Consider the following 114,666-nt stretch of genomic DNA (forward strand, 5'->3'; position numbering starts at 1 on the left):
GGATTCGCTGCGGCGAGTCCCCGAAGACCTGGCCCGCCAGTCGCTCGGCCTGGCGTAGTGCCAGCTCAGTGACAGCGCGTTCAGTGGTGTAGCCGTCGGCAACGCCCGGGTCGCACCCAATGACGTCTTCCACGCGGCCCGCAAGCACGGTCTCAGTTTCATCCACGATGAAGCCGTGCTCCCGGAGTCGCTGCAGAAGCCCAGGTACGGGGTCGTGCTCACGCAACTTCCACTTGATGTGGTCGACGCACCTGTGCGCGACGGCGTGGGCAATGACTTCTTCGATGAGGTCATCCACCTCGCTGCCTGCCATCGCAAACGGCGGGTAAGTGACGAAGCAGCGGCGGCGAACGGGGAACGTTCCGACGAGTACTGGGCCGATCGTGGTCACCGTGGGGGCGTCGTACATCTCCGGGTCGCCGCGCAACTGCGCGTCATACATTGCGATAAGGCGCTCTCTCAGCATGAGAGGAGCGTGTCGTGGGCAACCGGGAGAGCGCAACGGATTTTGGCGCCCCACCCGGGGGTCAGGGACTTCCACTCGGCCGCAGCGTACGACCGCGCGCCACGCCAGTCCAGAAAGGTACAGCTCAAACGCAGGATTCTGCACTCGGTCGCCCAGGTTTCCACCTCGCTCAGGATTTCCCACGTCGTCCTGTCAAGCACATGGCAAATGAGAAGCGCTTTGAGGTCATGCACGAGCAGAGGAGTGAGTTTGCAGAGACCGTGCGAGTGCTCCGCGACAACGAGACTGGCGTTTGCTATCTGCAGACCTGGCCAGGAGCGTCTGGAGGCGTGACTCCTTTGGTGGATCGGACGGTCGGCCGGTCACGACATGACCACCTTGGATGTTTAGTTCAAAACGACGCTCCCGGCAAACGCGTCATCTCGCGGGCCCCCGCTGGCGAGCATGGCGAACCGATCATGGCGGGTATCTGGTTACCGGGGTGAGCTTTCGGTACGGGAGACATGCCCCTCCGGGACAGGCATGGCAGTGCCCTCGATTCCGGGGTGAAGGCTCATGCGTCGTTGGCGCGCCTCAAACTGACGCTCAGGCCGTTCACCCGAGCATGCGGGTGGCGGACGAGAGATCGGCGGGCACGCGGTAGACGCGCTGCTCGCCGTTCTTCGTCACGGTGACAACGAACGCGTCACCGTCCTTCGTGACGTTCTCGACGGTGGCGTCGGGCACGAGCGAACGCACGGCGGTCGTTACGTTGCGGGCCTGCGTCGCCGTCACCGTGTCGGAGAGCTGAGCCTCGGCTGCGGCCGTCGCGTCAGTGGCCCACGACGTCACGACGGCCTGCGCGCCCGCACCGAGAGCGACGAGGGTGGCCGCGACGGCGAGACCTGCTGCCGCGAGAGTTCGGGCTGGACGACGGAGCGAGCGAGACATGGCGGGTCCCTTTCGTACGGGTGGCTCGGTGGCGAATCTTGTAGTCCGGATTTCAGTGTCCGGTGGGGTCGACATCGAGCCTGGTTGCCGACGCTGTGCCCGTGCTGTGGCGCAGGCGTCGTGAGGTTGGGAGTCGCCGAGTGATCGGAAACGCCCAGGGTTCGCCCCGAGCCCGCGGATGAGGGAAGGCGTTGACGAGACATGGCGGGCGAGGCGGAGCGCTCAAGGCAGCGCCCTTGAGACAATGGCGGCGTGACCACGAGAGATATCCCCTGGGCCATGCAGATCGCGCTCCGCGTGGAGAAGACCGATCCGCCGACGGACATCGAGGCCTGCGAGGCCGCGGCTCGAGCGTGCGTAGGCCTCCTCGTCCAGGCGGAACGTCAGCGCACGGCGGCTCAGAACGTCGACGCCGATACGGAGAGCTACGACGGCTCGGGCGCTGATGCTGCGGCGGTCGACACCTCGTGGCACGAGGCCGTCGAGGCGTGGCGGGGCGTCGCTATCCGCAAGATCGTGCGGCGCACCCGCGGCAAGCGATGGGACGACGCGCAGGCGCTGCCCGGCGTCACGTGCACCCAGGGCCGGGCACAGGCGCGGGCGTTCGTTCCGGCTCCGGTCAAGCCACTCGCATCCGAGCTCGCAAAGATGCAGGTCGAGGGCACCGAGCTGCCCGAGGGGCGAAGCGTCACCGAGAACGCGGTGGTCACCGTCCGCATCAGTCCGCTGGTCGAGATGACGAGCGGCAAGAGCGCGGCCCAGTGCGCTCACGCGGCGCAACGCGCGTGGGAGGCGATGACCCCCGACGAACGCCGCAGCTGGGAGGAAGACGACCACCACCTCCGCGTGGTGCGCGACAGCGAGGAGAGCTGGGCTCAGCAACCCGGCCGCGTCAGCATCATCGACGCCGGATTCACCGAGTTGGAGGGCCAGCACGAGACCACCCGGGCCGACTGGTAAACCGCCCGTGACCGTGCCACGGCCCCCGAGGACGCCCGCGGTCTGCTCGACCCGCCCGTGACCGCCGTGGCCGTGCCAGCTGGGGAGGTTTCTTGCAGTTGGTGACGGTGCAACGCAGCCACGCGCAACGAACGCAGCCAGCCAGCGCGACCGGAGGACATCTCGTCCGCGTCGGGAGAGCTAGGCGATTCGTTGAACGTTCATAGCCTGAGCGCGACATCCTCCTTCGTTAGGAGCAAGCATGAAGATCGGCGTCATCCTCGGATCCATCCGCGACAGCCGCGACGGCGCACACGTCGCCCATTGGGTGCTCGATCAGGCAGCGTCCCGCGAGGACGCGCAGTTCGAGCTCATCGACCTGGCGAAGTTCGACGTTCCGCTGTTGACGAGCGTTACGCTGCACGCGACGGCGAACCGCTCGTACGACAGCGAACAGGTGACGGCGTGGAGCAAGGCCATCGACGCGTGTGACGCGTTCATCTTCGTCACCCCGGAGCACAACCACAGCGTCCCCGGCGCCTTCAAGAACGCGGTCGACGTTCTCGGGCCGGAGTGGCAGGGCAAGGCCGTCGGTCTCGTCTCCTACGGTGCGGACGGCGGCGTGCGCGCCGTCGAGCACTGGCGTCAGATCCTCGCCAACTTCCAGATGGTCGTCGTGCGCCAGCAGGTCTCGCTGAGCCTCTTCACCGAGTTCGGCGAGAACAGCCTGGCCCTCGAGGAGCGTCGCGAGGCTGAGCTCAGCACGCTGTTCGACCAGGTCATCGCAATGGGTGAGCGCCTGGCCTGATCGGCCACCGCATGCATCTGTGCCCTGCCCCTCGACGACGAGGGGCAGGGCACGGGTGTTTCGCGGCCGAGGCCCCTTCAGCGAATGAGGCGCCCGATGGCATCGCGCACCTCGGCGAGCTTGATCTCCTGCTCGTCACCGCCGGCGCGGGCTGCGTTGACGACGCAGTGGGCCATGTGATCGTCGAGCAGTTCGAGGGCCACGGCCTTCAAACCCGACTGGATCGCCGAGATCTGGGTGAGGACATCGATGCAGTATCGGTCCTCGTCGACCATCTTCTCGATGCCCCGCACCTGCCCCTCGATCCGCTTGAGGCGTCGCGAGAGCGCCCTCTTCGAGTCGTGGTAACCGGGCGTTTCAGCCGATTCGTCACTCGTGCAGCAGGTTTCGGCCACCGAAGGCGTTTCGGTCATGACTGGTCCTTCCCGTTCGACGACGAGGCGGCGAAGCCTCGCAGACGCAGACTGTTAAGGACGACGAACACGGAGCTGAACGCCATCGCCGCGCCCGCGATCATCGGATTGAGCAGGCCGAACGCGGCCAGCGGTATGGCCGCCACGTTGTAGGCGAAGGCCCAGAAGAGGTTGCCCTTGATCGTGCCGAGGGTGCGACGGGCGAGGCGGACGGCGTCAGCCGCCACGCGCAGATCGCCGCGCACGAGCGTGATGTCGGCCGCCTCGATGGCAGCATCCGTGCCCGTGCCCATCGCGAGGCCGAGGTCGGCCGTCGCGAGCGCGGCAGCATCGTTGACGCCGTCGCCCGCCATCGCGACGACGCGGCCTTCACCCTGCAGGCGCGTGACGACGTCGACCTTGTCGGCGGGCAGCACATCGGCGATGACATCGGCGATGCCCACGTCGGCAGCCACGGCGTGCGCGACCCGCTCGTTGTCGCCGGTGAGCAGCACCGGGCGCAGGCCGAGTTCCTTGAGCTCGGCGACGGCCTGGGCGCTCGTGGGCTTGATCGTGTCGGCGACCGCGACGAGGCCGCGCGCCGCGCCGTCCCAACCCACCGCGACCACGGTGGCGCCACCCGCTTGAAGGCGAGCCGCTTCGTCGGCGAGGGCAGCGGGAACCGGCATCGACCAGTCCTCGAGCAGCGCTGGTCGACCGACGACGACCTGGCGGCTCGTGTCGCCGTCGACCACGACGCCCTGGACGCCCAGACCGGGCACGTTCTCGAAGGAGTCGAGCGTCGGGCGCAGCGCCGTGCGGTCCTGCGCAGCCCGCGCGATGGCCTGGGCGATGGGGTGTTCCGAACCACTCTCGAGCACGCCGGCGTAGGTGAGCACGTCGCCGTCGGCCTCACCGTCGGCGGCGACGACGGTCTGTACGCCCATCTCGCCACTCGTCACGGTGCCCGTCTTGTCGAGCACGACGGTGTCGACGCGACGGGTCGATTCGAGCACCTGCGGGCCCTTGATGAGGATGCCCAACTGCGCGCCGCGACCCGTACCGACCATGAGGGCCGTGGGCGTCGCAAGGCCGAGCGCGCACGGGCAGGCGATGATGAGCACGGCGACAGCGGCGGTGAAGGCACCCTCCACGTCGCCGGCGATCACGAGCCACGCCACGAACGTCAGCACCGCGAGGGCGATGACGACCGGCACGAAGACACCGGAGATCCGGTCGGCCAGACGCTGGGCGTCGGCCTTGCCGTTCTGGGCGTCCTCGACGAGCTTCGCCATCCGCGCAAGCTGAGTCTCGGAGCCGACGCGGGTGGCGCGCACGACGAGCCTGCCGCCCGCGTTGAGGGTGGCCCCGACGACCTCGTCGCCGTCCGTGACGTCGACAGGAACCGACTCGCCTGTGAGCATGGAGGCGTCGATGGCCGACGTGCCGTGCTCGACGACGCCGTCCGTGGCCACCTTCTCGCCCGGGCGCACGACGAAGCGATCACCGACGGCGAGCGCGCGCACGGGGATGCGCTCCTCGCGCTCGGAACCGCCCGAGCCGCGCAGGACGGTGACCTCCTTGGCCCCGAGGTCGAGCAGCGCGCGCAGCGCCGCGCCGGAGGCACGCTTGGAGCGGGCCTCGATGTAGCGGCCGAGCAGGATGAACGTCGTCACGCCTGCGGCGGCCTCGAGGTAGATGTTCGAGCTGCCGTGCCCTCTCGAGGAGGCGAACTCGAAGCCGTGCTTGAGGCCGGGCATGCCGGCGTGGCCGAAGAAGAGGGCGTAGAGCGACCAGCCGAAGGCCGCGAGGACGCCGACGGAGACGAGCGTGTCCATCGTCGTCGAGCCGTGGCGCGCGTTCGTCCACGCCGCGCGGTGGAACGGCCACGCGCCCCACACGACGACCGGCGCGGCCAGCGTCAGCGACAGCCACTGCCAGTTCGTGAACTGCAACGGCGGCACCATCGCCATGAGGACCACCGGCACGGTGAGAACCGCGCTGATGAGGAGGCGTTGACGCAACTCCTCCGCGTGCCGTTCGGCATCCGACAGCGGCGCGTCAGCACCATCGGCATCAGCGTCGCCCACAGGAGTGAGCGGCTCGGGTTCGATGACGCTCGCGCCGTACCCGGCCTTCTCTACGGTGGCGAGGAGGTCGGCGACGTCGGTGCCCCCGGGGTAGCTGACGTGCGCCTTTTCCGTGGCGTAGTTGACGCTCGCGTCGACGCCGTCGAGCTTGTTCAGCTTGCGCTCGATGCGGTTGGCACACGACGCGCACGTCATGCCGGTGAGCGCGAGCTCGACCTCGTCATGGGTGGTGGTCGCCTGCATCCTCGTCCTTCCTCACTCGATGCGGAGCGCAGCTGAAGACGGCGCGGACGTGGGGCACCACCTTCAGCTGCGACTGCGGTTCGCCGTCGCCGTGCGGCCGATCAGGCGAGCTGGTAGCCGGCCTCGGTGACGGCCGCTTCGACGGCCTCGCGCGAGACGGGCTCGTCGGAGGCGAAGGTGAGGCTGCCGCTCTCGTGGTCGACCGTGACGTCGCGGACGCCCGCGATCTCCTCGACCTCTTCGGTGACGGACGCAGCGCAGTGGCCGCAGGTCATTCCGGTGACGGTGTAGCTGTTCTCGTGAGCCATGGTCTTCTCCTCTCGGGTGCGGCGCGCAGCCGCTCGGTGAGGACAACAGCATACCCCCACGGGGTATTCGCCGAACAGGGTGATCTCCGCGACGCTCTTCACGCAGCGTGCGCTCCACGTTCACGGCAGGGCCACTCACAGCGGCGGAAAATCATCGAAAGTCGTTGTGTTCCAGCACTCGACCATCAGGACGCATCATGTTCGACATCTCTCGCCGCCACTTCGTCGTCGGCGCCGGAGCCGGCTTCGGCGCGACGCTCATCGGAGCGAACGCCACAGCTTCCCCCGGCGGGGGCCGACTTTCTCAGAACCCGTTCACTCTGGGAGTGGCTTCGGGCGACCCCCTGTCCGACTCCGTCATCCTCTGGACCCGCCTCGCCGTCGACCCGCTGGACGAGAGCGGATTCGCCGGCATGCCGGCGCGCACCGTTCCGGTGCAGTGGCAGGTCGCCGAGGATCCCGGCATGCGGCGCGTCGTACGTCGCGGAACCTTCGGGGCCAGGCCGGAGAACGCCCACAGTGTCCACGTCGATGTCAGAGGGCTGCGGCCCGGACGCGAGTACTGGTACCGCTTCAAGGTGATGCGTTGGCTCTCACCGATCGGCCGCACCCGCACGGCACCCGCCCCTCACGAGATGCCGGCCTCGCTCGCCATGGCCTTCGCCAGCTGCGCGCAGTACGAACACGGCTTCTTCACGGCCTACCGGCGACTCGCACAGGATCACCCGGACCTCGTTCTTCACCTCGGCGACTACCAGTACGAGTACAGGGCGAACACCTACGTCTCCCCGGACGGCAACGTGCGCGACCACGCCGGGCCCGAGACGTGCGACCTCGCGAGCTACCGCCAACGCCACGCCCAGTACAAGGCCGACGAAGACCTGCAGAGCGCACACGCCGTCGCGCCGTGGCTCGTCGTGTGGGACGACCACGAGATCGACAACAATTGGGCCGCGGGCGTGCCCGAGAACACCGAGGCCGAGGAAAACAACGGTACGCCCGCGGCGTTTGCTGCGCGGCGACGCGACGCCTTTCGCGCCTACTGGGAGAACATGCCGCTGCGCCTGCCCCAGCCGAAGGGCGCTTCGTTCCGGATCTACCGCCGCACGCAGTGGGGCCGCCTGGCCACCTTCCACATGATGGATACGCGCCAGTATCGCGACGACCAGCTCTACGGCGACGGGTGGAAGGCCAAGGGCCCCGATATCGACACGCCCGGACGTTCGATGACGGGAGAAGCTCAGGAGAAATGGCTGCTCGACGGGTTCACGGCGTCGCGCCAGCGTTGGGACATTCTCGGACAGCAGGTGTTCTTCGCCGCGCAGGACGCCGACGCCGGCCCCGGCGAGAAGTACTCGATGGACGCGTGGGACGGCTATCGGGCGAACCGTTCGCGCCTCACGAAGGGGTGGACCGAGGCGGGCGTCCGCAACCCGGTCGTCCTCACCGGGGACGTGCACAAACACTGGGCAAACGACCTCAAGCTCGACTGGTCGGACCCCGATTCCCCCGTCGTCGGCTCCGAGCTCGTCTGCTCGTCGATCACGTCGACCGGTGACGGTTCCCACTCGACGACCAGCGCGAACCAGCGCATCAACCCCCACCTGAAGTTCTTCAACGACGACCGCGGCTACGTCACCACGCGCATCACCCCGGAGGCGATGACGGCCGAGTTCCGTTCGCTCGACATCGTGACGAAGCCCGGCGCCGACGCCGTGACGAAGGCCCGTTTCCGCATCGAGGACGGTGTTCGCGGCCTCCAGCGGGCCTGATGCGATGCCCACGTGAGCCACGCCACTCGTTTTGACCACGCCGACAAGAACCGTCCATCCTTGGCGGGTTCTCCCGCCCGCGACGGCGACCCCGACGCAGGCGCTCCACCCTCGCCCACCCTCAGCGAAGGACACCCGTGACGCAGATCGACACGACCCGAGCGACCCCTTCGACGCGGCGGGCTCCCCGCCCCCACTCGGGCTGGGACGCTCCGACGCGCGTGCGCATCACGCTCACGGCGGCCTCGATCTTCGTCCTGCTCGTCGGCGCGAACCTCATCACGCCACTGTTCCCGCTGTTCTCCGCGCGCCTCGGGCTGACGACGAGCGACGTGACGCTGGCCTTCGTCGCGTACATCGTGCCGCTCGTCGTCGGGCTACCGATCGTCGGTCACTGGTCCGATCACTACGGACGACGGGCCGTCATGGCCGTCGCCGTGGTGGTCGCCCTGCTCGGGACAGCGGCGTTCGTCACGGCGCAATCGCTCGGCGCGCTCGTGCTCGGCCGCGCTCTGCACGGCGCGGCGGTCGCGCTCGCCACCGGCACCGCAGCGGCGAGCCTGCGCGACCTCCTGCGCGAGCGATCGGAACTCGCCACGGCTCTGACGCTCCTCAGCTCGGCGGGCGGCGTGGCAGCCGGCCCGTTCATCGGCGGTTTGCTCTCGCAGTTCGGCGACCCGATGCACACGCCCTACCTCGTCCACGGTGCCGCCGTCGTGGTGCTGCTCGGCCTGCTCCTCGCGGTGAAGCCGCTCCCGCCCGTCGCGCCTCCGCCCGCCGACCACCCGCGCTGGCTGACGCTCATGCCCGCCATGCCGCGCGTGTCCGCGACGACGCGTCGCATCTTCACCCTCGCTGCGGCGACCGGGTTCCTCTCCTTCGCCGTGTTCGGTTACTTCCTCGCCATCGCCCCCGGCCGCTACGCCGACCTGCTCGGCGGCTCGCGCCTCATGGCCGGCATGCTCGCGACGATCGCACTCGGCAGCTCGGCCGCCGCACAGCTCGCTCCGATCCGCGGGGCGCACAAGGCCGCGGCGGCGCTCACCCTCATGACCGGCGGACTCGCCCTCGCCTTCTTCGCCGACCACGCCCACACCGCACCGGCCCTCGTCGTCGCAGGCTTCCTCATCGGCGGTGGCCAGGGCGTCGCGTTCCGCACGCTGTTCGCCACGATGAGCGCGCTGACGCCGCCGCGCGAGGTGGCACGCTCGGTGAGCCTCATGTACGTGGTCACCTACTGCGGCAGCGCCATCCCGGTGCTCGTCCTCGGCATGGCGATCGACCACTTCGGCGCAGACACACCCGTTGGCGTCTACTTCGTCGCCACCATCGTCATGGCAGCGCTGCTCGCCCTGGCCTGCCTGCGCTACCGCGTGCCGGCACGCGACGAGTTCGCCCACCACGGGCACTGAACGCCCTGGGGTCGACGGGCCCTCACGCGTTCACCCGTTCGCGCACGACGCGCGTGAAGTAGGCGTGAACGCGGTGGTCGCCGGTGATCTCGGGGTGGAACGACGTCGCCAGGAGGTCACCCCGCCGTACGGCCACGACGCGATCGGACGCCACGCCGTTGCCCTCGGGCACTCGGGCGAGCACCTCGACATCCGGGCCGACCTCCTCGACCCACGGCGCACGGACGAACACCGCGCGCACCGGCCCGTCACCCTCCAGAGCAGGCATCGCCAGATCGCACTCGAAAGAATCCACCTGTCGCCCGAACGCATTGCGTCGCACCGTGATCGGCAGACCACCCAGCGTCCTCTGCCCCGGCGCGCCGTTGAGGATCTCGTCGGCCAACAGAATCATTCCCGCACACGAGCCGTACACGGGCATGCCGGCATCGATGCGCTCGACCAACGGTTCACGCAGGCCGAACGCGCGCAGGAGCTTCTCCATCGTCGTCGACTCGCCACCGGGCAGAACGAGCCCGTCCACGGCGTCCAGTTCCTCGGGCGTTCGGACTCTGACGGCGTGCGCGCCCGCCCCGCTGAGGGCTGCGAGGTGTTCGCGAACGTCACCCTGCAGAGCGAGCACGCCGATCGTCACCCCGGGGCCGGGGGTGCCGCCCACACTCATCGGACACCGCCTCTCGACGTGACGGAGGATGTCACCATCCACGCTCGGCGAGGCGGTGGGGCTGCGGGATGTCGTCGACGTTGAGACCGACCATCGCCTCCCCCAGCCCGCGCGAGACCTCGGCGATCACGGCGGGGTCGTCGTGGAACGTCGTCGCCTTGACGATGGCTGCCGCACGCTCGGCCGGGTTTCCACTCTTGAAGATGCCCGAGCCGACGAACACGCCTTCGGCGCCGAGTTGCATCATCATCGCCGCGTCCGCCGGGGTGGCGATGCCCCCTGCGGTGAAGAGGACGACGGGCAGCTTGCCCAGCTCCGCGACCTCCTTGACGAGGTCGTACGGCGCCTGCAGTTCCTTCGCGGCGACGTAGAGCTCGTCCTCGGGCAGGTTCTGCAGTCGGCGGATCTCCTGACGGATCGAGCGCATGTGCGTCGTCGCGTTCGAGACGTCGCCGGTACCGGCCTCACCCTTGGAGCGGATCATCGCCGCGCCCTCGGTGACGCGGCGCAGCGCCTCGCCCAGATTCGTCGCGCCGCAGACGAACGGCACGGTGAAGGCCCACTTGTCGATGTGGTTCGCGTAGTCGGCGGGCGTGAGCACCTCGGACTCGTCGATGTAGTCGACGCCGAGGCTCTCGAGCACCTGCGCCTCCACGAAGTGGCCGATGCGCGCCTTCGCCATGACCGGAATCGAGACGGCCTCGATGATGCCGTCGATCATGTCGGGGTCGCTCATCCGGGAGACACCGCCCTGCGCGCGGATGTCCGCCGGAACCCGCTCCAGCGCCATGACGGCGACCGCGCCGGCATCCTCGGCTATCTTGGCCTGCTCCGGCGTGACGACGTCCATGATGACGCCACCCTTGAGCATCTCCGCCATCCCGCGCTTCACACGGGTGGTTCCGGTACGGCTCATGTCCTGGTTCACGGGACTCCTCGCGATGGTGAACTATGGGAGAACCTCACCGTAGGCGGGCGTGGAGTCCACTTGGCGCCAAACCGTGCTCAGTGTCCCCTTCCTGCAACGCCGCTTCCGGCCATCTGCATTCGCGACGCCGAGAAGCACGAGCGACGTCAGCCCTGACCGCCTTCGATCGATGACGAAAGATGCTCGCCGAAGCGCTGCATGCCCCTGATCCATCGGTCGTAGTCCGCGGTCTTGCCGCGCATCATGTCGAGCACGTCGGCGTGTGGGAGGACGAGGAAGGTCTCGGCCTGCATGGCCTCCACGACGTCCCGCGCCACGTGCTCCGGGCGAAGCACCGGCCCCGACTCCGTGACCGCGCGCTGCGCGACGCGTGACCCCGCGCTCACATCGGTGAGCAGCGCCGTGTCGACGCCCATCGGACACAGGCAGGAGACGCGCACACCCTTCGTGCCGTACGTGACGGCGAGCCACTCGGCGAAGGCGACGGCGGCGTGCTTGCTCGTGGCGTAGGTGGCCGAGCCGAGTTGCGTCAGGAGCCCGGCGGCCGACGCCGTCGAAACGAAGTAGCCCTCGCCGCGCTCGACCCACCCCGGCACGAGCGCCTGCGCTGCGCGCACGTGCGCCATGACGTTGACGTCGAACGACGCCGCCCACGCTGCCTCGTCGGCGAGGTCGGCTCCACCGCCGATACCCGCGTTCGCGGCGTAGACGTCGACGGGCCCGTCGAAGGTCTCCTCGGCCAGCGCGATCGTGGCGGCGATGTCGGCCGGGTCAGCCGCGTTGCCCGCCCGCGCGGCGACGGCCCCGTGGGTCTGTGCGAGGCGCCCCCGCGTCGCTTCGAGGCGGTCACCGTCGAGGTCGCTGATGACGACCTTGGCCCCCTGTTCGAGGAAGGCCTCCGCCATCGCGGCGCCGATTCCTCCCGCGGCGCCCGTGACGATGCACACCTTGCCAGCCAGCTCCATGATTCGCTCCTTGCTCCGTCGCTCAACGTGTTCCCGATCACATCACACGACAGCGACAACCCCGGACACGGCCTCACCGGAACGAGACCGGGCCGCCCGGACTTCGGGTCGAAACCAGCGAAGACGCGGGGTAGTTTCGGGGACATGACGTGGTTCCCACCCGAGATCCCGGCGTCAGCGGGCGCCATGCTCTTCGACGAGGCGGGCAACCTCCTCGTCCTCGAACCGACCTACAAGAAGGGCTGGACGATCCCCGGCGGCGCGATGGAGGCCGACGGGGAATCACCCTGGGACGCCTGCCGCCGTGAGGTGCTCGAGGAGACGGGGCTCGTCGTCACCTCGGGGCGCCTCGTCGTCGTCGACACGCGGCCCGACAAGCAGACGGGCACGATCGGCCTGCGCTTCCTCTTCCACTGCGGCATGCTCACCGACCAGCGGATCGCGTCGATCGAGCTGCAGGAGAGCGAGATCCGCAGCCACCGCTTCGTCGATCGAGAGGGTGCGAAAGCCCTCCTTTCCAAGCCGGTCCGACGACGCGTCCTCGCCGCCTGGGACGCACCGCACTGCCTCTACCTCGAGAACGGTCGTCCCGTGGAGGGCATCGAGACACCGGCGTCATGACACCGAGCCGGTGTCGGATCGGTCACATCATGAGCTCCGTGCGGAATAGCGCCCGATCGGGCAGGCTTATGCGTTGGCAGACGTGGGCGGTGCTCGCCCTCCACCGACATTCCCCGAAAGGTTGCGATTCTCCATGGTCAACCCCGGCAAGGCCCTCGGCCGCGCACTCATCGGCTCGCTGTTCATCTACGGCGGCCGTAACGCTCTCGTGAACCGTCAGCACCTCACGGGTCTGATCGACAACGCGCAGGAGAAGTACGGCGTCAAGGAGAAGGTGCCCGCCACCTCCGAGCAGCTCATCCAGGCCAACGGCGCCGGCATGGTCGCCCTCGGTACGACCCTCGCGCTCGGCATCAAGCCGAACCTGTCCGCCATCGGCCTGCTCGGCATGATCGGCGTGACGACGGCCGCTGCGCACGACTTCTGGAACCTCGAGGACCCGCAGGAGCGCAACGAGCAGATGACGAAGTTCTTCGGCAACGTCGCCGCTGCCGGTGGCCTCATCACGCTGCTGTCGACGAAGGGCTGATCCGTCGCGCCACCAGGCGCCCAGATCGCACCGAAGCCGCCCTCCCCCATGGGGACGGGCGGCTTCGTCGTGTCGCGGCTCGACGGAGCGATCAGTTGACCGGCGTCACCGCGCGGCCGTCGGCGAGCCACGTGCGCACGTTCTCCAGCACGGTGTCGGCCATCGCACGGCGCGTTTCGCGGGTGCCGCTCGCAATGTGCGGCGTGAGCACGACGTTGTCGAGCGCCATGAGAGCCTCGTTGATGTTGGGCTCGTTCGGGTAGACGTCGAGGCCCGCCCCCGCGATGGTGGCGTCGTTCAACGCCTGGACGAGCGCGTCCTCGTCGACGACGGTGCCGCGCGCGATGTTGACGAGGTAGCCCTCCGGCCCGAGCGCAGCAAGGACGTCGGCGTCGACGAGCGCCTTCGTCGCGGCACCGCCGGGCGTCAGGACGACGAGCACCTCGGACCAGCCGGCAAGCTCTTCGGCACCGCCGAAGTAGCGGTAGCTCGTCTCGACCTCGTTGCGGTTGTGGTAGCCGATCTCGCACCGGAACCCCTCGAGCCTCGTCGCCACCTCCTGGCCGATGCGGCCGAGACCGAGGATGCCGACACGCCGCCCCGTCACCTCGCGCTGGAGCGGGAACGCGCCGTTCTTCCACTTCCCCGCGCGGGCGAACCGGTCGGACGCGCTGATCCCGCGCAGCACGTCGATGATGAGCCCGACGCCGAGGTCAGCGACGCCGTCGTTGAGGACGTCGGGGGTGTTCGAGACGGTGATGCCGCGCTCGCTCGCCGCCTCGACGTCGGTGCTGTCGTAGCCGACGCCGAAGTTCGCGATGAGTTCGAGATCGGGCAGGGCGTCCATGAGGTCGGCGTCGAAACCGGCGAACGAGGACGTCACGGCAACCTTCACGCCGGCTCCGTGCTCATCGAGGAAACTGCGACGCTCACTCTCGTCGGCGGGCAGGCACAGCGCGCCTTCCTCGGTTGTCAGCTCCTCGGTCAGGTCGGGCAGAAGGATGTGCTGTCCCGCGATGACGACGTTGCTCATGGCCCCATCCTGCCAACTGCCCGAACGACCGTGGGCAGCGGAGAGCCGTCAGCCCGAGTTGCGCAGCGCCGTGGCCAGCCCGTTCATCGTGAGCAGGATGCCGCGCTTGAGCTGCGGGTCGTCGTCACCGGCGCGGTAGCGACGCAGCAGCTCGACCTGGAGGTGGTTGAGCGGTTCGAGGTACGGGAAACGGTTGAAGACCGAACGCTTGAGCGCCGCGTTGTCCCACAGTAGGTCGTCGTGGCCCGTGATCTTCTCGTACATCGCGAGGGTGCGCGCGTGCTCGTCACGGATCTGGCCGAAGACGCGCTCACGCAGCTCCTCGTCCTCGACGAGTTCGGCGTACTCGGCGGCCAGACCGAGATCCGACTTCGCCATGACCTGCGCCATGTTGGAGATGACGGTCTGGAAGAACGGCCACCGCTCCGCGTACCCGCGCAGCTGCTCGAGCCGCGTCTCGTCGACACCGATCCACCGCTCGAGGGCAGCACCGGTGCCGTACCAACCCGGCAGCATGACGCGGCACAGCGACCACGACATGACCCACGGGATGGCGCGCAGATCGTCGATGGAGTTCGTCGCCTTGCGTGAGCTGGGGCGCGAACCGATGTTGAGCTCGCCGATCTCGGCCACGGGCGTCGACGTCTTGAAGTACTCGACGAAGCCGTCGGTACGGTGCACGAGGTCGCCGTACGCCTCACGGGCGAGCGCCGCGATCTCGTCCATCGCGGTGTAGGCGGCCTCCACCTCGTCGGGCTCGAGGCCCTCGACGTCGAGCAGCGACGATTCGAGCGTCGCGGAGACGAGCGCTTCGAGGTTGCGCGTGGCGAGCTTCGGCTCGGCGTACTTCGCGGCGATGATCTCGCCCTGCTCGGTCAGGCGAAGCGAGCCGCGGACGGCGCCGGGTGGCTGCGCGAGGATGGCCTCGTAGCTCGGGCCGCCACCACGACCGACGGTGCCGCCGCGGCCGTGGAACAGACGCAGCCGGATGGCGGCGTCCTCGGCCACCTCGACGAGGTCGAGTTCGGCGCGGTACAGCGCCCAGTTGGCGGCCATGTAGCCGCCGTCCTTGTTGGAGTCGCTGTAGCCGAGCATGATCTCCTGCAGCCCACGCTTGCCGTCGACGAGCGCCCGGTAGGCGGGCACGTCGAGCGCGGCGCGCAGCGTCGTCGCGGAGACCTGGAGATCCTCGATCGTCTCGAACAGCGGCACGATGTTCACCGAGCAGACGGGCGTGCCGCCGTCGACGGTGAGCAGGCCCGCTTCTTTGAGGAGTACGGCCGTCTCGAGCATGTCGGAGACGCTCGTGCACATCGAGATGACGTAGTTCGGCACGGCCTGCTCGCCGAACGTCCGCACCGCGTGAGCGGCGGCCGCCGTAATGGCCAGCTCCTTCTCCGTCGTCTCGCTGAACGACGCCGACGGGCCCGCAAGGGGTCGGTTCGACGCGAGCTCGGCGGTGAGGAGTTCGACGCGGGCGTCCTCGTCGAGCGAGGCGTAGTCGTCGTGCACGCCCGCCCAGGCGAAGAGTTCGGCGATCGTCGCCTCGTGCGTCTCGGAGTTCTGACGCATATCGAGGCCGTAAAGGTGGAAGCCGAACGTGCGCACGGCCTCACGCAGGGTGGCGAGCCGGTCGTCGGCGATGAGGTTGTCGCCGGTGCTACGCAGCGACGCGTCGACGACGTCGAGATCCGCCAGCAGATCCTCGGGCGTCTCGTACGCCGGAGCGGCTGCGTCGAGCGTCATCGCCTTGGCGTGCGCCTCGGAGAAGAAGGCCTCGAACGTCACCGACAGACGCGCGCGGACCCAGGCGAGCGCCTGACGATACGGCTCGTCATCGCGCGCGTCACCGGCGTCGGCGCCGCGCTTGGCGAGGGCGAGGAGGTCGTCGCTCGTCGGCGACATGCGAACGGACATCGACAGGCTCTTCTCGAGCTGCGCCAGCTCGTCGAGGTAGTGCCCGACGGCCGTCTCGGACGCGCGCCGCGTGGCGTAGTCGACGACCTCGCCCGTGACGTTGGGGTTGCCGTCACGGTCGCCGCCGATCCACGAACCGGCGCGCAGCATCGGCTCCGCGCCGATGCCCTTGCCCGGGTACAGCTCGTCGAACGCGGTGCGCAGGCCGGCGTTGATCTGCGGCATGACGTCGAAGAACGCCGCGTCGTACCAGCGCAGGCCGGCGTCGATCTCGTCGGTGATCGTGATCTTCGACAGGCGGATCAGGGCCGTCTGCCACAGCGTGAGGACCCACAGCTTGATCTGGCGCAGGTTCTCCGCGTCCTCGACCGGGTCGAGGGTCATGCGCTCGCGTTCGCGCATGAGGGACTTGATGTGGCTCTGCGCCTCGAAGACCGTGCGGCGGCGCGTCTCGGTGGGGTGGGCCGTGATGACGGGCACGACGCTCGCGCCGGCCAGGCGCTCGGCCGCGAGGTCACCGTCGATACTCGCGCCCGCGAGCTTGCGGTAGGTGGCGGCGAGGGAGCCGTCCGGGGCCTCCTCGCCCGCCGCGATGTGGGTGGAGCGGCGGCGCTCGCGGTGCAGATCTTCGGCGATGTTCGCGAGCAGCGCGAAGTGGCTGAAGGCGCGGATGACGTGGAGGGCGTCGCGGGTGCCGAGGCCGGTGAGCGTGTCGCCGAACGATGCGCGGTCGACCTCCTGGCGACGCACGCCGAACGCGCGCACTCGGGCGTCCTCGACGAGGCCGAAGACGCGCTCGCCCTCGTGCTCACGCACGACGTCGCCGAGCAGGCCGCCGAGGAGGCGGATGTCGTCACGCAGCGGCTCGGTCTGGGAGCGGTCCGCGTCGGTCGTGATGAAGTGCAGTGGTTCGGACATGCTCACCAGTATGCCGAGAGCGGAGGGCGCCACGACGGAGCGTCCAGTCGGCGAAGCGTTCCCTACGATGGCCCGGTGATCTCAACCGTGGTGACGGCGCTCGGCCTCGGGCTGGCCGCCGGCATCAGCCCCGGCCCCCTGCTCGTCCTCGTCGTCACCGCGACGTTGCGCGGCGGGCTGCGCCGGGGCCTCGCCGTGGCCTGTGTGCCGTTGCTCAGCGACGCCGTCGTCGTGGGCGTGACGCTCCTTGCGCTGGGCCGGATGCCGACGTCGTGGCTGGCCTGGCTCGGTGTTGTCGGTGGCATCGCGGTGGCTGCGGTCGGCGTGCAGACGATGCGCGAGGCCCGTTCGGAGAGCCTCGCGCTCGGCGCCGGAGCCCCACGCCGCACGGGTCGTGACGAGGTGCGCCGCGCCATCGCGCTGAACCTCGTCAGCCCGCACCCCTGGATCAGTTGGCTCACGTTCCTCGGGCCGCTGACGGTGACCGCGTGGCGCTCGAGTCCGGCGGCCGCGATCGCGTTCGTCGCGGTGTTCTACCTCATGCTCGTCGGCGCGAAGGCCGTCCTCGCCGTTCTCGTCTCCCGCGGGCGCGACCGACTCACGGACACCGGTTACCGCCGCGCCGTCGTCCTCGCCGGATGGGCGCTCGTGGCACTCGGCCTCGTCATGGCCGTCGAGTTCGCGACGAAGCTCGTGTGAAGTGAGCAGCCGGCCCAACCTGTGAGTGTTGGCCCAGTGTGTGAGCGGCGCCGGTCACAGACCGGGCCAACACTCACATCGTTATGCGGCCGTCGCCGCAGCTCGCGCCAGCATCGAGCCCACATATCCGGGGCGACGCATGTCATCGAACGTGAAACGCAGCACTCGATATCCGAGGCGAGTCAGCGCCATCTCCCGACGTTTCTCGCGGCGGAGGTCGTCGGGTGAGGCGTACTTTCCCATTCCGTCGAACTCGACGACGACGTTCGTGCCCTCGATGACGAAGTCGACCCGGGCCACGAACCGTCCGACGTCGTCGTGGACGACGACCTGCGGCACGAGTCGCACCCCGGCCACGTGTGCCTCCCACCGCACCAGTGACTCGCCGACCGATTCCACCCGACCATCGGCCAACGAGACGGCCAGGCGCGCCTCGCGAGCGCCGGGGCGCTTCCCGAAGACCTGCGACGCTTGGAGCAGGCTGGACCTAGTCACGCCCGCGTGCGCGGCGGCGTCCGCCGTCACCAGTCCCGCTCGCGGACCGTGGGCAGCGGCAATCTGAACGCAGGCCTCCTCGAGCCGCTGACATCGCAGGCCTTCGACGACCACGGTCTCGCTGCCCCACGGCATGAAGGAATGCAGCACTCCGCGCGAAGCCTGCACGCGAGGTCGGCGGGAGACCTCGACCCGTTCGGGTTCGGACAGGACGGCCACGCATTGAGCCACCGCGCTGGAACGTCCGACGAGGTACAGGTCTGGCCGTCCGGCCAACAGACTGCCGCAACGTCGAAGGTGAAGGCATCGGGCACGCTCGAACGCCGTGACGCCAACGAGTGGTGCCACGATGAGGTAGTCCCCACCGCCCAACGACTCCAGTAGTCCGGAGGAGACCCAGGAGGCGAGGGTGCGTTTCGACACGCCCTGCCGATCGGCGTCGGAACGGTGGAAGTCATGGCGGCCTTCGGCGAGACGGCGCTTCAGCGGTTCGGTCATGCCGTCAGCGTGCGTCGCGTCGCCTGCCTCGTGCCGACGTCGGGCCCGCCGCCTGTGGAAAGGGGTGTCAGAGCGTCATACCTGGGGAAAACAACCTGTGAGTGTTGGCCCAGTGTGTGAGCGGCGCCGGTCACAGACCGGGCCAACACTCACATCGTGCGCATCAGCGCGCGGCTGCGCGGGTGATGCGCCGTCGGTAGGCGACGACCATGAGCGTCGCCGTCAGCATGCCGATGGCGGCGACGACGTAGACCGCGTGGATGCTGCTCGTGTCGAGCACGAGGGCTCCGAGCGCGGCGCCGCCGGCGATGGCGAAGTTGAAGATGCCCGAGTCGAGCGCGGCTGCGGGCTCGGCATAGTGACGCGCCGACGTAAGCACCCAGTGCTGAAGCACGACGGCCATTGCGCCGCCGAACAGGCCCCAGATCGTCATGGCGATCGCCGCGACGATGGGTGCGCCCGAAATCATGAGTACGAACACGCCGACGGTCATGCCGGTGGTCACGAGCAGCAGCGCGAGCATCGGGCGCGTGCGCATGATCGGCGCCGAGCCGACGTTGCCGATGAGGCCCGCAACACCCATGAGCAGCAGCATTCCGCCGACGCCGGCCTCGCTCACGCCCGCGAACTCCTGCAGCGCCGGGCTCGCGTACGTGTACGCGCAGAACTGCGCGACGACGAGCACCGCAGTGACGAACAGGGCCAACCGCACCGGGCCGATCGACCACGCGTGGCGGTAGCCGTCGAACGTGAAGCGCTCCGTGACGAGAACGCGCGGCACGAGCACCCACAGCGCGCCGGCCGTCACGAGGCACAGGGCGGCGAGGACGAAAAAGGCCGTGTGCCACGTCCACGTCGTGCCCAGCCAGGTGCCGAGCGGAACGCCGAGAATTGTGGCCGCCGCGGCGCCGGTGAACGCGACCGTCGTCGCGAGCGCCGCGCGCTCCGGGCGCACGATGCGTGACGCGACGATGGCGATGAGCGCCCAGAACACGCCGATGCCGAGGCCCGCGATGAGGCGCGCCACGAGGTAGACGGCCACGTTCTGCGCGGCCGCCGTCGCTGCCGTCGCGGCACTGACGAGGAGCAGAGCAACCACGAGCACGAGGCGTCGGTCGAGCGTGCCGATGACGACGCTCGTCGACAGACCCATGACACCCGCGACGGCGCCGGCGAGCGTCACACCGAGACCCACGGCGCCCTTCGACGCACCCAGGTCGTCGGAGATGAGGGTGAGAACGCCGATCGGCAGTTCCTCCACCGTCACCATCGCGAAGATGCCGACGGCGAGCGCCACCACTCCGGGCCAACCCGAGTCGCGCAGTTCTCGAAGCGACGACACAGACCTGGGCATGACGCCGTGACTCCTTCTCGCAAATGACGGTGTTGAGGTCCACTCTCGCAGGCCGGGCGGCCACCCACGTCATCGCCCTGACGCTGCGTCGCTCGGGTTGCCGCTGGCGTGCGTCGCGCCCGGCACGAAAGGATGGCGAACGTGCCTGAATTCGACCTCGACCGCATCGGCGCGGGGCTGCCCTTCGCGGCGTCACTCGACGCGTTGCGCGATGCCCTGACGCGGGGCGTCGCCGTCGTTCAGGCACCGCCGGGTACCGGTAAGACGACGCTGGCGCCGCCGCTCGTGGCGAACCACGTCGCGGGTGTGGGTCGTGTGATCGTGACGCAGCCGCGACGGGTCGCGGTGCGCGCAGCGGCCCGCCGGCTGGCGCAGCTTTCCGGCACGACGCTGGGCGAGCACGTCGGATATGCAGTGCGCGGTGATGCGCGCACGAGCGCGTCAACGCTCGTCGAGTTCGTCACGCCGGGACTGCTCGTGCGCCGCCTGTTGGCGGACCCGGAACTGACGGGTGTGGCCGCCGTCGTGCTCGACGAGGTCCACGAGCGCTCACTCGACTCCGACCTGCTCGTCGGCATGCTCGCCGACGTGCGCGAACTGCGCGACGATCTCGCCCTCGTCGCGATGTCGGCCACACTCGACGCCCCGACGTTCGCCGGCGTCCTCGGCGGGGACGACGGCGCCGCGCCGCTCGTCGACTGCCCCTCGGCGCTGCACCCGCTGACGCTCGACTGGGCGCCCTCCGACGCACCACGCACCGATGCGCGCGGCGTGACGCGTGACTTCCTCGACCACGTTGCCCGCGTCGCGGTCGACGCTGCTCGCACCAGCGACGACGACGCTCTGGTGTTCCTGCCCGGCGTGCGCGAGGTGTCGCACGTGGCCGACGCCGTCCGCCGTGCCCTACCGGATCGTGACCTGCTCGAATTGCACGGGCGCGTCGACGCGCGCGAGCAGGACCGCATCACGGCCGGGCGCGGGCCAGACGAGCCGCGGCGCGTCATCGTCTCGACGGCGATCGCGGAGTCGTCACTCACCGTGCCGTGCGTGCGGCTCGTCATCGACGCCGGCCTGTCGCGCGAACCGCGTCGGGATGCGGCACGCGGCATGGCGGGCCTCGTGACGGTGGCGTGCTCGCGCGCATCCGCCGAACAGCGCGCCGGGCGCGCGGCCCGTCTGGGGCCGGGACGCGTCGTGCGCTGCTACGACGAGCGGACGTTCGCGCGGATGCCCGAGCACGTCACGCCGGAGATCTCGACGGCCGACCTCACCTCCGCAGCGCTGACGCTCGCCGCGTGGGGCACACCCGGCGGCGTCGGGCTGCGGTTGCCGACGGCGCCACCCGCTGCCGCGCTGCGGGCCGCGAACGAGTCGCTCACCGCGCTCGGGGCGTTGGACGGTTCGGATGACGGCCGTCTCACCCCGCTGGGTCGCACCCTCGCGGGCCTGCCGACCGACCCGCGCCTGGGGCGGGCGCTGCTCGTCGCGGGCGAGGGAGTCGACGTCTGTCGGGCCGCCGGGGTCGTGGCGGCCCTCTCCGACGATCTCCGCGCGAACGACGCCGACCTCGCCCGCGCTTTGCGAGAGCTGAGCGGCCCCACCCGAGCTCGGTGGTCGAAGGAACGCGACCGCCTCACCCGCCTCGCTGAACACCGCCCGAGCGAACCGGAACGTGACGCGCCGCCCGTGCCCGGGGAGTGCGCCGACGGGTTCGTCGTGGCCCTCGCCTACCCCGAGCGGGTGGCTCGGCGAGTGACTGACGGCGTCTACCTTCTCGCTTCGGGCACCCGCGCGGCGCTTCCGCCGAATTCGCCCCTGCGCCACCACGAATGGCTCGCCGTCGCCGACGCCACGCGGGCCGACGGACGCGTCGCACAGGGCACGGGCGCCGTCGTCAGGCTCGCCGCGCCGCTGACGCGCGAACTGGCCGAGCGCGCCGCGAGCCACCTCCTCGTCGACGAAGTCCGCGCCACCTGGGACGACGGCCGTGTCACCGCGCGTCGCGTGCAGGCCCTCGGCGCGATCGAGTTCTCGGCTACCCCGACGAAGCCGACACCCGAGGCCGCGCGAGCGGCCGTCCATGACGCTCTGCACAGGCACGGCCTTGACCTGCTCACTTGGAGCGACGAAGCCACTGCTCTGCGTCGCCGCCTCGCCTTCCTCCATCACCACCTCGGCGAGCTCTGGCCGGCGATGGACGATACGAGCCTCCTCGACCGCGCCGACGAGTGGCTCGGCCCGGAACTCGACGTACTCGCTCGCGGGGCGAAGGCGTCGTCGGTGCGGTTGCTCGCCCCGCTACGTCGTCTGCTTCCCTGGCCCGAAGCGACCCGCCTCGACGACCTCGCTCCCGAACGCTTCGAGGTACCGAGCGGCTCGCGCATCCGGGTGAGTTACCCCGAGGACCCGGCCGATCCACCGGTCGTCGCGGTGAAGCTTCAGGAGTGCTTCGGGCTCGATGAGACCCCGCGCCTGGCCGACGGCCGCGCCCCGGTGCTGTTCCACCTGCTCTCACCGGCGGGGCGTCCGCTCGCGATCACCGACGACCTCGCGTCGTTCTGGGCCGGGCCGTACGCGGGCGTGCGCGCCGACATGCGCGGGCGCTACCCCAAGCACCCGTGGCCCGAGGATCCGACGACGCACGTCGCCACCGCGAAGACGAAGAACCGTCTCGGTTCTCAGCGGTAGCGGCGCAGGAACAGCAGCGACACGACGACGAGCACGGCCGGCATCACCGTGAAACCGAGCGCCACGGCGGTGATCGCCTGGCCGGTTTGGGTCGCGCCGCCTCCGGTCGACGGTGCGTACCCACCGAGTGCCAGCACGGCGGCGTAGAGGAACGGGCCGAGGGCGAGGCCGAGTGTCTCCCCCGCGGTCCAGACCCCGGTGAACGTGCCGATGCGGTTCTCGCCCGACGCCGTCGCGTCGTCGGCCGCCACGTCCGGCAACATCGCCATCGGAAAGAGCTGAATGCCCGCGTAGCCGACGCCGACGACAGCGAGCGTCAGGGCTGTCGCTGCCATGCCGACGTTCGAGGCCCACCACGTCGTGAGCGCGCCCACCGCGAAGACGAGGGACGCCACGACGTAGCCCTGTCGCTTGTCGCGACGCTCGGCGAAGCGCTGCCACAGCGGAGTGACGAGGAGCGCGGGCCCGACGAAGCAGACGAACAGGATGGTCGCCGCACCGTCGTCCTCCAGGACCCAGCGTGCGACGTAGTCGACGCCGGCGAGCATCGCTCCGGTGGCGAGGGCCTGGATGATCCACGTGCACACCAGGTTTCGGAAGGCACGGTTCGCGCTGACGACGCGCAGTTGCTCCCGTAGCGACCCCACGGAACTCGTCGTCACGCGCGCAGTGACGCCGGCGGTCCCACGCCACGACGCGAGCGTGCCCACTGCGATCAGGGCGCCGACGAACAGTCCGACACCCCAGTAGCCCACCGCGTCACGCACGACGGGTGCGAGGCCGCCGCTCACGAGGATGGCGAGCGCGAGCACGGCGACGCGCCACGTCATGAGGCGGGTGCGTTCGTCGTAGCTGGAGGTGAGTTCGGCGGGCAGCGCCATGTACGGCACCTGGAAGAACGCGTACGCGCTGGCGCACGCGAAGTAGAGAACGACGACCCAGATCGCCCCCGCCGTCGTCGAGCTCGGCCCGAAGAAGAGCAGAGCGAACAGGACGGCGAGGGTCAGGCCACCGCGCAGGAGGAACGGGCGTCGGGCTGATGCGCCGCGCCGATCACTGATGCCGCCGACGATGGGGTTGAAGACGACGTCCCACGCCTTCGGGAGAAAGACGAGAAGGCCGGCGAGCCACGCCGCGACACCGAGGTTGTCCGTGAGCAGGGGCAGAAGGAGCAGCCCCGGAACGGCGCCGAACGAACCCGTCGCGACCGATCCCAAGCCGTACCCCGCGCGCACGCGAGTGGGCAGAACGTCGTCCGCGCGCACCCCGTTCGCCGCGCCCCCACTCGTCATGCGCGTGACGGAAACAGCGCCGAAGCACGAGCCAGGCAGGATTCGGACATTAGCCCGGGTCGGTGCAGGTGACGCAGTTCGGTGCGCGTGACGCAGTCTGAGCCAGTTCGAACCGCGTCAGCTGCACCGACGTGCGTCAGCTGATGTCGGGCGGCCGGGTCAGACCTCCCGCAGGCTCCGCTCGAGTTCGCCGACGTCCGTCGTCGGCGCATCGCAGACGAATCCCCGGCAGACGTAGGCAGTGGCACGGCCGCCTGTGGCCGGGCGGTCGGCGAGCAGCGGAACGCCCTCGGCATCCGTACGGCCCACCACTCGCACGAGGCCAGGGCTCGTCGCCTGCCAGGCGCCGGTGGCCATGGCGTCAGTGTCGGGCGAAGCGCCGTCGCTGACGATCGCCACCTGAACCGGGCCCGCCGCGAGCGCCTCGGCTGCGGTGAGCGCCCACCCGGCGAACCGGGGCGCCTGACGCGCGATGGCACCCAACTGCCCGATAGACACCTCCGCGAACTCGCGGTAGTCCGCCTCTCCCGTGAGCGCGAACGCCATGACCGCCGCGCTCGCCAGGGCCGACGCGCCGCACGGCTCGGCGTTGTCACCGGTCGAACGGGGCCGGGTGAAGAGCTGTTCGGCGTCCGAGCCCGTGTCGTAGACGACGCCGTCCGTGACGAAGAGGTCGCGCGAGGCATCGAGCAGCTCTGTGGCGTGCGCGAGGTAGCGCGCTTCCCCGGTGGCCTGGTGGAGCACGAGTAGGCCCTCGGCGAGGTTGCCGTAGTCGTCGGCACAGCCGAGCGCTTCGCTCACCCCACCGCCGAGCGAGGTGCGGCGCAGCCGACCGTCCATGACGTGTGATTCGAGCACGACGTCGGCCGCGGTGCGCGCCGCGTCGAGCCAGCGCGGCTCGTCGAGAATCATGGCCGCCTCCGCGAGTGCTGCAATCGCGAGTCCGTTCCAGGAGGTGACGACCTTGTCGTCGCGGGCCGGCTGAGGCCGCCGGTCGCGGGCGGCGAGCAACCGCGAACGAACGTCGTGCCACCACGCGTCGGGGTCGCCCACCTCGTCCGGGGCGAACATGTCTCCGGGGTCTCGGCGCAGCTGCAGCGTCGAACTGCCGTGCTCGAACGTGCCGTGCGGCGTCACCTCGAGCAGGCGCGCAGCGCGAGCACCGTCCTCGTCGCCGAGTACCTCGACGAGCTGCGCCGGCGTCCACGCGTAGGTGAGTCCTTCGACGCCGTCGGTGTCCGCGTCGAGTGCCGAAGCGAACGCGCCCTCGTCGGTGAGCAACCGACGCAACATGAACTCGGCGGTCTCGACCGTGACGCGACGAGCCGGCGCCGAACCTGTGGCACGCAACAGGTGGGCGTAGACGCGCAACAACTGGGCGTTGTCGTACAGCATTTTCTCGAAGTGCGGCACGACCCACGCGGCGTCGACGCTGTAGCGCGCGAAGCCGCCGTCGAGCTGGTCGTACATTCCGCCGCGAGCCATCGCCTCGCAGGTGCGCTCGGCCATGGCGAACGCGTCGGCGTCACCCGTCCGGGCGTGGTGCCGCAGGAGGTGTTCGAGCGTCATCGACGGCGGGAACTTGGGGGCTCCCCCGAAGCCGCCGCGAGCGTCGTCGAACTCGCGTCGCAACGCCGTGATCGACGCGGCGAGCGCTTCGTCGTCGAACTCGGTAGCACTGGTGGAGGTCTTCGCCGTCATTCCGCTCACGGCGTCGACGATGGCGCGGCCACTCGATTCGGCGCGCTCACGGTCGGTGCGCCAGACGTCGTCGATGGCGGAGAGCACCTGGAGGAAGTGGTCGCGCGGGAAGTACGTGCCCGCGTACAGAGGTGCAGCGTCGGGCGTGAGGAACACCGTCATGGGCCAGCCGCCATGGCCGGTGAGCGCCTGCGTGACGTTCATGTACACGGCGTCGATGTCGGGGCGTTCCTCGCGGTCAACCTTGATGGCGACGAAGTTCGCGTTGACGACGGCCGCGACCTCAGGGTCTTCGAACGACTCGTGTGCCATGACGTGGCACCAATGGCAGGCCGCGTACCCGACGGAGAGCAGGATCGGAACGTCGCGCTCACGCGCCTCGGCGAACGCAGCGTCGTCCCACTCGCGCCAGTCGACCGGGTTGTCGGCGTGCTGACGAAGGTACGGGCTCAGGGATACGGCAAGACGATTGGCCATGCCTCGACGCTAGTGGCCGGCACCGACAGGAACAACGAACATCGGATGCTCGTGCAGCATCGAACGCGCGCCGACGCAGTGCGTTCGGCGATCGATCTGTTCACGCGCCTGCCCGACGAGGGCCTGGGCGCGCTGGACAGCGGCGGTGTTACGCCGCGCGACTGAGTTCCGTCACGGTGTCGGCTGTGGCGTCCACGGCCTCGTCCTCGTCGGGTGAGACGAGCACCGCGTCGAACATCCGCTCCTCCACCGTCGCCAGCACGAAGATCAGGACGAACATCACGATCACCGAGCTCACGACGAGGAGAAGCGACTCTTCCAGGCTCATGCCCTCTACCGTGCCACCTTCGGGCAACGCTGGAAAGGTCAACACCCCGAACACAGGTGAACGTTCTGTAACGCTCCGGCACATACCGATTCGATGCATTTTGCGAAGGGATCGGTGTGTTCCAGGTGTCAGAGACCCGCTGCGGCAGCGTCGCGCTGGACGAGTGACCGAATCGTCTGCTCCTGCTCCGGTGTCTCCCAAGCCATCTCGTCGAGCAGTCGATTCGTCTCCGCGAGCACCCGCTCCACGCCCGCCGGCGAGACGAGACCGAGCTCCCGCGCCTTCGCCGCAGCACCCACGTACGTGTCGATCACCCAGATGTTCTTCGCGGCCAACCTCTCTCGTTCAGCCGGAGCCATCGCAACGACGTCATGGATGAACACGGCCCGCACGACGTCGCCGTGCGCCTCGACGATGGCCTCCCCCACAGCGATGTCGCCCTGGCCCGAGTCGCCGATGAAGACGAGGTCGTACTCGGGGTAGAGCTTGGCGTAGTGGTCGATGTTCTCGACCTTCTTGGCCGCCATCGAGTCGTGCGTCGCGAGGTTGAAGATGCTGCCGGTCATGATCGACATGTCCGCCAGCCCGGCCTTCGTCAGCGTCTCGCGGCTGTGGCCCTTCATGAGCCCGAGCGCATCCGAGGGCCGCGCCGTGACGAAGGTGAGGTCGCCCCGCGAGATCGGCTCGTCGCGCGGGCCCAGGTCGAGTGCCTCGTAGAACTCGAGCACGCCGGGGATGACGCTGCCCTTCGGGTAGCGGTCCTCGTGGATCTTCCCCAGCGCCGTGTCGTCGATGTCCGACAACGCCTTCGCCTGACGCTCCCCGTCGAGCGACGAGCTCGCCGCGAAGTGGGCGAGGATCTCCTCGCGGATGCCCTCGTCGTCGACGTCGGAGAACACGAGGCCCTCGAGGTCGTGGCGGCCCTTCGCGAGGTTGATCGTGTTCTTCAGGTGCGACAGGTCGTTGCCCGCGTGCGAGAGCAGGATGTCGCGGATCGCCGCTTCCATGACCTCGTCCGTGTGGCCCTCCTGCATACCGCGGATGATCGACGCCTGCGCGTGCAGGCCGAGGTCGTCACGACGCTCGTAGGCCAGAAGCTGCACGAGGTCGTCCCGGTGATCGCGGCCGATGAGCCGGTTGTCGACGCTGTCGAACAACTCGACGGTGTCGAGCTTCTCCATGGCCTCGTCGAGCTCGGCGGCGGGCGCGGAGCGCAGGATGTCGAGCACTTCGCGCTCCTCGGAACGGCTCGTCGAACCGTCGATGAGGGCGGTGAGCAGATCGAGGGTGCTGGGCACGGTGTCCTCCTGTGGGGCAGGGCTCGTCGGCGAGCGGCGGGTCGCTGCGTTCACCCTAGCGAGAGCCACCATCAACGCAGCCTGCGCGTGGCAGGGTGGGGGCATGAGTGATGTCATCTCCGTCCAGAAGAACGCCGAGACCGGCCGCTTCGAGGGCTTCCTCGACGGCGAGCTCGTCGGCATCGCCGACTACCGCGAGTCCGGCGACGTCGTCGACATGCCGCACACCGTCGTCCCCGAGCAGTTCGCAGGCCGCGGTTTCGCGGGCCAGATCGTCAAGTTCGCGCTCGACGACATCCGCGCCGGCGGCAAGAAGGTGCAGCCCACCTGCCCGTACGTCGACTCGTGGATCAGCAAGCACCCCGAGTACGAGGATCTGCGCGCCTCGTGATCTGCGAAGGACGGCCACCTGCAGCCCTGCGGGTGGCCTCCGTTCCGGCCGACCACCCCTACGTCCGTCACCTCGCGCCACCGCCCGGTGACGAGGCCGATGCCGGTCGCCGTGTCCTGCGCCTCGCCGACCCACCCGTGGTCGGTGAGGACGGCAGTGTGCGCTGGTGGCCGCCGCGGATGCTCCAACCGGGCTGGGTCGCACGAAACGCTACGGACTTCGACATCCTGCACGTCCACTTCGGGTTCGAGTCGTTCACTCCACACGCACTGGCCCGGGTGGTGCGCGAGTTGCGCGAACACGGGAAGGCACTGGTCGTCACCGTGCACGATCTGGTCAATCCGCACATCCCCGACGAGCGCGTTCAACTCGATCGGTTGGACGTGCTCGTGCCGTCAGCGGACGCCGTGGTGACTCTGACCGAGGGTGCTCGAGACGTCATCGAGAAACGTTGGGGGAGAAAAGCGCACGTCGTCGCGCACCCTCACATCGTCGAGCTGGATGACCTGTCACGAACAGAGGCCGCCCCGTTCGCACCCGCGACGCCCCGTCCGCGCGTGGGTGTGCACCTCAAGAGTTTGCGAGCCAATGTCGATGCTCTCGGAGCGTTGCACGCCCTCGCTCTCGTGAGTGAGTTCGCCGACCCCGTCGTCACCATGCACGCCGTCACGGACGACCCGCGGGATCCCAGTCACGACCCCGAGGTCTCCCGGTTGGCGCACGAGCTGGCCGACGCCGGGCGCATCGATCTCGTTCTTCACGAGCCGTACGACGACGCTGCCCTCCACGCCCACCTGCGCTCGCTCGACGTCAGCCTCATGCCCTACCGGTGGGGCACCCACTCGGGATGGATCGAGATGTGTCACGACCTCGGCGTACGCGTCGTCGCCCCCGACATCGGCTTCTACCGAGAGCAACACGAGCCCACGCTCTACCCTCTCGGTGCAGACGGCGGGCTCGACCCCCGCACGGTCGCAGACGCCGTCGCCCGCGCTTTGGCGCAGCCCCGACCGCCCGGCGCCGCCGCGCAGCAGCGAAGAGCCCAGCGGCTCGACATCGCTCGCGCTCACGCCGCGATCTACGAGCGCGCCTGCGCCGCAGCGGCACGGCCTGCGTCGGTGAGTTCCAGCGACGCATCGCTCCACACGACGTAGCCGCTCGCAGCGAACTGCGCCAGCCACCCCTCCATCGGCCAGGCCCCCCACCGCTCGCGATACACGCCTGCGTTGCGCACGATGTCGACGAGATGGTGGACGGGCGGCATCACGCTCGGATGCCATTGATGCACCACGTGGGCTCCCCCGACCCATGCCATTGACACCCCCGCAGTCCGGGCGCGCTGCCCGAAATCCGTGTCCTCGGCGCCGTAACCCACATAGGCCTCGTCGAATCCCCCGATACGGTCCCACACGTTGAGCTCCAACCCGACGGCGAGGGACCACAGCAGACGGTGGGACTCGTCGACGACGACCCGACCACTCGGTGGCGCGGGGCGCGCAGAATGGGGATCCACCCACGGCATCGCCTCGTCCGGCGAGCACCCCTCCAGACGTCGTTCGGGCGGCAGGTAGGTCACGACGGCGTTGAGGACGGCAGACTCGCCCAGGCGTTCGGCGGCGCCGTCGAAGGCCTCGAGGAAACCTGGCAGCGGCGCACAATCGACGTCGAGGAGAACGACCCGCCGAGCCCCGTGCTCGCGCGCCGCCTCGACCCCTGCGTTGCGTGCCCGCGCCGTGGGCATGCCCCGTGGATCGTCGTCGACCGAGGCCAGAACGACGTCACCCCACACTCCTGCGGCACGCAGGTCGTCCTCGAGATCGGGCATGTCGACACCCACCACGACATGAAGAATGCCCGGTGCCACGGCTCGGAGGAATCGTCGTTGGTTGACGAGATGCGTCAGGCGACCGCGCACCGGCGTCACCACGACTGTGCGCCCGAAGCGCGAATCATGGGGCACGACAAGCTCCTTCGACGACGTCGACGGCACGCTGCGCCGCCTCCTCGGTCCTCCACGCGCGCCAACCGGCGCCGACCGGCCCCCGTCCGCGACGCGCTACCTCGGCGAGGGCTCTTCCCGTGGCGCGAGCCACCTCGTCCGCCCCGGATTCCACCGGTACGACACGGGCGATGCCGGTCGCGGCGAGGCATCGCCCCATGGTGGCCTGCTCGTCGAACGGCCTGCGTTGGGCCACGACGACGGCGGGGGCCCCGAAAGCAGCCACGTCGGCTATCGCGTTCTGTCCGGCGTGGGTGACGACGACATCGGCCTGTGCCAGCAGGGTCTCGATCGGCGTCGCACCGGGCGCCGTACTCGGTGTCCGCCACCTCACTTCGGGCGTTGCGGCGCGCACGACGTCGGGCAACGTCGGGTCGTCCCAGCCTTCACCGCCGACGAGGAACACGCCGACGGCCTCCTGCGACGGCACCCGGTGGGAGGTCGCGCACGCGCCGTCGAAGCGGGTCAGACCACCGACTTCGAAGAGCGCGTCGCGCCACGGTTCGAGGTGCGCATCGAGTCCGACACCGGGTGGCCACGGAGCCAGCAAGGCTGCCGCCATGTCGTAGGCGAGCCGGTGCGGCGCATCGTCCCGCTGTCCCGGTTGCGTGACAACCACGACGGGCACGCCGAGCAGCCGCACGAGGGCCGCCACCTCCACCGAGACGTCGACAACGACCACGTCGGGCGCCTGGGAGTGCACCCACTGCGCGATCCGGCACGCGCGCTGCGCGTAGCCGCCGCCCAGGGGTGCCCAGTGAAGCGCGCCACCCGCCTGCGCATCACGAAACGGTGCGTCCTGGCGCTGGTCGTCACGGGGGAGAACAACTGCCTCGAGACGCGGGTCGTCCGCGGTCTCGGGCAGTGGCCCGCTGCCGAGAAACGTGACGGCGTGGTCTCGCGCTGCGGCGGCGCGGCCGATGACACCCGCCCTCGTCGCGTGGCCACGACCGTGGTGGTGAACGTAGTAGCCGATTCTCATGCGTTTCCCGTCGCGTCGGCGAGCGTGCGGAGGTGTTGGTCCACGAGTCGTTCGACGCCGAACCGCCGTTCCGCCTCAGCCCGCACGGCACGCCGATCGAACGAACGCAACGATCCGAGCGCCTGAACGAGCGCGGCCACCCGGACCTCGTCCCGCGTCCCGGGCCCGTCGGGCACGAGCACACCCGTGGCCTCAGTGACGGCTTCACGCACACCTCCCCGCTCGAGTGCGATGACGGGCGTGCCGCAAAGCGACGCCTCGACGGCGACGAGGCCGAATGGCTCCTCCCACACCGGCGTCACGAGAAGGGCATCGCTCGAACCGAGAACGCTCGCGATGTCGGCGGACCCGAGTGAACCGAGATGTGTGATGTCGTTCCCGAGAAGCGGTGCGACCTGGCTCTCGAAGTACGCTCTGTCACTGACCGGGCCGACGAGGCGCAACGGACGGCCGGCCAGGCGAGCCGCAACGGCTGCGAGGTGCGGTGCCTTCTCCGGCGTGATCCTCCCGACCCAGGCGAGCGCGCCGTCGTGCGCACCCGGCCCGAGTGTGAATGCCTCGGGGTCGGCGCCGTTCAGGACGACCCGAGCATCGACGGTGGTCCACTGCGCGGCGAGTGCGCGCGAGACGGCGACGTACCGCGCCGAGGGCGCCGCCAGGGCCGCACCGAGCTCCATCCACGGGAACGGCGGCGTGTGCAGCGTCGTGACGACCGGTGCCGCCAACGCCGGCGAGAGGGACATCGGCAGGTGATGCAGGCTGTGGTTGGCCACGACGTCGATGTCGCGTCGCGCGATGAGTGCGGACATCGCGCTCGTGAAGGCATGGTGATCGGCGAGGAAGGGCGCCTCCGGCACCTGGGGGTCGAGCGCCGCCACCTCCGAAAGGCGTGGCAGCTCGGGGTAGGTGATCACCTCGTCGGCCAGCGAAGCGGGAGTTCCCGGCGCAGCGTGCAGGACGACGTGATGGCCGCGTCGGCGAAAACCCTCGACGAGGGCGGCGGTGAGTGCCTCCTGGCCTCCGGCGAACGGGGCGACCAGCGGGTTGCGGTTCGTCGCGAGGACAGCGATGCGCATCATGAGACCCCCCGTGTGAGGTTCTTCAGATAGGTCGCGAACCCACCGCTCGCGCGTGCCTCGAGCCGACTCGACGTCACCACCCGGTGCGCGTCGGTCGCACGAACACGCACCCCGGGTGCCGCGCGCAGGCGGCCGACGAGATCGGCGTCCTCGTGCAGGGTCAGAGCGCGGTACCCGCCGACGGCGAGGTAGGCCGAGGCCCGGACCCCCAGGTTCGCACCGTGGACATGGGGGTGGTCCTCGACGAGGTGGTGTCGCTCGAGCCACAGGGCACGATCGTGCAGCGGCAGCGTCGCGTCCGGTTCGACGGTGCCGACGAGCGCGTCCTCACCGGCTCGGGCAGCGGAAAGATGCGTTGAGATCCAGTGGCCGGGCACGATGGTGTCGGCGTCGGTGGAGGCCAGCCAGAGTGTGTCGGGTTCGTGACCCGCCCCGGCATGAAGTGCGAGCGCTCGCGCGTTCCCAATGGCGCGCGCCAACCCGACACCACCGGCCATGACGGTGATCGATTCGAGTGCGGCACGCCCCGCCTGGTGCCACGCCTGGGTGGCGGCGCGCACGACGGTGTCGCTGCCGTCCGTGCACGAGTCGAGCACGACGATCGCGCGCAGGATGACATCGGCATGTGGGCCGGCAAGCTGGAACGACGCGTGGAGCGCCTCGAGGCAAGCAGGTAGGGCGAGCACCTCGTTGCGAGCCGGGATGACGACGGTGAGGGCGTCCACTCGTGTCATGGGCGACGCCCCCGGGCTTCGAGGTCGACGCGTGCGCTCGGGTCGAGTGACATCAGGATCCCCTCGGCGAACGGGCGGGCCGCGACGCCGAGTGCCCTGTCCCGGGTCCGTGCACCGGCCACACCCCGCGCCTCGTGCGGTCCGACGCCCAGTGTCGCGAGGAACTCTGCGGGCTCGCACAGCTCGATGGCACCCTCGATCTCGACGAGGAACTCCGCTCGTGCCAACAGAGCGTCATCGCCCGAGACGGTGACACGCGGGTCACGAGCCAGCGGCGTGTGGAGGCGGCGATCGGGGCGCACCTCGACATCTCCGAGGGCCAACCACGAGAGCAGACAGGCGTGTTGGGCGCTCGACGTCATCTCGCCGACCTGCCAGCGCACGACGGTGCGCGGTTGACGCCACACGCCACCGTGGCCCCGCACCGACGGTTGCGGGATGCGTTCCGCGAGGGCCAGTTGTTCGTGCTCCTTGGCCTCTGCGAAACCCTGACGCCCGGCGGCGTCCGGGCCGTCGTGCCACGCCACTGCGTTCGGAACGTGACGCAGCGCAATCCCGGCATTCCAGGCGCGGTACGCGAGATCCCAGTCCTCACCGCCATAGCCGACGAGTGAGGCGTCGAAACCGCCGAGCGCGGTGAATACCGCACGGGGTAGAGCGAGCACAGCGCTGATGACGTAACGCCAGTCATCAGGGCCCGCTTCGGCGAGGTCACGGGTGCGCGCGTAACCCTCACGCAGCCATTGCGGTTCCTCGAGGAGCGGAAGGTGGTCGTCGGCGAGCTCACCGGCGGCCAGGGCGGCTACGCCCGCGCGCCCCAAAGCGCTCAGATCGGCGTGCCGACGGCGCCCGACGACGAGGGCGTCGTCCGCGCACGCGGCGACGACGCGTGCACAGAAGTCAGGTTCGGGCACTGTGTCGCCGTCGAGGAACACGAGGTAGGGCGCCGTACCTGCGCGTGCTCCCATGTTGCGGGCAGCCGCCGCCCGGAACCCTTCGTCCGCCTGCGTCAGCACCCGGACTCGGGCCGGCACGTCCGGCAGGTGCGCAGAACCGTCGTCGGCGACGACCACGTGCAGCCGATCGGCCGGGTAGCGCTGCGCGGTCAGCGCATCCAACACCCACGCGAGTCGCTCCGGGTCGTTGTAGTGGGTGACGACGACGTCGACGTGCGGCAGATCCGTCAGGTCACGCACGGCTCACCACCTCGAGCACCTCGGCCTGCGTCCGAGCGGCCTGCTCCGTCGTGAGGAGACCGTCGCGGCGTCCGCCCGTGAGAGTGCTCGCAAGATTCTCACTCGCGGCGGCAACGGCGTCACAGAACTCCGGCGGGTCGACGACGGTGAGAGCCCACGGTGCGTGACGGGCGAGCTCCTCGACCCACGGGTTGCGCAGGACAACGGGACGACGTCCTGCCGCGATCCAGCGTCCGATCGATCCGGAGGCGGAGATGTGACGATACGGGGCCACCGGCACGCTGACCCCGGCGATCTGTTCGTCCATCCGCTTCTCGGTGAGGTGGCCGGTCACGGTACACGCCACCCCGGCCTGCATCGCCTGCATCTGCAGCTCTTCGAACAGTGCCTCATGACCGGGGCCGAGGGCACCGAGCAGACGAAGACCGCGTCCGATCCGTGCGGCCGCCGTGAGCGCCGCACCTGGGTTCTTACCGGGGTGGACGAAGCCGAGGGCGCCAACCGGGCCGACCTGCATCCGCCGCGTGACGCGCGAGGGCGCGAGCTGCGACACGTCGACGGGCAGTCGCACCACGGCGTCCACCGGTCTCGATGTCATCTCCTCGAGCAGGTCGCGCTCGTGTTCGCTGCACACCTGGATCGACGCTGCCAGGTCCACGAGTCGACGGTAGGTCTCGCGGCGCCGCGCGAATCGCGGTTCACCTTCGGCCGGTTGGGGGATGTCGTGGAGCGTGAGGTGAACCGGGCGGGCTGTCGTCGCCAGCTCGCCCACGGCGAGGGCGATGGCGTCCGCGTCGTCACCAAGCAGGTGATCGGTGACGTGGACGTGAACGTCCCCCTGCCCGCTGCGAAGCGTGGCTGCGAGGTCACGCGCACCGGGACCGACGTGACGTAGCGACACCCGGTGCGCGCCCGCGACGGATCGGCCATGATGCGTGACACCGTGCGTCGGCGGCCCGAGCAAGAGGTGTTCGACCGTGCTCATGCCGCCGACTCGAGAATGTGCAAAGCCGACGCATGGCGTGCGAGCGCGTCATCGAGCCCCCGCGGGTGCCGGGAGTACCAGGCGAGGTGCGCCTCCCGGATCCGTTCGGAGGGTACGCACTCGCCGTGCACGACCCACGTGTCGTCGGTATCCGGCGCGAGATCGTTGACGGCGGCAGCGGCCTCCTCGATCGGTGCAACGACCGATCCGAGCAGCACCCGCCCGGGGTCGAATGCACGAGGAGCGCCCAGTGCGAGCCGCTCCCCGATCCGTCCTGCCACGCCGGTGAGCACGGCGTTCGTCGGGTGATTGACGACGTGCACGGTGCGCTCCCCGCGACGCGCGAGAAGATCGTCGACGACGAGCGCTCCGTGCCGGTTCGTGCGCTCACGAAGGGCAGCGAGCGACATCTCTCGCAGGGTGCGCGCAGCCGCCAGGCGGATGCGGGTGCGACGACCTGTCGCGGCCTCGAGGACGGTGCGCAGATCGTGGTAGGGCACGAGGGGTGGCTCCCCCTCACTGCTGCGGACGATGGCCTGGGTGGGGTGTAACCCCGCCCAGCGCAAGACTGGCACGACGCAGTTCGTGAGCTGCGGCGCGGCCTCGTGCAGGTCTGCGGTGCCGATGGGCAGACCCCGGTAGCTCTTCACGATCGGCTGCGTGACGAGCAGGCTCGCACAGGCGAGCAGGCGGCGCAGGTGCGGCACGTCGTCGGCCGTCATCTCGTGCGCCGGCACGAGACGCGCCGTCGTCACGGCGTCCGGATAGCACCCCTGGAGCAAAACGCGCAGGGACTCTGCCTGGCAGTTGCCGTGCACGAGGAGCAGGGGCTTGTCCTGCGGCAACGGGGTGAGGCCGTAGAAGACGCCGTAATGAAGGTTGCGCGGCGTCGCGTCGACACTCATACCCGCTCCTGCGGTTGGTGGACGACGATGCTCACGTCGCTGTCACGGTACTCGGCGACGACGGGCCACACCGCCCGCAACTGCGCGTCCACGAGGGTGCCGTCGAGGGGAATCTCTTGGGTGGACGCCAACCAGTTCGCGGCGAGCACGACACCACCGGGGGCGAGCAGCCGATCGACCTGCCCGATGAGCTCCGCGATCGCGCGGCCGTCGAGGAAATAGCCGATCTCGCTGAGCACGACGAGGTCGTATCCGGTGTCGATCCCACCGAGGTCTCGGGGTACCTGCGCCCGACGCCACTCGACGTTCGTCACCGATCGACGCCGAGCACGCGCGAGCGCCTCATCGCTGATGTCGAGCGCGAGAACGCTCTCGGCGCGCTCGGCGAGCTGGGCTGTGAGTGCCCCGGTGGAACAGCCGATGTCCAGCACGCGACCGAGCCGCTCGTTCGGCAACACGGCCGCCACGAGAGCGCTGCGGCGACGCTCGTACCAACTCGACTCGACGTTCCACGGATCGTCGCTCTGCGCGAACATGGCATCGAAGGAGGTCGAGGGGGTGATGCCCTGGGACGCGGCGTGCGGGAGCACGCCGTCCGGATCGACGAGCACCTCGGTGAGTCGCGCGAAGTGCGCCATGACGCCACCGTCGAGCACCTCGGGCGCCGCTGCGACCCCGGTGAGACCGTTCGTCTGCGAGCGGTAAACACCGATCGCGTCTTGTTTGCGGTGCAACGACCGTGCGTCGGGGACGGCGAGCACGACCCGGTCCCAGTCGAGCGTGTCGGGGGTTGCCCAGTGCCAGAGCCACACGGGGTAGTGGATGCACGAAGCGGATGCCGCACGTGCCACCTGGGCCGCCACGACGCCGGTCGTGTCGTGGTCGATGTGGCCGTCCTGACTCCACGGCGCGAGGACGAGGGTCGACTCGTCGACGAGGGGTGCGAGCCGTTCGGCCAAGGCCGCGCGAGCCGGCGCCACACCCCCGTCGGGAAGCCCCAGACGATGGACCGCCCCGCCCACACCGAGGGCTGCGAGCGCCGCGTCGTACTCACGCCCCCGCCATTCGGCGAGCACGGCCTTGGCTCGCGCGTCGGCGCTCGGGTACGCGGCTTCACCGTCCGTGACGAGCACGGTGTCGATGGGCAGACCCGACGCGGCAGCCTGTGCGACGAAGGCACCCGCGCCGAGCGTCTCGTCGTCTGGGTGGGCGGAAACGACGAGCAGCCGCTTCCACCGCTCGGTGAGCGCGCCCATGTCGACGGCCGGCAACCGCGACCAGGCCACGGTGTCGAACCACGACTGCTCCGAACGACCGGGCTCCCGGGCCGACCAGGTGCCGCTCACTCGCCGGTCCCTTCGAGCACGGTTGCACCGATCGCCGCGAGGTCGCGCTCGGCGTGGTGTTGACGAAGGTAGACGGTGAGGTCGGCCACCCGACGTGCGTGTTCCTCGTCACCGGTGAGGGGGCCGGGGCCGAGGGCGTGCCCGACGCACGAGAGGGCGTTCTCGGCGACTTCCGCCACGACGGCCCGGGCCTGCGCGGCCAGCCTCGAGCCATCCGTGCCGGCAGCCTGCCCCGCATCGATGCGCGACGCCGCATCGGCGAGCGTCACGTCGAGCACGTGACGGTAGGTGGAAAGGCGCCCGAGATGCATGAGGGCGATCTGGTCCGGCTCGCGCCTCTCCGCGGCGTTCGTGACCGTCCGCGTGAGGGCGTCGACCGCTCCTGCCCAGATCGCCGCGACCCCGACACCACCCCAGGCGAAGCCGTCGCGTCCGAGATAGAAGCCCGGCTCGCCGACCGGTTCGGCCGGCGTGTCGACGAACGTCACGGAGGGCGAGCGAACCGCGCTCAGTCCACGCGCCACCCACGGTGCCGATGAGACGTGGACGCTGGAGTCGTCGAGTCCGAGGGCGAACAGCCTCTGCCCCTCGGGGGTTCCCACGGTGACGAGCGCGTGGGTGAGTCGGTCGGCGAGGGAGCACCACGGCTTGGTGCCGCTGAGGCGCCACCCCGCACCCGTGTGCTCCGCGCGAAGCTCGGGAGCCCGGCTCGCGAAGACGCCCCACGTCGATGCCTTCGTCACGCCAACGGACAGGTCGAGGGGCTCGACGCCGGCCTCCGCAAGGATCGTCAACGCGTCGAGGTGAGGCTCGAGGGTACGCGCCGTCGTGAGATCGAACGCTCCGAGCTCGCGCAGCAACCCGAAGTAGGCCGACGTTTCGCGACCCAACAACGCGGCGTGTTCGCACAACGTCGGAGCGACGGCAAGCGCCGCCCCGACGTCACCAGCGGGAACGTCGGGGCGGGCGCCGAAGAGCGTGGTTCGGTTCAACCGCGCACCTCTCGCTCCCAGAACCGCAGCGCCCGGCAGGTCTCGACGAAGCTCGAAGCGCCGTCCGCATCCGCGACGGCGACGAAGCCCTCGTCGACGCGACTCGAGACCCCGGCTGCGTCCAGCAGGCCCTGAGCATCGGGGCCGACGGCGATGAACTTGTCGTGCGCGAGCGCGTCCGTGACGAAGTCACGCGCTTCGGCGATCTCGCCCAGCACCGTCGCGCCCTGCGCCGACGGCAGCAGAGCCACCGCGTCGAAGAGAACGGAGGGGCCACCTGCCACGGCGTGGTCGGCGGGCAGCTTCTCGCCCGAGTCGAGCGTCACACCACCGATGGCGGGTGCGACGACCTGGAGCGTCGCGCCCTCCTTCTCCAACGCGCTGCGCAACGCGCCGATCAGCTCTGCGCTCGCACCTTCGCTGACCAGGGCACCGACCGTGCGTCCGGCGAACGTCTTCGGCCCGTTCCTGACGATGCTCAGCGCGTCCGACGTGGGCAGGTCGTGACGCGGCTTCACCTTCGCCGGGGACGCTTCGGGCAGTTCCATCGCGAGCTGCTCCGCCACCCGCTCGGCGAGAGTGTCGTCCACGTTGCGCAGATTCGCGAGCATGCGCGTGCGGATCTCGGCGATCTCGCACTTGCCGAGCTCGAACGCGAACGCGTCGACGATGTGCTGCTGCTCGACCTCGCTCTGGCTGCGCCAGAACTGGTTGGCCTGGCTGTAGTGGTCGGCGAACGACTCGGCCCGCAGACGACGCATCGTTCCCTCGACCTGCTCGGGGTAGGCCTTCGGCTCGAACGTCGTCAGGGCGCGTGGCCCACGCTCGTCGCCGCTGAACCCGTTGGGCTCGTAGTTCGCACGGCCTGGCTGAAGGCTCGTCTGCATGGCCCCGTCGCGCTGGAAGTGTGCCACCGGGCAGCGCGGCGCGTTCACCGGCAGCTGGGCGTGGTTCGTGCTGCCCAGACGCGACAGCTGCGTGTCGAGGTAGCTGAAGTTGCGCCCCTGCAGCAGCGGGTCGTCGGAGAAGTCGATGCCGGGCACGACGTTCTGCGTCATGAAGGCGACCTGCTCGGTCTCGGAGAAGACGTTCTCCACGGTGCGGTTCAGCGTCATCCGGCCGAGCGGGCGAACTGGCAGCACCTCCTCCGGAATGATCTTCGTCGCGTCGAGCACGTCGAAGTCGAAGCTGTCGGCGAACTCGTCGTCGAAGATCTGCACGCCGAGCTCCCAGCTCGGCAGGTCGCCCGACTCGATGGCCTCGTACAGGTCACGACGGTGGAAGTCGGCGTCAGCTCCGTTGATCTTGACGGCCTCGTTCCACACGACCGACTGCAAACCCTGCTGCGGCTTCCAGTGGAACTTTACGAACTGCGCCTTGCCCTCGGCCGTCACGAAGCGGAAGGTGTTGACGCCGAAGCCCTCCATGAAACGGAAGCTGCGCGGGATGGCGCGGTCGCTCATGTGCCACAGGAGCATGTTCGTCGACTCGGGCATGAGCGAGACGAAGTCCCAGAACGTGTCGTGGGCGCTCGCCGCCTGCGGGAAACCGCGGTCCTGCTCCTCCTTGACCGAATGGATGAGGTCGGGGAACTTGATCGCGTCCTGGATGAAGAACACCGGCATGTTGTTGCCGACGAGATCCCAGTTGCCTTCCTCGGTGTAGAACTTCGTCGCGAAACCACGCACGTCGCGCGCGAGGTCGAACGAACCCTTGTTGCCCGCCACCGTGGAGAACCGGACGAACACCTCGGTCTGGCGGCCCTTCTCCCCGAGCAGGTGAGCGGCCGTGATGTCGCTGTGGTCGTCATAGGACTCGAAGACGCCGTGGGCGCCGTAACCACGCGCGTGCACGACGCGCTCGGGGATGCGCTCGTGGTCGAAGTGCATGATCTTCTCGCGCATGTGCGCGTCCTGCATGAGCGTCGGGCCGCGGTCCCCCGCGCGCAACGAGTTCTGGTCGTCGTAGACGACGCTCCCCTGCTGCGTCGTCATGACATCGTCGTCGCGGACGTCCTGGTGGATCTCGTCTGCGTTGCCTCGGGTCGTGTGCGGGTCAGCCATGGGGACCTCCAACTTCATGGGCGCACCTGCTCCTGGCGGCGCAACCTTGGATCGTGAATTCCTCCATAAGCTATCCCGACGAAGTGCGACCCACCACGTCCGCAGGGGTGTGTGTGGGCCGATCGCAACCGCCCCACATGCACGAGACCCCCGCCCGAAGGCGAGGGTCTCGTGGTCACCGGAAGCGTCAGTCGTGGTTGCGCGTACGCGTGAGATCGGCCTCCAGGGGCTCGACCTTCTTCGACTTCGTGACGAGCTTGTGGCCCGCCCACACGGCCAGGAAGAGCGGCAGACCGATGTAGCTCTCGAGCAGGCCTCCCGGGTCGACGCTGCCCTTGAGGATGAGGTCGGAGTTCTGGATGACGATGACCGCAGCACACATGACGAGGGCCACGATCGGGCCGAGCGGGAACCACCTGGCTCGGAACGGCAGGTCTTCCAGGCGCCCACCCTGGGCGACGTAGGCGCGGCGGAACTTGAGGTGGCTCCATGCGATGCCGCACCACGTGATGAACCCCGCGAGACCGGACGCCGCAATGAGCCAGCTGTAGGCGTCCTCCGACAGGAGGCTGAGGCCGTAGCAGGCCACCGCGACGGCGGACGTCACGAGCAGAGCGAACATCGGCACGGAGTTCTTGTTCGTCTCGAGCAGGAACCTCGGCGCCTTGCCCGTCTGGGCGAGCGAGTAGAGCATGCGGGTCGAGACGTAGAGGCCGGACGAACCCGCCGAGAGGATCGCGGTGAGAATGACGGCGTTCATGAGGCTCGCAGCGCCCACGACGCCGGCCTTCTCGAAGATGAGCGTGAACGGCGAGGCCGTGATCTCGCCGTCGGCCGACTTCGCGAGCTTCGGGTCGGTGTACGGCAGAAGGAAGCCGATGACGATGAAAGCGCCGATGTAGAAGATGAGGATGCGGAAGAACACGGCGCGGATGGCCTTGGGGATCGTCTTCTCCGGTTCGTCGGCCTCACCCGCGGCGACACCGATCATCTCGGTGCCCTGGAAGCTGAAGCCGGCGATCATGAAGATGCCGATGAGGCCGGTGAAGCCACCGACGAACGGCGCCTCGCCCGTCGTCCAGTTCCTCGCGCCGGGCGCGTCCGTCATGATGCCGAAGATCATGAGCACGCCGACGACGAGGAAGACGAGCACGGTGATGACCTTGATCGAGGAGAAGAGGAACTCGCTCTCTCCGAAGGCCTTGACGCTGATGGCGTTGATCGTGAACAGCACGGCGAAGAACACGAGTGCCACGAGAACTTGGTTCACGTCCGGCCACCAGTAACTGACGATGATGCCGGCCGCTGCGATCTCGGCGGCCACCGTCACGGCCCAGTTGAACCAGTAGTTCCAGCCCTGTGCGAAGCCGAAGCTCGGGCTGACGAAGCGCGTGCCGTACGCCTCGAAGGAGTTGGCCAGCGGCAGGTACGTCGACATCTCGCCGAGGCTCTGCATGAGCAGCCACACCATGAAGCCGATGGCGGCGTACGCCACAAGGGCGCCGCCGGGTCCGGCCTCCATGATCGAACCGGCGGAGGCGAGGAACAGGCCGGTTCCAATGGCGCCACCGATGGCGATCATGTTGAGGTGGCGCGCCTTGAGGTCGCGGCGTAGGTCGTTGTCGCCGGCCCCGCCGGGCAGGCTCCCCTCACCTCCTGGCATCGGGGGTGGCGAATCGACGCTCGTGGACATGCTGGCTCCTGACGAAAGTGGAAATCGGCGACCCGAGGACGCGACCATGAGCCCGCGCTCTCGCGAAATCGGCCTAGAGTAACAACCGCGAGTGAAGCAGGTCACTCACCGCCACGGCCCGTGAACACCCGGAACGTCGTCGGCCGAGGAATCGGTCGCGTGATCGACCCGAAAATATGCATCGCCAATCTATGCGTGCGGCACTTCACACCACTCGCGAATTCCGTTGCCATCCTTGGGTCGCTCACGGCACCCCCTGCGAATCTCGCGGCCTCGCAGGCCATCTTGAATGGACAAGTCGCAACCGCGCCTGTTTGCTTGACGGTCGCTCAAAACGAATACTGCTCGCTATCCCAGCGCCCCGGTTCGGGTTCGTCCGCCGCGTGTGCGCAGGAGGAACGATGTCTGACGTCCGCCAAGCAGCCGGGTCCGTGGGGGACGGACCACACGGCGCACACCCCGAACTCGAGGTCGACCACGTCACCGTCGTCGAGAAGGGCCCCCTCAAGAAGGCCATCTCCGGCGCCACCATGGGCAACCTCATGGAGTGGTACGACTTCGGCATCTACGGCTACCTCGCCGCCACGATGACGAAGGTGTTCCAGCCGGAGAACACCGACCAGACCACCGGCATGATCATCACGTACGCCGTCTTCGCGGTGAGCTTCCTCGCTCGCCCCTTCGGTGGGATGTTCTTCGGGCCGCTCGGCGACAAGATCGGCCGTCAGAAGACGCTCGCCATCACGATGATCGCGATGTCGCTCGGCACCGGCCTCATCGGGCTCCTGCCGTCCTTCGCCACAGCCGGCTGGTGGGCGTTCGCAGCGCTCATCGTCCTGAAGATGGTCCAGGGCTTCTCCACCGGTGGTGAGTACTCCGGCGCGACGACCTTCGTCGCCGAGTACTCCCCCGACAAGAAGCGCGGCTACCTCGCGAGCTTCCTCGACACTGGCTCTTACCTCGGTTTCGCCATCGGTGCCGCCGTCGTGGCCGCCCTGAGCTTCGGCGTCGGCGACGACGCAATGCTCGACTGGGGTTGGCGTGTGCCGTTCCTGCTCGCTATCCCGTTCGGCCTGCTGGCTCTGTGGTTCCGAATGAAGATCGAGGAGTCCCCGACCTTCGAATCGACGCAGGCGGCCAACGCGGCCGCGGAGAAGCACGACGAGATCGACGAGTCGCAGACGCAGCTCGGCCTCATCGGCATCGTCAAGCACCACTGGCGCCCCCTGCTCATCGCGATGGCCCTGGTCGGCGCCACGAACACGGCGGGCTACTCGCTCACGTCGTACATGCCCGGGTATCTCGAGTCCAACCACGACTACACGACACTCGGCGCTGCGACCGCGACGATCCCGGCCCTCATCGCCTTGTCCCTGGCCGTCCCCTTCGTGGGGAAGCTGTCGGACAAGATCGGCCGCAAGCCGGTGTACTGGATCGCCATCATCTCCACCCTGGTGTTCACCTACCCCGCGTACCTCATGATGGAGAACAAGAGCCTCGTGTGGCTCTCGATGCTCATGCTGGCGTTCTCCGTGACGTTCTACGTCGCCATGTCGGCTTCGACGCTTCCGGCGCTGTTCCCGACGGCATCGCGTTTCGGCGGCATGGCCCTGTCGTACAACATCGCCGTCTCGCTCTTCGGCGGCACCGCCCCGACGATCAGTGAGTCCCTCGTCAAGCTGACGGGCAGCAAGGCGTCGCCGGCGCTCTACACGATGTTCTTCGCCGTCCTCGGCGGTATCGCCCTCATCGGCATGAAGGAGTCGGCGCGCAGGCCGCTGCCCGGTTCGATGCCGACGGTCGGTAGCGAGGAAGAGGCCAAGGAGCTCGTCGAGACCCAGCACGACAACCCGGATCTCGACCACGACGAGCTGCCGTTCCACGCGCACGACGTCGCGAACGCCGAAGCCGAAGGCGAGCACCTCGGCGACGGCAAGAAGCCGGCCGGCGTCTGATCGCCCACGCTTCGCCTGACGCGGGCCCGCTCACCTGTTCGGTGGGCGGGCCCGCGGCGAGTGTTCAGAGGTTTCGCGTGGCGTTGGGCTAACTCACCTGCGGCTGGGCAGTGCCCGCCTCGGCCCAACCGCACCGAAGTCTGCCCAACGCTCGCTACCCTCGCTCGCGTGACCTCAAAAGAGCACGGCGTACGGGCCGCCTACGACGACGTGGCCGACCTCTACGCCGATCACTTCCGCGCCACTGAGGCCGAGCAGCCGGTCGACGTGGCCATGATCGAGCACTTCGTCAGTCTGCTCACCAGCGCTGACGGTGCGCGCCCGCGGGTGCTCGACGCAGGCTGCGGAGCTGGCCGGATGCTGCCGCTGCTCGCCCGGTTCGGAGCCGACGTCGAGGGCGTCGACCTGTCACCGGCCATGATTCGTCGAGCGCACCGTGATCACGCGCAGTTCACCACGCACGTCGGGACGCTGACCGCGCTCCCCCACGACACTGCGTCGTTCGACGGAGCGTTCAGCTGGTACTCGACGATCCACAACCCCGACAGCGACCTGCCGACGATGCTCGCCGAGCTCGCGCGGGTGACGCGCGCCGGCGGGTGCGTCCTCGTCGCCTTCCAGGCGGGCGAGGGCGAACGCGACGCCTCGGGCGCCTACCGACAACGGGGCCACGACATCGTCCTCACTCGGTACCTGCGTACGCCGGACGACATGTCAGCTGCGCTCGAGGAGGTAGGGCTCGAGGTGATCGCACGGCTCGAGCGTCCGGCAGTCGGCGGCGAGCGCGAACCTCAGGCCGTCGTCATCGCGCGCCGCACCTGATCACCGGCTCAGCGAGCGTCGGCAGCCTTTTCCTTCTCCTCGACGAGCTTGGCCACGTCGCGGCGCTGGACCTTGCCCATCTGGTTCGTCGGCAGTTCGTCGACGACGACGAAGCGGCGGGGTGCCTTGTACGCGGTGAGTGTCTGCTTGACGTGACTGCGCAGCGCCTTCGCGTCGACATCGCTGTGCCCCTCGGCCAGCACGACGGACGCGACGACGTCCTCGCCACCGCCCGAAGCAGGCATGCCGACAACGGCAACGTCCTCGACCGACTCGTGCTGACGCAGGGCGCCCTCGACCTCGCTCGGGTACACGTTGAATCCGCCGGTGACGATCATTTCCTTGATGCGGTCGACAACCGTGAGGTAGCCGCCCTCGCCCATCTCGACGACATCGCCGGTGCGGAAGAAGCCGTCGTGGAACGCCTGACGCGTCTCCTCGGCGCGGCCGAAGTAGCCGCCGAACACCTGGGGTCCGCGCACGAGCAGTTCGCCCGGGCCCTCGGCGGGGGCGTCCTTCGTCACGTCCTCGGGGTCGGCGAGGCGGATCTCGACGTCGGGGAACGGCACTCCGATCGAGCCGGCGCGGCGGTCGGCGGAGATCGGGTTGCCGACGACGACGGGGCTCGTCTCCGTCAGACCGTAGCCCTCGATGAGGTGGCCGCCGGTGGCCTGCTCCCAACGCTCGACGAGGTCGACCGGCAGCGACATCGCACCCGACAGACCGATGCGGATGCCCTCGAGGCTCACTCCGCGCTTCTCGGCCTCCTCGATGATCTTCCCGTACAGCGGCGGAACTCCGGGAGCGAACGTCGGGGTGCGGCGCTTGATGGCCTCGACGATGAGCGGCACCTCCGGCGCCGGCAGCACGAGCAGGCACGCGCCGAGGTTGATGCCGGCGAGCACCGAGATCGTCAGGCCGTACGCGTGGAACATCGGCAGCACGACGAGGAACGTCTCGCGCCCGTCCTCGAGCTGCGCCCACGCCTTGCCCTGCAGACAGTTGGCCACGAGGTTCGCGTGCGTGAGCGGCACACCCTTCGGCGTTCCGCTCGTGCCCGAGGTGTAGAGCATGACAGCGGCGTCGTCCTTGCTCGGGCGCGGGTGCCAGATCGGCAGGTCGCCGTACGTGAGCAGGTTCTGCCAGGCCATGACGCCGTCGGGCGCGGGGCCGGTGAGCTTCTCGCGGGAGGCGCGCGCCTTCGCGACCGGCAGGCGCAGCGCGAGGCGCTTCGCGAACGGCAGCGCCTTCGTCACGTCGACGGAGATGATGGTGTCGATGTCGGTGGTCTGCGCGAGGTCGGCGATCATCGGCGTGATCTTGTCCCACGCGATGACGATGCGCGCGCCGTGATCGGCGAACGGCGCCTTGAGCTCGTCCTGGGTGTAGAGCGGGTTGTGCTGCACGGCGACGGCGCCGATGCGCATGATCGACTGCGTCGCCACGATGTTCTGGGGGCAGCCGGGAAGGAGCACGGCGACGCGGTCACCGGCTTCGACACCCATCTCGACGAGAGCCGCGGCGACGCGGTGGACGTCACGGGCGAGATCGCCGTACGAGGTCACCTGCCCCATGAAGTCGATGGCGGGGCGGTCGCTGAACTTGCGTGCGGCGCGCTCGAACTGCTCGACGAGCGTCTCGTTGCCGTAGTCGAGGTGCAGCGGCACACCCGGGGCGTAGGAACCCGCCCACACCGATTCGTTCGTCATCGTTCGCCCCTCGCTCTCACGGGGTTCTCACCCCATACGTCAACCCTGCCACGCTACCCGCGTGACGAGCCTCTCAGCGACCCTCTCCGGTGTCGCGCAGATCACCTTCGCGCACCCGCCTCGGGCAATGCACTGTTGACGACGACCGCCCCGTCTGGCGCACGATGAACCCATGGCCACACCACGCATCGAGATCACCCTGGGCGACATCACGACGGAGGACGTCGACGCCGTCGGCAACGCCGCCAATTCGAGTCTGCTCGGGGGTGGCGGTGTCGACGGAGCGATCCATGCCGCAGCCGGTCCCGACCTCCTCGCGGAGTGCAGGCGGGTGCGTGCGAGCGACTACCCGGACGGCCTCCCGACGGGCCGAGCCGTCATCACGGGCGCCGGTCGGATGCCGGCGCGTCACGTCGTTCACACGGTCGGCCCGAACCGTCACGTCGGCCAGACCGACCCGGCGCTGCTCGAGTCGTGCTTCCGCGAATCGCTGAGGGTGGCCGACGAGGCAGGCTGCCGGTCCGTCGCCTTCCCCGCCATCAGCGCCGGCGTGTACGGCTGGAACGTCCACGAGGTCGCTCGCATCGCCGTGCGTACCGTCCAGACAGCTTCGTGCGAGAACGTCGACCTCGTCCGATTCGTCCTGTTCGACAAGCGGTCCGAGGACGCCTTCCAACTCGCCCTCGGCTGACGGGGCCGGCGTTGTCGGTGCCGCGTGATTGCATGACGGCATGGAACTCGGTGAGTGGAGTGAGCGCGTCGAACGCGTGTCGGCGGGCTACGGCGACTACTACGGCGTCGAGCGCACGCCCGAGTGGACGTTGCTCAAACTCACCGAGGAGGTCGGCGAACTCGCCCAGGCGCACCTCGCGCTGAGTGGTCAGGGGCGCAACCGCGGCAAGAGCCCGGACGAGTTGCGCACCGACCTCGAGGGCGAGGTGGCCGACGTGCTCGCCATGGTGCTTGTCTTCGCCGGGCGTGCCGGAATCGACGCGGAGGTGGCACTCGAGCGGAAGTGGCTTCCGTGGGAGCGCTTCCACGCCGAGCGTGCTGCGGGCGGCGATCCGACTCCGCCCGGCGCCATCGAGGAGCGCCGATGAGCCCCTCGCGCCGGCACACCCGCATCACGACGCCGCTCGGCGATCTGCTCCTCGTCGCGAGCGCCGACGCCGTTGTCGGCGCCTACTTCGACGGCCAGAAGTACCAGCCGGAGACCGCGTGGTTCGGCGACGACGTCACGGGCACCGGCGACGACGTCCTCGCGGAGGGCTCGCGACAGCTGAGTGAGTACTTCTCCGGCGACCGCCTGACGTTCGACCTGCCGCTCGCGCCGGTGGGCACCACGTTCCAGCAGCGCGTGTGGCAGCAGTTGCTCCTCATCGAACCGGGAAGCACCTCGACGTACGGCGCCATCGCCGCAGCCCTGAGCGACGACGGTGAACTCACGCCGGGGCTCGCCCAGGGTGTGGGGCAGGCCGTGGGGCACAACCCGGTCTCCGTCGTCGTGCCGTGCCACCGCGTCGTCGGATCCGACGGTTCGCTCACCGGCTTCGCGGGTGGGCTGGAGCGCAAACGGTGGCTGCTCGCCCACGAGGAGAGCGACGAACAGCGCGCCACGCGCCTGTTCTGATCGCTCGATCCGCCATGCCGAAGATTTCTTTCCGCCGCGACCTCACACTTCGGCCCCGTCGCGCGACTACCCGGTGATGACGAACCAAGCGCTCTTCCACGAGATCGTCGAGGCCCACTCCTCGGCGGTGCTCGCCGTGTGCGCCTCGGTCCTGGGCCCCGGCCCCGACGCCGAAGACGCGTGGCAGGAGACCTTCGTCTCGGCGCTCAGGGCCTACCCCTTCGACGGGGTAGCGAACGTCGAGGCGTGGCTCGTGCGGGTCGCCGGTCGACGCTGCATCGACGTCCTGCGTGGCCGTCGGCGAGAGCAACCGATCGACGACGCCGACCTCCTCGGGGTGCTGGGTCGCGACCACGCTCCGGGCGCCGACGAGCTCGCGCTCCCGGACGAGGTGTGGGAGCACGTCGTGACGCTCACGCCGCGGCAACGGTTCGTCATCGTCCACCGGTACGTGGCGGGGTGGAGTTTCGGTGAGATTGCAGCCGAACTCGATTGCAGCCCGGCTGCTGCGCGACGCTGCGGCTCCGACGCGGTCGCCGCCCTGCGAGCTCGCCTCGTGCCGTCCGACACGCCCACCGAGGAGTCCCGATGACATCCACACCGGCAGGAACCGCTTTCGAGGAGCGCCTCGCGGCCTTCGCGCAAACCCATGACACCGAGAGGCTCGCCACCCGTCTCGCGGCGAGTGGCTCGGGCGACGTCGACATCGTCTGGTGCACTCACGACTCGCCCGTCGGCACCCTGCTGCTCGCCCTCGCGGGCGATGCCCTCGTCCGTGTGGCGTTCGAGCGCGAAGGGTTCGACGTCGTGCTCGAGAGCCTCGGTGAGCGCGTCGGACGCCGCACCCTGCGGGCCGCAGCGCCGGCCGACGATCTGCGCCGTCAGCTCGATGAGTACTTCGCGGGCGTGCGCTCGAACTTCGAGACGCGCACCGACCTGCGCCTGTCGAGCGCACCGTTCCGGCGGGAGGTACAGAGCAAGCTCGCCGACATCCCGTACGGCACCACCGCGAGTTACGCCCAGGTGGCGACGAACGCGGGGCGCCCCAAGGCGGTGCGCGCCGTCGGTTCGGCGTGCGCCACCAACCCGCTGCCCATCGTGTTGCCGTGCCACCGCGTCGTGCGCAGGGACGGCGGCTACGGCAACTACCTCGGGGGCGAGGAAGCCAAGCGTTTTCTCCTCGACCACGAGCACGCCCACGCTCCGGCCGCTGCGCGCGGTTGAAGCCGTCAGACCCAGCGATAAAGTCGAGACCGAGCTGTCACCTCACCCTCTTCCCACGAGCACGAGCGCGGTCGTAGCCTGACGAAAAGCCTCGACTCGGGAGCACACGATGGACCGGACGCAGTACTGGGAACTCATCGAACAGGCACGTGACGCCGTGCCGGACGGCGACTGCGACGAGAAGGCCGACGCCTTCGTCACCGCGCTCGCCGAGCACGGCGCCGACGAGATCGCCGACGCGTGGTTGCGCCATCGCGAACTCATGCACGACGCCTATTCGTGGGACGTCTGGGGCGCCATCTCGCTCCTGCTCGGCGGATGCAGCGACGACAGCTTCGACTACTTCCGCAGTTGGCTCATCCTCCAAAGCAGGGAAGCGTTCGACGCCGTCATCGACGATCCTGATTCGCTCGTCGATCTCGTGCCCGACGGCGAGATCGACGAGAACGCCTACGAGTGCGAGGAACTCGAAGGCGCGCCCTTCGTCGCCTACGAGGAGGTCACGGGCGAACAGATGCCGCTGCATCGCGACATCCCCGACGAACCCGACCTCGGCGAGGAGTTCGACTTCGACGACGACGAGGAGATGAAGCGTCGCTACCCACGGCTGTGGGCGCGCGTCAACGGCTGATCGCCGCGGATCAGCTTGCCGTTGCGAGCCGAACCAAGCCGTTGCGAGCCGAACCAACATGAGGAGGCGACGGGAACCGCCCGGTTCCCGTCGCCTACTCACGTTCTCGTTCGAGCGTCCACCTGCCTGTAGGGCGACGCAGCACGCTTCCGTCAGGCGCTCACGTCCTTGAGGTGATGCTCGAGGTCGTGGAGGAAGTAGACAGCCAACGTCGCGACGGTGAAGGTCGAACCGTTGTCCCGCAGACCTCGCCGACCCCACTCGTCGTCCCTGACGGCGTCCCACTGGTCGGCCGTCTGCGTCGCCTCACGGCGGTAGGCCTCGGCCACACCCTCCGGGTCGTCCTCGCCGTAGCGCGAATCGACGGCCACCGTATCCGGATCCCAGTTCGGGAACGTCGGGTCGTCCTGCGCGAGCATGAGGTCGAGGCGGCCGCGGTACAGCGCGTTGATGTCACGGACGTGGCAGGCGTACTCGAGGGGTGACCACACGTCCGGAGCCGGACGACGCGGCGCGTCGAGGCGGTCGAGCACGGCCTCCCACTTGGGGATGGTCGCGCGAACGCGCTTCCCGGTCGTCTGGACGTCGATGTCCGGCGAGAAGCCGCATTCGTCGCACCCATCGGTGACGACAGCCATCCAGCCCTTGTCGGGCGATGCGCCGTCCTCACCGTTCTGATGTGCGGATTCGGGGTCTTCGACGGGCCGCTCGGCGAGCCCGCCTTGCTGGTTTTCGTCCATGCTCGCCACCCTGCCACGACAGGCGCTCAGGTTCATGTCTTAGGCGAACCTCAGTCACGGAATGCTTTGGCGCAGTTCACCTCACGGCTGCTCTCACGTCACTTGCCGAGCGCTTGCACGCCACAGGATCGCTGCCCGTGGGCGTCTGCGGATGCCCCTGGCCCTCGCCCCATTTCCGAACGCACCAGGAGTCTCCCGTGAGCCCGAAGCTGCTTCCCCTCGTCAACACTCGTCACGGCTCGCGCAGCTACAAGACGTGTGAGTACCGCTGCGCGAACCAGTGCGACGCCCCGACGCCGAACACGTCGGAGAACGAGGAGTTCGCGACGCTCGCCCGTCGCGCCATCGCTCGCCGCTCGGTGCTCAAGGCCACGGCCGGAACGATGGTTCTCGGCGGCCTCGCGGCCTCGCCGGCCGCAGCAGGCGGCAAGGGGCACGGCCACGGCCATGGCCACCGCGGTCCGAAGAAGGTCGGAACGACGGAGTTCACCTCCGTCGCGCCCAACCGCAAGGACGACGTCGTCAACGCTCCCGAGTTCACCCATGACGTCGTCATCCGCTGGGGTGACCCGGTGACGGCACGCGCGCCCAGGTTCAACGCCTACAAGCAGACGCCGGAGGCTCAGGCCCAGCAGTTCGGCTACAACAACGACTACGTCGGTCTCATCCCGCTCGACGGCCGCCGCGCTCTGCTGTCGGTCAACCACGAGTACACCGACCCGGAGCTCATGTTCCCCGCAGGCATGGACGAGCTGACGAAGAAGAAGGTCGAGATGGCTGCCCACGGCCTCGCCGTCGTCGCCATCGAGAAGGGCCGCAAGAAGGGTTCGTGGCACACGGTCGACCCGCGCCGCTCGCGCTACAACCGTCGCGTCACGGCGTCCACGCCGCACCAGGTCGACGGCCCCGCCGCAGGCCACCCGATGCTGCGCACGAAGGCCGACCCGCGCGGCCGCACGATCCTCGGAACGTTCGCCAACTGCTCCGGTGGCACGACGCCGTGGGGTACGACCCTGCACGGTGAGGAGAACTTCCACGGCTACTTCGACGCCTCCGGTTCGCTCGACTCGACGCAGTCCGCTGCGTACGCGCGCTACGGCATCAACGGCAAGGGCAAGGGCTGGAAGGACGTCGACGAGCGCTTCGACCTGACGAAGGCCCCGAACGAGCCGAACCGCTTCGGCTGGGTCGTCGAACTCGACCCGCTCGACCCGAGCGCGCCGCCGGTCAAGCACACGATGCTGGGGCGCCTCAAGCACGAGGGCTGCAACGTCACGATCGCCGAGGACGGCCGCGTCGTCGCCTACACCGGTGACGACGAGAAGGGCGAGTACATCTACAAGTTCGTCTCTCGCGACCGCTACCGCCGCGACCGTTCGCCGCACTCGCGCCGCCACAACAAGGCGCTGCTGTCGGCCGGCACCCTCTACGTCGGTAAGTTCACCGGTGACGGCACCGCTGACGGCCTCCACGACGGCACCGGCACCTGGATCCCGCTCACGAGCGACCGAAAGTCCTACGTGCCGGGCATGAGCGTCGCCGAGGTGCTCATCCACACGCGCGTCGCCGCCGACAAGGTGGGCCCGACGAAGATGGACCGCCCCGAGGACATCGAGCCGAACCCGGTCAACGGCAAGGTCTACTGCGCGCTGACGAACAACTCCGACCGTGGCAACAAGTTCACGACGGACGAGGCGAACCCGCTCGGCACGTCGATGGTGCGCGAGTCGCTCGGTGCGCCGCTGACGGCGAAGTCGGGCAATCGCAACGGCTACGTCCTCGAAATCACCGAGAAGGGCCGTAAGACGGCGACGTCGTTCACGTGGGATCTCATGCTCATCTGCGGCGACCCGGCCGCGCAGGAGACCTACTTCGCGGGCTTCCCGAAGGAGCAGGTCAGCCCGATCTCGTGCCCGGACAACGTCGCCTTCGACGCCGAGGGCAACCTGTGGATCTCCACGGACGGCAACGTCCTCGGCTCGAACGACGGCCTCTTCCGGGTGCCCACCGAGGGCCCTGAGCGCGGACGCGTGCAGCAGTTCCTCACCGTGCCCTTCGGCGCCGAGACCTGTGGCCCGCTCGTCTCCCCCGACCAGCTGTCGGTCTTCACCGCCGTGCAGCACCCGGGTGAGACGGACGACGCCACGTTCGAGAAGCCCACGAGCACGTGGCCGCACACGGACGCCTTCCCGCGCCCGTCGGTCATCGTCTCGTACGCCAAGTGACGCAACCGATCGTCTGAGGGAGCGGCCCGAGCGCGCACGGTGCGCGTCGGGCCGCTCGTTCGTGTCCGCGCCCGCGCGTCGGCATGGACGTTCTACGCTGACCCACGATGCCCGACGACGCCCGCCCCGCCCACCGCCATCCACGCGCGGTGGCTCTCGTGGCGCTCGGTGGGGCGCTCGGCGCGGCGGCCCGCTTCGGCGTCGCCGAGGCGCTGCCCCACGCCGACGGTGACGTTGCGTGGGCGACGTTCGTCGTCAACATCGCGGGTGCCTTCGTGCTCGGTTGTCTGCTCGAAGCGCTGACCCGCAGCGGACCCGACACCGGGACACGCCGCTCCGTACGCCTCGTCCTCGGCACCGGGTTCTGTGGTGCCTTCACGACGTACAGCACCTTCGCGCACGACACCGTAACGCTCGACAGGGGCTTCGGCGTCGGGGTGGGCTGGGCCGCGCTCCAGGTGACGTGCGGTCTTCTCGCCGCCGCGTTCGGCGCCGTCGTCGGCGCTGCCGCCACCTCGAGGCGGCGGGCATGACGGCGCTTCTCGTTGCTCTGGGCGGCGCGCTCGGCGCGGTGCTGCGTTCGGTGACCGACGGCGAGATCAAGCTGCGCTCCCGCCGCACCTGGCCGATCGCCACGCTGTGCATCAACGTGGTCGGCTCGTTCGTGCTCGGCCTCGTCGCGGCACTGAACACGAGCGCTACGGTGACCGCCTTCGTCGTCACAGGGGTGTGCGGCGGGTTCACGACGTTCTCGACGGCCAGCGTCGAAGCGATCGGCTTGGTGCGCGAGCGCCGCGGCGTGATGGCTCTGGCCTACGTCCTCGCGTCAGTGCTCGTCTGCGTCTCTGCGGTTCTCGTCGGCATGGCGCTCGGGCGCGCGCTGGTCTGAGCGGGGACGCTCGTTGGGGAACCAGGCCTCGACGGTGAGGCCGTCCGGGCTCGAATCGAAAGTGAGGCGCCCGCCGACGGATTCCATGAGGGCCGTCGTGATGGCCAGACCGAGCCCCGAACTCGTCGCGCTCGTGCGGTCGCGGTTACCGAATCTCTTTCCGGGAGAGGCGGCCACAGCTTCGGGCAGGCCCGGACCGTTGTCCTCCACCCGCACCACGGCTCCACCGTCTCGCACGTCGACCGTGACACCGACGTCGGTGCCGGCCGGCGTGTGCCGCCGAGCATTGGCGACGAGGTTCGTCACGACGCGACGCACGCTCGCCTCGTCACCGACGACGACGGCGGGCTCGTCACCGGCGTGGAACGCCCACCGGTGTTCCGGCGCGAGCAGCGTGGCGTCGGAGAGTGCTTCGAGGGCGATGAACGTGACGTCGACCTCCGCGTCGTCCAGTTGACGCTCGTCCTCGACGCGCGCCAGAACGAGCAGGTCGTCAACGAGCCGGCCCATGCGCCGCCCCTCGCGTTCGATGCGCTCGAGCGACGGACGCAGCTGGTTGCCCTCCGGGGCGAGCGCCGTGATGGCCGCGAAGAGTTCATCGGCCTCGGCCGGAGTGAGTTTCTCGCCGGGCTCCAGGCGCGCAGGCCACACGTGCGACATGCTGGCGTAGTAGTCGTCGACGATCGAACCCGACAGTTCCGCGTGCGAGCGGACGACGGCGATGGGCGTCCGGAGTTCGTGACTGACGTCAGCGAGGAAGGCGCGCCGGGTGGCCTCCCCCTCGTCGCGCCGTCGCAGAGCCTCCTCGACCTGCTCGAGGAGGTTGTTGACCGAGCGAGCAACCGCATCGACCTCCTCGACACTCGATTCCCCCTCGGGGACGCGTCGGCGCACGGCGTCCGTCACCGAGCCGACCGGTGTGGCCGCCATGTCCGACGTCGTGGCCGCGATCTCCCGCAGGGGCTGCGTGAGCCGACGCGTTCCGAGGGCTCCGACGCCGGCGGCCAGGAGGCCCGCGAGAAGCCACACGACCCCTTCGAAGAGTCCCAGCTTGGCGAGGTCACGCTCGGTCGTCTCGTCGGAGGTCGCGACGAGAACCCGCCGTTCGGGTGTTACGGCGACCAGCACGCGCATCTCGTCCCGGTCGGGGAACGTGACCGAGTGAAGCCCCGGCGGCCCCTGCACGAGACGCCCGAGTTCGTCGCGATCGGCCGCAGTGACCGTGCGGTCCTCACCGACGGCCGCGATGTCGACGTCGTCGCCGGTCTGCCACAACGCGAGGCTTCCGCCCGGCAGTTCGGACGCGAGTTCTTGCACGCTCGCCTGGGGATGGGACACCGCCGTACGCAACTGCCTATCCATGGAGTCGTGCATGACCGTGCGGGTGACGAGTACCGACACGCTGGTGCCGACAGCCGTCACGAAGAGCGCCAGAAGGACGATGAGCGTGACGATGCGACGCTCGAGGGTGCGCGGCAAGAAGCTGCGCAGTGCTCTCATGCGCCCGGACGCATCGTGTACCCGATGCCCCGCACGGTGCGGATGAGCGGGAGCCCGTCGGCATCGATCTTCTTGCGCAGATACGAGATGTAGAGCTCGACGACGTGCTCGCCGCCGGCGAAGTCCTCACCCCAGACGGCCGAGAGCAGCTCTTGCTTCGAGCACACCCGACGGGCGTTCTCCGCGAGGTGGCGGGCGAGCGCGAATTCCGTGGCGGTGAGCTTGATGGGCACGCCCGCACGCTCCACCTCGAAGGTGGAGGTGTTGATGACGAGGTCGTCGACGGCGAGGTGATCGCCCTGCGCCGCTGCGGTGAGGCCGCGACGGCGCACGAGAGCCTCGGCTCGCACGATGACCTCTTCGAGGCTGAAGGGCTTCGTCAGGTAGTCGTCACCACCCAGGCGGATGCCGGCAACGCGATCGTCGACGCCGTCCCGCGCCGTGAGGAAGATGACGCCGACCTCGGGGTTGAGCGCACGCAACCGAGCGAGCACCTCGAAGCCGTCGATGTCGGGAAGACCGATGTCGAGGACGACGACATCGGGTTCGCTGATGCGGCACTTGGCGACGGCCACTTCCCCGGTGGGCGCCGACTCGGCGTCCCACCCCTGGAAGCGGAAACCCGCAGTGAGAGAGTCGACGAGCCCGGGCTCGTCGTCGACGATGAGGACACGCAGTGCTCGGCCACCCGTGAGGGGAGCTGTTTTCGGTGCGCTCATGCGTCCACAGTAGGGCGTCGCCCACCGCGCGAGGCCACCCTTGGCCGCGGCAGGTCGCATGAGAGGGAATTCTGAAAAAGTAGTTGTACGTTCAATGACGTGCCCGGGGTCGTGCTCCCGTTCCCCCCTTTGTGTGATGCGCCCCGGGCACACTCACTCTTCGCAGCGCGGCTGCGCACTGCAGGCTCGGTGTCCACAAGCAGCGCGGGAATCGCGCTCTTCGATCGGCTCGAGCGGGCCCTTCCACAGGCCGCACCACGCGACCCTTACGTGGTTGGTCAGTTCGGGCCACGCTTTTTTTCATGGACCCGAGAACCGAAACCTCCCGCCTCGTCCTGGTGAGCAGCGAGCCGGATGAACTCCGCACCAGCCCAGCGCTCCCGGACGCACGCCACGCCACCTCAGCTTGTCTGGACGACGACCTCGACTGGCACGCCCTGCTGCTCGCGGCGGGCATCCGCCAGGAGCGAGGCGACCCCCGCGAATGGCGCGCGGCACCTCGACGGGCCGGGCTCGCCTCCTCAGTCATCGACGCGATCATGACGCCCCGCGTCACCTCCGTCACGGTCGAGAACGCCGTCACGAGGTTCGTCGACCGCTTCGGTGACGGCGACCTCGACGTCCTCCGGGGCGCGATGGACGAGCTCGGAGCCGAGCGGTGGCGCACTGAGGTTCTGACGAGCCATCGGGTCGTGCTGCGCAAGGACGCCCCGTACAAGGCCGACGTCATCGCCGAGGCTGCCGAGGTGCTGCGCCACTACGACGTGTGGGCCGCCGACCACCTCGTCGAACGTGCTCGGGACGAGGTGCTGCGCGGAGCGTGGTGTGCCGTCACCGGCCAGTCGAGCGGCTTCACCTGGCGGCATCTGCTGCTGGCCGCGGGCTTGGACGATCCCCTCGTCTGTCCGCTCACGCGGCGGTTCGTCCGGCGTCACCTCGGACGGCGTGCGGCCGCCGCACCGGAGACCGAGCTCCTTGCGGTCATGACGCGGGCCGCCTGCATGCTCGGCGTCGACACGCTGGAACTCGACCACCAACTCTGGCGCGCTGCGCTCACGCCTCCGCCCCACCGTGGCGTGAGCCAGTGCGGGGCGGAGAGCGACGGCGTCAGCCGCAAGGAGACATCAGACGGTGCGACGCAGGCGAGCGACGACGGCGCCGATGCCGGCGACGAGCAGGAGGCCGAGGCCCGCGAGGCCGGTGACGGCCTGCTCGTTCCTCATCCCGTCGGTCTCGACCTTGGGGCCGGTGGTCGAGGTGCTGGAGGATGACGGGTTACCGCCACCGCTCGTGCTCGTACCGTCCGTCGGGGACGCCGTCGGCTCGTCCGTGGTGGACGGGTCGCTCGGCTCGCTCGTGCTCGAGGGGTCGCTCGGCTCGCTCGTCGGGTCCGTGGGTCCCGTGGTCGGGTCCGTCGGCTCGGTGGTCGGGTCGGTCGGGGTCGTCGTCGGCGCACCACCCTCGATCGTGACGGGGAAGCCGCCGCTCGTGCCGGTCGGCGCAGCCTTGAAGGTGACGAGGGCATCACCCGAGGCGTCGGCCGGCACCGTGAACTTCACCGAAGCCGTGCCGTGGTTGGCCGGGTAGGGCGGTGTCGTGGACGAGCTCGTCGTGATGGGGAACGTGCCCACGGACGTGCCGTCGACGAAGACCTCGACGCTCTTGTTGGCCGGCGCGTCCTTGCTGGTCATGTCGAAGCCGGAGACGGTGAACGACGCCTCCTTGCCCGCGGTGAGCTTCGTCGGCTGGTCCACCACGGAGAGCGACTGCTTGGCGTAGCTCGGCGAGAGCGGACTCGCGGCCTTGAGCCACTCGACGAACAGACCCTGGTCGATGAGGCCGGAATCGCTCACGGCGCCACCCTCCTTGAGGGCGGTGAAGTTGTCGCCACCGGTGATGAGGAAGGAATTGGACGCCACCGTGTAGCTCGTGGACTCCTCCAGCGGCTTGCCGTCGACGAGCACGGACGTGACGCGCTCACCGGCGGGCTTCTTCTCGTCGAACGTGTACGTCACGTTCTTTGACAGGCCGAGCTTGAGGAACGGGCGGGAGCTGCCCTCCGGCTGCCACTGCTGCTCGAGAATCCTGACGAGCGTTGCGCCCGTGACCTCACGGGTTGCGACGGTGTTGTTGAACGGCATGACGGCGGCGGCCTGCGCGAAGGTGAGGTTGCCGGACGCGTCGGGCACGAGGTCGGCGCGCACGCCGCCGGGGTTCATGAGGCCGATCTCGACGCTGCCGGTGCGGCCCGGCTTGTTGAGCGAGTCGACGTAACTCTGCGCGATGAGGTTCGACAGGTTCGACTCGGCCAGACGGTCGTCGCGGCTGCCGTCCGCCTTGAGCGCCGAGGTGATCGGACCGCTGCTCTGGGCGACGACCTGCTTGCCGATCTCCTCGGCGCGGGCGTTGGCGGAGTCCACGACGGCGGCAGCAGCCGTGTACGCGGGCAGCGAGGTGCACGCGTCGCTCGGTGCACTCACCGGCCGGTTCGTCACCTTGTACTGCGTCACCTTGCCGCTCGCCTTGTCGTAGCCGAGCTGCAGAACGCCGAGGTACTTCGCGTAGAAGTCGGTCTGAATGATCGGGCGCGTGCCTTCAGCGCCGGGAACAGGCGCGTCCCAGCTGTAGAGCTGGTGGGTGTGACCGGTGAAGATGGCCGAGACGTCGCCGCTCGTCTTCGTCACGATGTTGTTGAACACGGGGCTCGCGGCCTGCATCGACGACAAGGTGGCCTCGCCGCCCTCCGGCGCACCCTCGTGGTACTCGGCGACGACGACGTCGGCCTCACCGTTCGCGGCGTTCCCGTCCTTGAGCTTGGCGGCCACGCGGTTGACGGCAGCCACCGGCTCGCCAAAGGTCAGGCCGGCCACGCCGTCACCGGCCACCATGTTGGGCGTGTCGGTCGTGACGGCACCGACGACGGCCACCTTGACGCCGTTGACATCGAGCACCTTGTACTCGGGCAGAGCGGGCGTCGTGGTGCCGCTCTTGTAGACGTTGGCGCCGAGGTAGGTCCAGCTCGCGCGCGAGCTGACCCGGCCCGTCAGGTCGTCGAAGCCCTTGTCGAACTCGTGGTTGCCCACCGAGCTGGCCTCGAGACCGAGAGCGTTGAGGAAGTCGATCGAGGGGTTGTCCTGCTGCGAGGCCGACTCGAACGGCGTGCCACCGACGTTGTCGCCCGCGGAGATGAACGACGCGTCCGGGTACTCGGCCTTCGCCGACGCCACGGTGCAAGCGAAGTCCTTGGTGAAGTGGCCGTGGAAGTCGTTGGTACCCAGGAGCGTCAGAGGCGTGAGGTCGCCGTCGAGAGAGTCGACAGGCGCAGCGGCGAGCGCGGAGGGGGCGAACGTGCCGGCGCACGCGAGGGCGAGGACGCCGGTGAATGCGGATCGGCGCACGAGGGAGCTCGACATGGTTGGGGGTGTCCTTCGGATTCGGCTGCGCCGCAGGCGCGGGGAGGGTGCCCGACCATCTTGCGGGAGGTTTCGGCCCTCGAATCCGTTTGCGAGGCGATCGGCATCGAATCGTCATCTGACGTTCATTCAGGACTGGCGGAATGGTTGAAACTTCAACTACATTGAGGAAGCGCCAACACTTCACGGCCACCGAGGAGGCCCCCAATGCCCGCAGTCAACGCAGACACGCTCACGCTGCCGCCCCTGCCCGAGGCGAGCCCGCAGGCCGTCGAGCGCTCCGTGCGCCGCCAGATCACCGGGCCGAAGGGCTTCGAGGGTGAGGGTTTTCCCGTCACCCGTGCCTTCGCCGGCCTGACCCACGCCGAGCTCGACCCGTTCGTCCACATGGACGAGATGGGCGCGGTCAACTACGCGCCGGGCGAGCCGCGCGGCACCGACTGGCACCCGCACCGCGGCTTCGAGACGGTCACCTACATCATGGACGGCCGCTTCCAGCACCAGGACAGCCACGGCGGTGGCGGCATGATCGAGAACGGCGCCACGCAGTGGATGACCGCTGGTTCGGGCGTGCTTCACATCGAGACGCCCCCTGCTGAGCTCGTCGTTTCCGGCGGCTTCTTCCACGGCGTCCAGCTCTGGGTCAACCTGCCCAGGGCCGAGAAGTGGGCCGACCCGCGCTACCAGAACCTCGAGGGCGGCGACTCGGAGCTCATCACGACGCACGACGGCGGCGCGCTCATCCGCATCATCGCCGGCTCCATCGGCGGCCACAGCGGTCCGGGTTCGACCCGCACGCCCATCACGATGGCGCACGCGTCCATCGCCGCCGGCGCCCGCGCCGACATTCCGTGGGACGCGTCCTACAACGGTCTCGTCTTCGTCTTCTCCGGTTCGGGGTCGATCGGCCGCGACCGTCGTCCGATCAAGGCCGGCCAGACCATCGTCACCGGCCCGGGCGACCTGCTGACGCTGACGGCCGACGATCGTCAGGACGTCGAGACCCCGTCGCTCGAGGTGCTCCTCATCGGCGGACGCCCGCTGCGCGAGCCCGTCGTGCAGTACGGCCCGTTCGTCATGAACACCAAGGCCGAGGTCATCGAGGCGTTCGAGGACTTCCAGCGCGGCCGCCTCGGCCACGTGCCCGCCGACGGCATCCGTCCCTACCGCGCGAGCGCGTCGGAGATCGCGGAGGCCAAGGAGAAGCGTCTGCGCGAAGCCGTGGCGTCGATGCCGCACGGCGGTGACATCCGCGAAGGGTGAGTCGGCAGGAGGTCTGCCGACGCCCGACGTTCGGCCCGGTGCGCGCTCCAGTTCGCGCACCGGGCCGTCCACATGCCTGTGGCATCCGTGGAGTGCCCGTGCGTTGTCGGGGCCGGGCGTTACCCTCACCGACATGACGACGAAGATCGCCCTGGTCACAGGAGCCTCTGCCGGTATCGGTGAGGCCATAGCACGCGCCCTGCTCGACGAAGGGTGGACGGTGTACGCCGCAGCACGCCGCGTCGATCGCATGGCGGGCCTCGCCGACCGCGGCGCTCACGTTCTCGGCATGGACGTCACGGACGACGCGTCAATGACCGCGGGTGTTCAGCGCATCCTGGACGAGTGCGGACGCATCGATGCCCTCGTCAACAACGCCGGCTACGGCTCGTACGGCGCCCTCGAGGAGGTGCCGATGGACGAGGCCCGCCGCCAGTTCGAGGTCAACGTCTTCGGCCTCGCGCGCCTGACGCAGCTCGTCACACCGACGATGCGCGCCCAGCACAGCGGACGCATCGTCAACATCTCGTCGATGGCCGCCCACATCTACGAACCGCTCGGCTCCTGGTACCACGCGACGAAGTTCGCGGTGAACGGCCTGTCCGATTCCCTGCGCCTCGAACTCAAACCGTTCGGCATCGACGTCGTCACGGTGCAGCCCGGCGGCATCAAGTCCGAGTGGGCCGGCATCTCCGCCGACTCGCTCGAGCAGCGCAGTGGCCACGGGCCCTACGCGACGCAGGCCCGCACCCTCGCGACGATGCTGCGCGGCAGCGACGCGAACTCCTCCGAACCCGAGGTCGTCGCGCGCGCCGTCGTCGCGGCGTGCACGGCGAAACGACCGCGCAGCAAGTACACGATCGGCATGGGAGCCAAGCCCCTCGTCGCCGCACGCCGCGTCCTGCCGGACCGCGCCATGGACGCCCTCCTCAGCGCCGCCTTCGACCAGGCACCCAAGCTCGTCGAGCGACGCGCCAAGCGGGACGCCTCGTGATTCGCCCACTCCCCGGCTCCTCCGGCTTCCTCCGACGCCCGACCGGCCGGCTCTACGCCGCGGCCTCAGCCCTGACGAGCGGAGCCGCCGCCGTCGGCAACGACCGCGCACACGCCGCGACGAAGTACGCCGTCGCGCCCCTGCTCATGCTCGACCTGGCTGCGCAGCCGGGCGCTTTCAGCCCCGCCCGCCGCACCACGATGGCAACCCTGCTCACCGCCCTCACAGGCTCCGCCCTCGGCGATCACTTCATGCTCGCCGAGTCTCGCTCCACCGGCACGACGGCCCGGGCCCACCTGCGGCGTAGCGCGTCGGCGTTCGCAGTGCAGCAGCTCGGCCTCATGACGGTGCTCGCTCGCGCCGGCTACCGCTTCCGCCGCGAGGCGAGCGTCGCGGCGGGCGTCACGCTTGCCGCCTTCGCCGTCGCCGACGGCCTCGCGGCACGTCGCGACGGCGCGGCAGCACACCCGACCCCGTCGTCGCTGGGTACGGTGTCCTGCTCGCCTCGATGGCGGCTCTGACGCAGGGGGCACCGGCGGGCACCGGCCCCTTCGCGGCGATCCGCATCGGGGGCCCACTGTTCCTCGTCTCCGACGCAGTCATCGTCGCGCGGCAACTGTTGCCCGAGGGGCCTGGCCGCGACGTCGCAGACGGCATCGTCATGTCCACCTACACGGCAGCCCTGGGCCTCCTCGTCGACGGCACGGCACGCCTGCGGTCATGGTCGCAGTAGGCCCGTCGGCCGTAGGCTGACGGCATGGCCCTTCAGATCGACTATTTCGCCGCCGCGACCGACGAGGAGGCCGCTCGCACGGTCGATCTCGAATCCGGCCTGCGCTCCCTCCCCTTCGACGACGAGTCCGATTCCGCTGCACCCGAGTACGACGTCGTCGCGAGTCAGGACGTCGACCCGGGCCTCGCGCTCGGCTACCTCAACGAGCTGCTCACGGGGGTTCCCGTCGAGGAGTTCCTCGACTCGGGCTGGCCCGCACCGGTGGCCGTCAGCGCCGACGAACAGAAGTTCGTTCTCCAGGTCGATCCGGGGTTGGTGGCGCTCATGTCGACGCGTGAAGCTCCGTTCGACGGGCTGGCCGCCCAGTGGTCCGCGGTGGAAGCACCCGAGGGCGCGGACGAGTGGAACCCTCACCCTCGCGATCTCGCCGACTTCCTCGCCGAGTTCGTCGCTCTGACGCTACGCGCGCAGGACGAGGGCAAGCACATCTACTGCTGGCTCTGGCCCTGATCCCCACCCGAGGACCACACCCGAGGATTCTCGGCGTTCGAACAACGCCGGCTTCGGGTGGACCCTTGACCACGATGTCACACACGCTTTACTGTAAAGGAACCTTCACAGTAAAGCGTGTTTGACATCGCGAAAGGGGAACACCATGACCACGCAGAGCACCTGGGGCAGCACACGTTCGGGCCGTTCACCCTGGCCGGGCGCCATCGGAATCGGCGTGGCAGTGGCCGCCGTCCTCGGACTCACCGTCTGGGCGTTCGCCAGCGGCACCAACGGGCTCGTCTACGGCATCGTCGTCGCCGCCATGTCCTTCATGCCCGGTCTCGCGCTCGGGTGGGTTGTCGTCGTCGACCGCCGCACCGTGAAGGGCGCAGTGCGCAACCCGGAGGAAACCGTCGAAGCGCAGTGGTACGACCGGGCCACGCGCGGCACCTTCCACGACCTGCTCGTGGTCATGGGCCTTACCGCGACGGCACTGAGCGTCGTGCCTCAGTGGCGGGACGGACTCACCGCGTCGGATGCCCTCCTCGCCTGCATGGTGTTCGCGGCGGCAGACGTCAGCGTGCGCTACCGGCTCATCAAGCGACGCGAGAGCTGACGTGGAGAACAATCTGCCCGCGCTGCGCGCCGAGCGCGGCTGGTCGCAACAGCGGCTGGCCGACGAACTCGGCGTCTCGCGACAGACCGTCATCTCGATCGAGAAGGGACGCTACGACGCCTCGCTCCCCCTGGCGTTCAGCCTCGCGCGCGTCTTCACGTGCCGCATCGAGGACATCTTCACGCCCGAGGGCTAGAGCTCGGAAAGCCCCAGCGTCTCGTAGGCGTGCCAGGCCGGCTCCTCGTAGGGGTGCGCCGCCAGGACGGCGTCGACGACGCGGCGAGCGTCACGCCGAGGCACGACCATCTCGACGCGCATCTCGTCGACGACCTCCGGCTCACCGACCCGACCGATCGTCGGGCGGGCCCCGACCTGCGGCTCGAATCGCCCTTCACCTGCCGCGCTGAACGAGCAGGCCCGGTAGTCACCGATCGCCCCCGCGCCGGCGCTGGCCGCCGCCCGTCGAACACGGTCGGCAGCCTCCCGCGGCACGAACACCACGACGACGACCAGCCCGCCCGAACGCGAACGATCCTGACGGGCCGGAGCGGCAACGGTGCCCACCTGGCGCGACTCAGCGGACTCGTCGCCCACTATTCCGAGGTAGGCGAGCGCCGTCCGCACGAACCTCGACGCCATCAGCCGAAGAGGACGGCGACGTCGTCCCACTGCTCACGCGGGACCTTCTTGAGTTCCTTGGTGGCCTCGTCCATCGGCACCGTCTCGATGTCGATTCCCTTGAGCGCCACCATCTGCCCCCACTTGCGCTGCATCACCGCGTCGATGGCGGCGTGCCCGAACCGGGTGGCGAGCACACGGTCGTACGCCGTCGGTACACCGCCGCGCTGCAGATGGCCGAGCGTCGCAGCGCGCGTCTCGATGCCGGTCTTCGCCTCGATGAGCGGCGCGAGCGCCTCGCCGATACCACCCAGACGCGGACGCCCGGCGGCATCGAGGCCGCGCTCGGCGACGATGTTCTCCGACTCGCCGCGGTCGTTCTTGAGCTGGAAGCCCTCGGAGACGACGACGACAGGCGCGCGACCGCGGGCCTGAGTCAGGCGCACCCACTCGGCGATCTGCTCGAGCGTCACCGACACCTCGGGGATGAGGATGGCGTGCGCGCCACTCGCGATACCGGCGTGCAGCGCGATCCAGCCGACGTGGCGGCCCATGACCTCCACGACCATGCACCGGTGGTGCGCCTCGGTGGTCGTGCGCAGACGGTCGATCGACTCCGTGGCGATCGAGACCGCCGTGTCGAAACCGAAGGTGTAGTCCGTGCCGGACAGGTCGTTGTCGATGGTCTTCGGGACGCCGACGATGGGGAGCCCGTCGATCGCGAGCCGCGCGGCGCCCGAGAGCGTGCCCTCGCCGCCGATGGCGATGACGGCCTCGATGCCGTGGCGATCCATGACCTCACGGATCGCCTTCGGCCCGCCCACGCCGTCGATACCGTTGTAGGGGTGCGTGCGGGACGTGCCGAGAATCGTGCCGCCCTCCTTGGAGAGCCCTCGCACGCGCCGACGCGGCAGCGGCGAGATGTCGTCGACGATGAGCCCGCGCCATCCGTCACGGATACCGACGAACTCCTGCTCGTAGATCTTGTCGCCCTTCATCACGGCGCCGCGGATGACGGCGTTGAGTCCGGGGCAGTCGCCTCCGCTGGTGAGAATGCCGATGCTCATGGTTCCAGTCTCACGCATTCGCCCCGGCGGGACGAATGGAGGCGGCGGCGTCTCTCCCACCGGACGCCCTGCCCAGCCACCGGCTAGCGCAGTGATTCGGCTCACCGGTGCGGCTCATGTCACCTCCAGGTCATCTGGAGGTAGGACAATGCGCCTCATGACGAGCGATCCACCCGAAAGTACGCTGCTGCGGGCCGACCGGGCACCCGCGCCACGAACGCTCGTCGACATCCTGCGCGAGACGGTGGCCGCCAACCCGGATGCGCCGGCGGTGGACAACGGCGTCGACGTCATGACGTACGCCGAGTTCGCCGACGCCGCAGAGCAGTTCGCCGACGCCCTACACGAGATGGGTATCGGCTCCGGCGAACGCATCGGCATCCGCATCCCGTCCGGAACGCTCGACCTCTACGTCGCGATCGCCGGCACCCTCGTCGCTCGATGCGCCTACGTCCCGGTCGATTTCGACGATCCTGACGAGCGCGCCGACACCGTCTTCGGTGAGGCCGACGTCGCCGCCATCGCGGGCAAGGACCTCGTCATCAGCCCCCGCGAACACGAGCACGCGGACGACGGCAACACCCACACCGGCGACCCGGGCCTCACCGACGACGCATGGATCATCTTCACGTCGGGTTCCACGGGCAAGCCCAAGGGCGTCGCCGTGACGCACCGCAACGCCGCGGCCTTCGTCGACGCCGAAGCGAACCTCTTCCTCCAGGACGCTCCTATCGGCCCGGGCGACCGCGTCATGGCGGGCTTGTCCGTCGCGTTCGACGCGAGCTGCGAGGAGATCTGGCTCGCGTGGCGTTACGGGGCCTGCCTCGTGCCCGCGCCGCGCAGCCTCGTGAAGTCCGGCATGGATCTCGGCCCGTGGCTGAGCGCCAACGACATCACCGTCATCTCCACCGTGCCGACGCTCGTCGCGCTCTGGCCGCACGAGGCGCTGGCCGAGGTACGCCTGCTCATCCTCGGCGGAGAGGCCTGCCCGCCTGAGATCGGCGCGCGCCTGGCGAACGAGCGACGCGAGGTGTGGAACACCTACGGCCCCACCGAGGCCACCGTCGTCGCGTGTGCCGCGCAGCTGACGGGCGAACCACCCGTGCGCATCGGCCTGCCGCTGGACGGCTGGGATCTCGCCGTCGTCGACGGCGAGGGCAACCCCGTGCCCGAGGGTGAGCCCGGCGAGCTCATCATCGGCGGCGTCGGGCTGGCCCGCTACCTCGACCCGGCCAAGGACGCGGAGAAGTACGCCCCCATGCCGACGCTCGGCTGGGAGCGCGCCTACCGCAGCGGCGACATCGTCGTGAACGACCCGCGGGGCCTCGTCTTCAACGGCCGAGCCGACGACCAGATCAAGCTCGGCGGCCGGCGCATCGAGCTCGGCGAGATCGACTCGAACCTGCTCCAGCTTCCCGGCGTGAGCGGCGCAGCCGCTGCCGTGCGTACCTCCCAGACCGGCAACAAGCTTCTCGTCGGCTACCTCACCGTCGAGGACGGTTTCGACCGCAAGGCCGCCACCGCTCATCTGCGCGAGACCATGCCCGCGGCGCTCGTGCCTCAACTCGCGGTCGTCGACACGCTGCCGACGCGCACCTCCGGCAAGATCGACCGCGACGCCCTGCCGTGGCCGCTCGAGATCACCTCCGACGACGAGGACGGCGCCTTCACCGGCACCGCAGCCCGCCTTCGCGAGCTCTACACCGCCATCCTCGGCGCACCGCCGGCCTCCCCCGAGGACAACTTCTTCGACCTCGGCGGCGGTTCGCTGAGCGCCGCCCAACTCGTCGCCCGCGTCCGCGAGACGCACCCCGAGTTCACGGTCGCCGACGTCTACGAGAACGAGTCGATCGCCGAGCTCGCCGCCGCGATCGACGCGATGGATTCGCCGACCACGCGCCTCAACGACGACGTGGTCCGGGTGCGACGCAGTACCCAGACGATGCAGGTGGTCGCCTCCCTCGCCGTCCGGCAGTTCTCCGCGCTGCGGTGGCTGACGTGGCTCGGAGCGGGCGCGAACCTCGCCCACGCCGTCGGACTCGAGTGGATTCCGACGCTCGACTGGTTCTGGATCGCCCTCGGCTGGGTGCTCTTCGTCGCGCCGCCGGGACGCATGATCCTCGCCGCGCTCGCCGCCCGCGTCATCCTGCGGGGCGTGCAGCCCGGCGCCTACACCCGTGGTGGACGCACCCACCTGCGCGTCTGGCTCGCCGAGCGTCTGGCCGACGAGCTCGGGGCGACGACGCTCGCGGGCGCTCCCCTCGTGAAGTTCTACGCACGGCTGCTCGGCTGCGACATCCGCAAACACGTCGACCTGCACAGCCTACCTCCGGTCACCGGCCTGCTCACGCTCGGCAAGGGCTGCTCCGTCGAGCCCGAGGTGGAACTGCGCGGGCACTGGATCGACGGCGACGTCTTCCACCTCGGGCGCATCGAGGTGGGCGCGAACGCCCGGGTCGGCACCCGCTCGACGCTCCTGCCGGGCGCACGCATCGGCAAGCGTGCCGAGGTGGCCCCCGGTTCCGGCGTCTTCGGCGACGTCCACGCCGGTGAACTGTGGTCGGGCGCGCCGGCCGTCCACATCGGCGAGGCACGCGGCCCGTGGGAGGACGAGGCGCCGCCGAACAAGCCGATCTGGCTCGGCGCCTACGCCGCCTCCGGTATCGCAGCCTCCCTCGTGCCCGCCGTCGGGGCCGCAGCCGGCATCGCCGTCTGCTGGCCCTGGCTGAAGGACGCCGACTCGGTCGCCGACCTCGCTCGCATCACCGCGATCGGCGTCGTGCCCGCCACCCTCGTCGGATTCGTCACGACGGCCCTCGTCATCCTGGGCGCCGTGCGCCTGCTCGGCCACGGTCTGCGCGAGGGCTACCACCCGATCCACGGCGGCCAGGGCTGGCGCGCGTGGACGACGATCCGCCTCCTCGACGAGGCGCGCACCTGGCTCTTCCCGCTCTACTCGAGCACCCTCACGCCCGTCTGGCTGCGTGCGCTCGGCGCCCGCATCGGCAAGGACGTCGAGGCCTCGACCGTGCTCATGCTCCCGAAGATGGCCGACATCGGCGCCGGGTCGTTCCTCGCCGACGACACCCTCGTCGCGAACTACGAGCTCGGTGGCGGCTGGATCCGTATCGCGCCGGTCAAGGTCGGCAAGGGCGCCTTCCTCGGAAACTCCGGTATGGCCGCGCCGGGCCGCAAGGTGCCCAAGCGCGGACTCGTCGCGGTCCTCTCGGCGGCACCCGCTCGCGGCAGCGCGAAAAAGGGCACGAGCTGGCTCGGCTCTCCCCCGCAGCGCCTACGACGCGAGGCCGGCGAGTCCGACACGAGCCGCACCACCGCGCCGCCGCAGCGCCTGCGTGTGGCCCGCGCCGTCGTCGAGGCACTGCGCATCGTGCCGCAGAGCCTCCACTCGGCGCTCATCGCGGGATCGGCCCTCACGATGCTCGCCGTCGCCGACCGCTTCAGCTGGCTCGTCGCCGCCCTCACCGGAGGCTGCGTCCTCGTCGTGGCTGGGGCCCTCGGCGGCCTCTCGGCCGTCGTCGCGAAGTGGCTTCTCGTGGGCCGGCTGCGCGTCACGGAGTACCCGCTGTGGAGTTCGTTCGTGTGGCGCAACGAGCTCGCCGACACCTTCACCGAGGTCATTGCGGCACCGTGGCTCATCCGCGCGAACGCGGGCACGCCGGTGCTCAACCTCTGGCTGCGCCTCATGGGCGCGAAGATCGGCCACGGCGTGTGGTGCGAGACGTACTGGCTGCCCGAGGCCGACCTCATCCGCCTCGGCGACGGAGCCTGCGTCAACGCGGGCTGTGTCGTGCAGACCCACCTCTTCCACGACCGCATCCTCGCCATGGACACCGTCACCCTCGGCGACGGCGCCACCCTGGGGTCCAACAGTGTCGTGCTCCCCGCAGCCGCGCTGGGCCGTCACGCTACGGTGGGGCCGACGTCGCTCGTCATGCGTGGCGAGAGCGTCCCCGACAAGACCCGCTGGCTCGGTAACCCCATCGGCCCGTGGCTCGAGGACGACGACGACACCCCGGAAACCACCCGTGAACGGAGCGCACGAGCATGAGACGCCACCACACCCCCACCGGCGCGCCGACCCGTACGTGCCCGGACACGGCGACACGACGTTCGGGGTCGACGCCTACGACCTCACGCTCGACTACTCCCCAGCCGGCAACCACCTCGACGCCAAGGCCGTGCTGACGTGCCGCATCGCCGATGACGTCACCGAGCCCGTGGCACGCATCGAGCTCGACCTGCACAGCCGACTCAAGGTGACGAAGCTCGCCGTCGCCGGCGCCCGCGTCGGACGGTACGGCCACGACCACTCGCGCCTGTTCGTCCGTTTCGCGCAGCCCCTCGCGGCCGGCACGCCGTTCACGGTGACGGTGGCCTACAAGGGCTCGCCCGGCCCCATGCGCGGCCTCGACGGCGACGCAGGCTGGGAGGAGCTGACGGACGGCGTCATCGTCGCGTCGCAGCCTCACGGCTCGCCGACGTGGTTCCCGTGCAACGACCGCGCCGCGGACAAGGCCATGTACCGCTTCGTCGTGACGACCGATTCCGACTACGCCGTCGTCGCCAACGGCTCGCTCGTACGCCGCCGTCAGGCCGGACGTCGCACGACGTGGACCTACGAGTGCCCCAGCCCGATGTCGCCCTATCTCGCGACGCTGCAGATGGGCCAGTACGAGACGAAGCAGCTGCGCACCTCGCCCTCCGACGTGCGCCTCGTCTACCCGCCGCGCCTGCGCGAAGCCGTGCGCACCGCGTACGCCGACCAGGTGCACATGATCGACTTCTTCTCCTCGCGCTTCGGCGACTACCCCTTCGACAGCTACACCGTCGTCATCACCGACGACGACCTCGAGATCCCGCTCGAGTCGCAGACCCTCTCGACGTTCGGCGCGAACTTCACGAACCGCTCGTGGGATGCCCAGCGCCTCATCGCGCACGAGCTCGCCCATCAGTGGTTCGGCAACGCCGTCACCTCCTCGGCGTGGGAGGACATCTGGTTGCACGAGGGCTTCGCCTGCTACAGCGAGTGGCTGTGGAGCGAGGAGGCGGGGCTCGCGACGGCCATACAGCGCGCCCACGAGCACCACGGGCGCCTGTCGCGGCTGCCGCAGGATCTGCGCCTGCAGGACCCGGGACCGGACGACATGTTCGACGACCGCGTCTACAAGCGGGGCGCCCTGACGCTGCACGCGCTGCGCACCCTCCTCGGCGACGAGGCCTTCTTCGGCCTCCTTCGCCGCTGGGTGACCGAGCACCGGTACGCGACGGTGACGACGGCCGACTTCATCGCTCTCACCGAGCAGGTCGCCGGTCAGGATCTCGGCGAGTTCTTCGACGCGTGGCTCCGAGCGCTACGCCTTCCCGCGTTGCCGTCACTGCCGCTCTCCGGCCCCCGCGTCTGAGACTTCGCGCGACGCTTCTCGAGCGAGGAATTTCCATCTTCATCGTTGGAATTTCTCGCTCATATTCACCCAATTTCATTGCGGTGCAGCCAAATAAAGCAAAATGAAAACAAACATAGTTCGGCAACTAATCCGTTTTTCTCGGGCTTTGCCGTAACAAGAAGGTCACAACAGCATTCATCAGAAGTTGCACGGCCATAAACCGTTCTAGTCTCTTCTCACTATCAGCGGGTCGCCATTCGGCCCCTTCTGCGTGGGAGAAACCACCGTGAACGCAAAGCTCACCTACCGTGTCGCCGGCCTCGGCGCGGCTGCCGCACTCGCCCTCACCGGGTGCGCCAACGACAGTTCGAAGACCTCGAACTCCTCCGAGAGCGGTGGCGCCTCGGGCGTCAACCTCCCGGCCGTCCAGACGGTCGACACCCCCAAGTCGCCCGTCATGCCCAAGGGTGACGGCAAGGCCAAGTGCTCCAACGTCACGATCGGCTACGTCGGCGCTGTGACGGGCGACAACGCCCAGCTCGGCGTCAACATCTACAACGGCATCCAGACCGCCATCAACGAGCACAACCAGGCGAACAAGGACTGCCAGGTCAAGTTCGAGAAGCTCGACACCGAAGGCAGCCCCGACAAGGCTCCGGGCCCGGTCACGACCATGGCCAACAAGTCGCAGGTCGTCGGTGTCGTCGGTCTGCCGTTCTCCGGTGAGTCCAACGCCACGGGCAACATCTTCGAGAGCAAGGGCCTCGTGCACATCACGCCGGCCGCCACGCTCCCGGAGCTGACGACGAAGGGCTGGAAGACCTTCTTCCGCGGCCTCGGCAACGACTCGGTCCAGGGCCCGGCTGCCGCCAAGCTCATGACCGAGAAGCTCAAGGCCGAGAAGGTCTTCGTCGTGCAGGACGACTCGCCCTACGGTGTCGGCCTCGGCGGCGAGACCACGAAGGCCCTCGGCGACAAGCAGGTCGGCTCCGACAAGGTGACGACCAAGCAGAAGGACTTCTCGGCCACCGTCACGAAGATCATGAACGCCAAGCCGGACGCGGTGTTCTACGCCGGCTACTACGCGGAGGCCTCGCCGTTCGCGCAGCAGCTTCGCGCCAAGGGCTTCAAGGGCAGCTTCGTCGGCCCGGACGGCGTGAAGGACAACGAGTTCATCAAGCAGGCCGGTTCGGCCTCGGACGGCGCGTACTTCACCTGCCCGTGCATCCCGGGTGAGCTCATCAAGGACTTCAACGACGCCTACAAGAAGACCGCGAACAACGCCGCCCCCGGCACGTACTCCATCGAGGGCTACGACGCCGCCACCGTGCTCCTCGCGGGCATCGACGCCGGCAAGACGGACCGCAAGTCGCTCCTCGAGTGGGTCAAGACCTACGACAAGGACGGCCTGAGCAAGCACTACAAGTGGGACGACAAGGGCGAGCTCGCCAAGCCCGACGTCTACGGCTACAAGGTCGAGGGCGGCAAGATCGTCCCCATCGGCAAGATCTGATCCGCTCCACCCACCACGGTCGACGCCGCCCGCCAGCCCTGATCGGGCCCAGTGCGGGCGGCGTCTGCCGGTGAGTACGAAAGCATCACCATGCTCAGTGCACTGCTTCCCATGGCAGAGTCGGGTTCGACGCAGTGGCTCAGTTTCGACTGGAACGCCCTCATCTCCAACCTCGGCCCGGCCACGATCGACGGTCTGACGTTCGGCGCCATCTACGCGCTCGTCGCCCTCGGTTACACGCTCGTCTACGGCGTGCTCAACCTCATCAACTTCGCCCACTCCGAGGTGTTCATCGTCGGCGCGTACGGCGTGATCTTCACGCTCTCGGCGCTCGGCTTCAACGGTTCACCGCCGAACCTCGGCATCGGGCCGATCATCCTCAACCTGTTGCTCGCCATGATCGTGGGCATGATCGCGTCGTGTACGACAGCCGTCGCCGTCGAGCGCCTCGCGTACAAGCCGCTTCGCAAGCGCAACGCGCCCCGCCTCGTCTTCCTCATCACCGCGATCGGCGTCAGCTTCGTCATCCAGTACGCGATCTTCGCCTTCCACAGCAAGAACGCGGAGCCGGCCGTCACGATGTTCACGCCGAAGCCGATCTTCGACCTGGGCGGCACCATCATCGACAGCCAGCAGCTGACGATCATCATCGCGGCCGTCGTCATGATGATCGCGGTCGATCGCTTCATCGCGAAGTCGAAGACGGGCCGCGGCATCCGCGCCGTCGCGCAGGACCCGGCAACCTCGACGCTCATGGGCGTCAACTCCGAGCGCATCATCCTCGCGACGTTCGCCATCGGTGGTCTCCTCGCCGGTGCAGCTGCACTGTTCTACGTCATGAAGGTGCCCTCGGGCGTCATCTACAACGGTGGCTTCCTCCTCGGCCTGCAGGCATTCGCCGCAGCCGTGCTCGGCGGTATCGGCAACATCCGCGGCGCCCTCGTCGGCGGTCTCGTCATCGGTGTGATCAGCAACTACGCGCCGTTCCTGCTCGGTGACTCCAACTGGTCGCAGGTCGTCGTCTTCGCCGTCCTCGTCCTCGTCCTCGTCGTGCGCCCGCAGGGTCTGCTCGGCCAGACCCTCGGAAGGAGCAAGGCATGAGCACCGTCGCCGAGTCGTCCGAGACGACGAAGACCGACAAGGTCACGTTCATGCAGCGCTGGCACATGCTGGAGCGTTGGCAGCAATGGGCGGCGCTCATCGTCGTCGCATTGGCGCTCTACCTCCTGCCGGTGCTCAACCCGCCGATCATCTCCACAGACGGCGGCGGCTCCGACTTCTCCATCGCGTGCTTCGACATGGCGCGCATGGCTCTCATCGCGGTCGGCCTCAACATCGTCATCGGTTACGCGGGCCTGCTCGACCTCGGGTACGTGGCGTTCTTCGCGGTCGGCAACTACGTCGCGGCCATGCTGACGAGCCCCGACAGCCCCTACCTCAAGATCCCCTACCTGTGGACGCTGCCGGTCGCGGTCATCGTCACGATGATCTTCGGTGTGCTGCTCGGTGTTCCGACGCTGCGTCTGCGCGGCGACTACCTCGCCATCGTCACGCTCGGCTTCGGTGAGATCGTCCGCCTGCTCGCCACGATCATCCCGGCCATGCGTGGCCAGGAGGGCTTCAGCAAGGTCGGCGCTCCCCCCGGTACCGCGTCCGACGGCACGCCGCTGTTCACGAACAGCAACGGTCTGCCCTGGTACTGGCTGACGCTCACCGTGCTTCTGCTCGTCATGATCCTCGTCGGCAACCTCGAGCGTTCGCGCGTCGGCCGCTCCTGGATCGCCATCCGCGAGGACGAGGACGCAGCCGAGACGATGGGTGTGCCCACGTTCAAGTACAAGGTCTGGGCGTTCGCGCTCGGCGCCGGTCTCGGTGGCCTCTCCGGCGCGCTGTTCGCCGGTCAGATCGGCTTCGTCAACAACGCGAAGTTCGACGTCGTCACCTCGATGCTGTTCGTCGCCGCCGTCATCCTCGGTGGTAGCGGCAACAAGGTGGGTGCGGCCATCGGTGGCGCCATCGTCGCGTACCTGCCGGTGCGCTTCACCGGCATCGCCGAGTACAAGTACCTCATCTTCGGTATCGCACTCATCCTGCTCATGCTGTTCCGCAGCGAGGGCCTCATGCCGGCTCGTATGCACCTGCTGACGTACGCCAAGCGCGCGTACCAGAAGGCCACCGGCAAGGAAATCGTTGCCCCCGAGTCCGAGGACAACCCGTTCGCAGGGGATTCCAAGACCTTGAACCTCGCAACCGAGAAGGAGGCTGACGAGAAATGACGAACGAGCAGAACACGCCCGCCGTCGAGGAAGAGCTCGCAGCCATCGGCAGCAGCATGGAGAAGGTGAGGGAGGAGGGCGTCAAGCTCGACGACCTCGCCGAGGCCGGTGTTCCTCTCGAGGTCGCCAAGGTCATCTCCACCGACCGTGACATCGCCGTCGGTGTCGGCGAGAAGCTCGTCGAGGTGAAGAACCTGACGATGAAGTTCGGCGGCCTCACCGCCCTGGACGACGTCTCGTTCGACATCCACCGCGGTGAGATCCTCGGCCTCATCGGGCCCAACGGTGCCGGCAAGACAACCTGCTTCAACGCGATGACGGGTGTCTACAAGCCGACGAGCGGCGACGTCATCCTCGAGGACACGCGCCTCAACGGGTTGGCCAAGCACAAGATCACCCGCGCCGGTATCGCCCGAACCTTCCAGAACATCCGTCTGTTCGGTGAGATGACGGCGCTCGAGAACGTGGTCGTCGGGCTCGACGCGCGTCACCGCACCTCGGTGCCCGGTGCGCTCATCCGCTCGCCGCGTCACTTCCGCGAGGAGAAGAGCGCGGTCGACCACGCCGCAGCGCTCCTCGAGTTCGTCGGCATCTCCGACTCGGCCGAGCGTCTCGCGAAGCACCTGCCCTACGGTTACCAGCGTCGTCTCGAGATCGCTCGAGCCCTCGCCACGGAGCCGAAGCTGCTGTGCCTCGACGAGCCGGCGGCCGGCTTCAACCCGGCGGAGAAGGAACAGCTCATGGAGTTGATCCGCACCATCCGCGCCGACGGGTACACCGTCCTGCTCATCGAGCACGACATGAAGCTCGTCACCGGCGTCACCGACCGCATCGTCGTGCTCGAGTTCGGGCGCAAGATCGCGGACGGCACACCGGCCGAGGTCACGAGTGACCCGAAGGTCATCACCGCCTACCTGGGCGAGGACGAGGAGGACGACGACGATGAGCTTGCTTGAGCTGAACGATGTCTCGGTGCACTACGGACGCATCCAGGCACTGCACGGCCTGACGTTCACCGTCGAGGAGGGCGAGGTCGTCTCCCTCATCGGCGCGAACGGTGCGGGCAAGACGACGACGATGAAGACCATCTCCGGTCTGCTGTCGCCGTCGTCGGGCAACATCACGTTCCAGGGTGAGGACATCACGAAGGTGAAGCCACACCTACGTCCGGGCCTCGGCATCTGCCAGGCACCGGAAGGTCGCGGTGTCTTCCCCGGCATGACGGTGCGCGAGAACCTCGGCATGGGCGCCTTCGGCCGTAAGGACAAGGCCGGCATCGACGAGGACTACGACCGCGTCTTCGAGCTCTTCCCGCGCCTCAAGGAGCGCGAGAACCAGCTCGGCGGCACGATGTCCGGTGGCGAGCAGCAGATGGTGGCCATCGCGCGTGCTCTCATGGCACGCCCGAAGCTGCTCCTGCTCGACGAGCCCTCGATGGGTCTCGCGCCGCAGTACATCCGTCAGATCTTCAAGATCATCAAGGAGATCAACGCGCAGGGCACGACGATTCTGCTCGTGGAGCAGAACGCCAACCAGGCGCTGAGCCGTTCGCACCGCGCGTTCGTGCTCGAGACGGGTTCGATCACGCGCGCCGGTACGGGCCGCGAACTCAAGGCCGACCCGGCCATCAAGGAGGCCTACCTCGGGGTCGCCTGAGGTGAGCACCGCGTGAAGCGCGGGTGAAAGGATGCGTCCTCTCACCCGCGCTTCGTGCGTGTTCGAGGCCGAACAGGGGGTGTGGTCTGCGCCACGTCGGGGGCCGTTAGGGTGTGAGCATGGCTGCGAGCACCTCCCCCGAAACCGCCGAGTTCACGCCCCGCGAGAACGTCGACGCGTACTTCGTCCCGCTGGGCGAGCACGACGGTGGGCGGCTGTTCGAGCCGACGATCCACGTCCAGGGTGCCTGGAACGAGGCCGAGCAGCACCTCGCGGCGTCGGCCGGGCTCATCGTGCACGAGATCGAGCGTCACGAGCCGCGTGAGGGGATGCAGCTCGCGAAGGTGACGTTCGACGTCTACGGCTTCATCCCGTTGCGTCCCACCCACGTGCGCGTGCGCACGATCCGCCCCGGCCGCACGATCGAACTCGTCGAGGCCGAGTTCAGTGTCGACGGGCGCCTCATCATCGTGGCGCGCGCGTGGCGCCTGTCGGTTCAAGATTCCTCGCCGGTCGCCGGCGCCGACCTCGAACCGCTGCCTCCTATGAATGAGTGCGAGCGCGTCGACATGGGGCAGATGTGGCCCGGCGGCTTCATCCGTTCCGTCGAGCGCTTCGACGCACCTCCCGGCTACGTGCCGGGCCGCAACCGCACGTGGCTGCGCACCGACCTGCCGAGCGTCCTCGGCGAGGAGATCAGCCCGACGACGCATTTCCTGTGCGTCATCGACGGCGCGAACGGCATTGCCGTCCGAGTCGACCCGCGCGAGTGGATGTTCCCGAACGTCGACCTCACCGTCCACCTCTTCCGGCGGCCCGACCCGACGGCCACCGGCTTCGACACGACGGTTGCCATGGGCGAGAGCGGCCTCGGCGTGACGATGACGACGCTGCACGACATCCACGGCCCCGTCGGGCGCATCGCGCAGAGCCTCACCGTGCGCGAGATGCCGAGCAAGGGCTGATTCAAGGGCTGATCTGCTGCGGCGACCCGCCCCAGCGTCATCGGCGCGACAACGCCGATTGTCGCGATTCGGCACACAGAATCGAATCGGCTCGCTACAGTCGTGGCACTGCAAAGCACAGGCCGTGCACGACGCCTCCCACGTTTCGAGGCGCCCGGCACGACTTCGTCGACATTGCTCCGGAACGTCATGCACCCACTTGGCCAGGAGATCGACGAGCATCCCGCCTTCGTCGGGATGTCCGCCCTTATCGCCCACCGCGATCCCGGCGTTCGATTAACCCCAATTGATGGCCGCTCACGCGTACCCGGATCACGCGTCTCGTGACTCGCTCGAGTGGCCGTCCTGCGCACCCTTCACGCGTGAGGAGTCCCCATGACTGCCCTGCCCGCCGAGCACGACACAGCGCTCGCCGCCCTGCCCAACGCCCTGCACGTCAAGCCGGGCACCGAGTGGAGTTCGGTCCTCGACCGCGCCGCCACCGCCGCCCCGGAGGCCTTCGGCGAAGGCCGCCTCAAGAACCTCGTCGGTGGTGAGTGGCTCTCCAACGGCACCGATGAGATGCTGACGAGCCCCGTCGACGGCAGCTCGCTCATCAACCTGCCGAAGCTCTCCGTCGAGGAGGCTCAGGCCGCAGTCCACGCCGCGACGCAACAGCACCGCGAGTGGCAGGACGTTCCGCTGGCCGAGCGCAAGAAGCGCGTCCTCGCCGCCGTCGAGGCGATGACCGAGGTGCGCGACGACCTCGCGCTGCTGCTCGCCTGGGAGATCGGCAAGCCGTGGCGCCTGGCCTGCGCCGATGTGGACCGCGCCCTCGACGGCGTGCGCTGGTACGTCGAGGAGATCGACTCGATGATGGACGGCCGCCGCCCGCTCGAGGGGCCGGTGAGCAACATCGCGAGCTGGAACTACCCGATGTCCGTGCTTGTGCACTCCGAGCTCGTGCAGATGCTCGCGGGCAACGCCGTCATCGCGAAGACGCCCTCGCAGGGCGGCGCGACCTGCCTGACGCTCGCGCACGCGATGATGGCGCGCGAGGGACTGCCTGCGACGCTCATCTCCGGCAGCGGCGCCAACCTCTCCGAGGTGCTCGTGCGCTCACCCGAGATCGGGGCCATGGCCTTCGTCGGTGGGCGCTCGAACGGCGGCAAGATCGCCGCGCAGCTCGTCGACACCGGCAAGCGCCACATGCTCGAGCAGGAGGGCCTCAACGCCTGGGGCATCTGGAACTTCTCCGACTGGGAGGGCCTGGCCGCCCACCTCAAGAAGGGCTTCGAGTACGGCAAGCAGCGGTGCACCGCGTACCCGCGCTACGTTGTGCAACGCGAGCTGGTCGACACGTTCCTCGAGACCTACCTGCCCATCGTGTCGGAGCTGAAGTTCGGCCACCCGCTGGCCGTCGAGAACGACGACGACGATCTGCCGGAACTCGACTTCGGCCCGATGATCAGCGCCTCCAAGGCCCGCGAGCTGAGCGAGCAGGTCGACGACGCGATGCACCGCGGCGCCGTGCCGATCTACCGTGCCGACGTCGAAGCGCGCGGGCGCTTCCTCGAGGGCCAGGACACCTCGGCCTACGTCGCCCCGACGACGCTGCTGTCGCCCGCAACGGCCAGCTCGCTCATGCACGCCGAGCCGTTCGGCCCGATCGACACGATCGTCGTCGTCGACACCGAGGCCGAGCTGCTCGCCCAGATGAACGCGTCGAACGGTGCGCTCGTGGCGAGCCTGGCCTGTGACGACGAGGTGCTCGCACGACGCCTCGCGCGCGAACTGCAGGCGTTCAAGGTCGGCATCAACAAGCCCCGCTCGCGCGGCGACAAGGCCGAGCCGTTCGGTGGGTACGGCGCCTCGTGGCTCGGCTGCTTCGTCGGCGGCGAACTACTCGTGCAGGCCGTGACCGAGGGGCCCGAGGGCGAGATGCTCTACGGCAACTTCCCGGAGCACTCGCGCTACCCCGAGCGCAGCTGATCCGTCGCTCTCCCCACGTGCCCTCCGGCCCCTGCGGTCGGAGGGCACGTTGCATCGCGCGGAAGGGTCGAGCAACGTCCGGCGAACTCTCGGTGAAGCCCCTTGCGTGTCGCTGACGACGTCGGCGACGGTGAGCACGTGAGCCTCACCGACATCGCGGTCGCCCACCGGGGCGGCGCCGGCCTCGCGCCCGAGAACACCCTCGCCGCGTTCGAGATGTCGCACGCCCTCGGCCTGCGCCTGCTCGAGACCGATGTCCAGGTGACGAAGGACGGTGTTGCGCTCGCCTTTCACGACGCGACGCTCGCGCGAACGGCCGGGATCGACGCGCGCGTGCGAGATCTCACGTGGGAGGAACTGCGCGCCGTCCGGGTTGGCGGTGAGCCGATCCAGCGCCTCGACACCCTGCTCGACGCCTTTCCCGACGCGAGTTTCCTCATCGATCTCAAGACGGTGCGCGCAGCGGCCCCACTCGTCGACGCCGTGCGCCGCACGCGCAGTGCCGAGCGCGTCTGCGTCGCCGACGGCCGAGACACCTGGCTGCGCGATGTCGCCGAGACGACCGGCTGCGCGCGTTCGCTCGGCTGGCGCGGCCTGTTGACGCTCATGGGTGCAGCGAAGACGGGCACCCGAGCCCCGCGGCGCGTGCTTCACGGGGCGTTCGCCGCCCACATCGCCACCCGGCTGGGCGGCATACCGTGGATGGCGGATGCGCGAGCCGCCGCACGCCTGGTCGACATGACGCACGACGCCGGGCTTCGCCTCGTGACGTGGACCGTCAACGACAGCGCCCAGATGACCCGCTACCTCGACGCGGGCGTCGACTCCGTCATCACCGACCGGCCCGACCTGCTGCGTGAGGTGCTCGTCGCCCGCGACGCGTGGACGGCGCCCGAAGGTTCGCCGCTCGTGCGCACTCAGCCGAAGCGCACGGCCCCGCTGGAACTGACGCGGACGCCGACACGCGCGCCCTCGTCGAGCGTCGCGGCAGTCGGCGCGTCATCGCTCGGATAGGCGATCGCCTCCAGTTCGCGTCCCGGCAGCGCGTCGAGGGTGACGCTGACGTGCGTCGCCTCGCCCGACGCCGACACGCGCACGACCCTTCCGGCCAGAGCACCGGGAACATCGACCCCGACGACCCGCAGGCCACCGCGCCGCAGCGCCCAGGCAGCGCGTTCGAGGCCGAGTCGCTGTGCTTCGTCCGGGGTGAGGTGCGTGGTGAACCCGAGGAAGTCAGCGGTCTCCTCGTCCACCGGGTGAGCCCAGACCTCGCGCGTCGAGCCGTGCTGAACGATGCGACCGTCGCGCATGATCGCCATGTCGTCCGCGACCGTGAGCGCTTCGTCGTGATCGTGTGTGACGAAGAGGGCCGTCGCACCCTCGGCGAGCAGAACGGAGCGCAGATCGCCCGCCAGGCGTTCGCGCAGCGAGCGGTCGAGAGCCGACAGCGGCTCGTCGAGCAGGAGCAGCCGGGGGCGCGCGGCGAGCGCCCGCGCGAGCGCAACCCGCTGCTGCTGGCCGCCCGAAAGCGTTGCCGGACGGCGTGATTCGAGCCCCGAGAGGCCGACGAGGTCGAGCAGTTCGGCCACGCGGGGGTCACGGTCGGGAGCGGGTGTGCCCCGTCGCGCCAGCGCGTAGGCGACGTTGCCTGCCACGTCGAGGTGGCCGAAGAGTTGCCCGTCCTGGAACATGAGCGCGAAGTCGCGTTTGTGGGTGGGCACGCGCGTCACGTCGGTGCCGTCGAAGGCGATGCGACCGGCCCCGAGCGCCTGCAGACCGGCGACGGCGCGCAGGAGCGTCGACTTGCCGCACCCGCTCGGGCCGAGCACGGCGAGCACGCGCCCGCGCGGCAGCGTGAGGGAGACGTCGTCGAGTGCGGGCGTGGCGTTGCCGGCGAAGGTGACGCGGGCGTCCGTCACCTCGAGGCCGCCGGCCTCCTCCCGATCGTGGGACTGCGTCATCCGTCCATCCTTCCCGCGGCGCTGCCGCCGATGCGTTCCACGGCGGCCATGACGAGGGCTGTCACCGTCGCGAGCAACACGGAAGCTGCCATCGCGGCGCCGAAGTTGCCCGCGCCGGGGCGGCCGAGGAGTTGATAGATGAGCACCGGTAGCGTCGGCGATTCGGGCTGGGCGAGAAACGCCGTCGCCCCGAACTCGCCGAGCGAGACGGCGAGGGCGAACCCCGCCGCGGCGACGAAGGGACGCCACAGGTGTGGCAGGTCGGCCGTCATCCAGGCGCGCAACGGGCTCGCGCCGAGGGCGGCCGCGGCTTCACGCGACCTCGGGTCGAGCGAGCGCAGCACGGGTACGAGCGTGCGCACGACGAGCGGCAGCGCGACGGTGGCCTGCGCGATCGGGATGAGGATCGGCGAGCTGCGCAGATCGAGCGGCGGACGGTCGAGGGTGAGAAGGAAACCGAAGCCGACCGTCACGGCCGAGACGCCGAGCGGCAGCATGAACGCAGCGTCGAGGCCCGCAATGACGCGGCGGCCGCGCGGCGTGCGAGCCCGCCACGAGACGACGACCGACACCATGACGCCGAGCGCGAGCGCCAGCAGAGCCGCGTCGAGGGCGATGCGCCACGAAACCGAGAGGGCGGCCAGGGCGGCCAGTTCTCCGCCGAGCGCGCGGTAGTGCACGAGGGACCAGCCGTCGCCGTCACGCAGCGAGCGCAGGACGAGGGTGAAGAGGGGTGTGACGACGAGAGCCAAGGCGAAGAGGGTGGCAGCGAGCGCCGGGGCGTCGGATCGGGTGACTCGGCGCGGCTCGTCGGCCACCGCGACGCCGCGGCGCACAACGGAATCACTGCGCCGCAGACCCGAGCGGGCCCGCTCGGCGCCGAGCAGCAACAGCGCGACGAGGACGAACTGCACGGTCGAGAGCACCGCGGCGGCGCGCAGGTCGAGGAACTCGACCGTGAGCGAGTAGATCTCGGTCTCGAGCGTCGCGTAACGCAGCCCGCCGAGCATGAGCACGATGCCGAACGCCGTCGAACAGAAGAGGAACACGACCGTCGCGGCACTGACGACGGCGGGACGCAACGCCGGCCACGTCACCGTCCGGAAGACCTGGGCGGGCGATGCTCCGAGGCCGGCTGCCGCCTGCGCGGTGCGCGGATCGAGGGAGGCCCACATCGGCCCGACCGTGCGCACGACGACGGAGATGTTGAAGAACACCATCGCGAGCAGCACCGGCTGCCACGTTCCGTCCCACCCCAGCGCCGCGAGCGGCCCGCCGGGGGCGAACAGCGAGCGGAATGCCACGCCGACGACGACCGTCGGCAACACGAACGGCAGGACGACGAGGGCGCGCCACAGCCCCGCCAGCGGCACCCGCAAGCGGTAGAGCACGTGCGCGACGGGCAGCCCGAGCGCCACCGAGCAGCAGGTCGCGAGCGCCGCCATCCACAGCGTGAACCACAGCACGCGCAGGGTGCGCGGGCGGGTGACGACGTCCCAGGCACCCGCGAGGTCAACGCCCCCACCGTCGCCCGTGACGCCGCGCACCGCCATCGCGAGAACCGGCCACGCGAAGAAGATGCCGAGGAAGACGAGCGGCACCGCGGCGAGCAACGCGAGCACGAGCACGCGCGGGAGGGACGAGGTTCCCGCGCGTGCTCGTGCTGCCGGCGCAGCGACGCCGTCACGGCTCACTTCGACGTGACGTCCTTCCACTGCGTCAGCCACGTCTGGCGCTTCTCGTCGATCTGCGCCGGCGAGACGTCGATCGTCTTCTCGGCGGGTTTCACCGTCTTCGCCCACTCGGGCGGCAGCTCGACCGAGGAGTCGACCGGGAAGACGTACATCGAGTTCGGCAGCGACTTCTGGAAGCTCTTGCCGTTCATGAAGTCGATGAACGCCTTGGCGCCCTCGGGGTTCTTCGCGCCCTTGATGACGCCCGCGTACTCGTTCGAGCGGAAGCACGTGTTGCCGAGCGCCGACGTCGTCGACTTGCCCGAACCGTCCACCGTGAACGCCGGCGAACTGTCGTAGCTGACGACGATCGGGCGGCTGCCCTTGCCCTCACCGGCCGTGTAGTCGACGTTCCAGGCGTCGCTCCAGCCCGACGTCAGCTTGAGGCCGTTGCTCATGAGCTTCGTCCAGTACGGCTTCCAGCCGTTCTCGCCGTACTTGCCGACCGTGGCGAGGAAGAACGCCATGCCGGGCGAACTCGACGAGGCGCCTGGCGCCACCATGAGGTTCTTGTACTCCGGCTTCGTCAGGTCGTCGAGGCTCGCCGGCTTCTTCTTGTTGTTCTTCGTGAACCACGCGTCGTCGACGTTGACGCACACCGACGCCGTGTCGATGGGCGACAGCACGCCCTTGCCCTGGCCGTCCGGCAGGTCGTACGTCGACGTCGACGTAGCGGCAGCCTTCGACGTGTACGGCTCGAGCACGCCCTCCTTCGTCACCCGCGACGCGAACGTGTTGTCGATGCCGAAGACGACGTCGCCCGTCGGATTGTTCTTCGCGAGCACCAACTTGTTGGCCAGGGTGCCCGCGTCGCCCGACTTCGACACCTTCACGGTGTAGCCGGTCTGCTTCATGAACTCGTCCATGACGGCTTTGTCGGGCGCCCAGGACTCGTGGGTCACGAGCGTCACCGTCTTGCTCTTCGCATCCGACGCTGACGCCGACGACTTCGTCTTCGTGTCACTGACGCTGCACGCCGACGTCGCCAACACCGCAACACCGGCCACCAGCGCAGCGACCGTCGTCGGCACGGGGTGGGAACCACCCGTCCGCTCGGTCACGTGGAACTTGCTCATCACGACGTCCTCCTCACCTCGAGTGAGGGACCACGTCCGCAAGCGGCACGAGCCGCGCACGAGCGGGTGAGTCTCGACTTCCTCCGCCGGTGCTAACCGGTTCAGGTTCGAGGGTTTGGTGCCCTACCTCGGCACGATCTCAGCGCAACGTGCGCTCCCCTGTCGTTCGCAGGCGACATTACACGTCGACCAATCGGCCCGCACGACTGGCGAACACACAACACCGCCTGCGAATATGGGAACAAGACACTTACCACCCTTGGAAGGGGAGACAACATGGGCAACCTCGTCTGGAAGGTACTCAGCCTCGGCGCCGGAATCGTCGCCAGCAAGGCAGCCACCACCGTCGCGACCAAGGGCTGGAAGACCGCCACCGGCAAGAGCCCGCGTAGCGCCAAAGACCCGAACGCCGGCATCCTCGAAGCCGCCATCTACGCCGCCATCTCCACCGGCGCCCTCGTCGCCGCCAAGATGTACGCCGAGCGCCGCGCAGCCGACTACTACACCAAGTCCGCCGGCCACCCGCCGCAGGCGCTCGTCAAGCGCGCCGAGGAAGAGGCCAAGGAAGCCAAGAAGGGCAAGAGCCAGGCGCCTGTCGTCGTCATGAAGTGATTCCCTTCGTGCTGTCGCACCGAGCGTGGCGGCCTCGCAGGCTCGGCCGTCACGCTCGGTGCGACAGCACTCGGGGGAGTCCGCTTCCAGCGGGGTCGCGCACTCAAGGAGTGTTGCGGCCCCGTTGCCGTACCCGGCGCTCATGCCGCGGGTCTTTTCTCCCCCTTCGGGGTGAAGTGTTACGACGCGTCATGACGGGAGTTTTCGCGTTCCTTCCGCCGCACCGCGACGCGCTGTAGCGTCATCGCATGACGACGACGTCCGCGGGTGAAAACCCCACCAACAGCGGCCCCCACGAGGGCGTTCCCGGCGCGTTCTCCGCGTACCGCGACTACATCCCCGCCACCGAGGGTGTGCACGATGAATCCGTCACCGCCGACGCCAAGATGCGGCCCGACTACTGCACCGTCCTCGGCAGCATCGAAGCCCTCGGCTCCGAACGCCTCACCGCGCGCCTCCGGGAAACCGCCGATGACCTCGAAGAACTGGGCGTCACGATCAACTCCAAGGACGGCAACCGCCCCTACCCCATCGACATCGCGCCCCGCATCATCACCGCCGAACGCTGGGCCGAGATCAGCGCAGGCCTCGAACAGCGCGTGCGCGCGCACGAGCTGTTCCTGCGTGACGTCTACGGCCCGGGCGAAATCCTCAAAGCCGGCCGCATCGACCGCGAGGTCCTGCGCCGCGCGCCCGGATACTCCAAGGACGGCCACAAGGTGCCCGAAGGGTTCGTCCGCGCCGGCCTGTGCGGGCTCGACCTCGTCTCCCCCTCCGCCGGCGAGTGGATCGTCCTGGAGGACAACCTGCGGATGCCCGGTGGGCTCGGCATGAGTCACATCAACCGGCGCATCCTCGAAGACCACTTCGCCGAGATCCTGCCCACGCCCGGCAAACTGCGTCACCCCCGCGAGGCCTACCCCATCATGCGCGAAGCCTTCCTCGCGGCAGCAGCTCTCGTCGAGGGCGCAGACGCCGACGACGACTTCGGCCTGTGCATGGTCTCCCCCGGTGAAACCGACACCACGTGGTACGAGCAGAACCTCGTCAGTGGCGAAATCGGCGCGGCCCTCGTCACCGCCGACAAACTGCTCGTCGACGACGGCATCCTCTACCGCCTCGACGGTGACCATCGCCACCGCGTCCACCTCCTCAACCCGCGGATGGGCGAGGAGGAACTGTTCGGCTCCGAGGGCGCCGACGGGCTCAAGCTCGGGGAGACACTGCGCGACGTCATGGCTGCCGGTGCCGTCACCATCATCAACGCCCCCGGCAACGGTCTCGCCGACGACAAGGCCGTCTACGCCCTCGTGCCCGACATGATCGATTTCTACCTCGGCGAGGAACCCCTCATCGGCCAGGTGCCGACGTTGCTGTGCTCCGACGAGAAGCAGCGCGAGGAGGTCCTCGACCGGCTCGACGAGCTCGTCGTCAAGCCCATCGACGGCTACGGCGGCACCGGCATCACCGTCGGTCCCGAGTGCTCCGAGGACGAACTCGAGGAGCGACGCAGCGAAATCCGAGAGACGCCGGCGCGGTTCGTCGCGCAGGACATCATCCCGCTCTCCACACTGCCGACGCTCTCCGACGGAGCATTCGCACCCAGTCACGTCGATCTGCGAGCCTTCGTCATGCAACGCCCGGACCCGGACGACCCCTCGCGCACGATCGCCCAGACGGCGCCCACCGCGATGACGCGAGTCGCTCCGGTGGGCACGATGATCGTCAACGTCTCCGCGGGCGGAGGCGGGAAGGACACCTGGATCAAGTCGTGAGCTTCAACCCCCGAACGAGCGAGACATCGCCCGCCCGGCCGTCGGTACGCCACTCACTTCACCCGTGCCTGTCCCCCGACGGCAAGCTGCTCGCCGCCGTCGTTATCGACGAGGACGGCTACCCGCACGCCGTGCAACGTCCGCTCGCCACACCCGACGGCGTCGGTGCCGGCCCCGAACGCACCGTGCCCATCCCGACGCCGGGCCCGGTGCGCAACGTCGCGTACTCCCACGACGGTCACTGGATCGCCTGCGAGGTCGGCCCCGACGGTGGTGAGCGCGAGGAGATCTGGCTGTTCACCACCGACCCGGACGACCAGAGCGCGGTCAACCCGTTCGAGTTCACCGACGCGACCGTGCAGATCGTGTGCTGGGACGGCGCCGAACTCGCCCTCACCGCCATCGACGACTCAGGTCTGGCCGAAGGTCGCGTCCTGTCCGCCGTCACCCAGGACGTGCGCGTCGTCGACCGGCGGGTCGGCGGCGAACTCGTCCACGTCCGCGACGGCGTGGCGCTGTTCCGCGTCGGTTCGCGTGGCCACCGCGAGTTGTTGCGCGTCGACGTCGGCGGCGCCTGGTGGCCGCTTCTGCCGCCCGACCCCGGGTCGACGACCGACGCCGGCGTCGTGCTCGACGCAGGGCACGAGAGCGGCGTCATGCGAGCCCTCGTGCGCAGCGACCACCACGGCGAACGCTTCCGCCTGCTCGACGTGCGCGTCGGCCCCGACGGCACCGACGTCCGTGAACTCGCCGCGCGGGCCGACGCCGATCTCGACGAGTTCTCCGTCAGCCGTGACGGGTCCACCGCCACGCTGCTGTGGAACCACGACGGTCGCAGCCGCATCCAGATCCTCGACCTGCGCTACGGCGAACCCCGCGAACTCCCCGCGCCGCGCTTGCCGAAGGTCGTCGTCACCTCGCCGTCCCTCACCGCGGACGGACGGCTGCTCACGTTCTGTGTGCAGGGCCCCGAGTTCCCACCGCGCGTCGTGCTCTGGGACGTCGCGCACGGCACGTGGACCGGCGACGAGCCCGGCGCGAACCTGTCGCCCGAGGATCCGAGGCCACCCATCGGTGCGCCCGGCCCGCTCGCGCGCTACAGCGCGGAGCCGAAGGGCGAAACGGCAGCGCCCGACCCCGAGGCCGACGAGGCTGACTCACGTCCCCTCACCGTGCTCGTCGACGCCGGCAGCGCGACGTTCGTCCCCGAACTCGTGCGCTACCCCGCACGCGACGGCCTCGAGCTCACGGCGTGGGTCTACCGCTGCGGTGACGAGCCCGCGCCGACGATGGTCTACTTCCACGGTGGCCCCGAGGGGCAGTCGCGGCCGAGCTACAACAACGTGTTGCGTCAGGCCGTCGACGCGGGCTACACCGTCGTCGCGCCGAACGTGCGTGGTTCGTCCGGCCAGGGGCGTGCGTTCAGCCACGCCGACGAGCGCTACTCGCGCCTGTCAGCCATCGACGACGTCGCCGACACCGTCGCCTACCTCGTGAAGACAGGCATCTCCGACCCCGAGAAGATGGTGGTCAGCGGACGCTCGTACGGCGGCTACCTCACCCTCGCGACGCTCGTGCGTCACCCCGAGCTGTGGCGTGGCGCCATCGCAGCCTGCGGCATGAGCGACCTCGAAACGTTCTACCGCGACACCGAGCCGTGGATCGCCGTCGCCGCTCTGCCGAAGTACGGCCACCCCCTGCAGGAGCGCGAACTGCTGCAGGAGTTGTCGCCGATCCACGGGCTGGGAGAGGTCGTCGTTCCCGTGCTGTTCGTTCACGGCGCGCACGACACCAACGTGCCCGTCAACGAGACACGTCAGGCCATCGCCGTCCTGGAGTCGAACGGGGTGGGCACCGACCTGCTCCTGTTCGAGGACGAGGGCCACGAGTTCGTCAAGAGAGCCAACCGGCACCGCCTCGGTGACCGGGTCGTCGCATTTCTCGAGGAGGTACTGGACTGATGTTCGGTCGAGGCAAGGGTTCCAAGGCATCGGAGGGCGACCTCGCCGCGCAGGTCGTCGAGTGGCGACGGTGGCTGCACGAGAACGCGGAGCGTTCGTACGAGGAACACGAGACGACGGATTACGTCGCCTCAGTGCTCGAGGACATGGGCCTCAAGGTTCACCGCTTCGACATGGGCACCGGCCTCTGGTGTGACGTTCCCGCCGCCGACGGGACCTCGTCGAAGGACGTCGTGGGGCTACGCGCCGACATCGACGCCCTGCCCATGACGGAGGACACGGGGCTCGACTTCGCGAGCGCCAACGAGGGCGTCAGCCACGCGTGCGGGCACGACGCGCACACGGCCATGCTGCTCGGCGCCGCGTCGCTGCTCGTGGCCGACCCGCCCCCGCAGCCCGTGCGCCTCATCTTCCAGCCGGCCGAGGAGACACAGCCCGGCGGTGCGAAGAAGTGCGTCGAGGAGGGCGTCACCGACGGTCTGACGCAGCTCATGGGGTTGCACTGTGACCCACACCGTCCCACCGGTGAGGTCGGAGTCATCGCCGGCCCCATCACCTCCTCGAACGCCAACTTCGGCATCACCGTGACGTCGTCGGGCGGCCACACGGCCCGCCCGCACGAGACGGGCGACACGATCTTCGCCGCTGCGCAGATCGTCACCGGGCTGACGGCGGCGCTCGACCGCCGCGTCGACCCGCGCGCCGGCGCGGTGCTGACGTTCGGTTCGATCAACGGCGGCAGTGCGGTCAACGTCATCCCCGCGAAGGCGGAGATGTGGGGCACGCTGCGCGGCGCGAAGCGTGACGTGTGGGAGATCGGCGAGGAACTCGTCACGACGTCCGTAGCGTCGATCGCGGCCACGTTCGGCGTGGAGGCTGAGGTCACGTACACCCAGGGGCCTCCGCCGGTCATCAACGACGAGGAGTGCGCCGAGCGGGCGCGCGCGGCCGTCGTCTCGGTGTTCGGTGAGGAGGGTGTCGGCACAGCGGAGCAGTCGTCCGGCGGCGACGACTTCTCCTGGTACCTCGACTCGGTGCCCGGCGTCTACCTGCGCTTCGGCGTCCACTCCGGCAAGGGCAAGGAGACCGACCTGCACCACCCGGGGTTCCTGCTCGACGAGGACGCCCTCGCCGACGGCGCCCGCCTCTTCGACGCCTTCGCCCGCGGCTGACACCACGCTCCGGCCCACATGGTGACAGTTGGGGTACTTGGTGACGGTTGAACGTCACCAAGTACCCCAACTGTCACCAACTTCTCCGGGGGCTTCACGCCGCTCGCGTGACAGCCATCGCCTCGCGGATTGTTCGAACCACCCGAACCGGCGCCGACAGGTCGCTCCAGGTGAAGCGCACCACGACGTAGCCAAGTCGTCGCAGTCGCATTTCGCGTCGCTTCTCGGCACGCAGCGCCTCGGGGTGCGTGTACTTCACCATGCCGTCGAACTCGAGGACGACACGAGTCCCCTCGACGAGGAAGTCAACGCGGGCGAACGGGAGCGACTCGTCGTCCCAGATCTCCACCTGCGGAATCACTGCGATTCCGGCATCCCGGCAGATCAACCGCAGGAGTGATTCGCCGGCGGATTCGATCGCTCCGTCGGCGAGCTCGACCACGGCACGAGCCTGCCCGACACCGGCCTTGCGACCGTAGGCGACCAGTGCTGATTCGAGCTCCCCCGGGGTTCCGCCCTCGAACAGGTAGGAGTCGGCACTCACGACACCCGCCCGCAGACCTTCGTGTGCGGCAACCTCGATGGCTGCCTCAGCGGCAGCCTGCACACCCAGCCCATCGACCTGCTCCGGCGCCTCGCCCCAGGCCCGACGGCACACGAAGTCGTCGCGCCGCGATTGCACCCGTGGGCGGCGCGCCACTTCGATGCGGTCAGGGAAGCGCAGGACCGCGAGCCGGTGAGCCACGAGGGCGGATCCGCCGATGAGGTGCGCCCCCGGGAGCGTCTGCAGGAGTGCCTCACAGCGGCGCACATGGTGAAGTCGACGAGCGGCGAAGTGGTCCATGTCCGCGGCGCACGGATCGACGATGCCGTACGCCCCGTAGCTGTACGACGTCACGAAGCCTGCGCGACGCCACGCCCTCAGCGTTGAGACGTCGATCCCTGCGGAGGCGAGATCGCGTCGGGTGACGTAGGTGAGGCCGTCTGCCAGACGGCGGGCGAGATACGGCGGTAAGGGAGCGGCGGGCATGTCTCAAGGCTGGATCGACTCGGCAACGTTGTCACGCATGGCCATCTCGACCCTGTGGATAACTCGGAGTTGGTGGCAGTTGGGGTACCTGGTGACGGTTGAACGTCACCAGGTACCCCAACTGTCACCAACTTCTGGCGCCTTCTGCGTCAGGCGCGGCGGCGGTGGAAGAAGTCGGTGAGCACCTCGGCACACTCGGCTTCGCGGATGCCGCCGACCACCTCGATGCGGTGCGTGGAGCGGGAGTCACGCACGACGTCCCACAGCCCACCGCACGCGCCGGCCTTGCGGTCCCACGCGCCGAGCACGATGCGCGGCAGCCTCGCCTGGACGGCGGCACCGGCGCACATGAGGCACGGTTCGAGCGTGACGACGAGCGTGCACCCGTCGAGGCGCCAACTCCCGCGGGACGTCGCGGCCCGCCGCATCGCGACGATCTCCGCGTGCCCGGTCGGATCGCCGTCCGCCTCACGCAAGTTCGCGCCGACACCGATGACGGCGCCGCCCTCGTCGACGACGAGCGCCCCCACCGGAACGTCCCCCGCAGCCGCCGCTTCGCGCGCTCGGGCGAGGGCGTCCGCCATCCACGTCGCATACGTCGTCTCGACGGCAGGTGCTGCAGGCAGGTCCACGGGTTAAGTTTGTCCCATGCGTGTCATCGTCGCCGACCACCCGCTCATCTCGCACAAGCTCACGACGCTGCGGGACAAGCGCACCGACTCCCCCACGTTCCGCCGTCTTGCGGACGAACTCGTCACGCTGCTCGCGTACGAGGCCACGCGCGACGTGCGCGTCGAAGAGGTCGACGTCGAGACCCCGGTGACGAAGGCGCGCGGCATCAAGCTCGCCACGCCGCGTCCTCTCATCGTGCCGATCCTGCGCGCCGGGCTCGGCATGCTCGACGGCATGGTGCGGCTGCTGCCGACGGCGGAGGTCGGCTTCCTCGGCCTGGTGCGCAACGAGGAGACCCTCGAGGCCACGACGTACGCCAACCGTCTGCCCGACGACCTCTCGAGCCGCCAGGTCTACGTCGTCGACCCGATGCTCGCCACGGGTGGCACGCTGGCCGCGACGATCGACTACCTCGTCGAGCGCGGCGCCGACGACATCACCGCCGTCGTCCTCATCGCGGCGCCCGAAGGCGTCGAGAAGCTGCGCGAGCTCACGTCGCACATCAACGTTCCGATCACCGTCGTCACCGGCGCGATGGACGAGAAACTCAACGAGAACGGTTATATCGTGCCCGGCCTCGGCGACGCGGGTGACCGCCTCTACGGCATCGCGAAGAACGACGCCTGAGATTCGCCGTCACTGGCGGCGCGACGGCTCACCCCAGGTCGATCGTGTCGCCCCAGCCGATGTCGCGTGCCTGCTTGTAGAGCGCGCCCTGCTTCTTGCTCACGACGGCGCGGCGCACCTGTCCACTGGCGTTCGAAGCATCGCTCGACTCGCACACCTGCAGTTCGACGAAGCCCTTGTTCTTGCGCGGGTGCCGAATGACGCGCGTCGGCTGCTCACTGGCTGACGCGTCGGCGGCCGGAGCCGCGAAGCCCTGCGCGAGATGCGCCGGTCGTCGCACCATCGCGACGTAGCTGAACTTCTCGTCCTCGTGCGACAGTTCGCCGCCCTTGATCTGCCGGTGCACCGACGAGCGATTCACCCGGGCCGCGAAGTGACACCAGTCGGGCTCGTCCTTCGCCAGCAGGGGGCACTCGCCTTGGTGCGGGCACGGCGCCGCCACCTGCCAGGTCTCCGCGAGCAACTGATCGCGCGCTCGCAGGATGCGGCGGTAGCCGTCCGGCGTCCCGGGTTCGACGATGACGATGGCGCGCGTCGCAGCAGCAGCCGCCTCGGCGACGATCTTGTCGGCCTGCTCGCTCGTCAGTTCGCTGAGCACGTACGAGACGGTGACGAGGTCAGCCCCACCCGCGGACGGCGACCCGACGGAGACGTTCCACGACCCGACGCGCCCTTCCTGCCATACGGTGCGCGCGAGCGCGGACACCCCGCTGGCCTTCGCCAAGCGCTGCCCCAGGTCGAGTGCTTCGGGCACCTGATCGAGAACGCTCACTTCCTCGAGCGAGTCGAAGACGTCAGCGGCCGCCCAGGCCGCGGCCCCCGTCCCGCCGCCGAGGTCGGCGAGCGAACGCACGGAGCCCGCCTCGAACGTCCCCGATGCCGCGAGCGCCCGCAGCGCGGCGCGCACCGCGCCGAACGTCGCCGGCATCCGGTAGTGGGCATAGGCGAGGACGTCGACCGGCTTGGCGAGGATGGGGTCGGACGCCGCAGCGACCGCGCGGTAACGCGTCGACAGCCGCTCGACGGCCGCCGTCAACTGCGTGAGCGCCGTCCCCGAGGCCTCGCGCTCGAGGGCTTCACGCAACGTCATCGACAGATCCACAGGCGCGAGCCTACTGATCCGTGCCCCGGCGCGCCTTCTTCGCTCATACCCCAGGCGCTGGAAGAATGCACGAGTTGCCCGTCCCTCTTTGGGCGCGTCGCCCACCCGAGAGAGAAGACATCGAAATGGACAAGATCAACTTCAAATCGATCCTGAAGTTCTTGTTGTTCGCGTTCCTCATCTACGCCATCTTCAGCTCGCCCGGTCAGTCGGCGGACGTCGTCCGCTCCATCGGTAACGTCCTGCGCAACGCGGTCACCAACCTGGGCGAGTTCTTCGACGCGTTGCTCGGCAAGAGCTGACGCCATGGGCCCGCTGCGCCCGACCCGCCCGTCCGAGAGCGTCGCCGGGTACCTCGCCAGGAACGAGCACGTCGTTCTCGAGATGAAGCAGCACTGGGCGCAGCTCCTGCCCGCCCTCAGCTCCTGTCTGCTCGGCCTCGTCCTCGTCGTCGTCGCGGGCCTCAGCGCCCCCGCCTGGATGGGCCCGGTGACCAATGCGGCCTGGTGGATCTGGCTCGTCCTCCTCCTTCACTTCGTCTGGCGCCTCTTCGAGTGGTGGGACAAGACCTTCGTCATCACGAACAAGCGCCTCATCCTCCTGCACGGCCTCTTCTTCAAGAAGGTCGCGATGATGCCGCTGTCCAAGGTGACCGACATGTCGTACAACCGCTCCCCTGCGGCGCGCATCCTCGGTTACGGCACGTTCGTCATCGAGTCGGCCGGCCAAGAGCAGGCGCTCAACGTCATCGACTACGTGAGCGAGCCCGACTCGAAGTACCGCGAGATCTGCGGTCTCATCTTTGGCGTCGGTGACGACGAGGGCCACCCCTCGCGGCATCCGCATCATTCGGACGAGGTGTTCGACCCGTACCGCGACGAAAACAAGACACTCCCGGTCCGCGTTCGCACGCGCGACACGCAATTCGGGACAGACGAACGTCCCGGTCGCACCCGCGGACCGGTTCCGCGCTCCAGCGATGAGACCGATCCTTACGGAATGGTCACATTCAGCCGTCCGCTCTGGGCCGACGAGTGTGACCGTGCTTACGGTGAATTTCGTGACGTGGGCGAGGAATCGGACGACACGGACGATGACTCGGCTTGGTCGGTGAGCCGCGAACACGCGACCGCCCCACAGACCATCCGGCGCTCTCGGTATGCGGACACACCCTCCACATGGCGAGACGGCGAGTAATCTCACACGGTTAAAACTCACCTGTGGAAGGTCGCTCCTATGAGCCTTTTGCGTACCAAGTCGATCGAGGCTTCGATCGCTGACTCGGAGGCGTCCGAGTTCCAGCTGAAGAAGAATCTCTCGGCTCTCGACCTCACCGTTTTCGGTATCGGCGTAATCATCGGCGCCGGTATCTTCACGGTGACCGGCAGCGCCGCCGCCACGATGGCCGGCCCCGCCATCGTCCTGTCGTTCCTGCTCGGCGCCGTCTGCTGTGGCCTCGCCGCGCTGTGCTACGCCGAGCTCTCCTCAACCGTGCCTGTCTCGGGTTCGGCCTACACGTTCTCGTACGCGACGATGGGTGAACTCATCGCCTGGATCGTCGGTTGGGATCTGCTCCTCGAGCTGATCCTCGCCGCCGGCGTCGTCGCTCAGGGCTGGAGCGCGTACTTCAACATCCTGTTCGGCGAGTGGGGCCTCAAGCTGCCCGAGAAGCTGCAGGGAGGCACCGGCTGGTTCGACCACTTCGACCTCGCCGCCTTCGGTCTCGTCGCCGCGCTGACCTGCCTCATCGCCGTCGGCATCAAGGAGTCGCTGCGCATCAACTTCGCGCTCGTGGCTGTCAAGGTCTTCATCGTGCTGTTCATCATCGTGATGGGTATCCAGTACATCGACTCGAAGAACTACACCCCTTTCATCCCGCCGGCTCAGCCGCTCGAGGGTGAGTCGCAGACGATGCACCGCCCGCTGTGGGAGATTCTCACGGGCATGGAGCCGCAGGCCTTCGGCGTCATGGGCGTCATCTCAGGTGCCGCCCTCGTGTTCTTCGCCTACATCGGCTTCGACGTCGTCGCGACGACGGCCGAGGAGACCCGCAACCCGAAGCGCGACCTGCCGATCGGCATCATCGGCTCCCTGGTCATCTGCACCATCCTTTACGTGTCCGTCTGCCTCGTCATCACCGGCATGGTGAAGTACGACAAGATCGACCCGAAGGGAGCGCTCGCAGCAGCCTTCCGAGACGCGGGGCACCCCGGTTATGCGCAGATCATCTCCGCAGGTGCTGTGGCTGGTCTGGCCACCGTCGTCATGACCCTCATGATCGGCGCCACCCGCGTCATGTACGCGATGTCGCGTGACGGCCTCCTGCCGCGCGGCATGGCCAAGACGAACCCCAAGACGGGTACGCCGGTGCCGATGACGCTCGTCATGGGCTTCCTCATCGCGGTGGCTGCGGCCACCATCCCGATCGGCGAGTTCGAAGAGATGGTGAACATCGGTACCCTCTCGGCGTTCTTCCTCGTCTCGCTGGCCGTGCCGATCATGCGCAAGGCCCGCCCCGACCTCGAGCGCCCGTTCAAGGTGCCGGGCAGCCCGGTGCTGCCGTGGCTGTCGGCGGCGATCTGCCTCTACCTCATGCTCAACCTGCCGGTGGAGACGTGGCTGCGATTCGCCGTCTGGCTCCTCATCGGCTTCATCATTTACTTCGCCTACGGTCAGCGCCACTCGCGCGTCGGTCGCAACCCGCAGTTGCAGGGCGGCGTCGGTGACGGCGTGTACGCCACCGACCTCGACTCCTCGGTGGGCGAAGGATTCACGAAGGACGAGCGCTACTCGTCCGACGAGCGCCACTGACGCTCACCTTCGGGTCACGAGGGCCTCGCTCCGGCAATCTGCTGGGGCGGGGCCTTCGTCGTGCCCGGCTCGGACACCTGAACGGCCGCGTAAACTTGGCTGGTCGCCCCGAGCCCGGAGCGGCCACCCGCCCACGTCACACCAGAGGTTCGTTCATGGCCATCCGCCCCATCACCATCGTCGGCCACAAGGCTCTGCACTCCCCGACGAAGCGGGTCAAGGAGATCACGGACGACATCCGCACCCTCGTCGACGACATGTTCGAGACGATGGAGGCCGCGAACGGCGTCGGCCTCGCGGCGAACCAGGTGGGCGTCAAGCAGCGCATCTTCGTCTACGACTGCCCCGACGACGACCTCGGCGAGAACCGCAAGGGCGTCGTCATCAACCCGAAGCTCGAGAAGGGCCGCGTGCCCGCCGGCGAGGCCGACGAGGAGAACGACAACGAGGGCTGCCTCTCGGTACCGGGTGAGCACTTCCCGACGGCGCGCGCCGACTGGGCGAAGGTGACGGGTACCGACCTCGACGGCAACGAGGTCGTCCTCGAGGGGCACGGCTTCTTCGCCCGCATGCTCCAGCACGAGACCGACCACCTCGACGGCTACCTCTACCTCGACCGCCTCACCCCGACGATGCGCCTCGAGTCGCGCGAGGCCGTCAAGGACCGCGGCTGGCAGTACGACGGCCTGACGAAGTGGGACCCGGCCACCACGAAGGCCGAGGACGTTTGAGCCTAGTCCGGCACTCGAACCCACCATCTTCGCGGGAGGCTAGCCTGGGGCCATGAGGGCCGAGGCAGTCTCCACACCGCACACGTACCACGGCGAGGGTGTCATCTGGCACAACGACTGGGGCAACGGGCACGCGGCCCTGCGCTACGTCGACATGCTTGCCGGCGACGTGCTCGAACTGCAGGACGACGGCGACGTGCGTCGCTTCCACGTCGGCGACGTCGCGGCAGCGCTGCGCCCCCGCCTCGGCGGCGGCGCGATCGTCGCCACGGAGCGCGGCTTCGCGCTGACACGCTCCGCCGACTTCGACGACATCGAGCGCATCGACGACCTGTGGCCCGCCGATCACGAGCCGCGCACCCGTTTCAACGACGGCGGATGCTCCCCCGACGGTTCCTTCTACATGGGCTCCATGGCCTACGACCAGAGCGAAGGCGCCGCGTCGATGTGGCGCCTCGACCCCAACCACATGCCGTCGCACGTCTTCGGCGACGTGACGATCTCGAATGGCCTGTGCTGGTCGCCCGACGGCACCCTCGCCTACTACAACGACACCCCGACCCGCACGATCCAGGTCTTCGACTGGAACCCCGAGGACGGCCTCGTGAACCCGCGCCCGTTCGTCCGGCTCGAGGACGGCATCGGCTACCCCGACGGTCTCACCGTCGATGCCGAGGGCGGCGTGTGGACGGCACTGTTCGGCGGGTCCGCGGTTCGCCGCTACGACGCCGCCGGCGAGCTCTCCGAGATCGTCGAGGTCGGCCCTTCGCAGGTGACCTGCCCCGCCTTCGGGGGCATCAACCTCGACACCCTCTACATCACGACGTCACGCGAGAACCTGCCCGACGACGCGGAACCCGAGGCGGGCGCGCTCTTCGCCTGCACGCCCGGTGTCATCGGTCTGCCGACGCTCCCCTACGGCGGCTGAGCAGGCCGTCAGCCCGTGGCAGGAGCCGATTCGCGTTTCGACCTGCAGATGTGTAAAGTTCTATCTCGTTGCAACGCGCGATAAGCGCCTCGCAGCCCGCACCCGTAGCTCAACGGATAGAGCATCTGACTACGGATCAGAAGGTTTGGGGTTCGAATCCCTACGGGTGCACTCTGTGTTGAGACAGATGGGAGAGGCCCTCACTTCGGTGAGGGTCTCTTGCTTTGTTCCCGAAACCTCCTACGCCCGGATGTCACACCTCTCCCGGCGAACGGCGCACCTCCGGCGGTAGTTGAACGTAAAATCAAACTGGCTGTCATCGCAGCCACGAAGCGCCTCCCCTCGAGCACCTGCAACGGCCCGCCCCACAAGGCGCGGTCCACGTCAGGATGACGCGTCAGGGTCGGGTGCACGACCACGCCTGATCCTGAAGGACATTTCCATGCGCACGGTGCCCGTACTCGCCACCGCCACGATGATGCTCGCTGCCCCGATGCTGGCACCGGCCGCTCAGGCGGCACCCGCCGTGAAGTTCTCGCGCTGGGTCGTCGACCTGCCGGGCAACGACAAGGTGACGGCTGCCAACCTCAACAAGGAGTACATCACCCTCACCAACACGACCGCGACGACGATCACCGTCGGCGGCTACCGCGTTTCGGACGGGGGCTCCAAGCACGTCTACGTCATCCCGAAGGGCTTCAAGCTCGGGGCCAAGAAGTCGGTCGTCATTCGCTCCGGCCAGGGCAAGAACTCCTCGACGACGCTCTACTGGGGTCAGGCTGTCAAGGGCCTCAAGCCGGTGAGCCGCAACAGCTTCGTGTGGAACAACAGCGGTGAAACCGCCACCCTGCGCAACGCTGCCGGCAAGGCCGTCCACGTCTGCACGTACAAGAAGAACAAGAGCGGCTCGACATCCTGCTGACCGGAGCTGTGACGTGGGCCTGAGCGGGACGACGTTCGTCCTGCTCGGGCTCCTCGTCTGCGCCGGTGCCTTCGTCCAGCGCATTGCCGGGTTCGGCCTGGCCGTCGTCGCGGCGCCATACGTCGTGACGTTCGCGCCGCAGGTCATGCCGGCGGCGCTTCTGCTCGTCGTCCTGCCCCTGCCTGTCGTCGAGATCCTGCGCAACGGGCGAGACATCCTGTGGCGCCCGTTCGGCTGGGCCATCGGGTTCCGTGCGCTCACCATGCCGCTCGGCGTCTGGGTCGTGGCGCACGCCTCTGGCGACGCCATATCCCTCGGGGTGGCCTTCATGGTGCTCGTCGCAGTGGCCGGGTCCCTCACCCGCGTGCGGGTACGCGCCGGGGCCGTGACGTCGTCCGTCGCCGGCGCCCTCACCGGCGTCTCGGCGACGGCTGCGTCGATCGGCGGTCCCTTCTTCAGCCTCGCGCTTCAGGAGGAGCAGCCACAACGCGCACGCTCCACGCTCGCGCCGTTCTTCCTCGTCGGTTCGCTACTGTCACTCACCGGTCTCGTCGTCGGGGGTCAGCTACCGCGCGATGCCTGGACGGCCGGCCTCGGGTGGCTGCCGTTCATGGCCGTCGGCGCGCTGCTGGCCCAGCCGTTGCGTCACCGTATCGATCAGGCTCGCTTCAAGCGGGTCGTTTTCGCCCTCGCGACGACGAGTGCGTTGGGCGTCATCGCCCGCGTTGCACTGACGTAGCGCTCACCGCACAACCGTGCGGGTATTGCCGTCGCGCCGGGTCCAGCCGCGAGCGTCGAGGTGCTCGAGAAGCGGGATGACGACACGGCGGGTCGTGCCGAGAGCCTGACGCGCATCGCTCGTCGTGAACGGCTGCGGGAGCGCCGCGAGCTCACGCATGGCCCGCGCCGGCGCATCCGGCAGCAGGACGATGTCCGCCGGCTGCGCTCGCAGGCGCAGCACGAGTCCCCGCTCGGCCGCGGCAGCGATCTCCCGGGAGCCGAGTTTCCAAGCGGTGAGGTCGTCGGCCTCAGGAGCATCGAAGGGGCTCGCCTGCAGGCGTTCACGGAGCTGGGCCAGGGCGGTGTCCGCTCCGCCCAGGTCACGTCGGTGTTCGGCGCCTCGCACGCGTCCGGCGTCCACGTCGAGGCCGGAGGCCGCGGCCAGCAGATGGACGACGGCGGGGGACGTGTCGAGTTCGCGCGCGAGCGCTGCAACAGCGACACCAGGGCTCAGCGGGTCACGGGCGTCGTCGCTCACGAGTTCGTCGAGTTGCTGCGACCACGCGGTCACCTGCGCGGCCGACACAGCCACGCGGTCGACGATCCCGAAGCCGTCTCCGTTCGGCAGAGCCAGCGGCCAGTCGCCCCAACCCGTCGCTCCGGCGCCTTCGAGCCAGGCGACCGAAACGTGCCCCCGGTCGACGACGAGATCGGACGCGCGGCCGCTCTCCCACACCGCCAACGTCGCGGCGCGGGCGGCTCCAGCACCGCGCCGTTCGAGCGGTGGCGGGTCGAGATCGAGCACGGTGGCGCCTGCGTGGATGCGCGCGGCCGAGTTGTCGCGCACGATGACGCGATCCCCCAGCCGCAACGGCAGCGGTGATTCGAGCCGCAGTCGGGCGGTCTCGTCGTCGAACGGCCGCACACGGGCAGGCACAGCCGCGGTGCCGACGTGCACGGAGACCTCACGCGAGGACTCCGACCACGCGCAACCCGTCTCACGGCGCACGTCGATCGTCGTGGACTCCAGACCCCCGGCGGGACGAAGCAGCGCGCTGCCGCGGGGAGCGGCGTCCCGGGTGATCCCGCGCAACCCCACAGCGCAACGCGAGACGGGGCCGACCTCGTCACGCGATTCTCCGAGCACCTGGAGAGAGCGGATCGTCGCGCGCTCGCCCGCGACGCTCACCTCGTCCCCCACGCGCAACGTGCCGTGGGCGAGTGTGCCGGTGACGACGGTGCCCGCACCCTTGACCGAGAAGGAGCGATCGAGCCACATCCGTACCGAGCCTTCACCGTCGAGCGGTGGCATGCCCGCCACGAGGTCGTCGAGGGCAGAACGGAGTTCACCGATGCCGTCACCCTGCACGGCGTCCGTCTCGACGACGCGCACGGCGCCGAGGGAGGTCTGCGCGATGTGCTCGAGAGCAGAGCGGCGCACTTCGGCGACGCGGTCGGCGTCGGCGAGGCCGCACCGGGTGAGGACGAGCAGACCCGTCTCGAGCCCGAGTGCGTCGATGGCGTCGAGGTGTTCGCTCGACTGCGCCTGCCACCCCTGATCGGCTGCGACCACGAGCATGACGGCGGGAGCGGGCCCGAGACCGGCCAGCATGTTGCCGATGAACCTTCGGTGGCCCGGCACGTCGACGAAGGCGACGTGCTCACCGCTCGGCAACTCCAGACCCGCGAATCCGAGGTCGATCGTGAGGCCGCGGCGCTTCTCCTCGGCCCACCGGTCGGGGTCGGTGCCGGTGAGCGCCTGAACGAGTGTGCTCTTGCCGTGGTCGACGTGCCCGGCCGTGGCGATGACCCGCATGGTCAGTGGCCCACGGCAGCAGCGACGGCGAGAATGGCCTCCCCCACTTCGTCCTCGGATTCGCTTGGCACACAGCGAAGGTCGACCAGGGTGCGCCCGCCGTTTGTCCGTGCGACCACGCACGGCTCGCCGAGCCGCAAGGGCTCCGCGAAGCTGTCGGGGAGGGCAACCGCGAGACTCGGCAACGGCACACCGGGGGCCCCACCACCACCGACGCGGGCGTCCACTTGGACGACGTCGCCGCCGACCCGGCGAGCGAGTCGTTCCGTGCGCTCGCGAAGGGTCTCCGGCGTTTCCCGAAGGGCTGTGAGGACGGGCGGGACGGGGCCTCGCAGGGTTGCTTCGAGGGCTGCGAGCGTCAGCTTGTCGGTGCGCACAGCACGAGCGAGAGGATGACGTCGGATGCGCTCGACCGCGTCGTCGTCGCCGAGCACGAGGCCGGCCTGCGGGCCGCCGAGGAGCTTGTCGCCGCTCGCAGTGACGACGGTGGCACCCTCGTCGAGCCACGTCGCGGCGTCGGGCTCGTCGGGCAGGACCCGTTCGGGCGCGAGGAGGCCGCTGCCGACGTCCGCGACGACGGGCAGGCCCAGTGTCGCGAGTTCAGCAACGCGCGGCACACCGGCGAAACCCTCGACGCGATAGTTGCTCGTGTGCACCTTGAGGATGACCCCTGCGTCCCCCGACGCAGCCTCGTAGTCGCGAAGGTGCGTTCGGTTGGTCGTACCGACCTCGCGCAGACGGATTCCTGCGGACTGGAGGAGGTCGGGCAGACGGAAACCGTCGCCGATCTCGACGAGTTCGCCGCGGCTGACGATGACCTCGCGCCCCTCGGCGAGTGTCAGGCAGGCCAAGAGCAACGCGGCGGCCCCATTGTTGACGACGAGGGCGCCCCCCGCTGCGGGGACGCGTTCGCGAAGAGCTTCGAGGGCGCCGCGGCCACGCGGTGCCCGACGTGCTGTGGCGGGGTCGAACTCGACATCGACGTGACCTGCTGCGGCGAGCAGCGCCTCGCGGGCAGCATCGCCGAGGGGCGCGCGACCGATGTTGGTGTGCACGACGACTCCGGTCGCGTTGATGACCCGTCGCAGCGTCGTCGCCGATCCGGGAAGCGCTTCGAGGGCGACCGTCGCCACGGCGTCGGGCGCGAGTTCGCCTGAACGAGCGCGGCGTTGGGCTTCGACGACAGACGCCTTGACGACGTCGACGCCGAGTCGGCGGACAGCCGAAGCGAAGCGCGCATCGGCGAGCAGTGCGTCGGTACGCGGGATGCTGCGGCGCGGGTCGTCACTCACCCGGCCATCCTCTCAGGCGAGCCTGCGAGGAAGCTCGCCGTGTCGCACCAAGACGGGGCCGAGCCCGCGAGGAAGGCCTGTGTCGCACCGAGCCAGAGGCCGAGCCTGCGAGGCCGCTGGCCGGAAGACGCGGCAAAAAACACAGGCCATTTGGGTCTGAGCTTGCGAAGAATCACATGGCGGAGGTGGACAGGAATCGAACCTGCCAAACCGAGATACTCGGTTTCACCGGTTTTGAGGACCGGGGGGCCCACCAGGAACCCTGACACCTCCGTGCTCAACGGTAGTGAATGTCGGTCCATTCACCAAGCGAACACGCTTTCGCGGATGGCGCGATTCGATCGTGCACGACCTGCGGCAGGCGCATCTCAGGCCGCCAGGTTCGCACCGGCCCCGATCACATCCCAGTGAGAGCCGTGCGTAGGGTCGGACCATGGAGCCGATTCGATTGACGCAGTTCGCCTCCGGTGGCGGGTGCGCGTGCAAGATCCCGCCCGGCGAGTTGGAGGAGGCGGTCAAGGGCCTCGTCGGTGAGCCGAACCCGAGCGTCCTCGTCGGGCTCGACGACGGTGATGACGCCGCAGCGGTCCGTGTCGGCAGCCAGGCCGTCCTGTCGACCGCGGATTTCTTCACCCCGGTCGTCGACGACCCGTACGACTTCGGGCGCATCGCCGCCACGAATGCGCTGTCGGACATCTACGCCATGGGCGGCACCCCTGTCGTCGCGATCAACCTCGTCGGGTGGCCGCGTGAACGCATCGGCCTCGACGTCATGGCCGAGGTGCTCCGCGGCGGCGCGGACATCGGCCGCGCCGCGAACTGCCCCGTCATCGGTGGGCATTCGATCGACGACCCCGAGCCCAAGTTCGGCATGGCCGTCACCGGCATTGCCGATCCGGCCAAGCTGCTGCGCAACGACGCCGCCGAGGCGGGCCTGCCGATCTCGCTGACGAAACCGCTCGGCTCGGGCGTGCTCAACAACCGTCACAAGCGCACGGGTGAGGTCTTCGCCCAGGCCGTCGACGTGATGACGACGCTCAATCGGGACGCCTCCGTCGCCGCGGTCGACGCCGGCGCGAAGGCCGCCACCGACGTCACGGGGTTCGGCCTGCTCGGCCACCTGTGGAAGATGATGCGCGCTTCGGGCGTGGCGGCGGAGATCGACGCCGCAGCCGTTCCCTACATCGACGGCGCCCGCGAGGCGGCACGTGACGGCTATGTCTCCGGCGGCACACGCCGCAACCTCGATTGGGTGGCCCCGCACATCGAGTCCGAGGTCGACGAGAACGAACTGCTTCTGCTCGCCGACGCCCAGACCTCCGGCGGGCTCCTCGTCATCGGCGAGGTGCCGGGCGCGCCGATCATCGGCCGCACTGTGAAGGGTGAACCCGGCATCCGGGTGCGCTAGGGATCGAGCGCGAAAGTGCTGGTTGTGCACGAAATATCGTGCACAACCAGCACTTTTCTCCATCAGTCCCGAAGGACCGGGTGACCGCCCGGCCCCGGCAACGGACGACGTCCGTCGGCCGTGCGCGGACCCGTCGTGATGTTGCCGGTCCCGCCGCGCTCGTCGAGGCGGCGCCGCTGCGGCGCCATCGTGTACTTCGGGTCCTTCGCCGACTCCATTCCCGCTTCGAACACGGCAAAACGGGTACACACCGAACCGGCGACGAAGCACGCTCCCGAAAGCACCGACGCCACCCGCGAGCGCCGCGCGAACAGCGCCGTCCCGACGGAGCCCGCCACGTTGAGCGCCAGACTCGCCTTGTTGAGCTTTCCGGCCGTTCCGTGGTGCAAGGGTTCGCCGACGCCGTGGGCGTCGAGGTGCTTCTCGAGCCGGTTGAGAGCCACGAGGTCGACGGACGACCCGATGAGCGCGAGTGCACGGGCCGGCCCCGCGTGCGCCACCGGCGTCCACACCATCGCGTTTCCGCTCGCCGCGGCCGACGCCGAGCCGGCGAACACGAACGGCAGGTGATGACGCGACTCGGCCCACATCGGCGTTGCCGTGTTCGACAGCAGCACAGCGGTGTACGTCGCGAGCGGGCCGGCAGCCAGCGCACCCAGCGCAGCGCTCGGCGCCTCCACGAGTTCGAGTGCGTCCTCGATGAATCCGAGAACGCCGGCGCGCCGAGGTGCCACCGCCCCGCGGCGCACACCACCGACCCCGGCGGCGGCCTCTTCCGCGCGCCCCATGAGCAAGGCCAACGAACCGCTGTTCTTGCGCGGCAGCAGACGCAGGGTCTCCAACCCGGCGAGCGGCACTGCGCCCCCGGCGAACGCGGAGAAGATCCACGTACCCACCGACATCGGGGAGCTCAGTTTCGCCACCCGCAACATGTTGTAGAACCGTTCGGGTCGCCCGAGGTCCACGACGAGCGCAGCGCCGCTGACCGCCGTTGCCACTCCGGACGTCAGGCGCGTGACGCGTCGCAAGGGCGCGTTCGCCGTCACGTACGCGCCAGCCGCGAGCAGCTGCGATCCCGCCGCGAGCCCACCGGTGAACAGGTAGATCGGAATCGGCGCCTCCCACGGCACCGGCTTGACCACGTTGTGCCCGTAGTACGAGTCGAACTCCACGTCCGGCACGAGCGCGCGCTCGCCGCGTCCCTCGCGGCGGTCGTTCAACCAGTCCGTCGGACGGCGACGCTTGTCACCGCCACCACGGCGGCGGCGTGGACCCTCGGGGTCACGGTAGGAATCGAGCGGGTTGGTCACACGCCACCCCCGACGAACGCGATGGCGGCCGCAGCCGCCATGCCGCCGGCCGCGGCGAGCATTCGCTTGTACGACGACGCGAGGTGTCGTGACGGCGCCACCGGGTCGGGCGGCAGCCCGTACACCTCCGGGTCGTCGAGGAGCAGGAACACTGAACCGGTGCCGCCCACACCGTCGTCACTGCCCGCGCCGTACAGGCGCGCTTCCGTCATGCCGCGGGCGTGAAGCTCGGCCACGCGCTCCTCGGCGAGGCGCGTCATCTCCGACAGCGGCCCGAACTTGATCGATGTCGTGGGGCACGTCTGCGCGCACGCGGGCGTCTGCCCCTCGGTGAGCCGGTCGTAGCAGAGCGTGCACTTCTGTGCGTTGCCGTGGTTGATGACGGCGTCCTTCTCACGACGCTCGACCACGCCGAACGGGCACCCGCCGACGCAGTACCCACAGCCGTTGCACACGTCGGCCTGGATGACGACGGTGCCGAACTCGCTGCGGAAGATCGCTCCCGTGGGGCAGTTGTCGAGGCACCCCGCATGGGTGCAGTGCTTGCAGACGTCCGACGACATGAGCCAGCGGAAATCGGGCACGTCGCTACCGGCGGTCGGCGTCAGGCCCGCCGGCGACGACGCCAGAGCGAACACGTCGACGTCGAGCGAGGTCTCAGGCTGCACGCCGACCGCGCCACTGGGCGTCTCGGTCGACGCAGCACTGCGCACACTCGGCATACCGAGGTCGACCAGCTTGCGCCCCGACTTCCGGGCCGCCGCGATGCGCTCCCCCGACTGCTCGACGAACGCGACGTGACGCCACGTGTCGGAGCCGAGCTCTCCCGTGTTGTCGTACGAGTGGCCCGTGAGCCCGTACCCGTCCTCCGGGTTGCGGTTCCACTCCTTGCAGGCCACCTCGCACGCCTTGCAGCCGATGCAGATGGACGTGTCGGTGAAGAAGCCGACCCGCTCCGCGAGCGGCTCGTTCGGGGCCCCGCCCGTGCGCTCCGTCGCCGCGTGCGTACCCCACGCGGCCTCCTTGGCCGGGTCGCCCGCGCCGCCGAACTGGCGCGCGACGTAACTCGTCAGTGCGCTCATGCGTCGTCTTCACTCTCCTCGACATCGCCCTGGGCGAGGTCGTTGCCCGTCATGACGGTCGTGCCTGCGCGGCTCTGGTACTCGGCGACGAACCGTTCCAGCGCTTCCCCCTCGGGGCGCCTGCCGGCACGAATGTCGCACATGCCGATCTTGCCCTCCTGGATCTGCGTGTTGCGATCGAGCACGACGCCGAACAGGTCGTTCGCGGAATCGCCTGCCACCTGGGCGAACTCACTCGAACCCCAGTGATACGGCATGCCGATCGTGTGCACCGTGCGTCCGCCGATGCGTAGCGGTCGCGCTCGCTCCGTGACGAGGACGCGCGCCTCGATCGCGGCACGGGCCGAGACGACGGTGGCCCATCCGCCGTTCTCGAGCCCACGCTCCTGCGCCAGCTGAGGCGAGACCTCGACGAACATCTCCGGCTGCAGTTCCGCGAGGTACGGCAACCACCGGCTCATGCCGCCGGCGGTGTGGTGCTCGGTCAACCGGTTCACGGTGAACATGAACGGGTAGACGTCGCCGCCGGGCGTACCGAAACTCGGTGCGTTGAGGTTGTCCTTGCGTTCGAAGACGACGCGCGTCGGGTTGGCCTGCTGTCGGTACAGCGGGTTCGCCAGGGGTGACTCGGCCGGCTCGTAGTGCGCCGGTAGCGGGCCGTCGACGAGGCCGAGCGGGGCGTACAGCCAGGCCTTACCGTCGGCCATCATGATGAACGGGTCGTCACCGGCGAGGCCGTCAGGCCCGCCGACTCCCTTGTCCGGCCGGTAGGAGGGTGCCGTCGCCGCCGGGAAGTCGGGGATGTCTCGGCCCGTCCAGCGGCCGGCCTCCTCGTCCCACCACACGAGCTTCTTGCGCTCGCTCCACGGCTTGCCGTCGCGGTCGGCCGACGCCCGGTTGTAGAGCGTGCGCCGGTTCGCCGGCCACGCCCACGCCCACTCGGCGGCCGTCTCGTCCTGCTCGTCGCCGGGCTTGCGTCGCGCTGCCTGGTTGACGCCGTCGGCGTAGACGCCCGCGTAGAGCCAACAGCCGGACGACGTCGAGCCGTCGGCCGCGAGGTCGACGTAGGTCGAAAGCGGTTTGCCCTCGGCGTCGGTGCCGTTGATCTCCGCGATGACGGATTCGGGCACCACCTCGCCGCGCTCGTCCTTCGCGTAGTCCCACGTCATGGCCCGCAGCGGCAGGTCGCGCGGGTCATCGGAATCAGCCAGGCGTGCCCGAATGCGCACACCGACCTCGTGGAAGAAGTCGAGTTCGCTCTGCGCGTCACCCGGCGGGTTGACGGCCTTGTGGCGCCACTGCACGAGGCGCTGCGTCTGGGTGAACGAGCCGGCCTTCTCGACGTGCGTGGCCGCCGGAAAGAAGAACACCTCGGTGTCGATGTCCTCGGTCTTCCACTCGCCGGACGCGATCTCCGGCGCGTCCTTCCAGAACGTGGCCGTTTCGATGAGCTGGAAGTCGCGCACGACGAGCCACTTGAGGTGACGCAACCCGTTGCGCTGCAGCTTGCCGTTCGCCGACCCGACGGCCGGGTTCTGGCCGAGGACGAAGAAGCCCTCGACGTCGCCGTCGATCATGCCCATCATCGACTGGTAGGTGCCGTGGGCACCCGTCAGACGCGGCATGAGGTCGAGTCCGAAGTTGTTCTCGGGCGTCGCGTGCTCGCCGAACCAGGCCTTGAACAGCGAGACGGCGTACGCGTCCGCGTTGGCCCAGTAGCCCTTCGCGTCCTTCGACGCGATGGAGTCGACGTAGTCCTCCATCGTCTCGTGTTCCGCGACGCGCGGCATCGGCAGGTAACCCGGCAGCAGGTTGAACAGCGTCGGGATGTCGGTGGACCCCTGGATCGTCGCGTGCCCTCGCAGCGCCATGATGCCCGCGCCGGGGCGTCCGACGTTGCCCATGAGCAGCTGCAGGATGGCCGCCGAGCGGATCATCTGCGCGCCTGAGACGTGCTGGGTCCAGCCGACGGCGTAGGCGAACATCGTGGTGCGTTCGCGCCCGGAGTTCGCGACGAGGGCATCGGCGACGTAGCGGAAGTCCTCCGGCGAGACGCCGCAGACCTCCTCGACGAGCTCGGGTGTGTAGCGCGCGTAGTGACGCTTGAGGATCTGGAAGACCGTGCGGGGATCGGTCAGCGTCTCGTCGCGCAGCACCTCGGCGTGGGCGAGCGAGGGCCCGCCGGAACCGTGCGACTCCGCACCACCCGACGCGTGATGCCCGGACGAACCACTCTTCTCGTCGCTCGACGTGCCCTGCTCGCCGGAGGGGTCGGCGTACTGCCACGAGCTCTGGTCGTACTGACCCGTCTCGGGGTCGTAGCCGGAGAACAGCCCGTCGAGGTCTTCGGTGTCGACGAAGTCCTCACTGACGAGCGTCGCGGCGTTCGTGTACGCGACGACGTAGTCGTGGAAGTACGCGTCCGTCGACAGGACGTGGTTGATGAGCGCACCGAGGAAGACGATGTCGGAGCCACCACGGATGGTGACGTGCTTGTCGGCCACCGCCGAGGTGCGCGTGAAGCGCGGGTCGATGTGGATGACCTTGGCGCCGCGCGCCTTGGCTTCGGTCACCCACTGGAAACCGACGGGGTGACACTCGGCCATGTTCGATCCCTCGATGATGATGAGGTCTGCATTCGCCATGTCCTGCAGTGGATTAGTGGCTCCACCACGCCCAAATGAGGCCCCCAGACTGGGAACCGTGGCGCTGTGTCAAATACGCGCCTGGTTCTCGATCTGTATGGCCCCGGCTGCGGTGAACAGCTTCTTGATGAGGTAGTTCTCCTCGTTGTCGAGCGTCGCTCCGCCCAACGAGGCGATACCCATCGTTCGCCTCAGGAAGTTGCCCTTCTCGTCGCGCTCCTGCCAGGTGCGTCGACGCGTGTCGAGGAACCGCTCGACCACCATGTCGATGGCCCTGTCGCGCTCGATCGGCTCGAAGTCGGTGCCGCCGGGCTTGCGGTAGAGCACCTGCTTGATCCGCGAGGGGTTGTTGACGAGCTGCTCGCTCGCCGCACCCTTGGGGCACAGTCGGCCACGCGAGATGGGGCTGTCCTTGTCGCCCTCGATGGCGACGACCTTCTCGTCCTTGACGAAGACGCGCTGGCCGCAGCCGACGGCGCAGTAGGGGCACACCGACTGGACGCTGCGGTCGGCCGTCGTCGTGCGCGGCTCGAGCGTGCGCGTCTTCTCGCTCGTCACAGCCGGGCCGCGGCCGAGGAAGTCGCCCGAGCGCACCTGACGCAGGACAGGCCATTCAAGTGGTGACAGACCCATGATGCCGCCCTCTCTGCGCGTCGGTTACTTCCTCAGTTCAACCCTACCCGGCGGCTGCCACAACGCCTCGGAGCCACTCAGTTCGAGCGCTGCACGAGGCGGGCGGGAAGCGTCTCGTACCCGCGCAGAATGCGCGTCGGTCGGCGGCGCGCCCCGGGAAGCAACTCGACGTTGAAGCGGTCGAAGAAGGCACGCAGGCCCACCTCTCCCTCCATACGGGCGAGCGCCGCTCCGAGGCAGAAGTGCCGGCCCGCGGAGAAGGACAGGTGGTCGCGGGCGTTCTCGCGGGTGACGTCGAAGGCGTCGGGGTTGTCGAAGACCTGCGGGTCGCGGTTCGCGCCGGCGAGCACGAGCGTCGTCATGGAACCCTCACCCACGCGCTGTCCGGCCACCTCGGTGTCTTCTGGCGCCGAGCGCCCCGTGAGCAGTACGGGCGGGTCGTAGCGCAGTGCCTCGTCGACGGCGTTGCCCCAGCCGGACGGGTCGGCGCGCAGGCCCGCCAACTGCTCGGGGTGCTCGACGAGCAGCCGGATGGCATTGCTCAACAGGTTGACGGTCGTCTCGAAACCGGCGGCGAGCACGAGGCCGGCGGTGGCCTTGAGCTCACGCTCGCTGAGGCGCCCCTCGTCGTCCGTGGCGTGCAGCAGCGTCGAGAACAGGTCGTCACCGGGGTTGGCGCGCAGGTGGTCGAAGTGCTTTCCGAGCCATTCGTCGAACTCGTCGAGGGCGCCGTCGACGGTGCGGAACGTCGACCAGTCGATGCCGAGGTCCAGGCTCGCTGCGGCATGTCCGCCCATGCGCAGGACGTTGGCCCGCTCGCTCTCGGGAACGCCGAGGATCTCCGAGATGATGGCGACCGGCAGCTTCTCGCAGTAGGCGGCGACGAGGTCGACCGGCCCGCCCCTGGCCGCGAGTTCGTCGAGTAGGTCGGCAGCGATTGCCTCCGTCCGCTCGCGCAACCCCTCGACGGCGCGCGCGGTGAACACCCGCGAGACGAGCTTGCGGTAGCGGGTGTGGTCGTCGCCGTCGGTGACGAGCATCGACGGCGGCTCCACGGGGTGCAGGCCCTCGCGCCGGGCCCACTGCACGAGGCGCGAGATCGCCGGGCGGTCGTCACCGGGGAAGCCGGTGCGGAACTGGGTGGAGCTGAGCACCTCCTTGACGACGGCGTGGTCAACGCTGACGTAGGAAAACTTGCTGCGCACGAGCGGACCCTGCGCGCGGATCTGGTTGAACAGCTCGGCGATCTCCTCGGGCGAGAGGTTCTGGGCCTCGACCGTGAGGCGCGCCTGGAGGTCACCCTTGTCGGCTCCGTCCTTGAGGACGCGGCTCGGCACCGCATGCGTCAGGCCCCAGCGCACGAGGGGCTTCACCCTGTTCGTCACCACGCCACTGACGAGCTCTGCAGTCGTCGTCATCACCGTCACCACCAGATCTCGGAAGTTGTGCCGCAGATCACACTACCGACGTAGTGAGTGGCGCGCAGCCAACTCCCCTTTCGGATGGCTCAGGGTTTGCGACCGCTCTCGTACAGCTCGACCGCCTTCTTGTCGCCGGCCCAGAACGCTACGGCGTCCCCCTTGACCGACGGCAGTTTCGGCCGGTTCGCCGGCGACGGCTTCTTGCCCCAAGCCGAGCCGACGACGGTGCTCGGGTTCGCCGGGCGCCCCTGGGGGAACGCGACGGCTAGGGCGTTGGCGTACATCGCGGCACGGTAGCGCGAGCCGAGACGGTCGTCGTGGATCCGATCCCCCTCGACCCACTCCTCCTCGCGCTCGGCTCGCCAGTCGTAGAGCCGCAGATTGGGGTAGCGCTTCGTCGCGTCGCGCAGTTGAGCATCCATGTCGCGCATGTACGCGTCGTTGTACGACCCGTTCGTCGCGATCGTCGCCGGCAGGGGCCACAACACGGGCCGCCCCTTCGTCGCCTTCACGACGGTGTCGATGCGCTGGCGGATCTTCATGTTGCTGCCGGTGTGGTCGTTCGCCGCGTCGTTTGTGCCGGTGGCGATGACGTAGCAGCCCTTGAACGTCGAGGTGAGCTTCGGCGTCAGCACGTCCATGACGTTGGGCCGGTTCATGAAGCGCTCGAAGACAGACCGGCCGCCGGAGGCGTTGACGTACAGGTTCTTGACGCCGACGTTCGCGAAGCGCGCCTCGAGCCGCTCCGCCCGGTTCGGAATCTGGTCCTTGCTCACCATGCCGACACTCACCGAATCACCGACGTAGACGACGTCCGTGCACGAGGTCTTTCCGTTGAACGGCTGCGTCGAGGAGTTCGCCGACGTTCCTGAGTTCGATGTCGATGCCTTCGACTCGCCGTTCCTCGAACCGTCCGATCCACCGTCGCCGCTGCAGGCACTCAGCCCGAGGACGGAGACGAGGCACAAGACGGCGGGGGAAGGCTTCATCGCTTCATCATGGCGAAGGTCGGGCGTCACCGCACCTTCTCGACCGCGAGACACGCTCCCGGCGGGTGTCGGCTGCGGTGATTCAATCGGGGCATGACCACGCTGCACCTCATTCGGCACGGACAGACTCCGAACAACGTCGCAGGTGCCCTCGACACCGCACTGCCCGGCGCCGGCCTCACCGATCTCGGCAAGCGCCAGGCCGAGGATCTCGTGCGCCGCTTTGACGGCACACCCCTCGATCGCGTCGTCTCCTCAGCGCACCGCCGCGCCGTTCTGACGGCCGCGCCACTCACTCGCGCACGGGCGCTCGAGCCTCTGCAGGACGAGGGCTTCGGCGAAGTGGGGGCCGGCGATCTCGAGATGATGACGACGCACGAGTCGCACGTGACCTACCTGACGACCGTCTTCGACTGGTCCGAGGGCGAGCTCGACGAGCGGATGCCCGGCGGCCCCGACGGCCACTCGGTTCTCGAACGCTACGAGGCCGCCATCGCGCGCGCCGTCGAAGGGCTCGCGGACGACGCAGCGGTCGCCGTCGTCAGCCACGGCGCCGTCATCCGCCTCTGGGCGACGTCGCAGGCGTCCGGCATCACGCCCAAGGACGCCGAGCACAAGCGCCTGCTCAACACCGCGGTCGTGACGCTCGAGGGACGCCCGGGTGACTGGCGCTTCGTCGGGTGGGACGACCCGAACATCGTCGACGCGGGTGCCTCCGACCCCACGGCGGACGCCGAGGACGACGACTGAGGGCTCCCACGCATTCGGGGCCGAGCCACGCGTGAGGCGCTGCTCCGCCCCGAAGCCGATGGATGCCGCGAAATCAGGAGTTGACGGCGCCCGTCGAGGCCGAGGAGGAAGCCGAACCCTGGCCCGCCGACGGTGACTGCTGCGTCGACCCGCCCTGACCGCGCTCGCCGTGCGGGCTGTGGCCTCCACGCGGACCGTGGGAGTCGAGCGTGACGGTCTTGAAGTCCGCGCTCACCGCGTAGGCAACGCGCTGGCCCGACTTCGTGCCGAGCGCGACGTAGCCACCCTGGGGCGTCTTGAACGCGTGCTCGACGGTGACCGCAGCATCCTTCGCCTTCACGGCGCTCTTGACGCTCGTCAGGGTCGAGCCGGTGACGTCGGCGGTGCGCTGCTTGCCGTCGTGACCACCGGGCCCGCCGCGCCCATCACGCCCACTGGGGCCGCCCGGACCGCCGGTGCGCACCTCGACCGTCTTGAGGTCCTTGCTCACCTCGACCACGACCTTCGCACCGCTCTTCGTGCCCAGCACGTCGTACGAGCCGTCCGGATCAGCCATGACGCGCTCGATCGAGACCGCGGCATCCTTGGCCTTGACGGCGTTGACGACGCTCGTCTTCGTCGCTCCGGTCACCTCGGTGTGCTGGTGACCGCCGGGGCCACCCTTGCCCGCGTCCCCGGAATGAGCCTGCGTGCTCGAGGAACTGGACGGCGTGGGAGCCGGCGACTGCGAGTTCGCCAGCGCGGCTCCGGAAACGGCCAGCGTGCCCGCCGCGCCGAGGCCGGCCACGATCTTCATCGTGTTGTTCGACATCTTCTTCCCTTCTCTCATGAGGAGTTGAGGGGCAGCTCGCACAACGCAGGCTGCCCCCACCGCCCGAGAGAACGGCCCGAGGCTGTGACGAGGCTGTCAAACGTCCCGTCACCGCGCTGTGAGCGCGGTGTACGCGACAATGGTCGACATGAGCAGCACGCGTGATCGCCGTCCCGACCCGACGACGTTGAGCGACCTGCCCACCCGCGGCGACCACATCGCGTTCTACCGGTTCGCCGCCTTCGACGACGTCGACGCCGCCGTGGCGCGTCTGCGCGAACTCACCCTCGGGCTCAGCGGTTCGGTGCTCGTCGCGTCCGAAGGCGTCAACGGGATGCTGGCCGGCACGCCGCAGCAGATCGATGCCTTCCTCGAGACCGCGAGCGCCGACGCGACGGTCGCTCACGCTTTCGACGGCATCGTCGTCAAGCGCACGGCGTTCGAGCGCCCGCCGTTTCGTCGCATGCTCGTCAAGGCGAAGAAGGAGATCGTGCCCCTCGGCGTCGACGGCCTCGACATGCCGAACCGCATGGACGACGTGCACGCGACTGACGTGCCGCCCGAGCAGTGGCGTGAACTCATCCGCCGCGACGACGTCGTCGTCCTCGACAACCGCAACAGCTTCGAATACGGCGTCGGCCGCTTCCGTGACGCCGTCGATCCGGGCGTCGTGAACTTCCGCGACTTCGCCGACTACGTCGAAGACCACGCTGACGAGTGGCGCGAGAACGGCACGAAGATCGCGATGTACTGCACGGGCGGCATCCGCTGTGAGAAGTCGAGCCCCTGGATGCAGGATCTGGGGCTCGAGGTCTTCCAGTTGCAGGGCGGCATCCTCAACTACTTCCAGCAGATGCCGGACGCCGAGCAGGACTGGGACGGTGAGTGTTTCGTCTTCGACGAGCGCGTCAGCCTCGACACGAAGCTGCGCGACACCGGCCGCACCCGCGAGGAGATCGACGAGCCGCGCTGACCGGTTGAGCCCGGCGAAAAATCGGGTGCCGACGACGGCGCCCCACTCGTACGGTGGGAGCTTCCGGACCCGAGGAGGCCCATGCATCCGAACCCACCCCGCGGCACACACCTTCGTCTCGACGGCATCTCGAAGAGCTACCCCGACCGCCGCGTCCTGACCGACATCTCCTTCGCCGTCGCCGCCGGCGAACGGGCCGCGCTCATCGGGGAGAACGGCACCGGCAAGTCGACGCTCCTGCGCATCGTCGCGGGCCTCGAGGACGCCGACGTGGGGAAGGTGAGCGCGCCCGGCGAGGTCGGCCTGTTCCACCAGCAGCCGCCGTTCTCACTCGATCTCACCGCCGATGAGGTGCTCCGGGACGCCGCCGCGCCCCTGCGCGCTCTGGGCGACGAGGTGACGTCGGCCGGTGAGCACCTGGCCGCGCACCCCGACGACCCCGGAGCGGGTACTCGACTCGAGCTCGCCCTCGCCGAGGCCGAACGGCGCGGCGTGTGGGAGCTCGACCACACGATCGACGAGTTGGTCGAGGGCCTCGGCATCGCCG

General features: G+C 69.1%; 103 protein-coding genes, 2 tRNA genes, 1 pseudogene and 1 riboswitch (1 of these 107 only partly in view). Of the genes and pseudogenes, 57 read left to right on the forward strand and 49 right to left on the reverse strand.

The genetic code is table 11. From position 1 onward, the window contains the following. Positions 1–466 (reverse strand): annotated as a pseudogene (locus D1832_RS04500) (hypothetical protein); the annotation flags it as partial. A 227-nt stretch (positions 467–693) separates the two neighbouring features. Here D1832_RS04500 and D1832_RS16190 point away from each other — a divergent pair. Further along, positions 694–951, forward strand: a complete 258-nt coding sequence (locus tag D1832_RS16190; RefSeq protein WP_415557192.1) for a DUF6440 family protein — start codon at positions 694–696, stop codon at positions 949–951. Between the two features lie 109 nt (positions 952–1,060). Here D1832_RS16190 and D1832_RS04515 read toward each other — a convergent pair whose 3' ends face one another. After that, positions 1,061–1,396 (reverse strand): hypothetical protein, encoded by a 336-nt coding sequence (locus D1832_RS04515; protein WP_118912812.1) that lies wholly within the window; start codon positions 1,394–1,396, stop codon positions 1,061–1,063. Between the two features lie 252 nt (positions 1,397–1,648). Between D1832_RS04515 and D1832_RS04520 the strand changes: the two genes are divergently transcribed. Then, complete coding sequence (locus D1832_RS04520; protein WP_118912813.1) at positions 1,649–2,356, forward strand: aminoacyl-tRNA hydrolase; 708 nt, start codon at positions 1,649–1,651, stop codon at positions 2,354–2,356. 241 nt (positions 2,357–2,597) lie between these two features. Continuing rightward, positions 2,598–3,143 carry an NADPH-dependent FMN reductase gene (locus D1832_RS04525; RefSeq protein WP_118912814.1) on the forward strand — a complete coding sequence of 182 codons (546 nt, stop codon included), beginning with the start codon at positions 2,598–2,600 and terminating at the stop codon, positions 3,141–3,143. Positions 3,144–3,220: 77 nt separating this feature from the next. On the opposite strand, the gene D1832_RS04530 is transcribed toward D1832_RS04525, so the two are convergent. From D1832_RS04530 to D1832_RS04540, 3 genes are all read right to left on the reverse strand, one after another. Next, positions 3,221–3,556 carry a metal-sensitive transcriptional regulator gene (locus tag D1832_RS04530; RefSeq protein WP_118912815.1) on the reverse strand — a complete coding sequence of 112 codons (336 nt, stop codon included), beginning with the start codon at positions 3,554–3,556 and terminating at the stop codon, positions 3,221–3,223. Next, positions 3,553–5,868: a heavy metal translocating P-type ATPase gene (locus tag D1832_RS04535; RefSeq protein WP_118912816.1), complete on the reverse strand. Its 2,316-nt coding sequence runs from the start codon at positions 5,866–5,868 to the stop codon at positions 3,553–3,555. The genes D1832_RS04530 and D1832_RS04535 overlap by 4 nt, the downstream gene beginning before the upstream one ends. Before the next feature lie 101 nt (positions 5,869–5,969). Beyond that, a complete protein-coding gene (locus tag D1832_RS04540) occupies positions 5,970–6,176 on the reverse strand; it encodes a heavy-metal-associated domain-containing protein (protein ID WP_118912817.1) in 207 nt (68 codons plus the stop codon). A gap of 197 nt (positions 6,177–6,373) precedes the next feature. Here D1832_RS04540 and D1832_RS04545 point away from each other — a divergent pair, with 197 nt between their 5' ends. Both D1832_RS04545 and D1832_RS04550 read left to right on the forward strand, forming a co-directional pair. Then, on the forward strand, positions 6,374–7,948 hold the full coding sequence (locus tag D1832_RS04545) for an alkaline phosphatase D family protein (RefSeq protein ID WP_118912818.1): 1,575 nt from the start codon (positions 6,374–6,376) through the stop codon (positions 7,946–7,948). A gap of 137 nt (positions 7,949–8,085) precedes the next feature. Beyond that, positions 8,086–9,360 carry an MFS transporter gene (locus D1832_RS04550; RefSeq protein ID WP_118912819.1) on the forward strand — a complete coding sequence of 425 codons (1,275 nt, stop codon included), beginning with the start codon at positions 8,086–8,088 and terminating at the stop codon, positions 9,358–9,360. A 22-nt stretch (positions 9,361–9,382) separates the two neighbouring features. Here D1832_RS04550 and pdxT read toward each other — a convergent pair whose 3' ends face one another. The 3 genes from pdxT to D1832_RS04565 form a co-directional block, all read right to left on the reverse strand. Next, complete coding sequence (pdxT, locus tag D1832_RS04555) at positions 9,383–10,024, reverse strand: pyridoxal 5'-phosphate synthase glutaminase subunit PdxT (RefSeq protein ID WP_118912820.1); 642 nt, start codon at positions 10,022–10,024, stop codon at positions 9,383–9,385. A gap of 31 nt (positions 10,025–10,055) precedes the next feature. Beyond that, positions 10,056–10,940, reverse strand: a complete 885-nt coding sequence (pdxS, locus tag D1832_RS04560) for a pyridoxal 5'-phosphate synthase lyase subunit PdxS (RefSeq protein WP_118913014.1) — start codon at positions 10,938–10,940, stop codon at positions 10,056–10,058. Between the two features lie 158 nt (positions 10,941–11,098). Beyond that, the gene (locus D1832_RS04565; RefSeq protein WP_118912821.1) at positions 11,099–11,917 is read right to left on the reverse strand and encodes an SDR family oxidoreductase; all 819 of its coding nucleotides are present in this window, start codon (positions 11,915–11,917) and stop codon (positions 11,099–11,101) included. A gap of 144 nt (positions 11,918–12,061) precedes the next feature. Here D1832_RS04565 and D1832_RS04570 point away from each other — a divergent pair, with 144 nt between their 5' ends. Both D1832_RS04570 and D1832_RS04575 read left to right on the forward strand, forming a co-directional pair. Further along, positions 12,062–12,538 (forward strand): NUDIX domain-containing protein, encoded by a 477-nt coding sequence (locus D1832_RS04570; RefSeq protein ID WP_118912822.1) that lies wholly within the window; start codon positions 12,062–12,064, stop codon positions 12,536–12,538. Positions 12,539–12,671: 133 nt separating this feature from the next. Further along, the gene (locus D1832_RS04575; protein WP_118912823.1) at positions 12,672–13,067 is read left to right on the forward strand and encodes a DoxX family membrane protein; all 396 of its coding nucleotides are present in this window, start codon (positions 12,672–12,674) and stop codon (positions 13,065–13,067) included. A gap of 91 nt (positions 13,068–13,158) precedes the next feature. On the opposite strand, the gene D1832_RS04580 is transcribed toward D1832_RS04575, so the two are convergent. Both D1832_RS04580 and ppc read right to left on the reverse strand, forming a co-directional pair. After that, complete coding sequence (locus tag D1832_RS04580; protein WP_118912824.1) at positions 13,159–14,100, reverse strand: 2-hydroxyacid dehydrogenase; 942 nt, start codon at positions 14,098–14,100, stop codon at positions 13,159–13,161. 48 nt (positions 14,101–14,148) lie between these two features. Next, a complete protein-coding gene (gene ppc, locus D1832_RS04585; protein WP_118912825.1) occupies positions 14,149–16,935 on the reverse strand; it encodes a phosphoenolpyruvate carboxylase in 2,787 nt (928 codons plus the stop codon). A 75-nt stretch (positions 16,936–17,010) separates the two neighbouring features. On the opposite strand from ppc, the gene D1832_RS04590 reads away from it, so the two are divergent. Beyond that, the gene (locus D1832_RS04590; RefSeq protein WP_182434657.1) at positions 17,011–17,634 is read left to right on the forward strand and encodes a LysE family translocator; all 624 of its coding nucleotides are present in this window, start codon (positions 17,011–17,013) and stop codon (positions 17,632–17,634) included. An 81-nt stretch (positions 17,635–17,715) separates the two neighbouring features. On the opposite strand, the gene D1832_RS04595 is transcribed toward D1832_RS04590, so the two are convergent. Both D1832_RS04595 and D1832_RS04600 read right to left on the reverse strand, forming a co-directional pair. Beyond that, the gene (locus tag D1832_RS04595) at positions 17,716–18,627 is read right to left on the reverse strand and encodes a DUF559 domain-containing protein (RefSeq protein ID WP_118912826.1); all 912 of its coding nucleotides are present in this window, start codon (positions 18,625–18,627) and stop codon (positions 17,716–17,718) included. A gap of 163 nt (positions 18,628–18,790) precedes the next feature. Then, positions 18,791–19,981 carry an MFS transporter gene (locus D1832_RS04600; protein ID WP_047310517.1) on the reverse strand — a complete coding sequence of 397 codons (1,191 nt, stop codon included), beginning with the start codon at positions 19,979–19,981 and terminating at the stop codon, positions 18,791–18,793. A gap of 132 nt (positions 19,982–20,113) precedes the next feature. Between D1832_RS04600 and hrpB the strand changes: the two genes are divergently transcribed. Next, a complete protein-coding gene (gene hrpB, locus D1832_RS04605) occupies positions 20,114–22,669 on the forward strand; it encodes an ATP-dependent helicase HrpB (protein ID WP_118912827.1) in 2,556 nt (851 codons plus the stop codon). Here the strand turns inward: hrpB and D1832_RS04610 are convergent. Beyond that, positions 22,660–23,961, reverse strand: a complete 1,302-nt coding sequence (locus D1832_RS04610) for an MFS transporter (RefSeq protein ID WP_118912828.1) — start codon at positions 23,959–23,961, stop codon at positions 22,660–22,662. The genes hrpB and D1832_RS04610 overlap by 10 nt on opposite strands. A 159-nt stretch (positions 23,962–24,120) precedes the next feature. Further along, on the reverse strand, positions 24,121–26,139 hold the full coding sequence (locus tag D1832_RS04615; protein ID WP_118912829.1) for a thioredoxin domain-containing protein: 2,019 nt from the start codon (positions 26,137–26,139) through the stop codon (positions 24,121–24,123). Between the two features lie 12 nt (positions 26,140–26,151). Between D1832_RS04615 and D1832_RS15530 the strand changes: the two genes are divergently transcribed. Then, a complete protein-coding gene (locus tag D1832_RS15530) occupies positions 26,152–26,304 on the forward strand; it encodes a hypothetical protein (RefSeq protein WP_206609351.1) in 153 nt (50 codons plus the stop codon). Here the strand turns inward: D1832_RS15530 and D1832_RS04620 are convergent. Beyond that, positions 26,288–26,521, reverse strand: coding sequence for a hypothetical protein (locus tag D1832_RS04620; protein WP_182434658.1), 234 nt, complete (start codon positions 26,519–26,521; stop codon positions 26,288–26,290). The two genes, D1832_RS15530 and D1832_RS04620, sit on opposite strands and share 17 nt — an antisense overlap. Positions 26,522–26,595: 74 nt before the next feature. Beyond that, positions 26,596–27,765, reverse strand: a complete 1,170-nt coding sequence (locus D1832_RS04625) for a phosphatase domain-containing protein (protein WP_147362611.1) — start codon at positions 27,763–27,765, stop codon at positions 26,596–26,598. 103 nt (positions 27,766–27,868) lie between these two features. Between D1832_RS04625 and D1832_RS04630 the strand changes: the two genes are divergently transcribed. Together D1832_RS04630 and D1832_RS04635 are read left to right on the forward strand one after the other, a co-directional pair. Beyond that, positions 27,869–28,156, forward strand: coding sequence for a GNAT family N-acetyltransferase (locus D1832_RS04630; protein ID WP_047310523.1), 288 nt, complete (start codon positions 27,869–27,871; stop codon positions 28,154–28,156). Beyond that, complete coding sequence (locus D1832_RS04635) at positions 28,153–29,310, forward strand: glycosyltransferase family protein (RefSeq protein WP_206609352.1); 1,158 nt, start codon at positions 28,153–28,155, stop codon at positions 29,308–29,310. The genes D1832_RS04630 and D1832_RS04635 overlap by 4 nt, the downstream gene beginning before the upstream one ends. On the opposite strand, the gene D1832_RS04640 is transcribed toward D1832_RS04635, so the two are convergent. The 11 genes from D1832_RS04640 to D1832_RS04690 form a co-directional block, all read right to left on the reverse strand. Continuing rightward, positions 29,235–30,116 carry a glycosyltransferase family 2 protein gene (locus D1832_RS04640; RefSeq protein WP_047310524.1) on the reverse strand — a complete coding sequence of 294 codons (882 nt, stop codon included), beginning with the start codon at positions 30,114–30,116 and terminating at the stop codon, positions 29,235–29,237. The genes D1832_RS04635 and D1832_RS04640 overlap by 76 nt on opposite strands. Next, positions 30,106–31,137, reverse strand: coding sequence for a glycosyltransferase (locus D1832_RS04645; protein WP_118912833.1), 1,032 nt, complete (start codon positions 31,135–31,137; stop codon positions 30,106–30,108). Before D1832_RS04645 ends, D1832_RS04640 begins: the two co-directional genes overlap by 11 nt. Then, positions 31,134–32,216 (reverse strand): glycosyltransferase, encoded by a 1,083-nt coding sequence (locus tag D1832_RS04650; protein ID WP_241510860.1) that lies wholly within the window; start codon positions 32,214–32,216, stop codon positions 31,134–31,136. The genes D1832_RS04645 and D1832_RS04650 overlap by 4 nt, the downstream gene beginning before the upstream one ends. Further along, positions 32,213–32,950, reverse strand: a complete 738-nt coding sequence (locus D1832_RS04655; RefSeq protein WP_241510861.1) for a glycosyltransferase family 2 protein — start codon at positions 32,948–32,950, stop codon at positions 32,213–32,215. The genes D1832_RS04650 and D1832_RS04655 overlap by 4 nt, the downstream gene beginning before the upstream one ends. Continuing rightward, positions 32,947–34,146 (reverse strand): glycosyltransferase, encoded by a 1,200-nt coding sequence (locus tag D1832_RS04660; protein WP_118912835.1) that lies wholly within the window; start codon positions 34,144–34,146, stop codon positions 32,947–32,949. Before D1832_RS04660 ends, D1832_RS04655 begins: the two co-directional genes overlap by 4 nt. Next, on the reverse strand, positions 34,139–35,131 hold the full coding sequence (locus D1832_RS04665) for a glycosyltransferase family protein (RefSeq protein WP_118912836.1): 993 nt from the start codon (positions 35,129–35,131) through the stop codon (positions 34,139–34,141). The genes D1832_RS04660 and D1832_RS04665 overlap by 8 nt, the downstream gene beginning before the upstream one ends. Next, complete coding sequence (locus D1832_RS04670; protein ID WP_118912837.1) at positions 35,128–36,036, reverse strand: WcbI family polysaccharide biosynthesis putative acetyltransferase; 909 nt, start codon at positions 36,034–36,036, stop codon at positions 35,128–35,130. The genes D1832_RS04665 and D1832_RS04670 overlap by 4 nt, the downstream gene beginning before the upstream one ends. After that, positions 36,033–37,382: a bifunctional PIG-L family deacetylase/class I SAM-dependent methyltransferase gene (locus tag D1832_RS04675; protein WP_118912838.1), complete on the reverse strand. Its 1,350-nt coding sequence runs from the start codon at positions 37,380–37,382 to the stop codon at positions 36,033–36,035. Before D1832_RS04675 ends, D1832_RS04670 begins: the two co-directional genes overlap by 4 nt. Continuing rightward, entirely contained in the window at positions 37,379–38,374 is a 996-nt protein-coding gene (locus D1832_RS04680; protein WP_241510862.1) for an acyl-CoA dehydrogenase family protein, read from the reverse strand. Before D1832_RS04680 ends, D1832_RS04675 begins: the two co-directional genes overlap by 4 nt. Then, on the reverse strand, positions 38,371–40,437 hold the full coding sequence (locus D1832_RS04685; protein WP_118912840.1) for a catalase: 2,067 nt from the start codon (positions 40,435–40,437) through the stop codon (positions 38,371–38,373). Before D1832_RS04685 ends, D1832_RS04680 begins: the two co-directional genes overlap by 4 nt. 187 nt (positions 40,438–40,624) lie before the next feature. Continuing rightward, entirely contained in the window at positions 40,625–42,130 is a 1,506-nt protein-coding gene (locus D1832_RS04690) for an amino acid permease (RefSeq protein WP_118912841.1), read from the reverse strand. 401 nt (positions 42,131–42,531) lie between these two features. Here D1832_RS04690 and D1832_RS04695 point away from each other — a divergent pair, with 401 nt between their 5' ends. Both D1832_RS04695 and D1832_RS04700 read left to right on the forward strand, forming a co-directional pair. Continuing rightward, the gene (locus D1832_RS04695; RefSeq protein WP_118912842.1) at positions 42,532–44,085 is read left to right on the forward strand and encodes an MFS transporter; all 1,554 of its coding nucleotides are present in this window, start codon (positions 42,532–42,534) and stop codon (positions 44,083–44,085) included. A 168-nt stretch (positions 44,086–44,253) separates the two neighbouring features. Further along, positions 44,254–44,907, forward strand: a complete 654-nt coding sequence (locus D1832_RS04700) for a class I SAM-dependent DNA methyltransferase (RefSeq protein ID WP_241510863.1) — start codon at positions 44,254–44,256, stop codon at positions 44,905–44,907. Positions 44,908–44,915: 8 nt separating this feature from the next. Here the strand turns inward: D1832_RS04700 and D1832_RS04705 are convergent, their stop codons facing one another. Further along, positions 44,916–46,616, reverse strand: coding sequence for a long-chain-fatty-acid--CoA ligase (locus D1832_RS04705; protein ID WP_118912843.1), 1,701 nt, complete (start codon positions 46,614–46,616; stop codon positions 44,916–44,918). Positions 46,617–46,788: 172 nt separating this feature from the next. Between D1832_RS04705 and D1832_RS04710 the strand changes: the two genes are divergently transcribed. The 6 genes from D1832_RS04710 (at position 46,789) to D1832_RS04735 (ending at position 50,101) form a co-directional block, all read left to right on the forward strand. After that, positions 46,789–47,307, forward strand: a complete 519-nt coding sequence (locus tag D1832_RS04710; protein WP_118912844.1) for an O-acetyl-ADP-ribose deacetylase — start codon at positions 46,789–46,791, stop codon at positions 47,305–47,307. 40 nt (positions 47,308–47,347) lie between these two features. After that, on the forward strand, positions 47,348–47,716 hold the full coding sequence (locus D1832_RS04715; RefSeq protein WP_118912845.1) for a MazG nucleotide pyrophosphohydrolase domain-containing protein: 369 nt from the start codon (positions 47,348–47,350) through the stop codon (positions 47,714–47,716). Continuing rightward, entirely contained in the window at positions 47,713–48,246 is a 534-nt protein-coding gene (locus D1832_RS04720; protein ID WP_118912846.1) for a methylated-DNA--[protein]-cysteine S-methyltransferase, read from the forward strand. The genes D1832_RS04715 and D1832_RS04720 overlap by 4 nt, the downstream gene beginning before the upstream one ends. Before the next feature lie 76 nt (positions 48,247–48,322). Beyond that, positions 48,323–48,838 (forward strand): RNA polymerase sigma factor, encoded by a 516-nt coding sequence (locus tag D1832_RS04725; RefSeq protein ID WP_118912847.1) that lies wholly within the window; start codon positions 48,323–48,325, stop codon positions 48,836–48,838. Then, positions 48,835–49,470, forward strand: coding sequence for a methylated-DNA--[protein]-cysteine S-methyltransferase (locus D1832_RS04730; protein WP_118912848.1), 636 nt, complete (start codon positions 48,835–48,837; stop codon positions 49,468–49,470). The genes D1832_RS04725 and D1832_RS04730 overlap by 4 nt, the downstream gene beginning before the upstream one ends. 109 nt (positions 49,471–49,579) lie before the next feature. Further along, positions 49,580–50,101: a DUF4240 domain-containing protein gene (locus D1832_RS04735; protein ID WP_118912849.1), complete on the forward strand. Its 522-nt coding sequence runs from the start codon at positions 49,580–49,582 to the stop codon at positions 50,099–50,101. A gap of 152 nt (positions 50,102–50,253) precedes the next feature. Here the strand turns inward: D1832_RS04735 and D1832_RS04740 are convergent, their stop codons facing one another. Next, entirely contained in the window at positions 50,254–50,841 is a 588-nt protein-coding gene (locus D1832_RS04740; protein WP_118912850.1) for a DinB family protein, read from the reverse strand. A 197-nt stretch (positions 50,842–51,038) separates the two neighbouring features. On the opposite strand from D1832_RS04740, the gene D1832_RS04745 reads away from it, so the two are divergent. From D1832_RS04745 to crcB, 3 genes are all read left to right on the forward strand, one after another. After that, a complete protein-coding gene (locus tag D1832_RS04745) occupies positions 51,039–53,066 on the forward strand; it encodes a PhoX family protein (RefSeq protein ID WP_118912851.1) in 2,028 nt (675 codons plus the stop codon). Positions 53,067–53,173: 107 nt separating this feature from the next. Then, positions 53,174–53,599: a fluoride efflux transporter FluC gene (locus tag D1832_RS04750; RefSeq protein WP_118912852.1), complete on the forward strand. Its 426-nt coding sequence runs from the start codon at positions 53,174–53,176 to the stop codon at positions 53,597–53,599. After that, positions 53,596–53,955, forward strand: a complete 360-nt coding sequence (gene crcB, locus D1832_RS04755) for a fluoride efflux transporter CrcB (protein ID WP_118912853.1) — start codon at positions 53,596–53,598, stop codon at positions 53,953–53,955. Before D1832_RS04750 ends, crcB begins: the two co-directional genes overlap by 4 nt. Here crcB and D1832_RS04760 read toward each other — a convergent pair. From D1832_RS04760 to D1832_RS04770, 3 genes are all read right to left on the reverse strand, one after another. Further along, on the reverse strand, positions 53,893–55,455 hold the full coding sequence (locus D1832_RS04760; RefSeq protein ID WP_118912854.1) for a sensor histidine kinase: 1,563 nt from the start codon (positions 55,453–55,455) through the stop codon (positions 53,893–53,895). The two genes, crcB and D1832_RS04760, sit on opposite strands and share 63 nt — an antisense overlap. Continuing rightward, positions 55,452–56,174 (reverse strand): response regulator transcription factor, encoded by a 723-nt coding sequence (locus tag D1832_RS04765; RefSeq protein WP_118913018.1) that lies wholly within the window; start codon positions 56,172–56,174, stop codon positions 55,452–55,454. The genes D1832_RS04760 and D1832_RS04765 overlap by 4 nt, the downstream gene beginning before the upstream one ends. Before the next feature lie 1,124 nt (positions 56,175–57,298). Next, complete coding sequence (locus D1832_RS04770) at positions 57,299–59,587, reverse strand: bifunctional metallophosphatase/5'-nucleotidase (protein ID WP_118912855.1); 2,289 nt, start codon at positions 59,585–59,587, stop codon at positions 57,299–57,301. A 207-nt stretch (positions 59,588–59,794) separates the two neighbouring features. Between D1832_RS04770 and D1832_RS04775 the strand changes: the two genes are divergently transcribed. From D1832_RS04775 to D1832_RS04805, 7 genes are all read left to right on the forward strand, one after another. Beyond that, on the forward strand, positions 59,795–60,850 hold the full coding sequence (locus tag D1832_RS04775) for a pirin family protein (protein ID WP_118912856.1): 1,056 nt from the start codon (positions 59,795–59,797) through the stop codon (positions 60,848–60,850). 133 nt (positions 60,851–60,983) lie between these two features. Continuing rightward, positions 60,984–61,844, forward strand: a complete 861-nt coding sequence (locus tag D1832_RS04780) for an oxidoreductase (RefSeq protein WP_118912857.1) — start codon at positions 60,984–60,986, stop codon at positions 61,842–61,844. Further along, positions 61,841–62,365 (forward strand): hypothetical protein, encoded by a 525-nt coding sequence (locus tag D1832_RS04785; protein ID WP_118912858.1) that lies wholly within the window; start codon positions 61,841–61,843, stop codon positions 62,363–62,365. Before D1832_RS04780 ends, D1832_RS04785 begins: the two co-directional genes overlap by 4 nt. Then, positions 62,353–62,577 carry a lysoplasmalogenase family protein gene (locus D1832_RS04790; RefSeq protein ID WP_118912859.1) on the forward strand — a complete coding sequence of 75 codons (225 nt, stop codon included), beginning with the start codon at positions 62,353–62,355 and terminating at the stop codon, positions 62,575–62,577. The genes D1832_RS04785 and D1832_RS04790 overlap by 13 nt, the downstream gene beginning before the upstream one ends. A 24-nt stretch (positions 62,578–62,601) precedes the next feature. After that, positions 62,602–63,087 (forward strand): hypothetical protein, encoded by a 486-nt coding sequence (locus tag D1832_RS04795; RefSeq protein ID WP_118912860.1) that lies wholly within the window; start codon positions 62,602–62,604, stop codon positions 63,085–63,087. Between the two features lie 145 nt (positions 63,088–63,232). Beyond that, the gene (locus D1832_RS04800; protein WP_118912861.1) at positions 63,233–63,685 is read left to right on the forward strand and encodes a hypothetical protein; all 453 of its coding nucleotides are present in this window, start codon (positions 63,233–63,235) and stop codon (positions 63,683–63,685) included. A gap of 1 nt (position 63,686) precedes the next feature. Further along, positions 63,687–63,881: a helix-turn-helix transcriptional regulator gene (locus D1832_RS04805; protein WP_047310542.1), complete on the forward strand. Its 195-nt coding sequence runs from the start codon at positions 63,687–63,689 to the stop codon at positions 63,879–63,881. On the opposite strand, the gene D1832_RS04810 is transcribed toward D1832_RS04805, so the two are convergent. Together D1832_RS04810 and D1832_RS04815 are read right to left on the reverse strand one after the other, a co-directional pair. Next, complete coding sequence (locus D1832_RS04810) at positions 63,878–64,324, reverse strand: hypothetical protein (RefSeq protein WP_241510864.1); 447 nt, start codon at positions 64,322–64,324, stop codon at positions 63,878–63,880. The two genes, D1832_RS04805 and D1832_RS04810, sit on opposite strands and share 4 nt — an antisense overlap. Continuing rightward, positions 64,324–65,370, reverse strand: a complete 1,047-nt coding sequence (locus D1832_RS04815; protein ID WP_047310543.1) for a 6-phosphofructokinase — start codon at positions 65,368–65,370, stop codon at positions 64,324–64,326. Before D1832_RS04815 ends, D1832_RS04810 begins: the two co-directional genes overlap by 1 nt. 157 nt (positions 65,371–65,527) lie before the next feature. On the opposite strand from D1832_RS04815, the gene D1832_RS04820 reads away from it, so the two are divergent. From D1832_RS04820 to D1832_RS04865, 10 genes are all read left to right on the forward strand, one after another. Further along, on the forward strand, positions 65,528–69,439 hold the full coding sequence (locus D1832_RS04820; protein ID WP_241510865.1) for a Pls/PosA family non-ribosomal peptide synthetase: 3,912 nt from the start codon (positions 65,528–65,530) through the stop codon (positions 69,437–69,439). Beyond that, entirely contained in the window at positions 69,417–70,793 is a 1,377-nt protein-coding gene (locus D1832_RS04825; RefSeq protein WP_118912863.1) for a M1 family metallopeptidase, read from the forward strand. The genes D1832_RS04820 and D1832_RS04825 overlap by 23 nt, the downstream gene beginning before the upstream one ends. Before the next feature lie 268 nt (positions 70,794–71,061). Continuing rightward, positions 71,062–72,288, forward strand: coding sequence for a branched-chain amino acid ABC transporter substrate-binding protein (locus tag D1832_RS04830; protein ID WP_047310546.1), 1,227 nt, complete (start codon positions 71,062–71,064; stop codon positions 72,286–72,288). A 111-nt stretch (positions 72,289–72,399) separates the two neighbouring features. Beyond that, on the forward strand, positions 72,400–73,389 hold the full coding sequence (locus D1832_RS04835; protein ID WP_227484350.1) for a branched-chain amino acid ABC transporter permease: 990 nt from the start codon (positions 72,400–72,402) through the stop codon (positions 73,387–73,389). Continuing rightward, positions 73,386–74,564: a branched-chain amino acid ABC transporter permease gene (locus D1832_RS04840; RefSeq protein WP_047310547.1), complete on the forward strand. Its 1,179-nt coding sequence runs from the start codon at positions 73,386–73,388 to the stop codon at positions 74,562–74,564. Before D1832_RS04835 ends, D1832_RS04840 begins: the two co-directional genes overlap by 4 nt. Further along, positions 74,561–75,520, forward strand: a complete 960-nt coding sequence (locus D1832_RS04845; RefSeq protein WP_118912864.1) for an ABC transporter ATP-binding protein — start codon at positions 74,561–74,563, stop codon at positions 75,518–75,520. The genes D1832_RS04840 and D1832_RS04845 overlap by 4 nt, the downstream gene beginning before the upstream one ends. Beyond that, positions 75,507–76,220: an ABC transporter ATP-binding protein gene (locus D1832_RS04850; protein ID WP_118912865.1), complete on the forward strand. Its 714-nt coding sequence runs from the start codon at positions 75,507–75,509 to the stop codon at positions 76,218–76,220. The genes D1832_RS04845 and D1832_RS04850 overlap by 14 nt, the downstream gene beginning before the upstream one ends. Before the next feature lie 119 nt (positions 76,221–76,339). Further along, entirely contained in the window at positions 76,340–77,185 is an 846-nt protein-coding gene (locus D1832_RS04855) for a thioesterase family protein (protein ID WP_118913021.1), read from the forward strand. Positions 77,186–77,560: 375 nt separating this feature from the next. Then, complete coding sequence (locus D1832_RS04860; protein ID WP_118912866.1) at positions 77,561–79,156, forward strand: aldehyde dehydrogenase family protein; 1,596 nt, start codon at positions 77,561–77,563, stop codon at positions 79,154–79,156. 102 nt (positions 79,157–79,258) lie between these two features. Beyond that, positions 79,259–80,170, forward strand: coding sequence for a glycerophosphodiester phosphodiesterase family protein (locus D1832_RS04865; RefSeq protein ID WP_241510866.1), 912 nt, complete (start codon positions 79,259–79,261; stop codon positions 80,168–80,170). Here the strand turns inward: D1832_RS04865 and D1832_RS04870 are convergent. Genes D1832_RS04870 through D1832_RS04880 form a run of 3 tightly spaced genes read right to left on the reverse strand, consistent with a single transcriptional unit; the run spans position 80,074 to position 83,926 of the window. Continuing rightward, positions 80,074–81,117 carry an ABC transporter ATP-binding protein gene (locus D1832_RS04870; protein WP_118912867.1) on the reverse strand — a complete coding sequence of 348 codons (1,044 nt, stop codon included), beginning with the start codon at positions 81,115–81,117 and terminating at the stop codon, positions 80,074–80,076. The two genes, D1832_RS04865 and D1832_RS04870, sit on opposite strands and share 97 nt — an antisense overlap. Beyond that, entirely contained in the window at positions 81,114–82,844 is a 1,731-nt protein-coding gene (locus D1832_RS04875) for an ABC transporter permease (protein ID WP_338067288.1), read from the reverse strand. The genes D1832_RS04870 and D1832_RS04875 overlap by 4 nt, the downstream gene beginning before the upstream one ends. Continuing rightward, a complete protein-coding gene (locus D1832_RS04880; RefSeq protein ID WP_118913023.1) occupies positions 82,808–83,926 on the reverse strand; it encodes a thiamine ABC transporter substrate-binding protein in 1,119 nt (372 codons plus the stop codon). The genes D1832_RS04875 and D1832_RS04880 overlap by 37 nt, the downstream gene beginning before the upstream one ends. A gap of 61 nt (positions 83,927–83,987) precedes the next feature. Continuing rightward, positions 83,988–84,097: riboswitch (TPP riboswitch) on the reverse strand. A gap of 105 nt (positions 84,098–84,202) precedes the next feature. On the opposite strand from D1832_RS04880, the gene D1832_RS04885 reads away from it, so the two are divergent. From D1832_RS04885 to D1832_RS04900, 4 genes are all read left to right on the forward strand, one after another. Next, positions 84,203–84,538 carry a DUF4235 domain-containing protein gene (locus D1832_RS04885; RefSeq protein ID WP_118912868.1) on the forward strand — a complete coding sequence of 112 codons (336 nt, stop codon included), beginning with the start codon at positions 84,203–84,205 and terminating at the stop codon, positions 84,536–84,538. 248 nt (positions 84,539–84,786) lie between these two features. Beyond that, positions 84,787–86,313, forward strand: a complete 1,527-nt coding sequence (locus tag D1832_RS04890; protein WP_118912869.1) for a circularly permuted type 2 ATP-grasp protein — start codon at positions 84,787–84,789, stop codon at positions 86,311–86,313. Further along, the gene (locus D1832_RS04895; RefSeq protein ID WP_206609353.1) at positions 86,310–88,274 is read left to right on the forward strand and encodes a S9 family peptidase; all 1,965 of its coding nucleotides are present in this window, start codon (positions 86,310–86,312) and stop codon (positions 88,272–88,274) included. The genes D1832_RS04890 and D1832_RS04895 overlap by 4 nt, the downstream gene beginning before the upstream one ends. After that, positions 88,274–89,446, forward strand: a complete 1,173-nt coding sequence (locus D1832_RS04900) for an amidohydrolase (RefSeq protein WP_118912870.1) — start codon at positions 88,274–88,276, stop codon at positions 89,444–89,446. Before D1832_RS04895 ends, D1832_RS04900 begins: the two co-directional genes overlap by 1 nt. A 94-nt stretch (positions 89,447–89,540) precedes the next feature. On the opposite strand, the gene D1832_RS04905 is transcribed toward D1832_RS04900, so the two are convergent. Together D1832_RS04905 and D1832_RS04910 are read right to left on the reverse strand one after the other, a co-directional pair. Then, the gene (locus tag D1832_RS04905) at positions 89,541–90,476 is read right to left on the reverse strand and encodes a DUF559 domain-containing protein (protein ID WP_118912871.1); all 936 of its coding nucleotides are present in this window, start codon (positions 90,474–90,476) and stop codon (positions 89,541–89,543) included. Between the two features lie 149 nt (positions 90,477–90,625). Continuing rightward, complete coding sequence (locus tag D1832_RS04910; protein WP_047311114.1) at positions 90,626–91,060, reverse strand: nucleoside deaminase; 435 nt, start codon at positions 91,058–91,060, stop codon at positions 90,626–90,628. Positions 91,061–91,124: 64 nt separating this feature from the next. Here D1832_RS04910 and upp point away from each other — a divergent pair, with 64 nt between their 5' ends. After that, the gene (gene upp, locus D1832_RS04915; RefSeq protein ID WP_047310555.1) at positions 91,125–91,775 is read left to right on the forward strand and encodes a uracil phosphoribosyltransferase; all 651 of its coding nucleotides are present in this window, start codon (positions 91,125–91,127) and stop codon (positions 91,773–91,775) included. 28 nt (positions 91,776–91,803) lie between these two features. On the opposite strand, the gene D1832_RS04920 is transcribed toward upp, so the two are convergent. Then, complete coding sequence (locus tag D1832_RS04920) at positions 91,804–92,865, reverse strand: small ribosomal subunit Rsm22 family protein (RefSeq protein ID WP_118912872.1); 1,062 nt, start codon at positions 92,863–92,865, stop codon at positions 91,804–91,806. A 137-nt stretch (positions 92,866–93,002) separates the two neighbouring features. Between D1832_RS04920 and D1832_RS15280 the strand changes: the two genes are divergently transcribed. The 8 genes from D1832_RS15280 (at position 93,003) to D1832_RS04955 (ending at position 99,008) form a co-directional block, all read left to right on the forward strand. Then, positions 93,003–93,179, forward strand: a complete 177-nt coding sequence (locus D1832_RS15280; RefSeq protein ID WP_165357884.1) for a hypothetical protein — start codon at positions 93,003–93,005, stop codon at positions 93,177–93,179. Positions 93,180–93,183: 4 nt separating this feature from the next. After that, positions 93,184–94,074: a PH domain-containing protein gene (locus tag D1832_RS04925; RefSeq protein WP_118912873.1), complete on the forward strand. Its 891-nt coding sequence runs from the start codon at positions 93,184–93,186 to the stop codon at positions 94,072–94,074. Between the two features lie 39 nt (positions 94,075–94,113). Further along, entirely contained in the window at positions 94,114–95,688 is a 1,575-nt protein-coding gene (locus D1832_RS04930; RefSeq protein ID WP_118912874.1) for an APC family permease, read from the forward strand. A gap of 155 nt (positions 95,689–95,843) precedes the next feature. Then, the gene (gene def, locus D1832_RS04935) at positions 95,844–96,419 is read left to right on the forward strand and encodes a peptide deformylase (protein WP_047310558.1); all 576 of its coding nucleotides are present in this window, start codon (positions 95,844–95,846) and stop codon (positions 96,417–96,419) included. 52 nt (positions 96,420–96,471) lie between these two features. Further along, positions 96,472–97,347, forward strand: a complete 876-nt coding sequence (locus tag D1832_RS04940) for an SMP-30/gluconolactonase/LRE family protein (RefSeq protein ID WP_118912875.1) — start codon at positions 96,472–96,474, stop codon at positions 97,345–97,347. 98 nt (positions 97,348–97,445) lie between these two features. After that, positions 97,446–97,518, forward strand: a tRNA-Arg gene (locus D1832_RS04945). 271 nt (positions 97,519–97,789) lie between these two features. Next, the gene (locus D1832_RS04950; protein WP_118912876.1) at positions 97,790–98,269 is read left to right on the forward strand and encodes a lamin tail domain-containing protein; all 480 of its coding nucleotides are present in this window, start codon (positions 97,790–97,792) and stop codon (positions 98,267–98,269) included. A gap of 13 nt (positions 98,270–98,282) precedes the next feature. Next, a complete protein-coding gene (locus D1832_RS04955) occupies positions 98,283–99,008 on the forward strand; it encodes a sulfite exporter TauE/SafE family protein (RefSeq protein WP_182434661.1) in 726 nt (241 codons plus the stop codon). A 3-nt stretch (positions 99,009–99,011) separates the two neighbouring features. On the opposite strand, the gene selB is transcribed toward D1832_RS04955, so the two are convergent. From selB to D1832_RS04970, 3 genes are all read right to left on the reverse strand, one after another. Beyond that, positions 99,012–100,805: a selenocysteine-specific translation elongation factor gene (selB, locus tag D1832_RS04960; protein WP_118912878.1), complete on the reverse strand. Its 1,794-nt coding sequence runs from the start codon at positions 100,803–100,805 to the stop codon at positions 99,012–99,014. Between the two features lie 2 nt (positions 100,806–100,807). Further along, positions 100,808–102,097, reverse strand: coding sequence for an L-seryl-tRNA(Sec) selenium transferase (selA, locus tag D1832_RS04965; RefSeq protein WP_118912879.1), 1,290 nt, complete (start codon positions 102,095–102,097; stop codon positions 100,808–100,810). A 177-nt stretch (positions 102,098–102,274) separates the two neighbouring features. Further along, positions 102,275–102,370, reverse strand: a tRNA-Sec gene (locus D1832_RS04970). A 160-nt stretch (positions 102,371–102,530) separates the two neighbouring features. Here D1832_RS04970 and selD point away from each other — a divergent pair. Then, positions 102,531–103,505: a selenide, water dikinase SelD gene (selD, locus tag D1832_RS04975; protein WP_047310563.1), complete on the forward strand. Its 975-nt coding sequence runs from the start codon at positions 102,531–102,533 to the stop codon at positions 103,503–103,505. Between the two features lie 62 nt (positions 103,506–103,567). On the opposite strand, the gene nrfD is transcribed toward selD, so the two are convergent. The 5 genes from nrfD to D1832_RS05005 form a co-directional block, all read right to left on the reverse strand. Next, positions 103,568–104,815 carry an NrfD/PsrC family molybdoenzyme membrane anchor subunit gene (gene nrfD / locus D1832_RS04980; protein ID WP_118912880.1) on the reverse strand — a complete coding sequence of 416 codons (1,248 nt, stop codon included), beginning with the start codon at positions 104,813–104,815 and terminating at the stop codon, positions 103,568–103,570. Next, positions 104,812–105,897 carry a 4Fe-4S dicluster domain-containing protein gene (locus D1832_RS04985; protein ID WP_118912881.1) on the reverse strand — a complete coding sequence of 362 codons (1,086 nt, stop codon included), beginning with the start codon at positions 105,895–105,897 and terminating at the stop codon, positions 104,812–104,814. Before D1832_RS04985 ends, nrfD begins: the two co-directional genes overlap by 4 nt. After that, complete coding sequence (gene fdh / locus D1832_RS04990; protein ID WP_147362612.1) at positions 105,894–109,175, reverse strand: formate dehydrogenase; 3,282 nt, start codon at positions 109,173–109,175, stop codon at positions 105,894–105,896. The genes D1832_RS04985 and fdh overlap by 4 nt, the downstream gene beginning before the upstream one ends. 77 nt (positions 109,176–109,252) lie before the next feature. Beyond that, positions 109,253–110,593, reverse strand: coding sequence for a cytochrome P450 (locus D1832_RS05000; RefSeq protein ID WP_118913025.1), 1,341 nt, complete (start codon positions 110,591–110,593; stop codon positions 109,253–109,255). 89 nt (positions 110,594–110,682) lie between these two features. Further along, the gene (locus D1832_RS05005) at positions 110,683–111,585 is read right to left on the reverse strand and encodes an SGNH/GDSL hydrolase family protein (protein ID WP_118912884.1); all 903 of its coding nucleotides are present in this window, start codon (positions 111,583–111,585) and stop codon (positions 110,683–110,685) included. Positions 111,586–111,678: 93 nt separating this feature from the next. Between D1832_RS05005 and D1832_RS05010 the strand changes: the two genes are divergently transcribed. After that, a complete protein-coding gene (locus D1832_RS05010) occupies positions 111,679–112,335 on the forward strand; it encodes a histidine phosphatase family protein (RefSeq protein ID WP_118912885.1) in 657 nt (218 codons plus the stop codon). Positions 112,336–112,408: 73 nt separating this feature from the next. Here the strand turns inward: D1832_RS05010 and D1832_RS05015 are convergent, their stop codons facing one another. Continuing rightward, positions 112,409–113,146: a hypothetical protein gene (locus tag D1832_RS05015; protein WP_118912886.1), complete on the reverse strand. Its 738-nt coding sequence runs from the start codon at positions 113,144–113,146 to the stop codon at positions 112,409–112,411. Between the two features lie 148 nt (positions 113,147–113,294). Between D1832_RS05015 and trhO the strand changes: the two genes are divergently transcribed. Together trhO and D1832_RS05025 are read left to right on the forward strand one after the other, a co-directional pair. Next, positions 113,295–114,119: an oxygen-dependent tRNA uridine(34) hydroxylase TrhO gene (gene trhO / locus D1832_RS05020; RefSeq protein WP_241510867.1), complete on the forward strand. Its 825-nt coding sequence runs from the start codon at positions 113,295–113,297 to the stop codon at positions 114,117–114,119. A gap of 81 nt (positions 114,120–114,200) precedes the next feature. Further along, positions 114,201–114,666 carry the start of an ABC-F family ATP-binding cassette domain-containing protein gene (locus D1832_RS05025; protein ID WP_118912887.1) on the forward strand. The gene runs 1,229 nt beyond the window's last position, so only the first 466 of its 1,695 coding nucleotides appear in the window; its start codon is at positions 114,201–114,203; the stop codon falls past the right edge of the window.

This window comes from Dermacoccus abyssi (genome assembly GCF_003515945.1).
GTDB lineage: Bacteria > Actinomycetota > Actinomycetes > Actinomycetales > Dermatophilaceae > Dermacoccus > Dermacoccus abyssi.

Coding starts and splice junctions, on each gene's coding strand:
- D1832_RS16190 (WP_415557192.1), top strand. CDS start 694: ATGCACGAGCAGAGGAGTGAGTTTGCAGAGACCGTGCGAGTGCTCCGC.
- D1832_RS04515 (WP_118912812.1), bottom strand. CDS start 1,396: ATGTCTCGCTCGCTCCGTCGTCCAGCCCGAACTCTCGCGGCAGCAGGT.
- D1832_RS04525 (WP_118912814.1), top strand. CDS start 2,598: ATGAAGATCGGCGTCATCCTCGGATCCATCCGCGACAGCCGCGACGGC.
- D1832_RS04530 (WP_118912815.1), bottom strand. CDS start 3,556: ATGACCGAAACGCCTTCGGTGGCCGAAACCTGCTGCACGAGTGACGAA.
- D1832_RS04535 (WP_118912816.1), bottom strand. CDS start 5,868: ATGCAGGCGACCACCACCCATGACGAGGTCGAGCTCGCGCTCACCGGC.
- D1832_RS04540 (WP_118912817.1), bottom strand. CDS start 6,176: ATGGCTCACGAGAACAGCTACACCGTCACCGGAATGACCTGCGGCCAC.
- D1832_RS04545 (WP_118912818.1), top strand. CDS start 6,374: ATGTTCGACATCTCTCGCCGCCACTTCGTCGTCGGCGCCGGAGCCGGC.
- pdxT (WP_118912820.1), bottom strand. CDS start 10,024: ATGAGTGTGGGCGGCACCCCCGGCCCCGGGGTGACGATCGGCGTGCTC.
- pdxS (WP_118913014.1), bottom strand. CDS start 10,940: ATGAGCCGTACCGGAACCACCCGTGTGAAGCGCGGGATGGCGGAGATG.
- D1832_RS04565 (WP_118912821.1), bottom strand. CDS start 11,917: ATGGAGCTGGCTGGCAAGGTGTGCATCGTCACGGGCGCCGCGGGAGGA.
- D1832_RS04570 (WP_118912822.1), top strand. CDS start 12,062: ATGACGTGGTTCCCACCCGAGATCCCGGCGTCAGCGGGCGCCATGCTC.
- D1832_RS04575 (WP_118912823.1), top strand. CDS start 12,672: ATGGTCAACCCCGGCAAGGCCCTCGGCCGCGCACTCATCGGCTCGCTG.
- D1832_RS04580 (WP_118912824.1), bottom strand. CDS start 14,100: ATGAGCAACGTCGTCATCGCGGGACAGCACATCCTTCTGCCCGACCTG.
- ppc (WP_118912825.1), bottom strand. CDS start 16,935: ATGTCCGAACCACTGCACTTCATCACGACCGACGCGGACCGCTCCCAG.
- D1832_RS04595 (WP_118912826.1), bottom strand. CDS start 18,627: ATGACCGAACCGCTGAAGCGCCGTCTCGCCGAAGGCCGCCATGACTTC.
- D1832_RS04600 (WP_047310517.1), bottom strand. CDS start 19,981: ATGCCCAGGTCTGTGTCGTCGCTTCGAGAACTGCGCGACTCGGGTTGG.
- hrpB (WP_118912827.1), top strand. CDS start 20,114: ATGGCGAACGTGCCTGAATTCGACCTCGACCGCATCGGCGCGGGGCTG.
- D1832_RS04610 (WP_118912828.1), bottom strand. CDS start 23,961: ATGACGAGTGGGGGCGCGGCGAACGGGGTGCGCGCGGACGACGTTCTG.
- D1832_RS04615 (WP_118912829.1), bottom strand. CDS start 26,139: ATGGCCAATCGTCTTGCCGTATCCCTGAGCCCGTACCTTCGTCAGCAC.
- D1832_RS04630 (WP_047310523.1), top strand. CDS start 27,869: ATGAGTGATGTCATCTCCGTCCAGAAGAACGCCGAGACCGGCCGCTTC.
- D1832_RS04645 (WP_118912833.1), bottom strand. CDS start 31,137: ATGAGAATCGGCTACTACGTTCACCACCACGGTCGTGGCCACGCGACG.
- D1832_RS04650 (WP_241510860.1), bottom strand. CDS start 32,216: ATGATGCGCATCGCTGTCCTCGCGACGAACCGCAACCCGCTGGTCGCC.
- D1832_RS04655 (WP_241510861.1), bottom strand. CDS start 32,950: ATGACACGAGTGGACGCCCTCACCGTCGTCATCCCGGCTCGCAACGAG.
- D1832_RS04665 (WP_118912836.1), bottom strand. CDS start 35,131: ATGAGCACGGTCGAACACCTCTTGCTCGGGCCGCCGACGCACGGTGTC.
- D1832_RS04670 (WP_118912837.1), bottom strand. CDS start 36,036: ATGAGTGTCGACGCGACGCCGCGCAACCTTCATTACGGCGTCTTCTAC.
- D1832_RS04685 (WP_118912840.1), bottom strand. CDS start 40,437: ATGGCTGACCCGCACACGACCCGAGGCAACGCAGACGAGATCCACCAG.
- D1832_RS04690 (WP_118912841.1), bottom strand. CDS start 42,130: ATGTCCACGAGCGTCGATTCGCCACCCCCGATGCCAGGAGGTGAGGGG.
- D1832_RS04695 (WP_118912842.1), top strand. CDS start 42,532: ATGTCTGACGTCCGCCAAGCAGCCGGGTCCGTGGGGGACGGACCACAC.
- D1832_RS04705 (WP_118912843.1), bottom strand. CDS start 46,616: ATGACGAACGAATCGGTGTGGGCGGGTTCCTACGCCCCGGGTGTGCCG.
- D1832_RS04710 (WP_118912844.1), top strand. CDS start 46,789: ATGGCCACACCACGCATCGAGATCACCCTGGGCGACATCACGACGGAG.
- D1832_RS04715 (WP_118912845.1), top strand. CDS start 47,348: ATGGAACTCGGTGAGTGGAGTGAGCGCGTCGAACGCGTGTCGGCGGGC.
- D1832_RS04720 (WP_118912846.1), top strand. CDS start 47,713: ATGAGCCCCTCGCGCCGGCACACCCGCATCACGACGCCGCTCGGCGAT.
- D1832_RS04725 (WP_118912847.1), top strand. CDS start 48,323: ATGACGAACCAAGCGCTCTTCCACGAGATCGTCGAGGCCCACTCCTCG.
- D1832_RS04730 (WP_118912848.1), top strand. CDS start 48,835: ATGACATCCACACCGGCAGGAACCGCTTTCGAGGAGCGCCTCGCGGCC.
- D1832_RS04735 (WP_118912849.1), top strand. CDS start 49,580: ATGGACCGGACGCAGTACTGGGAACTCATCGAACAGGCACGTGACGCC.
- D1832_RS04740 (WP_118912850.1), bottom strand. CDS start 50,841: ATGGACGAAAACCAGCAAGGCGGGCTCGCCGAGCGGCCCGTCGAAGAC.
- D1832_RS04750 (WP_118912852.1), top strand. CDS start 53,174: ATGCCCGACGACGCCCGCCCCGCCCACCGCCATCCACGCGCGGTGGCT.
- crcB (WP_118912853.1), top strand. CDS start 53,596: ATGACGGCGCTTCTCGTTGCTCTGGGCGGCGCGCTCGGCGCGGTGCTG.
- D1832_RS04760 (WP_118912854.1), bottom strand. CDS start 55,455: ATGAGAGCACTGCGCAGCTTCTTGCCGCGCACCCTCGAGCGTCGCATC.
- D1832_RS04765 (WP_118913018.1), bottom strand. CDS start 56,174: ATGAGCGCACCGAAAACAGCTCCCCTCACGGGTGGCCGAGCACTGCGT.
- D1832_RS04770 (WP_118912855.1), bottom strand. CDS start 59,587: ATGTCGAGCTCCCTCGTGCGCCGATCCGCATTCACCGGCGTCCTCGCC.
- D1832_RS04775 (WP_118912856.1), top strand. CDS start 59,795: ATGCCCGCAGTCAACGCAGACACGCTCACGCTGCCGCCCCTGCCCGAG.
- D1832_RS04780 (WP_118912857.1), top strand. CDS start 60,984: ATGACGACGAAGATCGCCCTGGTCACAGGAGCCTCTGCCGGTATCGGT.
- D1832_RS04790 (WP_118912859.1), top strand. CDS start 62,353: ATGGCGGCTCTGACGCAGGGGGCACCGGCGGGCACCGGCCCCTTCGCG.
- D1832_RS04795 (WP_118912860.1), top strand. CDS start 62,602: ATGGCCCTTCAGATCGACTATTTCGCCGCCGCGACCGACGAGGAGGCC.
- D1832_RS04800 (WP_118912861.1), top strand. CDS start 63,233: ATGACCACGCAGAGCACCTGGGGCAGCACACGTTCGGGCCGTTCACCC.
- D1832_RS04810 (WP_241510864.1), bottom strand. CDS start 64,324: ATGGCGTCGAGGTTCGTGCGGACGGCGCTCGCCTACCTCGGAATAGTG.
- D1832_RS04815 (WP_047310543.1), bottom strand. CDS start 65,370: ATGAGCATCGGCATTCTCACCAGCGGAGGCGACTGCCCCGGACTCAAC.
- D1832_RS04820 (WP_241510865.1), top strand. CDS start 65,528: ATGACGAGCGATCCACCCGAAAGTACGCTGCTGCGGGCCGACCGGGCA.
- D1832_RS04835 (WP_227484350.1), top strand. CDS start 72,400: ATGGCAGAGTCGGGTTCGACGCAGTGGCTCAGTTTCGACTGGAACGCC.
- D1832_RS04840 (WP_047310547.1), top strand. CDS start 73,386: ATGAGCACCGTCGCCGAGTCGTCCGAGACGACGAAGACCGACAAGGTC.
- D1832_RS04845 (WP_118912864.1), top strand. CDS start 74,561: ATGACGAACGAGCAGAACACGCCCGCCGTCGAGGAAGAGCTCGCAGCC.
- D1832_RS04850 (WP_118912865.1), top strand. CDS start 75,507: ATGAGCTTGCTTGAGCTGAACGATGTCTCGGTGCACTACGGACGCATC.
- D1832_RS04855 (WP_118913021.1), top strand. CDS start 76,340: ATGGCTGCGAGCACCTCCCCCGAAACCGCCGAGTTCACGCCCCGCGAG.
- D1832_RS04860 (WP_118912866.1), top strand. CDS start 77,561: ATGACTGCCCTGCCCGCCGAGCACGACACAGCGCTCGCCGCCCTGCCC.
- D1832_RS04870 (WP_118912867.1), bottom strand. CDS start 81,117: ATGACGCAGTCCCACGATCGGGAGGAGGCCGGCGGCCTCGAGGTGACG.
- D1832_RS04880 (WP_118913023.1), bottom strand. CDS start 83,926: ATGAGCAAGTTCCACGTGACCGAGCGGACGGGTGGTTCCCACCCCGTG.
- D1832_RS04885 (WP_118912868.1), top strand. CDS start 84,203: ATGGGCAACCTCGTCTGGAAGGTACTCAGCCTCGGCGCCGGAATCGTC.
- D1832_RS04890 (WP_118912869.1), top strand. CDS start 84,787: ATGACGACGACGTCCGCGGGTGAAAACCCCACCAACAGCGGCCCCCAC.
- D1832_RS04900 (WP_118912870.1), top strand. CDS start 88,274: ATGTTCGGTCGAGGCAAGGGTTCCAAGGCATCGGAGGGCGACCTCGCC.
- D1832_RS04905 (WP_118912871.1), bottom strand. CDS start 90,476: ATGCCCGCCGCTCCCTTACCGCCGTATCTCGCCCGCCGTCTGGCAGAC.
- D1832_RS04910 (WP_047311114.1), bottom strand. CDS start 91,060: ATGGCGGACGCCCTCGCCCGAGCGCGCGAAGCGGCGGCTGCGGGGGAC.
- upp (WP_047310555.1), top strand. CDS start 91,125: ATGCGTGTCATCGTCGCCGACCACCCGCTCATCTCGCACAAGCTCACG.
- D1832_RS04920 (WP_118912872.1), bottom strand. CDS start 92,865: ATGACGTTGCGTGAAGCCCTCGAGCGCGAGGCCTCGGGGACGGCGCTC.
- D1832_RS15280 (WP_165357884.1), top strand. CDS start 93,003: ATGGACAAGATCAACTTCAAATCGATCCTGAAGTTCTTGTTGTTCGCG.
- D1832_RS04925 (WP_118912873.1), top strand. CDS start 93,184: ATGGGCCCGCTGCGCCCGACCCGCCCGTCCGAGAGCGTCGCCGGGTAC.
- D1832_RS04930 (WP_118912874.1), top strand. CDS start 94,114: ATGAGCCTTTTGCGTACCAAGTCGATCGAGGCTTCGATCGCTGACTCG.
- def (WP_047310558.1), top strand. CDS start 95,844: ATGGCCATCCGCCCCATCACCATCGTCGGCCACAAGGCTCTGCACTCC.
- D1832_RS04940 (WP_118912875.1), top strand. CDS start 96,472: ATGAGGGCCGAGGCAGTCTCCACACCGCACACGTACCACGGCGAGGGT.
- D1832_RS04950 (WP_118912876.1), top strand. CDS start 97,790: ATGCGCACGGTGCCCGTACTCGCCACCGCCACGATGATGCTCGCTGCC.
- selB (WP_118912878.1), bottom strand. CDS start 100,805: ATGCGGGTCATCGCCACGGCCGGGCACGTCGACCACGGCAAGAGCACA.
- selD (WP_047310563.1), top strand. CDS start 102,531: ATGGAGCCGATTCGATTGACGCAGTTCGCCTCCGGTGGCGGGTGCGCG.
- D1832_RS04985 (WP_118912881.1), bottom strand. CDS start 105,897: ATGAGCGCACTGACGAGTTACGTCGCGCGCCAGTTCGGCGGCGCGGGC.
- D1832_RS05000 (WP_118913025.1), bottom strand. CDS start 110,593: ATGACGACGACTGCAGAGCTCGTCAGTGGCGTGGTGACGAACAGGGTG.
- D1832_RS05005 (WP_118912884.1), bottom strand. CDS start 111,585: ATGAAGCCTTCCCCCGCCGTCTTGTGCCTCGTCTCCGTCCTCGGGCTG.
- D1832_RS05010 (WP_118912885.1), top strand. CDS start 111,679: ATGACCACGCTGCACCTCATTCGGCACGGACAGACTCCGAACAACGTC.
- D1832_RS05015 (WP_118912886.1), bottom strand. CDS start 113,146: ATGTCGAACAACACGATGAAGATCGTGGCCGGCCTCGGCGCGGCGGGC.
- trhO (WP_241510867.1), top strand. CDS start 113,295: ATGAGCAGCACGCGTGATCGCCGTCCCGACCCGACGACGTTGAGCGAC.